Below are 110,944 nucleotides of genomic sequence, written 5' to 3'. Positions count from 1 at the left end.
ACGGGGCGCTGGGCGGGTCGTCCGACGCGGAAGGTGCACTCCGCGTGCTGTCCCTGCACCCGCTGCTCAACCCGGCCGCCTACGTCGACGCGTCGTTGTCGGACGTCCTGGCCGTGCGGCCGTCAGCGGCACACGACGACGGCGCGTGGATCACGCTCTGCGGACCCTCGTCGGTGGCTCCGCTGCAGGCGGCCGTCCGGGCCGTCGACCCCCACCTCGACGTGGAGGTGTCCGGGTCCGACGCGTCCTGGGCGGCGTCCGTCGTACGACGCGAGGAGGCGGCCCCGGTGGCCGACGAGGTCGCGATGACCCGGATCAGCACCGGGGCGAGCTTCCGGTTCGAGCCGAGGCGGGCGCTGCCGATCACGCCGGTGTGAGCCCGGCGGGGCCGGCCGTCGCGCCGGGCGGCAGCCCTCTCGTACACCGACATGCGAATGTCGCCGCGGGGGCGGGTGTGGTTCCCGGGGCCCCGGGCGCGACATTTGCATGCTGCTGTACGACGGGCCGGGATGGGTGACCCGGAAGCCGGCACACCGTCGAGCTGCCTCTCGTAGAAGGACATGCGAATGTCGCTGCCGGGGCGGATGTGGTTCCCAGGGGCCACTGGCGCGACATTCGCATGCTGCTGTGCGAGCGGCGGGCCGAGCCCGGTGACTGCCGAGCCCGGCGGCTGTTGCGGCCGGGCCACTGGCGTTCCGTCTGGCCTCGTAGAAGGACATGCGAATGTCGCTGCCGGGGCGGATGTGGTTCCCAGGGGCCACCGGCGCGACATTCGCATGTTCCCGTGCAAGTCGCTGGGCCGGCGACCCGGGGGCGCCGGGCCCGGGCCTCAGCGCCCGGCCTCACCCGGCGACCTCAGCCCGACCGCGACCACTGCGGCGACGACCACCAGGACCACCGCGGCGTACGCGGTCGCGGTGGCGAAGCCGTGCACCGTTGCCTGGAGGCCATTGCCCGCGTAGCTCCGCGTCGCGCCGATCGCGATGGTGTTGAGGACCGCCGTGCCGACGCTGGCGCCGATCTGCATCGCGGTGTTCGCGGTCGCCGCGGCGATGCCGGCCGATCGCGGGTCGATGCCGCTGGTCGCGACGCCGATCGACGGGGTGAAGACGAAGCCCACGCCGGCGCCCACGAGCACCATCGCCGGCAGGATCAGCGTCGTGTAGCCGCTTCCCGGCTCGAGCCTGGTGAGCATCGCGAGCCCGACCGCGGCGACCAGCAGACCCGGAGTGACCAGCGTGCGCGCCGGGGTCCCGGCCATCAGCCGGCTGGCGACACCCGAGCTGACGATCACGGTGACGTTGAGCGGCAGGAACGCGACCCCGGTGTGCAGCGGGCTGTACCCGAGCACCACCTGGAAGTGATAGGTGAGCATCAGGAACATCCCGAACGTGCCGATCACCGACGCCGCGGTCGCGAGGTACGCCGAGCCGCGACCGCGGTCCGCGAGGATCATCAGCGGGAGCAACGGGTGCTCGATGCGGGCCTGCCGGGCGGCGAACGCCGCGACGAGCGCGAGCCCGACCACGCCGGGCACGAGCACGCGCGCCGAGTCCCAGCCGTGGGAGGCGGCCTCGCTGCACCCGAGCACGATCGCCGCCAGGCCGCCGGTCGCGAGGACCCCGGACAGCACGTCGGTCGGCGTCGGGTGGCCGTCGCCGCGCGGCAGCACCCGGCTTCCTACGATCAGCGCGATCGCCGCGATCACCACGTTGACGTCGAGGCACCAGCGCCAGCCGGCGTACTCGGTCAGCGCACCGCCGAGGAGCAGGCCGGTCACCGCGCCGCTGCTGGCGATCGCACCGAAGATCCCGAACGCCTTGCCGCGCTCCTTCGGATCGGTGAACGTCACCGCGATCAGTGACAGGGCAGCTGGTGCCATCAGCGCAGCACAGGCGCCCTGGAGCGCACGACCCGCGACCAGGATCGGGAGATCGGTCGCCGCACCAGCGAGCGCCGAGCTCAGCGCGAACCCGGTCAGGCCGATCATCATCGCGCGGCGGCGGCCGATCCGGTCGCTGACCCGGCCCCCGAGCAGCAGCAGGCCCGCGAAGGACAGCGTGTAGGCGGTGATCACCCAGGCGCGCTCGGCGTCGCCGAAGCCGAGCGCGGCCTGGGCCGTCGGCAGCGCCACGTTCACGATGGTCGCGTCGAGGGCGACCATCAGCTGCGCGACGGCGATCACCCCCAGCGCGACCCACTTGTTCGGCGCGGCCGTCGACGCCGCGGTGCTGGTGCTCGTGTCGGTCATGGCACTGCTCCCGGAGTTCAAGCGGAGGTATTTCCTCCGCTTCGATCACGCTCGCACGGCTGCGCCGGACTGTCAAGAGAAATGGAGGATATTCCTCCGATTGGGTAGGCTGTCGTCATGACGATGCGGGCCGACGCCAGGCGCAACCTCGAGCAGCTCCTCGACGCCGCCCGTGAGCTCATCGTCGAGCGGGGCCCCCAAGTGCCGCTCGAGGACGTCGCCCGGCGGGCCGGGGTCGGCATCGCGACCCTCTACCGTCGCTTCCCCGACCGCGAGTCGCTGCTCCGCGCCGTCGTGCTCGACGCACTGCGACGCACCCGGGACGCGGCCGTGGAGGCGAGCGCTGGTGGCGACGCCTTCGAGGCGCTGGCGACGTACCTGCGGCGGGCCCTCGAGCTGCGGGTGTCTGCGGTGATCCCGCAGGTCCTCGACCTGCTCGACCCCGACGACACCGAGCTCGCCGAGGCGCGCGACGCGTCTGCCGAAGCAGTGTCGGCGCTGGTCGACGCAGCCCACGAGAGCGGCGACCTGCCTGCCGACATCACCTTCCTCGACATCGGCATGATGCTGGTCAGGATCGCGCGGCCGCTGCCCGGCCCGATGGCACCCGAGCTCAAGGACGAGCTGGCCCGCCGCCACCTGGAGCTGTTCGTCCGCGGGCTGGGAGCGCGTGACGGCGTCCTGCCCGGTCCCACCCTCGACCGCAAGGATCTCGCCTGACCCGGCGCATCTCGGGGGAACGCGCAACAGCCCGGACCTGACGGTCCGGGCTGTGCATGGTGTGGCGACCCCGACGGGACTCGAACCCGCGGCCTCCGCCGTGACAGGGCGGCGCGCTAACCAACTGCGCTACGGGGCCTCGTGCGACTTTCGGCTGCTGAACCAGAAGCCACGGAATGCTAACGCATCAGTGGCCTCCATCCGAAATCGCACCCCCAACGGGATTCGAACCCGTGCTACCGCCGTGAAAGGGCGACGTCCTAGGCCACTAGACGATGGGGGCCCGCCGAGACCGGAGTCCCGGCACGACCGCTCCAGCATAGGGGTGGCGCGTGAGCTCTGCGCGCGTGAGGGTGGGTTTCGACGGGCTCGACCACCGTCGTGCCTACGCTGACCGGGTGCAGCTCTCCGAGGCCGAGTTCGACGAGCTGGTCGCCGACGCGCTCGACCGGATCCCGGCACCGCTGACCGCGCTGATGGACAACGTCGTCGTGCTCGTCGAGGAGGAGTCGCCGCCCGACGAGCCCGGACTCCTCGGCCTGTACGTCGGGACGCCGCTCACCGACCGCGACAGCGGCTACACCTTCCGCCCGCCCGACCAGATCTTCGTCTACCGCGGGCCGCTGCTGCGCATGTGCGTCGACGCCGACGAGCTCGCCGAGGAGATCGAGGTGACGGTGGTCCACGAGATCGCCCACCACTTCGGCATCGACGACGAGCAGCTGCACGCCTGGGGCTGGGGCTGAGCGATCCCGCTCAGCCGAGCTGGTAGCCCACCCACGCGGTCAGGAGGCAGCCGGCCACCGTGCCGGTCGCGTAGAGCAGGCCCGGCCAGCCGCCGCGGTTGACCGCCTGAACCGTGACCGCCGAGTACGTCGTGAAGGCGCCGCAGAAGCCGGTGCCGACCAGCAGCAGCGGGCGCCCGTCGACGCCGTGCCCCACCAGCCAGCCGAGCAGGGCGGACCCGAGCAGGTTCACCACGAGCGTGCCCCAGTGGACGGTGTGCCCGCCGCGCGCACGGTCCAGGTGGTGACCGGCCAGCAGCCGCAGCGGCGCACCCACTGCCGCGCCGAGCGCGACCAGGAGGCCGCTCACTCGTCGGCCTCGTCGAGCTCGAGCAGCGCGCGGTCGTCCGGCGTCGTCCAGCGATCGACCAGCCACACCGCGGCCAGGGCGGCGACCAGCGTGCCGCCGGCGTACAGCAGCGCCGTGTCCGTGTGGTGCCGCTCGAGGAGCACGACGGTCTGCTCGCTGGCCGCCGACATCGTCGTGAAGCCCCCGAGGACGCCGGTGCCGAGGAACACCGCCAGCCACGGGGTGCGCCGGACGAGCGCGATCGCCGGCAGGGCAGCGAGCAGCGCGCTGCCGGTCACGTTGATCCAGAACACCGTGGTCGGGAACCCCGCGCCGACGGGGAACTGCTCGCCGAGCGCCCACCGCGCGAGCGCACCGACGAGCCCTCCCGCGGACGCAGCGAGCAGCGCCACGCGCAGGGCCGGTGCGGTCACGAGACCTCGCGTCGCCGCGGCAGGACCAGGCGGAGCGGACCGTCCCACCGGATCGGCTCCTCGCCGTCGGCCTGGCGACGGAACTCGCCGAAGTACCACTTCTCCATGTCGATGACGTAGTCGGGCGGCCGCACCGAGAGCAGCACCTGGCCGCTGAGCTGGTCGTAGACCTCGACGAGGAGCCGAGAGAGCCGCGCCATCGTCTCGGGCGCGGTCGGCGGTGCCACGTAGGTCAGGTCGACCGACGGCGTGCCGTCGGCGATGGCCTTCTCGAGCGCCTCGAGCCCGGAGACCTGCCGGCGCTCGTACTCGACCTGCAGATAGGCCTCGGAGAAGTCGACTGCCAGCGGGTAGCGCTCGCCGTCGGTGATCGCCAGCAGCCGCAGCTCCCGCCCGAGCTCGTTGAAGTGCCGGCGCAGGTGGGCGAAGAGGTCGACGGGCATCCCCAGGAGCTGGATGCGCACGAACGTCGAGGGATCCGCGGGCACGACCGGCAGGTCGGCGAGGGCGGCGTCCATCGTGAACACCTCGCCCTCCGTGGGCGACTCCCGTACGCCGTCGCTCGGCTCGAACCACACGACCTTGCCCAGGCCGTTGGGGCTGATGTCGGCACCCCAGCGCACCGAGTAGCTGGCCACCAGGTCCAGGCCGCGCCCCACCGTCGCCCAGGAGCGGTCGTCCTCGACGTCGATCAGGAGCTCGCTGTGCCGGCGCTGCGGAGGCACCAGCGACTGGTCGGTGACCTCGATCCGCGGATGCTCCGGCGTGCCGCGGACGGTGACGGTCATCGGCGGCTCCGCGTGCAGGATCGCGTTGGTGACCAGCTCGGAGACGGCCAGCCGCGCACTGTCGGCGAGCTCGCTGTGGCCGATCTCCCGGAGCACGCCGGAGACCCAGTCGCGTGCGAGCCGCACGGACGGGGGACTCGCTGGCAGGGCCAGCGTTCTCTTGTTCCAGGGCACTAGGGCGAACTCCTGGGTCCAACGCGAATGACGAGACGGTCGCCGAGCCCGCCCCTCCGCGTCAGATCAAACCACAACAGAGCCTCCGGGCCACGGATGCTGTGACCGATCAGACGCCTGCGCGGTTGTGGCCCTTGGTCCCGAACCCGGACAATGGAGGCATGCCGACCCCCCACGGAACACCTCGCCATCGCGTCGTGGTCATCGGGTCGGGCTTCGGCGGGCTCTTCGGCACGAAGGCGCTGCGCCGGTCCGACGTGGACGTGACCATGGTCGCGAAGACCACCCACCACCTGTTCCAGCCGCTGCTCTACCAGGTGGCGACCGGCATCCTCTCCGAGGGCGAGATCGCACCGCCCACGCGCGAGGTGCTGGCCAAGCAGAAGAACGCCACGGTGCTGCTCGGCAACGTCACCGACGTCGACCTCGCGGGCCGGACGGTGACCTCGGAGGTGCTCGGGCGCAAGCGGGTGACGGCCTACGACTCGCTGATCGTCGCCGCCGGTGCCGGTCAGTCCTACTTCGGCAACGACCAGTTCGCGCGGTTCGCGCCGGGCATGAAGAGTGTCGACGACGCGCTCGAGCTGCGCGGCCGCATCTTCGGCGCGTTCGAGCTCGCCGAGCTGTACGCCTCCGAGGGTCGTCCGGTCGACCACCTGCTCACGTTCGTGGTGGTCGGTGCGGGGCCGACCGGTGTCGAGATGGCCGGCCAGATCGCCGAGCTGGCGCACCGCACCCTCCACCGCGACTTCCGCTCGATCAACACCCACAAGGCGCGGGTGATCCTGCTCGACGCTGCGTCGCAGGTGCTGCCGCCGTTCGGCGCGAAGCTGGGTGCCTGGACCAAGAAGCGGCTCGAGTCCCTCGGCGTCGAGGTGCAGCTCGGCGCGATGGTCGTCGCGGTCGACGAGCGCGGCCTCGAGGTCCAGGACCGCGACGGCACCCGCCGTCGCATCAACGCGGTGACCAAGGTGTGGGCCGCCGGCGTACAGGCGAGCCCGCTGGGGCGCACGCTCGCCGAGCAGACCGGTGCCGCCCTCGACCGGGCCGGCCGGATCTCGGTCAACCCCGACCTCACGCTGCCGGGCCACCCCGAGGTGTTCGTCGTCGGCGACATGGCCTCACTCGACCACCTGCCGGGCGTCGCGCAGGTCGCGATCCAGGGTGCCCGGTACGCCGCCCGGCAGATCGACCGGCGGCTCAAGGGCAAGGCGCCGCAAGCGCCGTTCAAGTACTTCGACAAGGGCAGCATGGCCACCATCTCGCGCTTCAGCGCGGTCGCGACGGTCGGCAAGCTGCGGCTCTCGGGCTTCATCGCCTGGCTGATGTGGCTCGCCGTGCACCTCTTCTACCTCACCGGCTTCAAGAACCAGATCACCGCAGTGCTGCACTGGACGGTGACGTTCATCGGCAACGACCGGTCGGAGCGTACGGCGACCGAGCAGCAGATCTTCGCCCGTCAGGCCCTCGAGCGCCTCGACCACGGCGCCAGCGCCCTGGTCAGTGCTCCCTCGCATGCGCCGACCCGCGAGGAGCTGGAGGCCCAGGCGCTCGAGGAGGCACGGCTGACCGACTCGGGTGCGCGCGGCCGGGCCGAGGTGTCCTAGGAGTCGTAGGACTCGCCTCCCTGCGCACCTCACCAGGTCTCGACACGCTCGGTCCCGGCTTCGCAGGCTCAGCCGGACTCGCTGCTCCTTGCGTCGAGCCCAGTCGAGGCGACCACCGTTGTGAAAGGCCGCTGACGCGTCCTCTCACTCGAACTGCGGGGGTGTCGCTCCGCGCTCGGCGAGCTGCTCGCGTGCCCACCGCGGCAGGATGAAGATGCCCTCCGCGGTGACCGTGACGGTCCCGTCGGCACGGCGCAGCTCGCCCTTCACGATCGTCTTGATGCCCTCGCGGCGGTCGACCCACGCCGCCGCCGAGCACGGGCCCAGCGGCGTGTTGAGCGCGTAGCGGAGGGTGAGGGTGCCGGTCATGCCGGGCGTGCCACCCGCGGCGGCGGCCTCTCCGAAGACCTGGTCGAGCACGAGCGCCACGACGCCGCCGTGCACCTGCCCGGGAGGCCCCTCGTGCAGCGCGTTGAGCTCGAACTCAGCGCTGGCGCGCTGGTTGACCTTGTCCTGCACCACCGTGAGCGGCACGGCGTTGGGGTTGCGCAGGCCGACGACCGCGTTGCCGTAGCCGCGGATCCGCCCGCCCTTGGTGAAGGAGACGCCGAAGTTGTCGGCGATCATGCTCTTCTCGAGGGTCGCGGTCAGGTCCTCGACCTGCCGGCGGACCTCGTCGACGGTCGCGTGGTCGACCGTGGTGCGCAGGGTGGCCTCGTTCAGGCGGCGTACGGCCTGGGCCAGTCCGCCGAACACCTCGACCTCGGCGTCGACCTGCTCGTCGGTGAGGTCGAGGACTTCGTAGTCGAAGGGTGCGGCCATCCGCCAAGAATAGAACCAATTTCAGTACGGCGGTATGTGGCCTGCCTCTCTCCTCAGCCCGCCTCCATGCCGATCTCGGGGTCGGCGGGCACCGCGAAGGTGTGCGCGCCCCGGCCGGCCTTGGCCGCGAGGTAGCGCGCGTTGGCCGGGTTCAGGTGCACGCCGGTCGGGACCCGGGCGGCCACGGTGATCCCCAGCCGGCCCAGCTGCGCCGCCTTGTCCGGGTTGTTGCTCAGCAGCGCGAGCCGCTCGACCCCGAGCGCGTGCAGCATCTGCGCAGCGGGGGCGTAGTCCCGCTCGTCGGCCGCGAACCCCAGGGCGAGATTCGCCTCGTAGGTGTCCATCCCTCCGTCCTGCAGCCCGTAGGCGTCGATCTTGGCGTACAGCCCGATGCCACGGCCCTCCTGGCGGAGGTAGAGCAGGAAGCCACCCGTCGCGGCGATCGCGGCGACTGCCTCCGCGAGCTGGGGCCCGCAGTCGCACCGCTCGCTGCCCAGCACGTCCCCGGTCAGGCACTCGCTGTGCAGCCGGACCAGCGGCGGCCGGTCCGGCTGCTCGCGGGTGACCGGGGCCGCATGGGTGCCCAGGCCGAGGGCGAGATGCTCCCGGCCATCGACGAGCCCGTCGAAGGTGAAGACGCGTGCCGTCGTCGCCACACCGTCGCCCAGCCGCATGGGCACGGTGACCTGGTTGCGGATGGTGGCGACCGGCAGCTCAGACATCGGCGTCTCCCCACGGCTCGTCCTCGAACGACCCGGAGGCGGCGAAGCGGTCGGAGGCGGCGTAGCGGAGCAGCACCACGTCGTCGAGGACACGCGTGCCGGCGAGCTTCGCGCGGCGACCGGCGTTCCAGGGATAGGACCCGTCCTCGACGAGCCGGGGCGCCGCCGAGTCACCGACGAAGAACGGCGCCACGGCGAGCTGCAGCTCGTCGGCCAGGCCTGCGGCGAGCAGCTGGCTGAGCACCGTCGCACCGCCCTCCACCAGCAGCCGGCGCACGCCGCGGGCGTGCAGGTCCGAGAGGACGTCGGCGAGGCAGATCCGCTGGTCGCACTCGACGACCGTCGCGACGCCGCCGAGCGTCTCCCGCGCCTCCTCGGCCGTCTCCTGGGCGCAGTAGACGAGCTTGTCGACGTCACCGGTGGTGAAGAAGTCCGCGCCGGGGTCGAGCTTCGCGAGCGCGGTGACGGTGACCTTGAGCGGGGTCGGCGTCCGGCCCTGCGCCACCCGCCGTGCGATCCGCGCCGGATCGCGGACCATCAGTCGCGGGTTGTCGGAACGGATTGTCCCGGCCCCGACGAGGATCGCGTCGGCCCCTGCACGGACGTCGTCGACGCGGTCGAGGTCGGCCCGGCCCGAGAGGATCAGGCGCCTGGGCGACGTGTCGTCGAGGTAGCCGTCGAGCGACATGCAGCAGCTCAGCAGGGTGTACGGCCTAGACACGGGCAGCCTCCTCGTGTGCGCGCGCCGGGGCAGGGTCGACGGGGGCGGACGAGCGGCGCCCCGCCAGGAGCACGACGGCACCGGGGAGGGTGGCGACCAGTGCCATCACGCCGTACACGACCGCAGTGGTGACGCCGGCCGCCGCACCGAGCCCGGCAGCTGCGAAGGCCCACGCGGCGACTCCCTCGCGCGGGCCCCACCCGGCCACGTTCGCCGGCACTGCTGCGGCGAGCAGCACGACCGCGGCAAGCGGGAGCAGCCGGTACGCCGGGACGCCGACCCCAGCGACGTGGGCGGCGACGACGAACACCAGCAGGTGGCCGGCGACGGCACCGGCAGACGCGACCGCCACGCCGCCCCGGACGCGGGCGGTCGCGAGCACGGCGCGCAGGTCGTCGCCGACGGTCCCGAGCATGCGTCCGACGAGACCCGGGGGCGCAGGGGCTGCGGACGCGAGGCCGGTCAGGAGCAGGGCGACCGCGAGCACCGCGAGGGCGACGAGGCCGACGGCCTGCAGCGGCGAGGGCAGCACGAGCAGGATCGCGACGGTGACCGCCACCTGGACCGCCTGCCCGAGGGTGCGTTCCCAGACCACCGACCGCACGCCGCGCCCGAGGGCGCCGGTGTCGCGACCGTGGGCGACGGCGCGGTCGACGTCACCCAGGACCCCGCCGGGCAAGGTCGCGTTGAGGAACTGCGCGCGGTAGACGGCGCGGACCGCCGCTGCCAGCGTCAGCCGGACGCCCAGCGCGGACGCCACCAGCTGCCAGCGCCACGCGGAGCAGAGGGTCGTGGCCGCGGTCACCGCCGTGGCCAGGAGCAGCGCCCATGGGCTGGTCAGCCGGAGGCCGTCGACGAACGGACCGGCGCCGATCCGCACGACGAGCACCCCGAGCACGATCGCCCCGGCGCCCAGTCGCACCCACGCCCACCCGTTGCGCTGGTCGATGACTGGCTCCGATCGGTTGTTCCTGTCAGGTCCTACGGTCGAGCTGCGGGTTCGGTTCAGGCCGAGGACAGCGCTCCGCCGATCCGGGCCGCGGTGTCGCGCCAGGTCGGGAGCGTCCGCCGGCGCTCCTGGGCGGCTGCTCGCAGACGCTCGCGCAGCCCGGGGTCGTCGAGCCAGGTGTGCAGCGCGCCGCAGAGAGCGGTGGTGTCACCCGGCGGGACCAGCACACCGGGGAGGGTCCCGTCCGCGGTGCTCCCCAGTGCCTCGGCGATGCCGCCGGTGCGCATCGCGACCACGGGCAGGCCGCGGGCAAGGGCCTCGGTGACCACCATGCCGTAGGTCTCCGCGCGGGAGGCGAGCACCAGCACGTCCGCGCTCCCGTACGCCGCCTCGAGCCCCGCTCGGTCCAGGGCGCCGGCCAGAACGAGCCGGTCGGCGATCCCGGCTTCGGCGGCCCCCGCCGTGACGCCGGCCGCGAACACAGGGTCCGGCTCGACGGAGCCGACACAGGTGCACCGCCAGCCGGGCAGGTCGAGCGACGCCAGCGCCTCGACCAGCTGGTCCTGTCCCTTGACCGGCGTCACGGCGCCGACGCAGAGCAGCGCGCCACCTCCGCGTGTGCCGGGAGCGAGCGGGCCGAGGTCCGTGCCCGGGACCGCCACGTGCACCGTGTCGGACGCGAGACCGTACTCGGACAGCAACCAGGAGCGCGTCCAGGTGCTGGTGGTCAGCACCGCGACCCGGCGCAGCATCGCCGCCTCCGGCGCTCGCTGCCCCGGCGAGAGGACGCCCAGCGGTAGGTGGACCAGGACGGCGACCTGCACGCTGTCGGCGTACCGGGTGACGAGCTCGGGGACCGCGGAGGCGACCAGTCCGTCGATCAGCACGCAGCCGTTGGGCGGCGCCTCGTCGAGCACCTTCACCAGCCCGGTGACGTCGGCCGGCTCCGGGGCAGGCCAGGCCCCGGCCACGGGACGCATCCGGACCGACCAGCCGAGCCCCTCGAGCTCGGCGCACACCCGCCGGTCGTAGATGTTGCCGCCACTCGGTCGCGCCGGGTCGTCGATCGAGTCCGGCACCACGAAGCGGAGGGCCCGGCTCATGGCGCGTCGCCCCTCACACGTCGCGCTCGTAGCTCGCCCACGCAACGTGGGACTCGTGCAGGGTCACCTTGACTCCCGCCAGGTCGCGCGCCGCCGCGCCGAGCGCGCCCGAGGCGATCCGCTCCGCCAGCCGGTCGGCGATCAGCCGGGCGACCTGCTCGGTCGTGGAGTTCTGCCCGGCGAAGGCCGGCTCCTCGTCGAGGTTGCGGTAGTTGAGGTCGGCCAGCACATGGTGCAGCTCGGCGGTCGCGCGGCCGATGTCGACCACGATCCCGTCGGCGTCGAGCTCGGCGCCCGAGAAGGTGGCGTCCACGACGAAGGTCGCACCGTGCAGCCGCTGGGCCGGTCCGAACACGTCGCCCCGGAAGCTGTGCGCGATCATCACGTGGTCGCGGACGGTGACGCTGTACATCGGCGCTCGCTCTCGTCGGTGGAGGTGGGTCAGGGCGCGGGATAGCTCACGCCGTGGCACAGCGCGTCGAGTCTCCCGGACGCCAGGTCGGCCATCACCTGGGGGAGCTCCTCCAGCTTGGACGACCCGGTGAGCAGAGCGTCGAACGCCGGGTCGCGGAGCAGGTCGAGGGCGAGCGCGAGCCGCTCGGCCGGCGTACGACGGGTCCTGCGCGCGGCGGCCACGGTGCCGACCTGGCTGGAGCGCAGGCCGAGCCGATCGGTGTGGAAGCGGCCACCGAGGGAGAGCTGCACCTCGGTGTCGCCGTACCAGCTGAGGTCGATCACGGTCCCGTCGGGGACCAGGAGGTCCAGCGACCGTTGCAGGCCCGCCGACGTGGCGCTCGTGTGCACGACCAGGTCTCGGCCCTCGGCAGCGTCGGCGGGCAGCGCGAAGCCCACCCCGAGCGCGTCGGCCGTCGCCCTGCGTGCGGGGTTGGTGTCGACCAGGTCGACGTCGACGCCGGGCATCCGGGCGAGCAGGCGGGCGACGCAGCAGCCGACCGTGCCGGCTCCCACCACGCTGACCCGGTCGCCCACCAGCGGGGCCGCGTCCCAGAGCGCGTTCACTGCCGTCTCGACGGTGCCGGCCAGCACCGCGCGCTCCGCCGGCACGTCGTCGGGGACGACGGTGACCGCGTCGGCCGGCACGACGTACGCCGTCTGGTGCGGGTGGAGCGCGAAGACCGTCCGGCCGACCAGGTCGGCCGGGCCCTGCTCGACGATGCCGACGTTGAGGTAGCCGTACTTCACCGGGCCGGGGAAGTCGCCGGCCTGGAAGGGGGCTCGCATCGAGGCCCGCAGGGCCTCCGGCACGCCGCCCCGGAACACCAGCGTCTCGGTGCCGCGGCTGACCCCCGATCGCAGGGTCCGCACCAGCACCTCGTCAGGTCCCGGGTCGGGCACGACCTCGTTGCGGATCTCGCCGATCCCGGGCTCGCGCACCCAGAACGCAGCCGCCTCGACCGCCATCGCCGCCCCTCGTCCGTCCTGAACCGATACCCGGGCTCCCGCGTAGGAACCGGTAACCCTGGCTACGGAGGCGCGGTGCATCAGGTTCAAGCGGGACCCCTGCGGGGATTCACGCGTGTCGTGATGCGACCTGCGCGAGGTCCGGCCAACCGGGTGACCCTCGCCCGCTCGGTGCTCGTCGGGGTCGTGGCCGTCCTCGCGCTCGCCGGCGACTTCGCCGCCCGGGTGCCGATCCTCGTCGCCGTCGCCTCCGTCGCACTTCTCCTCGACGGGGTCGACGGGTGGGTGGCGCGGCGTACGGGCACCGCGTCGGCCTTCGGCGCGCGGTTCGACCTCGAGGTCGACGCGTTCCTGATCCTCGTCCTCAGCCTGTACGTCGCGCCCGCGACCGGTTGGTGGGTGCTGCTGATCGGCCTGGCGCGCTATGCCTTCGTCGCCGCGGGCCGGGCGCTGCCGTGGCTCCGGGGGACGGCGCCACCGCGACCGTGGTGCAAGGTCGTCGCGGTCGTGCAGGGCGTGGTGCTGACCGTCGCCGCAGCCGGCCTGGTCCCGGCCGGCTGGATGCGCCTGGCGCTCGCGGTGGCGCTGGTCCTGCTCGCGGAGTCCTTCGGCCGCGAGTCCTGGGAGCTCTGGAAGCTGCAGGGCGGCGACGCGTCGAGCGCGATCCGCGGTGTCCGGTCCACCGCTGCGACGGTGCTCGCCCTGGTCGTCGTCTGGTTCGTCCTCGTGCTGCCCGAGAAGGTCACCCACCTCACCTCGGGGGCGTTCGTCCGGGTCCCGGTCGAGGGGCTGGTGCTGGTCGCGCTCGCCCTGGTGCTGGGCCGTCGGGCAGCCCGTGCGGTGACGGTCGCGTTCGGGCTGCTGCTCGGCCTGGTGCTCGTCCTCAAGGTGCTCGACCTCGGCTTCTCCAGCGTCCTGGACCGCACCTTCGACCCGCTGAACGACTCCTACTACCTCGGGCCGGCGGTCGGCGTGCTCGCCGACTCGATCGGCCGGCCCGCCGCGCTCGCGGTGGCAGCCGGGACCGGCCTGCTCGTGATCGGCGTGGTCGCGGGGGTCTGCCTGGCGGTCGTCCGGCTCGCCCACGCCGCTCGCCGGCACGAGGCCGTCTCCAGGCGTGCCGTCGTGGCGCTCGCCGTCGCCTGGGGCCTCGCCGCGGCCACCGGCCTCCAGGTCGCCTCGGGACCCGTCGCGTCCGCGGGCGCTGCCGACCTCGCGTTCGGCCAGGTCCACCAGCTGCGCGCCGACTTCGCCGACCGCAAGGTGTTCGACAAGGAGATCGCGACCGACGGCTTCGCCATCCGTCTCGCGGCGACGCCGCCCGACCAACGGCTGGCCGGCCTGCGTGGCAAGGACGTGCTCGTGGTCTTCGTCGAGAGCTTCGGGCGAAGTGCGGTCGAGGGCTCGTCGTACTCACCGGGCGTCGACGCGGTGCTCGACGACGGCACCCGACGGCTGAAGGCCGCGGGGTACTCGACGCGCAGCGCGTTCCTCACCTCGCCGACGTTCGGTGCGGGCAGCTGGCTGGCGCACTCCAGCCTGCAGTCGGGCCTCTGGGTCGACAGCCAGCAGCGCTACAACCAGCTGATCACCGACAAGCGGCTGACCCTGACGCGCGCGTTCGGCGACGCGGGGTGGCGCACCGTCTTCAACGACCCGGCGATCACCCACGACTGGACCGACGGTGAGCGCTTCTACGGCTTCGACAAGTCCTACGACTCGCGCAACGTCGGCTACCGCGGCCCCCAGTTCGGCTACGCGCCGATCCCCGACCAGTACTCGCTCGACGCCCTGACACGCTACGAGCTCACCGCCGACCCGGCCCGTCCGCGGGTCATGGGGGAGATCGACCTGGTGTCCAGCCACCACCCCTGGACCCCGCTGCCGCACCTGGTCGACTGGGACGCGCTCGGCGACGGCTCGGTCTTCGACGGGATGCCGGCGCAGGGCGAGTCCGAGGCCACCGTCTATCGCGACCCGGCCAAGGTCCGTGCGCTCTACGGCCAGTCGATCCAGTACACGATGGGGGCGCTCGTCTCGTGGCTGGAGCGCCGTCCCGATCCGAACCTCGTGCTGGTCGTGCTCGGCGACCACGAGCCGCACCACTACGTGTCGGGACGGACGCCCGGACACGACGTGCCGGTGGTGGTGATCGCCAGCGACCCGTCGGTCACGGACCGGGTCGCCGGGTGGGGCTGGCAGGACGGGCTGCACCCGGCGTCGGACGCCCCGGTGTGGCGGATGGACTCGTTCCGCGACCGGTTCCTGGGCGCCTTCGCGCAGTGAGCGTCAGCCGGTACGGCGTACGCACACCACCACGCCGGACGGGTCCGGCTGCCGGACCTCGCTGAGCTCCAGCCCCTCGGCGACCGCGGTCCGCAGCTGCACGACCTGGTCGAGCGTCCCGAGCTGCAGCAGCATCGTGCCGTCCTGCGCGAGGTGGCGGCCGGCGATCTCGAGGCTCCTGCGGGCGTACGCGAGACCGTCCGGGCCGCCGTCGATGGCGGTCAGCGGGTCGTCGGGATAGCGGCCGGTCGACCGGGTCGGCACCCACGGCGGGTCGGCGATCACCACCGCGAAGCGTTCGTCAGGGGCGAGCGCAGCGTCGAGCGGAGCGTTGCGGACCTCCACCCGGTCGGTGATCCCGGCGGCGACGGCGTTGAGGCGCGTGTAGTCGCAGGCGACCGGGTCGATGTCGACCGCGACGAGTCTGCGGTCGCTGCCGAGCGCCGCGAGCAGGCCGATGTGGCCGGCGCCGCAGAAGAGCTCGAGCACGGGCCCGGCAGGCGCCTCGCGGAGCACCTCGGCAGCCCAGGCGGCGTGCGCCGCGGTCCACGGGCGCGGACACAGCACCCGGTCGTCGTAGGCGATGTCGAGGGCACCGATGCGGGCGATCCGGCGGACCGCGGCGTCGCTCGCGGGCTGGGTCGCGGGCTGCGTCGCTGTCTGGGCCGCTGTCTGGGCCGCTGTCTGGGCCGCGGTCGAGGTCATGGCCGCTGGTACCCGCTTCACCTGCCCGGCACACGCCGCCGGGCATGGCCGCACGTGGGCCGGGTAAGGGACCGGGACCGACCACAGGAGGTCTCGTGAAGGACGGAACCGCCGTCGTGCGCCGTCTGATCCACGCCGAGCCGGCGAAGGTGTGGTCGGTGCTGTCCGACGGCTGGCTCTACCCGTCGTGGGTCGTGGGAGCCTCCCGGATGCGCGAGGTCGAGGAGTCCTGGCCCGCGCCGGGCAGCAAGCTGCACCACTCCGTCGGCCTCTGGCCGCTGCTCCTCGACGACCGCACGGAGGTCGTCGGCTGCGAGCCCCAGCACCGCCTCCGGCTCAAGGCGCACGGCTGGCCCGCCGGCGCCGCCGAGGTCGACATCGAGCTGACCCCCGCCGGCGAGGGCACGGAGGTCACCATCCGTGAGGACGCCGTGTCCGGACCGGCCCGGCTCATCCCGCCACCGGTCCGCCAGCTCGGCGTGATCCCGCGCAACAAGGAGGCGCTGCGCCGGCTCTCGTTCCTCGCCGAGCGCCGCGCCGACTGACGACGGAGTCGAGCTCCGCTAGTCGCGCAGCAGCCGGCCCCACGCGGTGCGCAGCAGCGCCCGGCGAACGCCGGCCCACGGCCGCTCCGTCGCCATCGCAGCCCGGGCCGCGTTCCAGCCGCAGGCTCCGTGGACGCCGCCACCGGGATGCGCGGACGCCCCGGCGAGGTAGAGCCCGGGCACCGGCGTCTCGGGGCGGCCGAGCCCGGGGATCGGCCGGAAGACCAGCTCCTGGTGGACCGCGGAGGTGCCCGCGTTGATCGCTCCGCCGACGAGGTTCGAGTCGGCGGACGCGAGGTCGGCGGGGCTCTGCACCGAGCGGGCGAGGACCGTCGCGGAGAACCCCGGCGCCACCCGCTCGATCGCGGCGGTCATCCGGTCGACGTGCTGCTCGAGCGCGGGCGTCGTCGTCGACCGTCCCGGCGGGCACGTGGCTGTAGGCCCAGGCCGACTCGGTGCCTGCCGGCGAGCGGGTCGGGTCGGCGGTGGTCATCTGGCCGAAGAGCAGGAACGGCCTCTCGGGCCTCCTGCCGACGCTCAGGTCCGCGGCGAAGTCGACGAACCCGTCGACGTCGACACCCAGGTGCACCGTACCGGCGCCGTGCGCCTCCGCCGCGCGCCACGGCACCGGCTCGCGCAGCGCCCAGTTGAGCTTCACGGTCGCGTGGTCCCACTGGAACCGGCCCACGTCGCGGCGTACCCGGGGCGGCAGCCGGTCGAACCCGACCAGGTCCCGGTAGAGCGTGGGGGCGTCCACGTCGGCGAGGACCGCACGCCGCGCTTCCAGCCGGGTCCCGTCGCGCAGGCGTACGCCGACCGCCCGACCGCCCGCGATCTCGATGTGCTCGACGCGCTGTCCGGTGCGGATGACCGCGCCAGCGGCGCGGGCCCTGCTCGCGAGCGCCTCGGCGAAGCGCTGCGCGCCGCCCTCCGGCACGGGGTAGCCGACGTCCTGGCCGAGCATCGTGAGCAGCCAGCCGAAGATGCCGCTACCGGCAGCGTCGGGTGGCACGTCGGCGTGCATCGCGTTGCCGGTCAGCAGGAGGGCAGCACCGTCGCCGCCGAAGTCCTCCTGGCCGAGCCGGCGCACGGGCAGCACGGCCAGCCGGGCGAGGTCCATCGTGCCTGCGGCCTTCAGGGCGCGAGCGATCCGCATCCCGGACCGCACCGGCGGGAACGGCGTGAAGAGGGCGTCGAGCAGGGGATCGCGCACCCGCTTCCACTGCGCGAACATCCGCAGCCACGCGTCGCCGTCGCCGTGGTGGAACCCGTCGACGCTCGCCGCCGTGACCTCCGGGTCACGCGACAGGACCGCTGCCCGCCCGTCGTCGAGGACGTGGCTGAGGACAGCGGGAGAGTGTCGCCAGGTCAGGCCGTGAGGGCCGAGGTCGAGGTCGCCGATCACCGGTGAGGCGGCGGCCAGAGGGTAGAACGCGCTGAACAGGTCGTTGCAGAAGCCCGGCGCGGTGATCTCGGCGCTGCGCACCGCGCCGCCGACCTCGGGGTTCGCCTCGACGAGGATGACGTCCCAGCCGGCGTCCGCCAGCGCGTTGGCCGCGACCAGGCCGTTCGGCCCGCCGCCGATCACGACGGCGTCGGCGACGACGGTCACGTGAGCTCCGACGGCGGTGGCGCGGCGGCGGTCACCACCTTGTGGGTGCCGTCGCACCAGGGCGCCCGTTGCGAGCGGCCGCACAGGCAGACCGCCACCACGGGTCGCGTGGTCCTGTGGGCTCGTCCCTGCTCGTCGAGGACCTCGTCGGCGCCGCGGACCAGGGCGGGACCTCCGGGACACACCTCCACCTGGCACCCGGAGCTCGTGCGGGCCGCGCTCATCGGGAGGACCTCATGCGACTTCATGGTAGGCGTCGGGCAGCAGCGCCGAGGCGCCCGTCTCCCAGGCGTCGAGCATCAGCAGTCCCGAGCGAGCCTCGAGCTGGAGACACGCCGCGGTGCCGACGAGCACGTCACGGTGCAGGTCGGGCTCCTGGTCGACCAGCCGCTGGCAGATGCTGCGAACGGCGAGCTGCTCGTGGACGGCGTCGGCCTCGACGTGCTCGTCGAAGTAGCCGGTGACCCGGTCGTCGAATCCGAGCCGCGCCGCTCCGCCGGAGTACCGCTTGCAGGGCAACGAGCTGGTCGACTCGAAGGCGGCGAGGTGGCCCATGAGCGCACCGCGCAACCGGCGGTGCAGGGCGAACAGCGACATCACGTTGTTCACCGCCAGGGTCGCCGCGGGGACGACGTCGACGTAGGCGCCGTACGCCGGGTCGAGATCGGCCCCCTCGAGCGCCCGGGCGAACAGCGTGCTGTGCAGCCGATCCGGCCGGCCGCCGCCGAACTCGTCGTACTGGAGCTCGGCGAGCGCGACCTTCGGCGCGCCGTCGAGGCGCGGGATCGCGAAGGCGTGGGGGTCGGACTCCTTCAGGTGGTAGACGCTGCGATGGACCAGGAACTCGCGGTACTGCTCCTCGGTCGCGTGCCGCTGGAGGTACTGCGCGAGACCCGGCCCGTCGTCGGCGGCGATGAGGGCCGCGACCGCGTCGGCGGTCCGCGCGGGCTCACCGATCACCTCGTCGACCGCGGCGGCGGTCAGCTCCCGCACCGCTCGTTCGAACGCTGACTCGATGCCGGCACGGGTGGTGATGAGGGCCGGCGACCACTCGCGGTCGGTCTCGACGTCCTCGAAGCCGCGGTAGCTCAGCTCGTAGAGCGCCCAGAGTGCGATCTGCACGTCGTCGTCGGCGAGCACGTCCGCGGAGGTCGCGTCGAACGGGGTCGGTGTCGGTTCGTCCGCGACCATCTGGGCGAACACGTGCTCGCTGAGCGGTCCGCGTGGTCGGGGGAGGCGCATGCCTCGCAGTTACCCGTGCGTCAAAGGCGTCATGCGTGGCTGGTGGTGCGGTGCGTGCGCCTCCGGGCCACCAGGTACGCCGGCTCACGGAGTCGTTCCACCCAGCCGTAGCTGCCCAGCCCGGGCACGACGTTGACCAGCCGGTCGAAGGAGAGCCGCCTGTCGTCGCCGAGGGGCTCGCCGAGCTCCAGGGTGCCGAAGGAGACCCACGGACCGACCGGCCCGGCCCAGCGCAGGTCGAAGGAGGGTGTCGACCCCGGCACGGCGGCGAGCAGCAGCGGTCCGCGCGGCGAGCGGTAGGGGAGCAGCGACGTGAGGGGGCGGCCGCTGGTCCGCCACGTCGGGGTGAGGAGGTAGCGCGTCAGGCGCCCGAGCCCCGTGCTGGCCAGCAGCACGTCGGCGGGGCGGTCGCCGGTCTGGACGCGGATCGCCAGGCCCTGGACGTCCGGCAGCGGACCGGGCAGGCCGACGCCGCGCGACAGCCGCGCGAGGGCGTCGTCGCGGCCGGGCTCGTCGAGCCAGGGCACACCGGTCAGCGCGCCGCCGCCAATCCGGGTCAGTGTGGCGCGCCGCACTTGCCCGTCGGGGTGCAGCGGCTTCGTCCGGTCGCGCGCTGCCCCGAGCGCGACCGCACCGGACGACAGCAACCCCCCTGCGGTGCGAGCCAGGACGTCGATCGGTGACTCCATCGCCGCCCGATACCCAGCGGCCCCGTGGGCAATCGGCCCCCAAGGACGTGGTGACGGGCGCTACGTCGTAAGGGCGCGTCAATCCGTGGTGATGGGGAACAGGACGGAGGACCGCAAGGGCAGGAGGAGCACGTGGAGAGTCGTGTCGTCGTCGTGACCGGGGCGAGTGCCGGGGTGGGCCGCGCGACCGCAGTCGAGCTGGGTCGTCGTGGCGACAAGGTGGCGCTGCTCGCCCGCGGCCTCAAGGGACTCGAGGCGGCTGCGCGCGACGTGGAGCAGGCCGGCGGCACCGCCCTGCCGATCGTGACCGACGTGGCCGACTACGACCAGGTCGAGGCCGCGGCGGCCCGCGTCGAGCATGGAGCTCGGGCCGATCGACGTGTGGGTCAACAACGCGTTCTCCGCGGTGTTCGCGCCGTTCACGAAGATCTCGATGGACGAGTTCCGCCGTACCACCGAGGTGACCTATCTCGGCTACGTCCACGGCACCAAGGCTGCGCTCGACCGGATGGTCCCGCGTGACCGCGGCACGCTCGTGCACATCGGCTCGGCGCTGTCGTACCGCGGGATCCCGTTGCAGAGCGCCTACTGCGGCGCGAAGCATGCCATCCAGGGCTTCCACGAGTCTCTGCGGTGCGAGCTGTTGCACGACGGCAGCAACATCCACACCACGATGGTGCAGCTGCCGGCGGTGAACACTCCTCAGTTCGACTGGGTGCTCAACAAGCTGCCCGAGCACCCGCAGCCCGTGCCGCCGATCTTCCAGCCCGAGGTGATCGCTCGCCAGGTCGTCTACGCCGCGGACCACCCGGAGCGCCGCGAGTACGTCGTCGGCGGCAGCGCGGTTGCCACGATCTTCGGCAACCGGGTGGCATCCGGCGTTCTCGACCGCTATCTCGCGTTCACCGGCTACGACTCGCAGCAGACCGGCGAGCCGGTCCACCCGGGGCGTCCCGCGAACCTCTGGGAGCCCGCCGACGGCGAGGACGGCCACGACTTCGGTGCCCACGGGTCCTTCGACGGCTCGGCCTCGGGCTTCTCGGCCCAGAGCTGGCTGACCAGCAAGGGAGTGAGCCCGGCACTGGTGAACCTCGGTGCCGCGGTCCTCGCGGGCACGAAGATGGTGGCGTCAGACCCGAAGGCGTTCCTGGCGGCGCTCCGCATGCGTCCGTCGTGACGGCGGGGCACACTGCACGGATGATCAGCAGCGAGTGGTGGCGCTCCGCCGTCGTCTACCAGGTCTACCCGCGCAGCTTCGCCGACTCCGACGGTGACGGCATCGGCGACCTCGTCGGCATCCGCGAGCGCCTCGACCATCTCGAGCGGCTCGGCGTCGACGTCGTGTGGCTCTCGCCGGTGTACCGCTCTCCGATGGACGACAACGGCTACGACATCAGCGACTACGAGGACATCGATCCCGTCTTCGGCACCCTCGACGACCTGGACGCGCTCCTCGAGGACATCCACCGCCGGGGCATGAAGCTGGTGATGGACCTGGTCGTCAACCACACCTCCGACGAGCATCCCTGGTTCGCCGAGTCGCGCTCCTCGAAGGACAGCCCGAAGCGCGACTGGTACTGGTGGCGACCGGCGCGGGAGGGCGGCGTACCGGGTGAGCCCGGCGCCGAGCCGAACAACTGGGGCTCGTTCTTCTCCGGGCCGGCCTGGGAGTACGACGAGGCGACCGGCGAGTACTACCTGCACCTGTTCTCCCGAAAGCAGCCGGACCTGAACTGGGAGAACCCCGAGGTCCGCCAGGCTGTGTACGCGATGATGCGGCGCTGGCTCGACCGCGGCGTCGACGGCTTCCGGATGGACGTCATCAACATGATCTCCAAGGACCCGGCGCTACCCGACGGCCCAGTGCGGCCGGGAGAGCAGTTCGGCGAGCTGGGGAGGTCGGTGCTCGACGGCCCGCGCATCCACGAGTTTCTCGCCGAGATGCATCGCGAGGTCTTCGACCCCGTCGACCGCGACCTCCTGATCGTCGGCGAGACTCCGGGAGTCACCGTCGAGGAGGCTCGTCGCTACACCGACCCGGCACGCCGCGAGGTCGACATGGTCTTCCAGTTCGAGCACGTTCAGGTTGACCGCGGCACCTCGAAGTGGGACGTGCTGCCCTTCGACATGCGCGTGCTCCGGCGCGTGCTCGACCGCTGGCAGGAGGGCCTCGCCGAGGTCGGGTGGAACAGCCTCTACTGGGACAACCACGACCAGCCGCGGGTGGTCTCGCGGTTCGGCGACGACGGCGAGTGCCGCGTCGAGTCGGCCAAGCTGCTCGCGACGGTCCTGCACCTCCAGCGCGGCACGCCCTACCTCTACCAGGGCGACGAGCTCGGCATGGCCAACTACCCCTTCACCTCGATCGAGCAGTTCGAGGACATCGAGTCGGTCAACTACTTCCACGAGGCGGTCGCTCGCGGCGAGGACCCCGAAGACGTGCTCGCGTCACTGCGTGCGATGAGCCGGGACAACAGCCGGACGCCGATGCAGTGGGACGACTCGCCGCACGCCGGCTTCACCACCGGGACGCCGGGCCGGCCGGTCAACCCCGACTACCTGCAGGTCAACGCCGCTCAGCAGGTGGGCAACCCGGGGTCGGTCTTCGAGCACCACCGTCGCCTGATCGCCCTGCGCCACGAGGACCGGCTCGTCGCCGACGGCGACTTCCAGCTGCTGCTGCCCGACCACGACCGAATGTTCGCGTTCACGCGCGGCCTCGAGGGTGCGGAGCTCGTCGTCGTCGCGAACTTCTCCGGCGGCGAGACCGACCTCCCCGGTGTCCTGGTCGATCGGTGCGCGGACGGGACCCTGGTGATCGGTGACCGCACCGAGCCCACGATGCTGCCGTGGGAGTCGCGGGTCTACCGGCGCAGCCTCGACACGGTGGTGGCGCTTCCCACCGGTGGTCGCGCTGCCCTCCGTGGTTGAGCCTGTCGAAACCCCTCAGGTCGCCGAGCGAGGTGCGGGCCAGGCGACGGTGCTCAGCAGCGCGAGCGCGGGTTGGCGGCTGTCGAGCCGACTGTGCTGGACGACGACCGGCACGTCGCTGGTGAGCACGGAGGCGTAGTCGGTGTCGCGCGGCACCGGCTCGGGGTCGCTGAGGTCGTTGAATCGCTGGTGGACGGTACGCCGCGCCGGCACCGTGAACCGGTAGGGCCCGGCCGGCTCGCGATCGGCGAAGAACAGCATGATCTCGACGTGCGCGTCCTGGTCGGCGACGTTCAGGACGCACGCGGTCTCGTGGCTCTCAAGGGCGCGGCCCTCGCCGGTGCTGCGACCGGGGACGTGGCCCTCGGGGATGACCCAGGTGGTCGTGCCGAGCGGTTCCATCACTCTCCTTCGGGGTCGAGGACGTCGCTGAAGGGCTCGTCGCGGCGGCGCAGCCAGCGGAAGCCGTGGCCGGCGAGCACGAACTTGACCGGGTCGTCGTCGGGCGGTGGGTACTCCTGGTCGGCGAGGACGTCCGCGAGTTCGGACAGCGGGGTGCCGCTGAGCTCGCAGGTCACCTCCTCCTCGCCGAGGTTCACCGCGGTCACCAGGTGGCGGCCCTCGCTCTCGTGGCACAGGCACAGCACGCTGGGCGCGCCGGTCTCGAGCACCGTGCAATTCTCGGCGCCGATCTCCTCCGCACCCAAGCGCGACCGGGTGAGGTTGGCCACCAGCGCGAGGAGGCTGTCACGGTGCTGGCTCTGGGCCGCGACGTTGACGCGTTCGTAGCCGAACCTGCCCCAGCTGATCACGGAGGTGGGGAGCTGGTCCGGTTCGGCCAGCGAGAACCCGCCGTTGCGGGCGTCGGTCCATTGCATCGCCGTACGCACCGCCTTGCGCTCCGGGCGCGAGAGGTCCTCGCCCATGCCGATCTCGTCGCCGTAGAGCAGGACCGGCGCCCCGGGCAGGCTCATCAGGAGCGCGTGCGCCATCGCGATCCGGCGGGTGTCCCCGCCGAGCATCGGCGCGAGCCGGCGGCGGATGCCGCGGTCGTAGGCGCGCATGTCGTCGGACGGGGCGAAGGCCTCCAGCACCTCGTTGCGCTCGTCGCTGCTGAGCTGCTCGAGGTCGAGCTCGTCGTGGTTGCGCAGGAAGGTGGCGTACTGGCTGTGGGAGTGCGGTTGCGGGCGGCGTGCGAGTGCGCGGGCGAGCGGCTCGGCCTTCGACCGCGCCAGCGACAGGAAGGTGTTGTTGTTGAGCCAGAAGTCGATGATCATCGACAGCCGGTCGTTGCGGCCGACGTACTCGACGTACTCCTCCGGCGGCACGTCCACCTCTCCGAGCAGCACGCCTTCCGGCTGGTGCAGGGCGGTGAACTCGCGCATCTCGGTGAGCAGCCAGTAGCCGTCGTGCCGGGGATCCGCGGCACGCGCGCGCTCGACCATGTAGGGCACCGCGTCGATCCGGAAGCCGGAGACGCCCAGGCGCAGCCAGAAGCCCATGATCCGGCGGACCTCCTCGCGCACGCGGGGGTTGCCGAGCTCGAGGTCGGGCTCGAAGTCGTAGAAGACGTGCCGGTAGAACTTCTGGGCCTCCTCGTCCCAGGTCCAGACGCCGTCCTCGACCGTGGGGAACGCCGGGGCCACGTCGGTCTCGACAGGCTCGTCGGACCAGACGTAGTAGTCCCGGTACGGCGACTTCGGGTCGCTGCGTGCCTCCTGGAACCAGCGGTGCTGGATCGAGGTGTGCTGGGGGACCAGGTCGATGATCACCCGCAGCCCGAGCGACTCCGCCTTGTCGAGCAGGAACGCGAAGTCCGCGAGGTCGCCGAACCGCGGCTCGACGGCCAGGTGGTCGGTCACGTCGTACCCGCCGTCGTCGTAGGGCGACTGGTAGAACGGGAGCAGCCAGATGCAGTTCGCGCCGAGTCCGCGGATGTGCTCGAGCCGTTCGGTGACACCGTGCAGGTCACCCCAGCCGTCGCCGTTGGAGTCCAGGAAGAACGCGACGTCGACCTGGTAGATCACCGCGTTGCGGTACCACAGCGGCTGCACGGTCAGCCGCGGCTCTTCCGGGTCTCGCGGTCGTTGGCCCGCTGGATCGCCTCGACCAGCTCGCCCTTGTCCATCCTCGAGCGGCCGTGGACGTCGAGGCGGCGGGCGATGTCCCTCAGGTGCTTCTTCGAGGCGTTCGCGTCGACACCCTCGGCGGTCCTGCCGCGACCGCGGCGCGCAGCGGACCCGGACCTGGCGGCCTGCCGGTCTGACGGACCCGACTCCTCCTTCGGCTCCCAGTGGTCGCCGACCTTCTCGAACTCGTGCTTGAGCGCGCTGAAGGCGGTGCGGTGGGCGCGCTCACCCTCGCCGTACTGCTCGACCGCGGCGTCGTGGGCCTTGCCCCACGTGCGCTGCGCCTTGCTGGGGGAGCGCTCGAGGGTCGAGGGCATCTCCTTCTTGGCAGGCATCGAGGATCACCTCCCCGCCGGCTGACCGGCAGATCGCGTCTGTGGACCGGCTCGTACCCCGCGCGGTCGTGCGCCATGAGCCACCGCCGTGCCGTGATCGGTGGGCCCCCCGGGGATCGAACCCGGAACCCGCGGATTAAAAGTCCGCTGCTCTGCCAGTTGAGCTAGAGGCCCGTCGTACCGGCGGCAGCCTAGCCAAGCCGAGCTGCTACTCGTCGCCCTCGGTCTCGTGGCCGAGCGCCTGGTAGTGCTCGACCAGCTCCACGAACTGGGGGCCGTCGACGTTGCGCGCCGAGATCGTGGCCGGCTTGGCGTTCGGGGCGCGGACGATCGCCTTCCAGGCGCGCGAGGTGGGCCGGCCGCGGAAGGTGATCTCCGTCTCCGGGTCCCGGAGGTCCCAGCTGACACCTCGGGTGCCGCGCGAGATCTCCAGCACGCCGTCGCTGACCGACACGATCGGCGGCGACCAGTTGAGCAGGGCCCACCACGACATCATCGCGAGCAGCGTGAGCCCGGCCGCGCCGAGGATCGCCTGGCCGCTGCCCTCCGACACCGCCCAGAGGATGCCGAGGACGGCGCCCACCGAGAAGATCGTGAACAGCGTGCCGAAGACGTAGCCCATGACGTTGCCCGGCCGGAACTCGACGAAGCGCGGGACCGGCTCGGAGGACTTCGCCCGGCTCGAGGTGCTCGCGCGGCGCGCACTCGGCAGGCTCGCACGCGCCGCAGGGGCGGGTACGTCGGCACGCGCGGCCGCAGGCCTGGACTCCGGTGACAGCACGGGGGAGGTCATGTCGGCGTCCGGCGCGGAAGACGCGGCGGCGGCCCGCGGGGCCTGGGGTGCGGCGGCGCGTCGGGCGCGTTCCTGGGCCTCGCGCTCCCACTGCTCCTGCTCGCGCGCGAGGCGCTCCTTCTCCGCCCGCTGCGCCGCGATCCGCTCCTGCTGCTCGCGCATGGCGGCCTGGCGGCGCTGCTCGCGCTCCTCGGCCTCCAGACGCTCCTGCTCGGCCTTCTCCTCGGCGAGGCGCTCCTGCTCGAGCCGCGCGGCCTCGCGGCGGGCCTCGAGCGCAGCCAGGCGCTCGGCCTCGGCCCGCTCGCGCTCGAGCCGCTCCTGTGCGGCCCGCTCCGCCTCGAGCGCGGCGACCCGCTCGGCCGCCTCGCGCTCGGCGGCTGCACGCTCGGCGGCCACCCGCTCGGCCTCGGCCAGCTCTGCGGCGACGCGCTCGGCCTCCGCACGCTCCGCGGCGAGCCGCTCCTGCTCGCGACGTACCCGCTCGACCTCGGCCTGCTCGGCAGCCAGGCGCTCGGCCTCCTCGCGCTCGCGCGCGATCCGGAGCCGCTCGGCCTCCTCGGCTGCGAGACGCTCGCGCTCGACGCGCACGGCCTCTGCCCGCTGGGCGGCGGCCTGCTCCTCGGCGATCCGCGCCGCCTCGGCACGCTCCGCCTCCAGTCGTTCCTGCTCGGCCTTCTCCGCGGCGAGGCGGCGCTCCTCGTTGCGCAGGACCTCGAGCCGCTGCAGCTCGGCGAGCTCGGCGGCAGCCCGGATCGCCTCGATGCGCTCGCGCTCCGCTCGTTCGGCGACCAGGCGCTCTGCCTCCAGGCGGAGCCGCTCGAGCCGCTCGTCCTCCGCGTGCTGGGCGGCGGCACGGTCGGCCTCGATCCTGGCGGCCTCGCGTTCCTCGTCCGCGAGCCTCTTCTTCTCGGCCTCGATCGCGGCCATCCGCAGGCCTTCGAGCCGTTCGTCCTCGGCGCGCTGGGCGGCCGCGCGCTCGGCCTCGACCCTGGCCGCCTCGGTCTGCTCGGCGGTGAGGCGCTCCTCCTCGGCGGCCAGGGCCGCGAGGCGCAGGGCCTCGAGGCGGACGTCCTCCTCGTGCTGTGCCGCGGCCCGCTCGCGCTCGATGCGCTCGGCCTCCGACCGCTCCCGGTCCAGGCGATCCTGCTCGGCGGCGATCCCGGCGAGGCGCACGGCCTCGAGGCGCTCGGCCTCGGCCTGCTGTGCCGCCGCCTGCTCGCTCGCGATCCGTTGGGCCTCGCCGGCCTCGGCCGCGAGACGTGCCTGTTCTGCGGCCTCCGCGGCGCGGCGTACCCGCTCGAGCTCCGCGGCCTCGCGGCGAGCCCGCTCGAGGGCCTCCGCCCGCAGCCGCTCGGCCTCTGCCCGGGCAGCGAGGAGGCGCTCCTCCTCGGCCCTCAGCTCGGCGAGCCGGGCCTCCTCACGCCGGCGGGCCTCCTCGCGCACGGCTTCGAGGCGCAGCCGCTCCGCCTCCTCGGCGGCCAGCCGGTCGAGCTCGGCCTGCTCCGCCGCCTGACGCGCGACCTCGGCTGCCTCGGCTTCGCGCCGAGCTCGCTCGGCCTCCTCGGCAGCGAGGCGCTCGCGCCGTGCCCGCTCGAGCGCAACCAGGCGCTCACGCTCGGCCTCGTCCGCCGCGGCGCGCTCCGCGGCAATCCGCTCGGCTTCCCGGCGCTCGGCCTCGAGCCGTGCAGCCTCCTCGGCGGCGAGGCGCTCGCGTTCGGCTTCTTCGGCGGCGAGGCGCTGGCGTTCGGCTTCTTCGGCGGCGAGGCGCTGGCGTTCGGCTTCTTCGGCGGCGAGGCGCTGGCGTTCGGCTTCTTCGGCGGCGAGGCGCTGGCGTTCGGCTTCTTCGGCGGCGAGGCGTTCGCGTTCGGCTTCTTCGGCGGCGAGGCGTTCGCGTTCGGCTTCTTCGGCGGCGAGGCGCTGGCGTTCGGCTTCTTCGGCGGCGAGGCGCTGGCGTTCGGCCTCTTCGGCCGCCGCACGCTCGGCGGCGATCCGGATGGCCTCCTGGCGCTCGGCCTCGAGGCGTGCGGCCTCTTCGGCGGCGAGGCGCTGGCGCTCTTCCTCCTCGGCTGCGAGGCGGTGGCGCTCGGCCTCCTCGGCCGCCGCACGTTCGGCGGCGACCCGGATGGCCTCCTGGCGCTCTGCTTCCAGGCGCTCGGCTTCTTCGGCGGCGAGCCGGTCGCGTTCGGCTTCTTCGGCGGCGAGCCGGTCGCGTTCGGCTTCTTCGGCGGCGAGGCGCTCGCGCTCGGTCTCTTCGGCGGCGAGGCGTTCGCGCTCGGCTTCTTCGGCGGCGAGCCGGTCGCGTTCGGCTTCCTCGGCGGCGAGGCGCTCGCGCTCGGCCTCTTCGGCGGCGAGGCGCTCGCGCTCGGCACCGGCTCGCGCGTCCTCCGCGCGCTGGGCAGCCAGTCGAGCACGCTCGGCCATCTCGGCGTCGTCCCGCTCCTGGTCGAGACGGCGTCGTTCTGTGCTCTCCGCGTCGAGGCGGTCCTGCTCCGGATCGGCTTCGGCGCCGAGCGCCGAGCTGAGGAACTCCGCAGGCGGGGCGCCGCCGTCCACCTCCCGATCCCAGCGTTCGTCGACGACGTGCTCGACCGGCGCGGCATGCCCCAGCGACGGGTCATCGGTGTCGTCGACCGGGACGTCGAGATAGCTGCCCAGGAACTCCTTCGGGTCCTCGACGGCCGGCTGCTCCGACGTACGCCGCCGGCGACCTGCCCGCCGACGCCTCTTCGACGGTGACGCCTCGGCCTCGGCGTCCTCGACCGGGGTCTCCTCGGCGGCGGGTTCCTCGACCACGGGTTCCTCGACCACGGACTCCTCGACGGGGGTCTCCTCGACGGGGGTCTCCTCGGGCGGTGCCGGCCGGAGGTCGGCGTAGTCCTCGGCCCAGGTGGTCACCCGCGGGCCCACCTCGACGGGCTCGGCGTCCGGTCCCGGTTGCGCGGCGGCGGACGCCTCGAGTGACTGCGTGTCTGCCGCCTCGTCCGCACCGGGCTCACCGCGTTCGCGCCGGGCGCGCCGGGCGAACAGTCGGCGGCGCGGCGGGAGGTCGTCCTCCCCAGCCGCCGCGAGCGCCTCGTCCTCGTCGATGGCCAGGCTGAGCAGCGCGAGGGGGTCGGCCGTCGGCTCCTCTGCGTCCGCCGCCGTCAGTGGGTGGGCCGCCGACTCCTCGTCGAGGTCCTCCAGGCCCTCCGACGCGATCCGGAGCGGATCGATCAGGCCGGTCTCCGGCGCAGCGCTCTCGGAGGTCTCGGTGGCCTCGTCAGGGATGGGGTCGCTCGCGCGGCGTCCACGTGCCACGACCCACCCCTTCCTGCTTCATTCGGTGCCCGAGGAACGGCGTACATCTGCACTCGAACCCTCGCATGCCCTGCCTTCAGGTTGCCGGGGTTCGGAACGAATTGTCGCACTCCGTCCCCGTAACCAACCCCAACGACACAGTCCGCGAATCGGCACGGGCCGGTGATCGGGAGGCGCCGGCTCGTGACAACGGCGTCTGAGTTGGTAGTGTCATTCCTGCAGATGCGAGTTCCAGCAGTACCTACGCTTGTTGGAGTTTGTGATCCAACGGCGTTTCTTCTCTTTGTGAGGCGGGACGACGTATCACTGCATCTGTGGAAGAGGCAACCGAGGTGGTCGTCTCTCGCCCCAATAAGGAGAATTACCAGCATGGCTCAGGGCACCGTTAAGTGGTTCAACGCCGAGAAGGGCTTCGGCTTCATCGCACAGGAGGACGGCGGCGACGACGTCTTCGTTCACTACTCGGCCATCCAGTCGCAGGGTTACAAGTCGCTCGACGAGAACCAGAAGGTCGAGTTCGACGTCACGCAGGGCCCCAAGGGCCCGCAGGCGGAGAACGTTCGCGCCATCTGATCGAGTTAGACCAGTCAAGGGGCTTCGACCAAACGGTCGGAGCCCCTTGTGCTTTGGGTGTAGGAAGTTTCCAGCACGCTTGCCAGGGGGACACTGGTGGCACTGAGGATCGCCGGGGGAAGAGACAAGGAAGGCCCGTCGTGTCCACTGACCCGTTCGACGTCGAGCTCGAGGACCCCGAGCTCCTCGACGAGGTCGGCCTGACCGCCAGCCTGATGGTGGCCGCGAACCAGTGCGAGGGTCGGCTCCCGCAGGACGAGATCGACCGGCTCCTCGGCCTCGGCTGACGCCGTACGACCTCACGTCCGGGCGCCGCGACGATGGATGCCGCTACGCTCGACCCGGCTCCTGCACTGCGAAGGGGTCCGGCCTGTGGCCGCGCTCGACGTACCGCCTAGCATGTGTGCCGTTCTGATCCTGCTCTCCTGGAGTTCACCGTGGCGTTGAGGTTCAAGCCGGTCGACACTGCCTTCTACACGCTCCTGACCTCGTCTGCGGCGCAGCTCGTGGACGGGGCGGCGCTGCTCGCGGAGATGCTCGGTGAGGGCAACGACCGCCAGGGCATCGCCACCCGGATGCGCGAGGCCGAGCACAAGGCGGACGAGACGACCCACGAGATCGTCCGGCGGGTCAACAGCACCTTCGTCACGCCGTTCGACCGCGAGGACATCTACGCGCTGGCCTCCGGCCTCGACGACGTCATGGACTTCATGGAGGAGGCGGTCGACCTCACCCTGCTCTACGAGGTGCAGAGCCTGCCGGCCGAGTGCGCCGAGCAGGTCGAGGTGCTCCAGCGGTGCGCCGAGCTCACCGCCGAGTCGATGCCCAAGCTGCAGGCGATGAAGGACCTCGAGGAGTACTGGATCGAGATCAACCGGCTGGAGAACGCCGGCGACAAGAGCTACCGCAGGATCCTGGCCAAGCTGTTCAGCGGTTCGTACGAGGCCCTCGAGGTGCTCAAGCTCAAGGACATCGTCGACTCCCTCGAGCACGCGATCGACGCGTTCGAGCGCGTGGCCAACATCGTCGAGCAGATCCACGTCAAGGAGTCCTGACCGGTGGATCTCGCCATCGTCGTGACGGTGGTGGTCGTTGCTCTCGCGTTCGACTACACCAACGGGTTCCACGACGCTGCCAACGCCATCGCCACGTCGGTCTCGACCCGGGCACTCACGCCGCGGCTCGCGCTGACCCTGGCCGCGGTCATGAACTTCGTGGGGGCGCTGCTCGGCCAGGAGGTCGCGCACACGGTCAGCGACACGATCGCCGTGCCGAGGGGCAACCACGGCCTGATCATCGTGCTCGCTGCGTTGCTCGGGGCGATCACGTGGAACCTGATCACCTGGTACTTCGGGCTGCCCTCGTCGTCCTCGCACGCCCTGATCGGGGGCCTCGGCGGCGCCGCGATCGCCGCCGGCGCGACCGTGCACTGGAAGACGATCCTGGACAAGGTCGTGATCCCGATGGTGATCTCGCCGGTCGTGGGGTTCATCGCGGCATTCCTGGTGATGCTGCTGATCATGTGGGTGTTCCGGCGGCGCAACCCGCACAAGGTGCAGCGCGGCTTCCGGCTGCTCCAGACCGTCTCGGCCGCGGCCCTGGCACTGGGCCACGGGCTGCAGGACGCCCAGAAGACGATGGGCGTGATCCTGCTGGCCGTGATCGCCGCCGGCTACTACCCGGCGGACCAGCAGAACCTGCCGCTGTGGATCGTGATCTCCGCGGCGTCGGCGATCTCCCTGGGCACGTACTCCGGCGGCTGGCGGATCATGCGCACCCTCGGCCGGAAGATCATCGCGCTCGACCCCCCGCGCGGCTTCTCGGCCGAGTCGGTCGGTGCGGCCGTGCTCTACACGACCGCCTTCGTCTACCACGCACCGATCTCGACGACCCACACCATCACCTCGGCGATCATGGGCGCCGGCGCCACCCGGCGTGTCTCGGCCGTGCGCTGGGGCGTCGCCCGCAGCATCGTGACGGCCTGGGTGCTCACCTTCCCGGCAGCCGGAGCCGTCGCGGCGTCCGTGTACTTCGTGCTGAAGGTCGTCTTCCGGCTCCCCTGACCCGGTTGATGGCGGGGGTCCCCGCGGGGTCCCCGCTGGGCTGGGGCGTGGTCGCGCCGCCGGACATGCGAATGTCGCTGAGGGGTCAGCTGGTCAGCACGCAGGCCCCACCCGCGACATCTGCATGTCGGCGTACGGGGCCACCACTCGGCTGCTGGCCGCCCGTCGCCTCCGGCGGTGGAATGGTCGGCCCTCGCTCACGGGCATGCAATTGTGACGCGAGGGGTCGGGAGCGGACCCAGAGGCAACTCCTGCGACATTCGCATGCGCCTGTGCGAGCGCGCGTTGCACGAACCCCTGTGGATTGCCCGCACGCACCCGTGCCGAGCACCGTCACCCTGAGGCATGGACCTCGTCGGGCACGTCACCGTGCTCGGTGGCGCGTGCTCGCGGTCGGTCATCGTCGAGCGCTGTGGTCGGGCGGTGGTCGACAGGGCGCTGCGGGACGGCGTACTGGTGCGGGTCGCGCGTGGCCGGTACGCACTCCCGTCCGCGAGTGCGGCCGTGAGGGCGGCTGCGGCGGTGGGCGGGATCCTGTCGATGCGCAGCGCGGCCCAGCATCACGGGTGGGGCCAGAAACGGGTGCCTGACCGACCCGATGTGACGTTCCCGCGGACGCACCACCTGCGTCCGACCGCCCGACTGCTCGTCGTTCCGCACTGGTCGGACGTCGCACCCGAGGACATCGTCGATGGTGTGACCGGCGTTCGCCGGACTCTGGTCGACTGCATGCGGATGCTGCCGCTCGAGGAGGCGCTGCCGATCGTCGAGAGTGCCCTGCGAGCCGGCGACGTCACGCTCGCCGAGCTGCGGCGGATCGCTCCCGCGATGCGTGGGCGCGGCCGGGCCCGGGCCATGGCGATCGCATCAATGGCCAGCAAGAAGCCGGCGAACCCCTACGAATCCACGTTGCGAGCCATTGCCGCGACCGTGCCCGGCCTGAACGTGGAGCCGCAGCGGCCGATCCGACTGTCGGCGAGCCTGGTCCTGCACCCCGACCTGGCCGACGTCGACCTAGGGATCGTGATCGAGGCGGAGAGCTTCGCCTGGCACGGGGAGACCGCTGCGCTCACCCGGGACTGCGCCCGCTACAACGCGTTCACCCTGGCCGGGTGGCTGGTGGTGCGGTTCAGCTGGTACCAGGTGATGTTCGAGCCGGCGTACGTCGTGTCGGTGCTGGAGACTGCCGTCAACCTCGTACGCCGACATGCGAATGTCGCGCGCGGGTCGCCTGGGCGTGCCGCATGACGCACCTGCGACATTCGCATGTCCGGCTGCGCACCGGCTGCGCACCGGCTGCGCACCGGCTGCGCACCGGCTGCGCACCGCCCACACCGGCGCCGCACCCGCAAGCCACTGCAACCCCGGCGACTGCCGCACGCCACCGGCGCCCCCCGGGGCGACTCAGCCGAAGCGGCCGGAGATGTAGGCCTCGGTGGCCTCCTCGTCCGGGACGCTGAAGATCTTCTTGGTCGGGTTGAACTCGATGAGCCGGCCCGGCTTGCCCGCACCGGCGAGGTTGAAGAAGCCGGTGTCCTCGGAGACCCGGGCGGCCTGCTGCATGTTGTGGGTGACGATCACGATCGTGTACTCGGCCTTGAGCTCGTGGATCAGGTCCTCGATCGCCGAGGTGGAGATCGGGTCCAGGGCCGAGCACGGCTCGTCCATCAGCAGCACCTGCGGCTCGACGGCGATCGCGCGGGCGATGCACAGCCGCTGCTGCTGCCCACCCGAGAGCCCCATGCCGGGCTTGCGCAGGCGGTCCTTGACCTCGTTCCACAGGTTCGCGCCCTGCAGGGCGCGCTCCACGACGCCGTCGGCGTCCGACTTCGACAGCTTCTTGTTGTTCAGCCGCAGGCCCGCGAGGACGTTCTCGTAGATGCTCATGGTGGGGAACGGGTTGGGACGCTGGAAGACCATGCCGACCATCCGGCGCACCTCCACCGGGTCGATCGTCGGCTCGTAGAGGGACTGGCCGTCGATCATCACCTTGCCCTCGACACGGGCTCCGGGGATCACCTCGTGCATCCGGTTCAGCGTCCGCAGGAAGGTCGACTTGCCGCAGCCCGAGGGACCGATCAGCGCGGTCACCGACCGTGCGGGAATGGTCATCGAGACACCCTCCACGGCGAGGAAGTCGCCGTAGTAGATGCTCAGGTCGGAGATGTCGATGCTCTTGGCCATGGTCTTTCCTCTCAACGCCCGGTCTTGGGGGCGAAGAACTTGCCGGCGATGCGCGCAACGAGGTTGAGCGCCAACACGATGACGATCAGGATCAGGGCGGCTCCCCAGGCCATGCTCTTCAGGATCTCGGGGTCGCTGCCCGGCTGGGTGTAGCTGGAGTAGATGAACACCGGCAGGCTGGCCATCTGGCCGCCGAACAGGTTGAAGTTCACCGAGTCGGTGCTGCCGCAGATGATCAGCAGCGGGGCGGTCTCGCCGATCACCCGGGCGATCGCGAGAGTCACGCCGGTGATGATGCCTCCCGCAGCCGTCGGAAGGACCACCTTCGTGATGGTGCGCCACTTCGGCACGCCGAGCGCGTACGACGCCTCGCGGAGGTCCGCGGGCACGAGCTTGAGCATCTCCTCGGCCGACCGGACGACGATCGGGATCATCAGCAGCGACAGGGCGACGCCGCCACCGAGCCCCATCTGTGTCCCGGGCCCGAAGAGCAGCGAGAACAGCGCGTAGGCGAACAGGCCGGCCACGATCGAGGGGATGCCGGTCATCACGTCGACGAGGAAGCGGATCCAGCGCGCGAGCTGCGACCGGTCGCCGTACTCGACGAGGTAGATCGCGCTGAGCAGGCCGATCGGCACGGAGATGACCGTCGCCGCGAGCGTGATCAGCAGGGTGCCGACGATCGCGTGGTAGATGCCGCCGGGCTCACCGATCACGTTGCGCATCGACCAGGTCAGGAACTTGCTGTTGATCGCCGGCGACCCCTCGCTCACGACCTTCCACAGCAGGGACACCAGCGGGATCAGTGCGATCAGGAGCGCCACCCACACCAGCGACGTCATCAGCCGGTCGGTTGCAGCCCGCGCGTTCTCGACCGCTCGGGACCACACCGTCAGGCCGACGAGGTGGAGCACGATCGCGAGCGCGACGATGCCGGCCAGGTTCCAACCCAGGGTCAGGCCGACGAGGCCGGCCGCGGCGCCGGCGATGCCCGCGGCGATCAGCGGCGCGTAGCTGGGCAGCCGCGGGTGGCGCAGCGGGACATGGGTGTGCTCCTGCGGGGGAGCGGCGAGGTCGGTCATCGTGCCCTCCCCGGCTCGCCGCGCTCGATGATCGCGCGGGCGGCGAAGTTGACGGCGAACGTGATCACGAACAGCACCAGGCCGGACGCGATCAGGGCGTTGCGCTGCAGGCCGGTCGCGTCGGAGAAGGTGAGCGCGACGTTCGCGGCGATCGTCGAGGGGTTCGTGCTCGAGATCAGGTCCCAGGTGACCACGCCGCTGGCGGAGAGCACCATGGCGACGGCCATTGTCTCGCCGAGCGCGCGGCCGAGTCCGAGCATGGCCGCGGAGACGATGCCCGAGCGTGCGTAGGGGAGTACGGCGAGCCGGATCATCTCCCAGCGGGTCGCACCGAGCGCGAGCGCGGCCTCCTGGTTGAGCCGCGGCGTCTGCACGAAGATCTCCCGGGAGATCGCCGTGATGATCGGCAGGATCATGATCGCCAGCACCACCGAGGCGGTGAGGATCGTGCGGCCGGTGGTCGAGGCCGGGCCGTCGAAGAACGGGATGAAGCCCAGGTGGTCGGCGAGCCACTGGTAGACCGGGACCAGTCGCGGGCCCAGGAAGCCGATGCCCCACAGCCCGTACACGACGGAGGGGACGGCCGCGAGCAGGTCGACGAGGTAGCCGATCGCGACGGCCAGGGTCCTCGGAGCGTAGTGGGAGACCGACAGCGCCACGCCGAGGGCGAGCGGCACCGCGATCGCCAGCGCGATGATCGCGGCGACCAGGGTGCCGAAGACGAGCGGCGCCACGTAGGTGAAGAAGTTCGAGTGGCCCTTGAGGTCCTCGGCGTGCGCACCCAGGGCGGGCAGCCCCTGGGCGGTGAGGAAGATCGCCACGCCGGCCAGCGCGACGAGGATCATCACGCCGGCGGCTCGAGTGGTGTTGGCGAAGACCAGATCGCCCAAGCGGCGCTTGGGCGATCCGGTCTCCGTCGTCGTGGTCGTCACGGGAGTGGTTGGCTCTCGTGGCTCACTTGGCCGAGATCGTGTTGATGATCTCCTCGGCCTTCGACTGCAGGGTGGCGGGCAGCGGAGCGGAGCCGGCGTTGTCGGCCGCCTCCTTCTGGCCGTCGGTGCTGACGACGTACTTCAGGAACGCCTTGACCAGGTCGGCCTTGTCGCCGGAGTAGGTCGGGCACGCGATGAGGTACGACGTGAGCATCAGCGGGTAGGCGCCGGCCTCGGTCGTGGTCCGGTCGACCTTGACGGCCAGGTCGCCCTCGGTGCGGGTGTCGTCCAGGGGCGAGACCTCGAGCGCCTTGGCGGCGCCCTCGGCCGAGGGAGCGACGAACGCGTCGCCCACCTTGATCGACGCGACGCTCAGGTCACCGACCTGGCTCTCGTCGGCGTAGCCGATGCTGCCGGCCCCGGCCTTGATCGCGGCAATCATGCCGGAGGTCTGGTTGGCGGCTTCCCCGGACTTGATCGGCCACACCTTGTCGGCGGGGTACGTCCAGGCGCCCTCGCCGGCCTTGGAGAGGTAGTCGGTGAAGTTCTTGGTGGTGCCGGACTCGTCCGACCGGTGCACCGGGGAGATCTTGGTGTCCGGCAGCTTGGCGTCGGGGTTGTCGGCCTTGATCGCCGGGTCGTCCCACTTGCTGATCTTGCCGTCAAAGATGTCGCTGACGGTCTTCGCGGACAGGTTCAGCTTGTCGACCCCGTCGACGTTGAAGGCCACCGCGATCGGGCTCACGTAGTCGGGGACCTCGAGGGCGTTCACGCCGCCGCAACGCTGCTTGGCGGCGTCGACCTCGCCCGCGGCCGGGTCGAGGGCGGCGTCGGAGCCGGCGAAGTCGATCGCACCGGCGTTGAACTGGGTGACGCCGGCGCCCGAGCCGGACGGGTCGTAGTTCACGGTGACCTTCGAGTTGTCGGTCTGGAAGCCGGCGCGCCAGGCCTTCATCGCGGAATCCTGTGCGCTCGAGCCGGCACCCTTCAGCGTGCCGCTCAGCGAGCTGCTCGAGGTGCTGTTGCCCTCGTTGCCGGCGCCACACGCGGACAGCGCAAGGCCGAGGGTGAGGGCGGCGACGCCAGGGGCGGCGATGCGGCGAAGGACGGTGCGGTTCACTTCGATCTCCTGTTGTCTTCAACGACTGGACATCGCCGAAGGTAGGAATCCGAGATGACACGCCCCCGGTCGCAACGTGAACGGAAGGTGAACGCCAGCCGCCATCTTGGCCGCGGAGGTGCTCAGCCGGCGAGGTGGCGCTCCACCGCGACGACGCGGCCCTTGCGGTGGTGGCAGACGACCATCTCGCCAGGCGCCAGCGGCTCCTCGGCGACGCCGAGCGCGGCCAGGATGTCGGGCAGCACTGGCCGGTGGCTGCACAGCACGGCGCTCTCCTTCTGGGCGAGCAGCATGGCGACGGTCTCGGTGACGGACTCAGGGGTGGCGTCCGCCTCGTCGACTCCGGGGGCCGGCTCGATCTCCAGGACGTGGTCCTCGGCGTACGCCGCGACGGTCTCGACGCAGCGCCTGCTCGGCGAGCTGAGCACCCGGGTGACGCCGTACGCCGACAGCATCGGCACCAGGCAGTCCGCCTGGGCGAGACCCTCGGGAGTCAGCGGACGCCGCTCGTCCGGGCCGTCCCAGGTCGACCGCTTCTGGGCTCGCGCGTGGCGCAGCACGATCAGCGCCGAGGTGCGCTTCGGGTGCCGCTCGACGAGGTCGAGCAGCGCGGCGTCGTCGGCATAGGTCAGCATCCGGCGGGCCTTGTCGAAGCCCATCCAGGCGACCTGGTCGATCTCGGAGTTCGCGGCGTACGCCGAGACGTCGGGGTCACCCATCACCCAGCCGGTCCAGTAGTGCACCTGCTTCGTGCGGCCACCCGAGACCCGGTAGGCCTGCACGGGCAGCGGCCGGCCGAGACGGATCTCGACCCCGCTCTCCTCGACCACCTCGCGGACGGCGGTCGCCGTGACGTGCTCGCCCGGATCCTGCTTGCCCTTGGGCCAGGCCCAGTCGTCGTACTTCGGGCGGTGCACCAGCAGCACCTCACCGCCGTTCGCCCGGCGCAGCACCAGCGCACCTGCAGCGACCACGTCGGGCACCGGAACGGCGCCCGGAGCGCCGAGGTCGGTCGAAGCCATGCGACTAGTCTTCCCGGCAGTCGAGCAATTGGGGAAGCCGCATTGAGCACTCGTCGCCGCGTGGTCGTGTTCACCACCGTGGTCGTCCTCGTGCTGGTCGCCGTCGTGGCGGGCCGCAAGGTGTGGCACGACGCGCACCGCAGCCGGCTCAGCGAGGCGCTCGAGGCCGTGCCCAAGGGCACCCTGCGGCTCGCATTCACGGACTGGGGCGCGGTGCGCAAGGAGCTCGGCGTGCCCGACCAGGCCGCTCCGAGCGCGGGGACCATCGACAAGCTCACCAACAATGCCTACGACAGCGACCTCTCGGCCGCGTCCAGCATCGACGAGTCGACGACCGCGCTGCAGGAGCACTTCGGGTTCTCGCCGGCGACCGTCGACTGGGAGGCGTACGCACAGTCGCGGGCGGGCGCCACGATGGTCGTGCGCGTGCCCGACGGCTTCGACCTCGACAAGGTCACCGGTGACCTCGAGGACCTCGGGTTCACCAAGCCGGCGTCGGCCACCGGGGTCTGGAAGGGTGGTGTCGACCTGGTCGCGTCGATCGACCCGTCGATCACCCCCGAGCTCCAGTACGTCGCCGTGCTGGCCGACCGCCACCTGGTCGTGACCAGCGACACCGAGGACTACGCGAAGCAGGCGGCCGCCGCTGCCGACGGTCGCGCCGACTCGCTCGCCGACGTGGGCTCCACCCGCGACCTCGTCGGCAAGCTCGCCGAACCCGCGGCCGCCATGCTCTGGACCCGCGACTTCGCCTGCGAGGACCTCGCGATGTCCCAGGCCGACGAGGACGGCCAGGCCCAGGCGGAGACGCTGGTCACGAAGGCGGGCGGCGTGCACCCGCTGTCGGGACTGGTGATGGCTATGGCACCGGACCGGACCCTCACCGTCGGTGAGCTCTTCGAGAGCTCCGGGCAGGCCAGGGACGACCTGAGGCCCCGGGCGCGGCTCGCGGTCGGCGAGGCGCCGGGCCGGGGCGGCAGCTTCAGCGACGACCTCGAGCTGATCTCGTCGCGCACCGACGGGTCCGCCGTACTGCTCCGGCTGCGCCCGAAGGAGAAGTCGGGCTTCGTGCTGTCCGCGCTGGACAACGGGCCGGTGCTCTTCGCGACCTGCTGAGCCGTCCGCCGGTGTGCCGGACCGGGCCACCGGAGCCGCTGAGGTGGTGTACCTTGCGACGATTCCCCCTGACGACGGAAGCATGAGGAATGGCCGACGAGACCTCCAGCAGCCACGAACCGGCCGCGCACTACAACCGGGTACACGACGCGTGGCGCCTGATCATGGGCGAGGAGTTCCACTACGGGTACTTCTCGACTCCGCAGACGCCGCTCGACGTGGCGACCGGTGCGCTCACCGGTCAGATGCTCGACCGGGCGCGTATCGCCCCCGGCGACCGGGTGCTCGACGTCGGGTGCGGCACGGGTCGCCAGGCGTGCGATCTCGCGGACAAGCACGGCGCGGACGTCCTGGGCATCACGACCAGTGACAGCGGTGTGGACGCCGCCCGCGCCCTGGCCGCGGAGCGCGGTCTGTCGGGCGCTCGGTTCGAGAACAGGGACGGCACCGACAACGGGCTGCCCGCCGCATCGTTCGACGTCACGTGGGTTCTCGAGTCGTCCCACTTGATGCGCGACCGCGCGGCCCTGCTCGCCGAGTGCGCGCGCGTGCTGGCCCCCGGCGGGCGCATCGTGCTGTGCGACATCATCCGGCGTCGCGAGATCCCGTTCCTCGAGGTGAGGGATCGCCGTGAGCAGTTCGCGACGCTGCGCGCAGCCTTCGGCGATGCCCACATGCATCCGCTGGACTCCTACACGTCCACGCTGGAGCAGCTCGGCCTGACCGTGACCGACAGCACCGACATCACGACGGAGACGCTGCCGACGTTCGCGGCGTGGCGCGCGAATGCCGAGCGACACGAGCCGACGTTGCTCGATCTCATCGGGTCCGAGGCCGTCGACGACTTCGTCCGGTCGACGCACATTCTTGAGGCCTTCTGGCACGACGACACCCTGGGTTACGGAATACTTGCCGCAGCCAAGCCAGCCTGACCCGGTCCGCGTGGGCCGTGATCATCGAGAGGAACCACCGTGGAGACGGACCTCAGCACCGTTCAGGGCGTCATCGAGACGTTTCTCGTCCGCGCGAACAAGAGCCTGGACGGTCTCACCGGCAGCACCACGCTCTGGGGTGACGGCCTGATGCTCGACTCCCTCGAGGCTGCAGAGCTCTCCGCGACGCTCGAGGACACCTTCGGGACCGATCCCTTCTCCTCGGCCGAGGAGATGCCCCAGACCGTGGGCGACATCCTCGCGTTCTACGAGGTCTCCTCGAGCGCATGATCCTGCTGCTCGAACGAGCCGCTGCGGATGCGCCCGACCACCCCGCCGTGGTCACCGGCACTGCCACCACCACGTACGCCGACCTCCTCACGGGTGCACGGCGGGTGGCGGCCGGACTGGTCGCGCGCGACCTGGGCCGGTTCGCGATCGTCGAGTCCGATGCCGCCCTCATCCTCCAGCTTCTCGCGGGAGCCGCGCTCGTCGCGAGCGAGCCGTGCCAGTACCAGGCGGACATCGCGCCGGCGGAGCTCGCCGACCAGGCGGGAGCGCTGAAGCACGACGTCGTGGTGAGCAGGCGCACCGACCTGGCCGGCCCGTTCGTCGTCCTCCATCCCGACGAGCTCGCCGCAGCGGAGGCCGATGACCGTCCGGCGCCGGACGGTGCGCAGCCGCTGCTGATCCGCACGACCGGCACGACCGGCGTACCCAAGGCAGCGCGGCACGACTGGACGATCCTGGCGCGGACGGTCGAGAAGGTGCAGCCCCGCCCGGAGCAGCGCTGGCTGCTGGCCTACGGCCCGCACCAGTTCGCCGGCCTGCAGGTCCTCCAGCACGTGCTCGCGAGCCGGGCCACGCTGGTGGCGCCGTTCCCTCGCCAGCCGCGCGACGGCCTGGACGCACTGCTGACGGCGGGCGTGACCTGCCTCAGCGCCACCCCGACGTACTGGCGCTTCCTGCTCGCCGAGGCGCGCGCCCGGCAGGTCGCGCTCCCGGATCTGGAGCAGATCACCCTGGGCGGTGAGGCGAGTCCTCCTGACCTCCTCGAGGAGCTGCGCACGACGTTCCCGGGCGCGCGGATCTCCCAGGTCTACGCGTCGACGGAGTTCGGCTCCGTGGCGTCGGTCCGCGACGGGTTGCCGGGCCTCGACGCCCGCTCGCTGTTCGGCGAGGCGAACCCCTCGGCGCACCTGCGGGTCCACGACGGCGAGCTGTGGGTCCGGGGGAGCGCCGGGATGCTCAGCTATGCCGACGCACCCGGGGACGGCGCGGCTCCGGACGCGGACACCGAGTGGCGCCGCACCGGCGACCTCGTCGAGGTGGTCGGCGACCGGGTGCTCTTCCGCGGCCGGACGACCGAGGTCATCAACGTCGGCGGGGTGAAGGTGCACCCGCTGCCGGTCGAGGAGCGGATCACTGCCCTGGGCACGGTCGCCGCCGCTCGCGTGTTCGGACGTGCGAACCGGCTCACCGGCGCCATCGTCGCGGCCGAGGTGGTGCCCGTCGGCAGCCCCGACGATGCCGACCTCGACGGACTGCGCGAGCAGATCCGCGAAGCCGTCGCCGACCTTCCGCGGGCCTGGCAGCCGCGCAGCGTCGCGTTCGTCGACTCGATCCAGACCCGGGGGGACAAGACCGTGAGAAGGATGGAAGAAGCGTGACCTCAACTCCAGAACCCACTGCCGTGCCCAGGGTCGTCGTCGTCACCGGCGGCAGCCGCGGCCTCGGGGCCGGCATCGTCCAGGGCCATCTCGACGCGGGCGACCGAGTGGCCACCTGCGCGCGCTCCCGGACCGACGAGGTCGACCGGTGGGAGAAGGAGTACCCCGACCGGTTCCTGTTCGGGAAGGTCGACCTGAGCAACCGCGACCAGACCACGGCATTCGTCAACGCGGTGGTCGAGCGCTGGGAGACCATCGAGGTCCTCGTGAACAACGCGGGCGTCGCGCGCGACGGGATCCTGGCGATGGCAGACGACGACGACATCGACATCGTCGTCGACCTGAACCTCAAGGGCACCCTGCACATCACCAAGCTGGTGACGCGCCGGATGCTGGCCCGCAGGCGCGGCCACGTCGTGAACATCTCCTCGATCGTGGGGCTGTCCGGCTACCGCGGGCTGGGGGTGTACAGCGCCACGAAGGCCGCGCTCGACGGCCTCACCCGGGCCCTGGCCCGCGAGCTCGGATCCCGCGGGATCGTGGTGAACTCCATCGCGCCGGGCTACCTGCGCACCGAGATGTCCCACGGCCTCGACGACGCCCAGCTCGACCAGATCGTGCGGCGTACGCCGGCAGGTCGGCTCGGTGAGCCCGCGGACATCGCCCGGATCGTGCTCTTCCTGACCGACCCGGCCAACGACTACATCACCGGCCAGGTGATCGTCGCCGACGGTGGCCTGACCGCCTGACCTGCGCCGCGGGTGCTACTTCGCCCGCCGGCGGCTGTGCTGGGCGATCAGGGTCTCCTGAAGGTCGACCATCGGCTCGTCGTCGGGCGAGGTGTTGCGCGTCCAGGTGCCGTCGGCCTCCAGCTCCCACGCCGAGGTGTGCGCGTCGAACGCGAGGTCGAGCAGAGCCGTGACCTGTTCGATGCCGCCCTGGTCGGGCAGCCGCACCAGCACCTCGACGCGGCGGTCGAGGTTGCGGTGCATCATGTCGGCGGACCCCATGTAGACCCGCGGGTCGCCGCCGTTGCCGAACCAGTAGATCCGGCTGTGCTCGAGGAACCGGCCGAGGATCGAGCGGACCCGGATGTTCTCCGAGAGGCCCGGGACGCCCGGCCGCACCGCGCAGATCGCCCGGATCAGCAGGTCGACCTCCACGCCGGCCTGCGACGCGTGGTACAGCTCGTCGACGACGGCCTCGTCGACGATGGAGTTCGCCTTGATCCGGATCCGGCCCTGGCGGCCCGCACGCTGGTGGGCGACCTCTGCCCGGATGTGCTCGATCAGGCCGCTGCGGGCCGAGTCGGGCGCGACCATCAGCTCGTCGTACGACGCGTTGCGCGAGAAGCCCGACAGGTTGTTGAAGAGGTGCGCGACGTCCTCGCCGATCGCCTCGTTGGTGGTGAGCAGGCCGAGGTCCTCGTAGAGGCGGGCCGTCTTCGGGTTGTAGTTGCCGGTGCCGATGTGGGTGTAGCGACGGATGCCGTCCGGCTCGTCGCGCACCACCATCGCCAGCTTGCAGTGCGTCTTCAGCCCGACCAGCCCGTAGACCACGTGGCAGCCCGCCTGCTCGAGCTTGCGGGCCCAGCGGATGTTGGCCTCCTCGTCGAACCGCGCCTTGATCTCGACGATCACCAGCACCTGCTTGCCGGCCTCTGCGGCGTCGACCAGGGCGTCAATGATCGGTGAGTCGCCCGACGTGCGGTAGAGCGTCTGCTTGATCGCCAGCACGTGCGGGTCGGCGGCGGCCTGCTCGAGGAACCGCTGCACCGAGGTGCTGAACGAGTCGTACGGATGGTGCAGGAGCACGTCGGACCGCCCGACCGTTTTGAAGACGTCGACCGGCGAGGCCGACTCGACGGGGGCGAGCAGCGGATGCGTCGCGGCGAGGAACGGGCGGTACTTCAGGTCCGGCCGGTCGAGGTCGGCGATGTCGTGCAGTCCGCGCAGGTCGAGCGGGCCGGGCAGCCGGAAGACCTCGGCGTCGCTGATGCCGAGCTCGGAGACCAGCAGGTCGAGGACCTCCTCGTCGATCGACTCCTCGACCTCGAGCCGCACCGGCGGTCCGAAGCGCCGGCGCAGCAGCTCCTTCTCGAGGGCCTTGAGCAGGTTCTCCGCGTCGTCCTCCTCGACCTCGAGGTCCTCGTTGCGGGTGACCCGGAACGTGTGCACCTTCACCACTTCCATGCCCGGGAACAGCCGCTTGAGGTGCTCGCCGATCACGTCCTCGAGCGGTACGAAGCGCTGGTTGCCGAGCGGCACGAACCGGCTGAAGATCGGCGGTACCTTCACCCGCGCGAAGTGCTCCTTGCCGGTCTTCGGGTTGCGCACCAGCACGGCGAGGTTGAGCGAGAGCCCGGAGATGTAGGGGAACGGGTGGGCCGGGTCGACCGCCAGCGGAGTCAGCACCGGGAAGACGCGTTCCTTGAACACCTTCTTGGCGATGCGCTGCTCGTCCTTGTCCAGGGACTCCCAGCGGACGATCTCGATGCTCTCGTCGCAGAGCGCCGGGATGACCCCGTCGCGAAACACCCGTGCGTGCCGGGTCGAGAGGTCCGCGGTCTTCTCGAGGATCTGCTGGAGCACCTCGCGCGGCATCAGCCCGGACGCTGCCTTCACGGCGACACCGGCGGCGATGCGGCGCTTCAGGCCGGCCACGCGCACCATGAAGAACTCGTCGAGGTTGCTTGCGAAGATGGCGAGGAACCGGACTCGTTCCAGCAGGGGCAGGCTCTCGTCCTCGGCCAGCTCCAGCACCCGCTGGTTCAGGCGCAGCCAGGAGAGCTCACGGTCCAGGAAGCGGTCGGCAAAGGTCAGGTCGAGGTCGTCGGCCTCGGGGACGTACGGCGGGTCCACGTCGAACGCGTCGGCGACGACGCGGAGGCTGGAGTCGAGGGGACCTTCCTCGGCGCTGGCGCCCACCGTCGAGGGGAACGACTCGATGCTCATGTGAGCAGTCTGACAGCACAACTTGAACGGGAGGTGACGTACGTTCAGGGCCATGGTCTCCCTCCCCCTGGCCGTCGAGGGCGCGGTCCTGCGCGCAGCCATGGCCCTGCCTGAGCCGGTCCAGCGGGCACTCCTGCGCAAGCCGGTCGTCATCGACGGGCAGCGGCTGGCGACGGAGACGCAGCTCCTCCTCGCGCTCCAGCGGCTGGCCGGCGAGCCGGGGCTGGCCGTGCGCCCGCTGGCGGAGTCGCGGGCAGCGGTCCGCAGGCAGTCGGCAGCGGCGGGTGGGCGCCAGCCGATCGGCGCGCTCCGCGACCTCGTCGTCGACGGTGCCGACGGGCCGCTGGCAGCCCGGCTCTACATCCCGTCCTCACGGCTCGGGCCCGACCCGGCGCCGACTCTGATGTTCATCCACGGCGGCGGGATGGCCACCGGCGACCTCGACAGCCACGACCCCGCCTGCCGCCACCTGGCCGAGCACTCTGGTGTGCAGGTGCTCTCGATCGACTACCGGCTGGCGCCGGAGCACCCGTTCCCCGCGGCGGTGGACGACTGCTTCTCGGCGTACCAGTGGCTGGTGAAGAACGCAGCCGCGGTGGATGCCGACCCCGAGCGGCTCGCGGTGGGGGGCGACTCCGCGGGTGGCTACCTCTCCGCGACGACCGCGATCCTGGCCGCCGAGGCCGGCCTGCCCCTGGCCTTCCAGCTGCTCGTCTACCCGGCCACCGACTTCGTGAACGTGTCGCGCAGCTACCGGCTCTTCGGCGGCGGCGGGTTCTACCTCGGTTCCGAAGGGATGGGACGCTGCAGCGACTGGTACTTCCCCGACCCCGCCGGACGGCATCACCCGCTCGGCTCCGTGCTGCTCCGCGACGAGCTTCCGCACGACCTCGCGCCCGCCCACGTCGTCACCGCCGGCTTCGACCCGCTGCGCGACGAGGGCGAGGCGTACGCCGACCTGCTGGCCGCGCACGGCGTCGCGGTGACCCGGAAGCGCTACCCCTCGATGATCCACGGCTTCTTCAACATCGTCGGCGTCGGTCGGGAGACCCGGGCGCTCGATGGCGAGATCGCGCAGCGGCTCGCCGAGGCGTTGCGCTAGCAGACGTCCCCCGGGCTCCACAACCGGGAGTCCGGCTCCGGTCCGCCGCCGTTCGGGCGATGACGAAGGCGACATTCGCGCTGAATCGCACGAGCTGCGGCAATTACGGTGTTCCACAGTTCCGGGACTGCTACGTTCACCGCCGCTTCCATTCTCGAGTGATTCCAAGGGGGATCCATGAAGTCTGTCTTCACCAGGTCGGCCGTCGGCCGCCGCGCCGCCGCGGGCACCGTGCTCACGCTGGCCGCCGCCACGCTGAGCCTCGGCGTCGCCGGTTCGGCCAGTGCCATCTCGACGATCGACCTGCAGGGCACCGTCACCGGCGTGGGCGGCACTCCGCTCGAAGGCATCCACGTGGAGGTGTACGACGCTGCGACGGGCGACTCGGTGGAAACGGTGCACAGCGATGCGCTCGGACACTACGAGTTCGACGACCTGGTTGCCGGTCAGTACAAGGTGTGGGTGGAGGACCACAACACCTTCGACTACGCCGACACGACCTACTACCTGGACCGCTGGTACGGCGGCACCCGGTCGATCGGGACCGCGACGCCGGTGACCGTCGTCGCGGACAGTGACGGCACCCTCAACCTCCCGCTGACGCAGGCGGGGATCGTCACCGGCACTCTCTCGGCGCCCGACGGCCACGAGTTCACCGACGGCTGGGACCTCGATGTCTTCACCTCCGACCTGAGGGTCGCGAACTACACGGTGGCGACGAGCGGGATCAACTTCAAGGTCGCGACCGACCCGGGCTCCGTGCGGATCGGAGGCGACGGCTGGGACAGCAACGTCACCGGTCCGGACACCTACTACCTCGAGACCTGGTGGAGCGGAGCGGACACCCCCGCCGCCGCGACGCCGATCACGGTTGCCTCGGGCCAGACGGTTTCCGGCATCAACCTCCGCCCGACCAACGTCCTGACCGCACGACAGGCTCCGCAGATCTCCGGGGTCGCGGCAGTCGGCCGCGTGCTGACCGCCAAGCCCGGGACATGGGCTCGAAACGCCGGCACCGAGTTCAGCTACACCTGGAAGCGCGGGACCACGGTCGTCGGCACGGGCGCGACGTACACGCCGACGGTGGCCGACTTCGGCTCCCGCCTGGTCGTGGACGTCCGCGCGGTCAACACCGACACCGACTTCAACGGGCCCGCAGTGCAGAACGCCGGCGAGGCGGTCTCGCTGCAGACCGACGTCGTCCGCTACCCGGCCGACGCCAAGGGCACGGCGAAGGCATTCGCCGGTCACAAGGTGCGGTTCGGGGTGAAGATCGTCTCGGCCAAGCAGTCGCCCGTGAAGGGCAAGGTCGTCGTGATGCGCGGCACCAAGGTCGTCCACAAGGCGGTCAAGCTCGTCAAGGGCAAGGCCGTGATCCTCGTGAACGGGCAGCCGAAGGGCAAGCAGGTCTACACGGTGCTCTACAAGGGCAACAGCCTGCTCGCGAAGGCGACGAAGACCTTCACGGTCCGCGTCCGCTGAGCAAGGACCACATGGCGAACGGCCCCGGGGCTCATCCCGGGGCCGTTTCGCGTCCCGGCTCGCCTCACTAGCAGACCTCGTCGGCACTCGACAACCGGGAGTTCGGCTCGAACGCGACGCTGTTCGGTGGATGACGAAGAGGACATTCGCGGTGAATCGCCTGACCTCGGCCATTTACGGTGCTCGCGAGTTCCGGCACTGCTACGTTCACCGCCGCTCCCATTCTCGAGTGATTCCAAGGGGGATCAATGAAGTCTGTCTCCACCAGGTCGACCGCCGGCCGACGTGCGGCCGCCGGCACCGTGCTGGCGCTCACTGCCGCGACGCTCGGCCTCGGCCTCGCGGGCCCGGCCAGTGCTGCCAACACGATCGAGCTGCAGGGCACGGTCACCGATGCGGCCGGCGCACCGCTGGGCAACGCATTGGTCAGCGTCTTCAACGCCACCACCGGCGACCCGATCGACGACATCGTGACCAGCCCGGACGGCACGTACTCGTTCGCCGCCTTGCCCGCCGGCCCCGTGAAGGTCGAGTTCGAGGCCGAGGACCCCGGGTCCTTCCCGGTGACGCTCAACTCGCCGTTGCCGCACGAGGTCCGCTGGTCCGGCGGGTCCCGCTGGTTCAAGGGAGCCGCCGTCGTCAACGTGACGGTCGATCCGGCGGCGCCCGCGACGGCGAACGCGAAGCTGCCGCTGACCGCCTCCGTCTCGGGCAACATCCGGGTCGGGGCCGACGCGCACGTCCCCACTGGTGGCGGTGGCACCTTCGGAGTGTTCCCGGTCGACAACGACGGTGATCTCTTCAGCGCCCTGTTCACGGGCGAGGGCGAGTTCACGGATGCGGCAACCGGCAACTACCGGATCGTCCTCGATCCGACCGGCCCGGTTCGCCTCTACGCACTCGGCCAGGACGCGGACGTGTCGTACCTGTCCCAGTACTGGGTGGATGCCGACACCTATGCCGAGGCGACCCCGGTCTCCCTGGCCGCGGGAGTCAACGTCACCGGCGTCAACTTCCGGCTCACCGACGCGCTGCGCGCCCGGCAGGCGCCTTCGATCGGCGGCTACCCGACGGTCGGGGTCCCGCTCTCGGCGAACCCGGGTCGCTGGACACGCAATGTCGGCACCGAGTTCTCGTACTCCTGGCTCCGGGACGGCGCCCAGGTGGGCACCGGCGCGACGTACACGCCGACGGCCGCTGACCTCGGGAAGCGGCTGACCCTGGTCGTCACGGCGGCCGGCGGTGACGGCTTCGGTGAGTACACCGGTCAGTCCACGACCGTGACCTCCGATGTCGTGAAGTACGGCGCCACCGAGAAGGTGAAAGCCAGGGCTCACGCCGGCCGCAAGGTGGCGCTCGGCATCAAGCTCGTCTCGGCCAAGCAGTCGCCGGTGAAGGGCAAGGTCGTCGTCATGCGCGGCACCAAGGTCGTGCACAAGGCGGTCAAGCTGGTCAAGGGCAAGGCCATCGTCGTGCTGAAGAACCAGCCGAAGGGTCGTCAGACCTACACGGTGCACTACAAGGGCAACAGCACGCTGGCTCAGGTCGACAAGACCTTCACCGTGCGTGTGCACAAGTGAGCTAGCACCACACGCGAACGGCCCCGGGGTGCTCCCCGGGGCCGTTTCGCTACGTGGTCAGCGCGTCGCGCCGCGGTATTGCACCTCGGTGCGCACCGTCGTGAAACCTTGCCGCTCGTACACGGCGATCGCCGGGTCGTTGTCGCCGTCGACGTAGAGGATCACCTCGTCGACCCCCTGCGTGGCCAGGTGTCGAAGCCCGACGTTGGTGAGCAGGGTGCCCAGGCCCCGCCCGGCGGCCTTCGGGTTGGCGGCGACGACGTACACCTCGCCGTACGGCGGGTCCTCGTCGCGGTGCACCTTCGTCCAGTGGAAGCCGAGCACGGGCACTTCGGGGTCGTCGTCCTCGGGGACCGCCAGGAAGAGGCCTGCCGGGTCGAACCAGGCCTCGGACACCCGCTCCCGGAAGTCCTCGTGCGTCATGTGGCCCTGCTCGGGGTGATGCGCGAACGCCGCCGCGTTGACCGCGAGCAGCGCGTCCTCGTCCTCGGGCAGGAACGTGCGGATGCGCACGCCCGGCGGCACGGTCGCGTCGGCGACCGGCAGCGAGGTCGGCCGGCTCATGATCCGCAGCTCTCGCTCCTTGGGGATCCCGAAGCGCGCCGCGATGCGGGCCGCTCCCGGGTGGTCTGCGTGGGACCACGCCTCCACCCGGTCGGTGGCGGCGAGGGCCGCCTCGGCCAGTGCGGTGCCGATGCCGTGACCGCGCGAATCGGGGTGCACCGCGAGGTCGAGGAGCTGCCCGTGCAGCAGTGCGAAGCCACCCTCGCCGAGCCACAGCGAGGCGTCGCGCAGGCCGCGGTACTTCAACTGCAGGCAGGCCTGCTCGTTGAGCGTGATGACGCCGTCGGCCGCGTCGCAGGCCTCGGCGATCCGCCTGACCTCGGCGGCCGGACCGCCGCCGTCGTCCGTGCCGAACTCGTCGACGCCGATCTGCCTGATGCCGGGGGACACTTGTCCGGTCACTGTGCGGGCACGTCCTCGTGGTCGCGTTGGGAGTCCTTCGGAGGCAGCACGAAGCGGTAGCCGACGTTGCGCACCGTGCCGATCAGGGACTCGTTCTCCGGGCCGAGCTTCGCGCGGAGGCGGCGTACGTGCACGTCGACGGTGCGCGTGCCGCCGAAGTAGTCGTAGCCCCAGACCTCCTGGAGCAGCTGCTCGCGCGTGAAGACCCGGCCGGGGTGCTGGACGAGGTACTTGAGCAGCTCGAACTCCTTGAAGGTGAGGTCGAGCGTCCGCTTGCCGAGTCGCGCGGTGTACGTCGCCTCGTCGACCACGACCTCACCGCTGCGGATGATGTGCGCCTCGGGGTCGTCACGATCCTGGGCGTCGCGACGCCCGAGCGCGATCCTCAGGCGCGCGTCGATCTCGGCAGGTCCGGCGTCGTCGAGGATGACGTCGTCGATCCCCCAGTCGGCGGCGACGACGGCGAGGCCGCCCTCGGTCACGATCAGCAGCACCGGCTGCACCGATCCGGTCGTGCGGATCAGCCGGCACAGGTCACGGGCGTGCGCGAGCTCGCGACGCCCGTCGATCAGCACCACGTCAGAGGCAGGTGCCTCCAGCAGCGCGCTTCCCTCCGCCGGGAGGATCTTCACCTGGTGGGGGAGGAGCGCGAGCCCGGGCAGCACGTCGGCCGAGGGCTGAGTCGTGCTCGTCAACAGGAGCAGTGTGCTCACGGCCCCCCTCGCTTCGCATCGGGCAGCCACGAGCACTCGAGGCTGTGCTGAACTTTGAGCTCGCTTCGCTCGCTCAAGGGTGGGCACCTCCTCCGGGGCCGACTGCGATGAGGCAGGATATCGGAGATGGGCGCGCTCACACGCCAGGCCGACTCACCAGCCGGACAGGTCCGGCTGCGGTACTGGGCCGCAGCCCGCGCGGCAGCCGGTGTCACCGAGGACGTCGTCGAGCTCTCGGAGCCGTGCACCTTGGCAGAACTGAAGTCCCGGGCGCTGGACCTGCACGCCTCGTCCGCACAGTTCGGCGCGGTGCTCGCGACGTGCTCCGTGCTCCTGGGCGATCGTCCCGTGAACACCGGCGATCCCGCGACGGTGATGGTCGCGCCGGGCGACACCGTGGAGTTCCTGCCGCCGTTCGCCGGCGGCTGACTGCGACCGGGCCACGCGACCGGGTTGCTAGCCGACTCCGGCGTCCGCGGTCCGCGACGGGCCCGCGACCAGGGACCGGCGGATCGTCGCCGCGGTGCCCTGCCACGTCATCCGGTCGGTGAACCGGCGCGCGGCATCGAGGTGGTCGGTGTCCAGCACCGTCGCCTGCGCGATCGCCTCGGCCAGCGCCTCCGGCGCCACGGATCGGGTCGTCACCGCGTGGCCACCGGTGACCTCGGCAAGGGCTAGGTCGGCCGACACCACGACCGGGATGCCCATCCGCATCGCCTCGACCGCAGGCAGCCCGAACCCCTCGAAGTCCGAGGGGTACACCACGAGCCGCGCGCCGGCGAAGCACTCCCGGAACCGGTCGTCGTCGAGCCACGGCATCAGCTCCACGCGATCGCTCACGCCGAGCGCAGCGACCCGCTCGGTCGCCGCCGCGCGGTCGCGCTCGCCCATGCCGACGAGCCGGAGCGACCACTCGCTGCCGACCAGCTGGTGGCGGCACGCATGGGCCCACGCCTCCACGACGGCGCCGGCGTTCTTGTTGGCGAAGTGCCCGAAGGCCAGCGCGTACGGCGGGCCGGTGGGCTCCACCGGCGGCCAGCCGTCCACGTGGTCGGCGCCGAGCACGGCGGCGACGCCGTGCCGGGCAAGGCGCGGGTGACGTCGACGGAGGTCGTCGAGCGTGCGCTCGCTGATCGTGCAGATCGCGTCGGCCGTCCTCAGGCTCCAGCCCCACGAGACCCGCCGGGCGATCCGCCGGGACAGCGGGAACTGCTGTGGCCGCACCTCGTGCCTGAGGTCGTAGAGGATCACCGCGCGTGGGGCCGCGGTCCCGGCCAGGCTGCTCGCCGGCACCCCGACGAGCACGGCGTCCGCGTGAAGTCGTGCGGCGGCCCGGCGTACCCCCACCGAGCGCAGCCACAGGCCGCCGAGCGGTCCGCGCGGACGGGCGAGCCGGACCGTGCGGACGCCCTCGGGCAGGGCGAACGCCGGTCCGTCCGGACCGCTGAGGACGGTGATGGTGTCGTCGCCGGCGGCGGAGACCCAGCCGCGGAGCACGTTCTCCACCACGATGCCGGAGCTCCCGGTGTCGACCGCGACGGCATCGACGACCAGGTGCATGAGCTGTCCTCCGGGTACACATGACGATCGGCGCGGATGTGAGACCTTATCCGGTCACGAGCGCCCGTTGCCGATACTCTGACCGCGTGAGCACGTGCCCCATCGTCGACGGCGTCGACGCCCATGACGCCGCGTCGAGGTCTCTCACGGCCTGCTCGCCGACGGTGACATCGGGCCGACGAGCCGGCTGCTGAGCGCGTGGAGGCCACCGAACGCCGGGTCCTGACCGCGGCACTGGTCCTGGTCGCCCTGCTCCTGACGGCGGTCGCCACCAGCGGACCCGTCGGAGCCGTCGCTGCATGTCTCGTGGCAGTCCTGATCGTCGCGCTCGCAGCCCTGGGCAGGGAGCGGGTCGCGATCGTCGCCCTCGCGGCCTGTTTCGCGACCGCGCCGATGTACCGGGGCCTCGGGGGCATCGCGAACGTCGCCACCCCGACCGACCTGCTGATGTTGCTCGCCATGTTCCTGCTCATCCCCGAGGTGATCAGCCGGCAGGCCCGCCTGCCCGGCGTCTACGTGGCGTCCCTCGCTGTCCTCGCCGGCATCGGCCTGATCGCCTCGGCGACGAATCCGTCGGCGGTGGGCAGCGTGGTCTTCCTGGCGCAGTGGCTGCTGTGCCTGGGCCTGCTGCCGGCGGTCCTGGTGATGTGGCAACCGAGCGGTCGTGTCGTGGACGGCTTGCTCGCGTCCTACCTGGCCGGCCAGATGGTCAGCCTGCTGTTCGCGTTCGCCCGCGGTGCTGCCATCAACGGCCGTTACCAGGGCCTCAGCCACCACCCCAACGACTTCGGGCTCGCCGGTGCCACCTGCATCGCGATCATCGTCTTCCTGATTCCCAGGCACACGTCCGCCGGTGCCCGCGTGATCCTCGCCGGGCTCGCGTTCGCGAGCCTGGTCTCGCTGATCATCAGCGGCAGCCGAGGCGCCACGGTCGCGACGGCTGCGGTCGTCGTGCTGATCCCGCTGGTCGAGCGATCGAGCGTCTGGACCTTCCTCGGTGTGGCCGGGGGAGCCCTCGGCCTGGCGATGCTCCCCTACCTGCTCGAGATCGGTGGCCAGGGCGGCTCGCTGGCGCGTCTCGCCGGCGATCCGACGGCCGCCGTCTCCGACTCGGTACGCGAGACCGCGCTCGTCGAAGGCTGGCATCGCTTCCTGGGCTCGCCGTTCATCGGCACCGGCCTGGACATCGTCGTCGGGACGTACCACAACATGTTCCTGACGGTCGCCGCGGCGGTCGGTGTGTTCGGGCTCGCCGCGTTCCTCGTCGCCTGCTACGTCCTGATCCGTCCACTGATCTCGACCCATCCGCTCCGCCGACTCTCCTACCTGCCGCTGGTCTTCCTGGTTGCCGGCATCACCTTCCCCGGCCTGCTCGACCGCACGATCGTGGTGCCAATGGCTCTCGCGATCCTGGCGGCCGTGGAGCTGACCGCTCCTGCGGCCGAGCCGCCGACCCAGATCCCCGACCGGAGGCCCGTCGCCGTCCCCGAGCGCCGTCCGTGGAGCGTGCGATGACGTCGGTCGTCCTGATCGGCTTCAACCGGCCCGAGCACACCCGGCGCACGCTCGACGCGATCCGGGCGGTCGCGCCCGAGCGCATCTTCCTCGTCGCCGACGGCCCGAGGGAGGGTCGGGCCGACGACGCCGTCCTGTGCGCCGAGGTCCGCGCGGCGATGGACTCGGTCGACTGGCCGTGCCGCGTTGATCGGCGGTACAGCGACGTCAACCTCGGCTGCGAGGGCAACGTCGAGACCGGCCTGGACTGGGTGTTCGGTCAGGTGGAGGACGCGATCGTCCTGGAGGACGACTGCGTCGCAGACCCCTCGTTCTTCGCGTACGCCGCCGACCTGCTCGACCGCTACCGCGACGACGCTCGCGTCTGGCAGGTCGCAGGCAACTCGCACGGCGTCCCGCCACAGCGCTTCGGCGACGACAGCTACCGGTTCGCGGCGTGGGCGAGCGTGTGGGGCTGGGCGACGTGGGCGGACCGGTGGCAGCGGCACCGGGCGGTGTTCCCCCGGGACCACCGGGGCAGTGACGGCCTCGCGCCGGTGCGCACCGAGCCGGCGAGGCCCAGTCCTGAGCTGCTGGTCACGCGTGCCGGCCGCGCACACTTCGCCGAGGCAGCGACCTCCGACGACGTCGTCCGGCACGGCTGGGACAAGCAGTGGTGGCTGACCATGCTCACCGAAGGAGCGCTGGCGGCGACGCCGGCGGTGAACATGGTCCAGAACGTCGGCTTCGGTGCCGGCGCAACCCATGGCGTCTACGAGCGGGACACCGATCCTGCGCGACCGATGCCGCTGCCCCTGCGTCATCCGGAGGTCGCGCTGGACGTCGAGGTCGAGCGCGAGCTCGAGCTGCTGATCAGCCGGATCGGCGGCCGGACCGTCGACCGCGTCCGACGCGTGGTCACCAACCCGCACCTGCGCCGGGTCGCGCGTGCGATCCTGCACAGCGAGACGAGTGCCCGGGCAACCCGCCTTGCCTCCCGCGTGACCGACCGACGAGGAGCCGCCCGTGGCGACTGACGTGCCAGTTGTCCTGATCGCGTTCAATCGACCGCGCGTCACGGAGCGCGTGATCGACGCGTTCCGCCGCGTGCAGCCGTCGCGGATCTTCGTCATCGCCGACGGTCCGCGGCCGGGCAGCTCCGACGACGCCGAGCGCTGCACCGCCGTACGCGAGCTGATCGAGACCATCGACTGGGACTGCAAGGTCGAGAAGCGGTACGCCGAGTCCAACATCGGCCTGGAGGCGAACGTCGAGCTCGGCCTCGACTGGGTCTTCACGCAGGTCGACCGGGCGATCGTGTTCGAGGACGACTGCATCCCGGACCCTTCGTTCTTCCGCTACTGCGAGGAGCTGCTCGACCGCTACGAGGAGGACCAGCGCGTCTGGCTCCTGGCCGGCGACAAGAAGCTGGTGCCGTTCGAGGCGTTCAAGGGGCAGAGCTACGCGTTCAGCAGCTGGGCGAGCGTCTGGGGCTGGGCGACGTGGGCCGATCGCTGGGAACGGCATCGTGCGCTGTTCCCCCGCGACCACGCGGGCGCAACCGAACGGGTCGACCAGCGACCGCGCACCGCCGATGCCGTCCGCACGGTGCCGGCACCGCCGGCCGAGGGATCGCTGGTGACCGACGCCGGGCGTCGGCACTTCCTCAACGTCTCCTTGACCACCGACGGTGACGAGTACGGCTGGGACCACCACTTCTGGGTCACGATCATGTCGCAGGCCGGATTGTGTGCGACCCCGTCGCTGTACATGATCGAGAACGACGGCTTCGGGCCCGACGCGACCCACACGCGCGCCAACCGCCAGCCACGGCCGGCGCAGCAGATGGCGTTCCCGCTGGTCCACCCGCCTGCGGTCGCGCTCGACCGCGAGGTCGAGATGGAGCTCGAGCTCGTCCTGCTGCGCATCGACGGCAAGATGTCCCGGCTGGCCAAGCAGATCGTGCGGCCCCTGTGGCTGCGCAAGGTCGTGCGCCGGATCATCACGCAGCGGGTCGTCTGGCGGTTCGTCCGCAAGCTCGTCGCCCGCTGAGAGCGGCGCGGTCGCGTCAGCCGCGCAGCTTCTGTCGTGCCTGCAGAACGGCGTTGCGCGCCGTGCGCGCCTTGCGGTTCAGCGAGGAGGACAGCAGCAGCCGCGTCCGCGGGCTCACGCTGTTGCGGTGGAAGAGGTGCCAGTTGCGGCCGTTGGTGGTCAGCCGGTAGCCCAGGGCGTCGCCGACGTGCCGCAGCGACTCCTCGGTGTGCAGCGTGATGTGCTGACCGACGTCGGGCATGTAGTACCACCAGTCCGCCACCCGCGGCGCTGGGTCGGGCACCAGCTCGGTCGTGAAGAGCAGCAGGTCGCTGCGCTTGGCGATCCCCGCCAGCTCCTCCCTCGGGCTCGCGAGGTGCTCCATCACCTCGAAGGCCGTCACCAGGTCGACCCTGCCCTCTCCGTCGTCGCGGAAGTCGCGCGCGAAGACGGGCTGGGCGTACGCGTCGTGGTGCCAGTAGTCGTGTCCCTTGTCGCGCATGACCTGGGTGAGCACGCCGTACCCGCCTGCCCAGTCCAGGAAGCGGCCGCCGGTCAGGCCTTCGAAGCGGATGACCGCCGAGGCGATCGCGCTGTAGCGGCGTGCCCGTCGCAGCAGGCCGACGTCGGCGTCGTGGATCGGGCTCGCGTAGGCCTCCTCCAGCCACGGGGTGTCCCGGGCGGCGACGAGCCCGCACTGCCGGCAACGGTGGTAGGTGGCATCGTGGTGCGCGAGCACGACGGCTGTGTCGAAGAGCTCCATCGACCCGTCGCAGGCGGGGCAGAGGGCCCGGGAGTCACTCACTGGAGACCGCCCGCGATCGGCCGCTCGAGCACGCGGACCACCTGCGCCGGACTGCCCGAGACCACGGCGAGGTCGGGCACGTCCTTGGTGACGACGGAGTTGGCTCCGACCACCGCGCCGTCGCCGACGTGGCAGTCCTGCAGGACCATCGCGTGCGCTCCCAGGAACACGTCGTCCCCGATGTAGGTCGGCCGGCTCGGATCGAGCGGATCGGTGAGCCGCATCGCTCCGACCTGGGTGCCGGTGTTCACCCGCAGGTTGCGGCCCGCGCGGACGTCTGCGCCGATGGTGACGCCGGTGCCGTGGGCCAGCACGAAGCCCGGACCGATCTGCGCCTTGGGGTGGATGTCGGCCCCTGCCCACACGATCGCCATCGACTTCAGCAGGTACGCCAACGGCCACAGCGGCGTGCCGCGGAGCGATGACCCGATCCGGAACATCACCAGGGCGTGCACCTGCGGGGCGATCGAGGACCGGGCGAGCAGGTAGACCCAGAACCTCAGGCCCGTGCGGCGACCGCCGTCGACGCTGGCCCTCAGGTCCTCGGCCAGGATCTTCAGCATCAGTCGGTGCCTTCCGTCGTGTGGGGGGCGGTGCGACAAGGCGTCGTCATCACGACCTCTTCCGCGCGCGTACGTCGAGCACGATGCGCGGCGCCAGCGGGCCCCGGACGGCGAGGTCCATCGCCTTGGCAGCCGGTGGGAGAGCCCACTGCGGCGTGCGCAATGATGCGAGGTAAGCCTCCGACGACAGGGAGTACCGCGCCTGCGGCTGCACCTGTACGTCGACGAACCCATGGCGCTCGAGCAGGGCAGTGACGCTGCGGCGGGTGTGCAGGATCCGGTGGTGGATCGCGAGCCGCCGGTCCGAGAGCCGGCTCCACCTTCCGCCGGTGACCGACTTCGCCCCGATCAACACCCTGTCGGCGAGGGTGCGGTGCGGCGTCTGGAGGAACAGCACGCCGCCGGGCTTCAGCAGCGACGCCACGTCGCCGACCATCGCATCGCCGTGGTCGGTGTGGGCGAGGACGCACCACATGGTCACCGCGTCGACCTCTCTCGTGCCGGTCAGCGTGCTCAGGTCCCCGAGGTCGAGGTCGACCGCGTAGCGACGCTTGGCGGTGAGGATCGCGCCCTCGAGGATGTCGTTGCCCCCGACCTCGAAGCCGAACTCGTCACGGGCGAGGGCGAGGAACTCGCCGTCGCCGGCCCCGACGTCGTAGAGTCGCGGGCGCTCAACACCCTGCAGCTCTGAGCCGAGCCACTCCAGCTGCCGCTTCCACTCGTGGGTCCCGACCGTCTCGCGCTTGTTGTCCACCCAGGTGTCCACATAGTTCTCCGGGACCTCGTCGACGCTGAGCGTCGCCGGGAGGCGCGGCGCGTCGGCCAGCCAGCAGGCCCCGCACGACCGGCACCGGGCGACGATCTGGAACTGCGTGTGCGACTTCGGACCCACGGTCGTGTGCGTCGACTCGCAGGCGGGACAGCGGACGGATCCCGCCTGCTGACGTGGCTGTGTGCGCGGGGACATGGCCACGGATGCTACCCGCCGCGGGCCGGTCGCATGGCCAGTACGATTCGGCTGGTCCGAGGACGTGGTGCCTCGTCCTCGATCGGCCCTCAGCCGCAGCGAAGGAGTGGGTGTGCGAGCAGAACTGCGCGGCCGGCTGCGACAGCTGCGCGATCGCTGGGTCGACCAGACCCTCGTCCGCGTCGAGCGCGCACGCGCCGACCTGGCAGGCGGGACGGGCGACGTCCTGGTCCTGGGGGAGAGCTCCTGCCTTGCGTGGGCCCACGAGGACACCGACCGCAGGCTGGTCCCCGAGCTGATCGGCGAGGCGACCGGTGCCCGTGTCGTCACCGTCGCAGGTGCCGGCTACGACGCGCGGATGTTCGGCGAGGTCCTCCGGGTGCTCGGCCTGCTCCAGGAGCGCCCCCGGGCGCTCGTGCTCGCGATCAACGTCCGGACGAACACCGCTGTCCACGTGACTCGGCACCCACTTCACGGGCATGCCCGCTCCCGGGAGGCTCTGGCCCGGCTGTCCCCGCCGATCGGCCGGATCCGAGCCGTGGCCCGCGGAGGCGGGCCGCGGCACGGCGAGATCCGGGCCTTCCGCGAGCTCCCGGTCGAGACGCGCTGGGGCGGTGCGGCCACCATCGACGGCTATCTGTCACGACTGGAGGGATACGGGCCGCCTCCGTGGCCCGTCGAGATCGAGCGGCTGCGCTTCGACTACTTTCACGGCGAGGTGGTCGGTGAGGACAACGGCGGGCTCGCGGCGCTGGGCGCGCTCGGTCGGCGACTCACCGAGTACGGCGTACCTGCCGTCGCGTACTGGGCGCAGCCGCCGGTGCAGCGCGGGGAGGAGCTCTTCCCCGGTGAGTTCGCCGCCCACGTGCAGACCAACCTCGCGCGGGTCGAGACAGCTCTGCTCGGCGACTCGGTCGGCCCCGACGCGTTCCTCAAGCCCGTCCTCGAGGAGCCGGACTTCCAGGACCACAGGAACGGCACGGAGCACTACTCGTTCACCGGTCGCGCGAAGGTGGCGGACGACGTCGCGAAGGCGCTCGCACGGCTCGGTCTCTGACCGGCGCTGTTGCTAGGATCCGCCGGTGCGTGACTTGCTGACCACCCTGGCGTTCCTGCTGCCGTTCAGGCGCCTGAAGATCAAGCTGCTCAACCTGGTGGGCCACGACATCCACCCGTCGGCGAACGTCGGGATCTGCCTGGTTCGCCACGTGAACCGCTTCGAGCTGGCCGAGAACGCGACGATCGGCAACTTCAACATCCTCGGCAACCTCGATCTGGTCAGGCTCGGACCAGACGCGATGATCGCGTACTTCAACCTGATCATGTGCGGAGTGACGCTGGCACCGGGGGGGGAGGCGCCCGAGCACTACCGGCGCCTGACCATGGGTGCGGGCTCGCGGATCATCAGCTTCCACATGCTCGACTGCAGCGGCGGGCTCCTGATCGCGGAGGACTGCTGGATCACGGGAGTGCGGACCACGGTGCTCTCGCACGCGTTCGATCCGCACGAGGGCGGCGTCATCGTCGAGCCGGTGGAGCTCAAGAAGGGCGCCGTCATCGCGACCAAGTGCACGCTCCTCGCCGGCGTGGTGGTCGGTGAGGGCGCGCTGCTGGCCGCCGGTTCGACGGCCTGGACCAGGCAGGAGCTCGTCGGCGGCAACCTGTACGGCGGCGTACCGGCGCGCCGGCTGGCGCCGATCGCGCTCACGATCTCGGAGTGAGCCGGGCTTCCTCGATCCGCGCCTCGAGGAGTCGACCCGCTGATAGGGTCCTGGCCGAGCTCTGAGACGGAGAGGCCGCTCGCATGACGCACGCTGGTGGGCACCTGCTCGACCGGTTGACGACGCGGGCGAGTCGCCGGTGACCGAGTCGTCGCCGGACGCCGCGGTCGCCACCCCCGCCGCGCCGCGCGGCACCACGGGCGGTCGCGCGACCCTGGTGACGATCGACCAGGCGATCTCGAGCATCACGAACCTGCTGGCCGTGCTCTGGGTCGCGCACGCGGGCACGGCCGTGGAGTTCGGCACGTTCAGCCTGATCCTGCTGGTGTACACCGTCGTCGCCGGCCTGACCCAGGCAGTGATCAGCATGTCGGTCGTCGTCCAGCCCGACGACGCCGACCACCGGCCCCGGGAGGTGATCGGGAGCGCCGTGGCCCTCGGCGTGCCATTCGGCCTGCTGTGCCTGGTCATCGGCTGCCTGCAGACTCTCGCAGGCTGGACGATCGGTCCCTCGTTGGTGGCGCTCGGACTGGCGCTGCCCGCCCTCGTGGTCCACGACGTAGGCCGGGCGATCGCGATCGCCCGGAGCGCGCCGATCGGCGCAGTGCTCCTCGACGCGACCTGGCTGGTGGCGGTGGTGGCGAGCTTCGCCCTGGTCGAGGTCTTCGACGTCGCCGACCTCTTCTGGCTGACGCTCGCCTGGGCCGGCAGCGGTGCGCTGGCATCGTTGTGGGTGTTCGCCCAGCACGGGATTCTCCGCCCGCACGAGATCTCGCTCGCCTGGCTGCGCAGGCGGTGGGACCAGTCGTGGCGACTGCTGGTCGGCAACATCACCGCCTCGGGCAGCGCGCTGCTCGGGGCCTCCCTGATGACGTTCGTGAGCAGTCCTGTCTCGGTCGCCGCCGTCAGGGCCTCCATCCTCCTCGGCCGGCCGGCGTCCGCCGTGCAGCTCGCCGTCGAGGCATCGACGGCCGCGGACATCTCCCGGGAGAAGCCGGACAACCGCGGGCTGATGCGCCACCAGCGGCGCACCATGCTCATCTCCACCGTGGTGGCGCTGCTCAACGTCGGCGTGCTCGTCGTGCTTCCCGACCCCGTCGGCAAGGCCGTGCTCGGCAACATGTGGCCGGTGATCGACCCGCTCATCCTGCCGATCTCGCTGTGGCTGCTGGTCTCTGCCGCCCAGAGCGGCGTCCCGCCGGCGCTGATCGGCCGGCACCAGTTCCACCTCGCCATGGTCGTGCAGGTCGTGACCGGCCTGCTCAACGTCGTGGCTCTCGTGGGAGGGGCAGCTCTCGGTGGGACCGAGGGTGCGGTGTGGGGTCTGGTGCTCGGCCAGGTCGGGATGACGATCGGCTGGTGTTGTGCCCTGGTCTGGCACCTGCGACGCAGCTCAGACCGCTAGCATCCGGGGGTGAATTCCGTTCGACACCTCGCGGCAATGACGAAGGTGCGCGTGAGCTGGTTCGTGCGCGACCGCTTCCCGCGCCGTCCCGTGGTCCGGGAGGTGCAGGGCGTCACGATGGTGCTCCCGTGGTCGCACCGCCTGCCGGACTACGCGGGGCCGGGCTCGCCGTACGGGCAGAACCTGGTCGAGCTGGCGCGGTTGCTCGCCGAGGCCGCGCCTCCGCTGACGGTGCTCGACGTGGGCGCGAACGTCGGCGACTCGGCGCTCCAGATCCTCAACGCGGCCGACGGCCGCGTGCTCTGCATCGAGGCGGACCGGTTCTACCTCGACTTCCTGCACCGCAACGTCGATGCCGACGAGCGGATCGTCGTCGTGGAGTCGCTGCTCACGGTCGACGAGGCGGTTGCCGCCCAGACCGCCGTGCGAACGGGCGGCACCACGCGCTTCGTCAAGGGCGGCGAGTTCGACGCGATGCCGTCGGTCAGCCCCGCGGAGCTCCGCGACCGGCACGGCGACTTCAAGGACCTGCGGCTGGTGAAGTCCGACACGGACGGCTACGACGTCGCCCTCGTGCCGGCGATCGCGGAGGCCTGGTCCGAGGCGCGACCGGTGCTGTTCTTCGAGTACGACCCGTACCTCACCCGCATCGCCGGCTACGACCCCTCCGCGGTGTGGCCCCGCCTCGAGGCGCTCGGCTACCGCGATGCCGCGGTGTGGGACCACGCCGGGAGCGTGGTCGGCCGGATGCGCGTCGCCGACATGGCCGATCGCGCCCGGATCCTCGACGACTTCCCTGCCCGGCGACCGGGACGGCGGGTGTACTGGGACGTGGCTCTCGTGCACCAGGAGGATGCTGCCGGGCTGGACGTGCTCGACCGTCTCGTGCCCCGACAGGACTGAGGTCCTGTGCGCGCAGGTGTCGTCTTCGTGCTCTACAACCCCACCGAGGAGTTCCTGGAGAACCTCGCCACGGCGCGCGCGCAGAGCGACCGCCTCGTGGCGGTCGACAACACCCCCGAGCCGAGCACGCGGCTGCACGAGAGGCTCCGCGACGACGGCGTCCGGGTGATCGCCAACCGCAACACCGCAGGGCTGGCAGGGGCGTTCAACAGGGGCGCCGAGGCGCTGTTCGACGACGGCGCCGATGCCGTGGTCCTGCTCGACCAGGACTCGAAGATCGACGACGGGTTCCTCGGCGCGATGATCGGCGTCTGCGAGCAGGTGCCCGACGACGCGTTCATCCTGGGCCCGAAGATCCACGAGACGACCATGGACGTGACCATGACCGTGCCGGCTCCCGACGACGGCCCCGAGCGGGACATCTCCGGGGAGACCACCGGCCTGTTCGAGGCTCGGATGGTCATCTCGTCGGGATCGGTGATCACCGCTCCGGCGTGGCACCGGCTCGGTCCGTTCCGCGAGGACTACTTCATCGAGTTCCTCGACGCGGAGTACTGCCTGCGTGCGCGGCAGCGCGGTGTGCCGGTGTACGTGACAGCGGCGGCGACGCTTCGGCAGACGTGGGCCAACACGCGGCGCCACGGAGCCGTCCACACGAGCCATGCGGATGCATCGCGACGCTATTACATGGTGCGCAACGCGATGGACGCCAGCCGTCGGTACGACGTGCCGCGACGCCGTGTCCTCCAGCTGGCTGCCCGTGAGGCGGTCGCGGTCATCGCTCTCGAGCGGGACAAGCTGCTCAAGCTCGCCGCGATCGTGGCCGGCGTGGCCGATGGTGCGCGGGGCCGGCTCGGCGAGCTCGCCGAGCGCCGGCCCCGGCTGAAGCGCTCGCTCGACCGGCGGGCATGAGCCGCGTCCTGGACGGCGACGGCGCCGGGAGCGGCCGTCGGAGTCCTGCCTCCGGGCGTCGTCGGATCCCCTAGGATCACTCCTCGTGACCGAAGGTACGAGCCGATGACGGAGCCGGGCGCGACGACCTTCGCTCGCCTGCTACGAGCCCACATCGACCGAGGCGTGATCCGTGTCGACGACTCGGTGCTGGTGCAGTTCGCCGGCACCTTCGACGAGATGGTCTGCAAGGAGGTCGGGCTCACCAACGTCAGCTTCGTGAACATCGCACCGGACAGCCCGAGCAGCGAGATCGGCGGCGCTGCCTTCGACGCGCACGAGATGCCGCAGGCGTCGGGGTCGTACGACCACGTGATGGGTCACTCCGGCCTGCACCACTGCTCGCGGCCGCACGAGGCGCTGCACGAGATGTACCGGATCGCGCGCAAGACGGTGCTGTTCGTCGAGAACCAGGACTCCGCGTTCATGCGCGCGGCCGGCAAGGTCGGCGTGGTCGGCTGGTACGAGCTGGCGGCCGTGATCGCGGACGGCTACGACACCGGAGGCGTCGACGGGACCGGCGTCCCGAACTTCGTCTACCGGTGGACCCGGCGCGAGCTGAGCAAGGCGGTGGCGGCCTTCGACCCGGCGTACGACGTACCCGTGGAGTTCCACACGGAGTGGAACCTCGGCACCGGACGGGTGGCGTCGGCCGTGCTGCAGCGCAAGCTGCGCCTGAGCGACGAGTCCGCCACCCGGGTCTTCACCCAGGGACAGCGGGTGCTCAACAAGGTCGCCTCACGGCAGGGCAACATCTTCGCCGCCACGATCCGCAAGGACCTGGCGACGCTCCATCCGTGGATGGACGGTCCCGAGAGGATGCGACCGCAGCAGTAGCGGTCAGGCGGTCTTGCGGCGGAACAGGTAGAACTGGTCGTGGAGGTTGATCAGCGGCCGGAGCTCCTCGGAGTCGTGGATGGGGCGGCTGTCGACCAGCTCGTAGCCCCGGTCCAGGACGTCCTGCCGGAACGGCTTCATGCTGCCGTCGAGCTCGGTGCTCCGCAGCTCGTCGGGGGTGTTCGGCACGATCAGCAGCCACGGGATGTCCCGCTCGGCGATCCGGTCGAGCCACCACCGGATCGCGTCGAGCGAGCACTCGGAGAAGCTGTGGATGTTGACCGCGACGTCGTAGGAGTCGCCGAGCTTCTGGTGCTCGTCGAGGCGCACGACCCGCACCGAGTCGGGAAGCTGGCGGAACCTCGTGTAGTAGCCGCACAGGAAGGTCGAGGTCGCCACGCCGTCGATGCAGTCGTAGGCCGCGAGGTTGGGCAGCGCGGTCGACATGCGGTGTGCGAGTCGCCCGTAGCCGGCCCCGATGTCGAGCACCTTGAGGTTCTCGATGCCCGCCAGCCCCATCTGGTCGTCGAGGTAGTTGATCTCGTTGATGCTGTCCAGGAGGTCGCGGCTGACGGACGGGCGGTCGCCGAACTCGAAGGTCCAGGCGCCGAACAGGCCGTCCTCGTCGAGCTTGTCGAACAGCCCGAGGTCGTCTCGCGACTCGACGTCGAGCAGCGCGAGGTACATCCGGATCCGGGCCGCCTGGCCGAGCTGGCGGAACTGCCAGACATAGGCGTTGTCGCCCCGGAACCACGCCATCGACAGGTTCTTCTTCAGGAAGCCTGCCTGCCACTGGGTGTGCGCGGCGGCGGGAATGCCCAGGGCGTCGTACGCCGCCTCGAGCTCGGCGATCTCGGGGTTGTCGGCACTCAGGTACGCCTCGGCGCCCTCCGGGAGCGCCACCGCGTCGTTGTGCGTGAGCGAGACGTAGCGACGGGTCTCCTCGTCGACGCGGGTGATCATGATGCCGGCCCGCGCGGCGCTCACTCGGGCCCTTCGTACCAGCCAGTGACGGACGAGCTGAGGGTTCGCGCGCTTCGCTCTGGCGATCAGGGTCTTGGTGTTCATGGCCGTCACGAGTGGAGACTGTAGCGCCTGGAAGCGGTGCGCGCGCACGACTCCGGTCTGATGAAATGACCCTGCCGCGACCCACGCACACCCCGAGGACGTAGATGACGCTTCCACCCGCACTCCGCCGCTGGTGGCCCCAGTTCAAGCGCGCGCACCGGTTCCTGACGCTCCTGGCCGGGACCCTGTTCCGGGCGCTCTCGCCGGTCCTCGGTGCGCGCGGCGTCGCGCGCCGGGCAACCGGTCGCTCGGTCGACACCGCGGCACAGGAGCCGGGTGCGGTGACGTTGCACACCGGGGCTCCCGAGGTGACGGTCGTCCGCAGGCCGACGCAGGGACAGCCGGCCGGGCACCGGGTCTTCGAGGAGGAGCGCGCGGCCGCGGTGCCGGCGACGTTCACCCTCGAGGTGGCCGGTGGCCGGCTCGTGGGTGAGTTCGGCGCCACGGTGACCCCCGGAGGCGTGCTGGACCACGAGACGAGCACGTACTTCGGCGTCGTGGACTGGCGCGAGCACCCCTTGTACCTGCGACCGACGCTCGGCGGGATCGAGCACGTGCCCGGTTCGGTCCTCAGCCTGACCGCGCGCGGGACCGCGGCGAACTACTACCACTTCCTCTACGACGCGATCGCGCGCTACGGCGTCTTCGAGGAGTCGATGCCGGGGGAGCGGGTCGATGCGGTCGTCGTACCGCACCGGACGCGCTACCAGCGCGAGCTCCTCGACCTCGCCGGCATCCCGGGCGACTACATCGAGCCGCGGCAGGGACGCACCGTCTCCGCCGACCGCCTGCTCGTCCCGAGCAACCCGAACTGGGCGCTCCAGGCGCCGCCGGCGATGGTGGCCTGGCTGCGCGACCGGCTCCCCGCCAAGGAGCCCCCGGACAGGCCGCAGCGGCTCTTCCTCACGCGCGGCCGGGTGCCGCAGACCCGCCGGTACGTCGAGGAGGAGGAGCTGCTCCCCGAGCTCGAGCGACGCGGCTTCGTGCGGCTGGACCCCGGGACGCTCACGGTGCAGCAGCAGATCGACACGTTCCATGCCGCAGAGGTGATCGTGGCACCCCACGGCGCCGGGCTGACGAACGTGACGTTCAGCCAGCCATCGGTGAAGGTGCTGGAGATGTTCCCGTCGACCTACGTGCACCGCGGCCTCTGGGCGATCTGCCAGGCGCTCGGCGCGGACTACCGCTACCTCGTCGCCGAGACGCCGACGGACCCGCACCCCTCGAACGCCGGCATCGCCGACGACGTCTCCATCCCGGTCCCCCGGGTGCTGGCTGCCGTCGACGCGTTGATCGGCTAGCTGTGTCAGCGCTCCCTCAGGGCCTTCTGGACGGCTGAGGCCGCGACCCTCTGCTCCTGGGCGTACGGGTGCCAGACGGCGGCAGCGCCGTGCGACGCCGTCAAGCCGGCGACCCACGGGTCCTTGCTGCAGATGTCGTGGCCACGGGTCACGGCGTAGACGTCGACGTAGATCGCTCCTGCGCTGGTCGCCGCCTTCGACAGCGCGTCGTTGAGCCCGAGGTTGAGCCGGTGGAGGAAGGGCAGGTCGCCCTCGGCGACCGGGAAGTCGGAGCAGGCGCGGTGCTCCGGCACGATCGCCGGGTAGCCGACGACCACGATCATCGCGTTCGGCGCGCGGTCCTGGATCGACCGGATCACCGCCGTGTCCCGGCTCTCGATCTGCTGGAGCTTCGAGGCGAGGTCGTCGCCCGGCGCGGCGGCCCGGTCGGCGTCGTCACACGGGCTGCCGTCGGGATCCTTGGTCGCCAGCGCGAGACAGGTGCTCGACAGGAGGTTGTAGAGGGCGAAGTTGTTGCCGCCGATCCCGACCGTCACGAGGTCGGTGCGCGTGTCGACTGCGTCCAGCTGCGGGGCCAGCGTCTTCCCGAGGAGATCGAGCTGCCGCCCGCCGATCGAGTCGGTGCTGGCGCCGCTGCAGCTGACGTCGTCGAGGTCGAGCCCGATGGCCTGCGCCACGAGGTGCGGGTAGTTGTTCTGCGACCGGAAGCAGCCGTCGTCGCCGTCGGCGGGGCCGATCCCCGGCGCCGCGGTGTAGGAGTCGCCGAGGGCGACGTAGTGGTCACCGGCGCCGAGCACGTAGCGCTTGCCATCGGTCGACGCGCCGCACCCGGCAAGGACCGCAGCCATCACGACCGCGAGCAGGGCGGCTCCGCGGCGTCGTTCCACGCGGGGATCCTATGCAGGCGCGCCAATCGTCGCGCGTCGTCAGGCGACGGTCTCGCGACAGGCGGCGACCATCGTCCGCACCTCGTCGCGCAGCGTGACCTCGGGGGTCCACCCGAGATCGCGGGCCGCCCGGCCGGCGTCGCCGCGAACGCCGCCGAAGTCCGCCGGGCGCTCACCGGGCGCGCGCCGGACGTCCGCGTCGACACCTGCGGCCTCGAGCGCCCAGCGGGTGACCTCGCCGAGCTCGTGCAGCTCTCCGGTCGCGATCACGTAGTCGTCGGCACGTGCGTCGGCGGCCAGGACGAACGCGCGGACGAAGTCGCGTGCCGCTCCCCAGTCGCGCCTGATCGTCGGGTCACGCAGCTCAACGTGGGTACGCCGCCCGAGTGCCACCTCGACGGCCTGGCGACAGATGGTGGGGATGACGAAGCCGTCCCCGTGCCGCGGCCCGGTGTGGCCGAAGAGCACCAGGTTCGTCGCGAGGACGCCCTGGTCCCGTGCCGAGCCGACCGCGCGATGGGCCGCGGCCTTCGACTCGGCGTACGGGCTCCGCGGGTCGAGAGGGGTGTCCTCGTCGGCGACTCCCGTCGCCACAGGGCCGAAGATCTCCGCGCTGGACGCCTGCACGAACCGCAGGCCCGGCGCTCCTGCGACCACCTCGAGCATCCGCACGACCGAACGATGGTTGACCTCGTCGGTGCGGTCCGGGTCCGACCAGCTGGCGCCCACCGAGCTCAGCGCGGCCAGGTTGTGCACGACTTCGGCCGAGTGCTCGGCGACGAGGCGTGCGAAGCCATCGGTGTCGGCCACGTCGAGCGGCTCGACGACGGAGCCGTGCGGTGGGCGCGCGCTCTCGGGCCGGACGCAGGCGACGACCCGCTCGCCCGAGCGAACCAGCAGGTCGACGAGGAGCGAGCCGTCCTGCCCTCCGGCGCCGAGGACCAGGTGCGTGCGAGGGGTCACTCGGCGATCAGCCGCCGCATCTGCTCGAGGTCGGCGTCGACCATGATCTGGGCGAGCCGGCCAGCCGTCGTCTCGGCAGTCCAGCCGAGCACGTCGCGGGCCTTCGTCGCGTCGCCGATCAGTGCGTCCACCTCGGTGGGCCGCTCGTACTGCTTGTCGTAGATGACGTGGTCCTCCCAGTTCAGGCCCACGTGGCTGAAGGCGGCGTCGCAGAACTCGCGCACCGTCGTGCCCACGCCGGTGGCCAGCACGTAGTCCTGCGGCTCGTCGTGCTGGAGCATCCGCCACATGCCCTCGACGTACTCCGGCGCGTAGCCCCAGTCGCGGATCGCCTCGAGGTTCCCCAGGTGCAGCTGGTCGGCGACGCCGAGCTTGATCGCGGCGACGCCGAGGGTGATCTTGCGCGTCACGAAGCTCTCGCCGCGGCGCGGGGACTCGTGGTTGAAGAGGATGCCGGACACCGCGAAGAGGTCGTACGCCTCGCGATAGTTCACCGTCACCCAGTGCGAGTACAGCTTGGCCGCGCCGTACGGCGACCGGGGGTAGAAGCTGGTGTTCTCGTCCTGCGGAGGCGGCGTACCGCCGAACATCTCCGAGGTGGACGCCTGGTAGAACCGGCAGTCGATGCCCGCCGCGCGGATCGCCTCGAGCAGGCGCAAGGTGCCCACCGCGTCGGTGGAGGCGGTGTATTCCGGCATCTCGAAGGAGACCTTCACGTGGCTCTGCGCACCCAGGTTGTAGACCTCCTGGGGGGCGATCTCGTGGATGAGGTTCACCAGGCTGACGCCGTCGGTGAGGTCGCCGTAGTGCAGCGTGAGGTTGCTGTCCCGGTGCAGGTGGTCGATCCGCCCGCGGTTGAGGGTCGAGGCCCGGCGCACCAGGCCGTGCACCTCGTAGCCCTTGCCCAGCAGGAGCTCTGCGAGGTAGGAGCCGTCCTGCCCGGTGATGCCGGTGATGAAAGCGCGCTTCATGAGTGCGGAGCCTAGGGCACGGTCCGGGCGACCGCAGGATTCCCGGTTCCCGCGACGGCCCCTCGGTCCGCCCCGTAACGTGACTCCTGCGCACGCGGATCGTTTTCCTGCGCGAGGCGGGAGTGAATCTGACCCGCGACTCACCATTCTCTTCGCACGGAAGGGCTCGGACTTGAGCAACGTGGACGTACTGGTCGCCGGCGGTGGCGGCTTCATCGGGGGACACCTGGTCGGCAACCTGCTCGCGCAGGGCCTCTCGGTGCGCTCGGTGGACGTCAAGCCGACCACGGAGTGGTACCAGGTGCACGAGGACGCCGAGAACGCCCAGGCCGACCTCTCGCTCCTCGACAACGCCCTCGAGCACACCGAGGGCGCTCGCGAGGTCTACATGCTCGCCGCGGACATGGGCGGCATGGGGTTCATCGAGAACAACAAGGCGTTGTGCATGCTGACGGTGCTGACCAGCACCCACATGCTCCAGGCCGCGCAGAAGGCGGGCGTCGAGCGCTACTTCTACTCCTCGTCGGCGTGCGTGTACGCCGCGGACAAGCAGACCGACACGAACATCACCGCGCTCACCGAGGCAGACGCGTACCCCGCCATGCCGGAGGACGGCTACGGCTGGGAGAAGCTCTTCACCGAGCGGATGTGCCGGCACTTCCTGGAGGACTTCGGCCTGACCACCCGGGTGGCGCGGTACCACAACGTCTACGGCCCCAACGGCACCTGGACCGGCGGCCGCGAGAAGGCGCCCGCGGCCGTTTGCCGCAAGATCGCGACGGCCGTGCTCACCGGCAAGCACGAGATCGACATCTGGGGCGACGGCGAGCAGACCCGCAGCTTCATGTACATCGACGACTGCGTGCACGGCTCCCAGATGATCCTCAAGGGCGACAGCCCCGAGCCGGTCAACCTCGGCAGCGACGAGCTGGTCAGCATCAACCAGCTGTACTCGATCGTCGAGGAGATCGCGGGCATCAAGTGCACGCGCAACTACCAGCTCGACGCGCCGCAGGGAGTGCGCGGGCGCAACTCCGACAACACCCAGATCCTCCAGACCTACGGGTGGGCGCCGTCCACTCCACTGGCCGACGGGATGGCGAAGACCTACGCCTGGGTGTACGACGAGGTCAAGCGCTCGCTCGGCTGACCCGCCGTCCGTCCCAGACCCCGACGCCGACATGCGCATCCTCCTGCACGACTACAGCGGCCACCCGTTCCAGGTGGAGCTCAGCCGCGAGCTGTCCCGGCGCGGGCACGCAGTGACGCACTCCTACTGCGACGCCTACACCTCGGGCAAGGGCCACCTGAGCGCCGAGCCCGGTGAGACGATCGCGTTCGATCCGATCGGGGTCGGTGTGGTGATCGCGAAGATGAGCTTCGGCAAGCGCCTGCTCCAGGAGCTCCGGTTCGGCGTCGAGCTGGTCCGCCAGGTCCGGCGTACCCGACCGGACGTCGTGATGGCCTCCAACGTGCCGATCCCGACCCTGGTGATCCTCGCCGCCGTGCTGCGGCTGCGCGGCATCCCGTGGGTGCTCTGGCACCAGGACGTGCAGGCGGTGGCGATCCGCTCGTTCGCCGGCACCAAGCTCTCCCGGTCGTTCGCCGTGGTCGCCGCGCTGATCGGCGCCGGGGAGAAGTGGTGCGCCCGGCGGGCGGCCGCCGTCGTGGTCATCGCCGACTCGTTCGTCGACGTGCACCGCCGGTGGGGGACCGTGGACAAGACCACCGTCATCCCGAACTGGGCGCCACTGGACGAGATCCGGCCGGTCACCCGATCCAACGACTGGTCCCACGAGCACGGCCTCGAACAGGTGAGGACTCTGCTCTACTCCGGGACGCTGGGGCTCAAGCACAACCCGGCGCTGCTCGTCAGGCTCGCGCGCGCGGTGATCGACGCCGGGCAGCCGGTGCAGCTGGTCGTGGTCAACCAGGGCCCGGCCGAGCAGGTTCTCCGCGACGAGGCCGAGCGGTTGGAGGTGCCGCTCCTGCTCCTGCCCTTCCAGCCCTACGAGCGGCTCTCGGACGTGCTCGGGTCCGGCGACGTGCTGGTGGTGCTCCTCGAGCAGGACGCCGGCGCCTTCTCGGTGCCGTCGAAGACACTGTCCTACCTGTGCGCCGGGCGGCCCATCCTGGGCCTGATGCCCGCAGAGAACCTTGCCGCCACGCTCGTCGCGAAGGTGGACGGCTGCGTGCTGGCGCCGAACGAGCGATCGCTGCCGGCGGCCGCGCGCTGGGTCGGCGAGGTGCTTGCCGACGACCAGCGCGCCCTGGCGTTGGGCAAGGCCGGCCGCGCCCTCGCGAAGGAGGAGTTCGCCCTGGCGGGGTGCGCCGACTCGTTCGAGGCCATCCTCGGCGAGAGCGCAGCGGCCCACCGCACCACCCGTCTCGAATGACGGACCTGCATCTCAACATTCGGGATTCGCGTTTCCCACCCCGAAGCGGCGGCCCCTACGCTCTTCCCATGAGCTCGACCTGGCTGACCAAGCGCCGTGCAGTGGACCACTGCCGCATGCGCTCGTCGCTGTGTCGAATGTCCTGACCGGACGCTGACGAGGCCACGTCGTGGCCGTCCCGTCCGTCTCCGCGGCGAAGTGCTGCCCAGCCTCCGTCATGCCCTTCTCCAACCTCAGGACACTCATGAGCACCTCTCCCATCGATGCGCGAGGACCGCAGTTCAACGCGACGCTGACCAGTGGCGTCCTCGTACTCGCCCTGCTGACCTCGCGGACCCCCTTCGGCACTGTCTTCCTCGGCCTGCAGGGGGCGCTGTTCCTCGTCGCCGTGGTCGCAGGCGTGCAGCGCACGCCGGCAGCCTGGCTCTTCCGCCGGATCGTCCGCCCGCGCCTGGGGCCGCCGACACGATGGGAGGATCCGAGGCCGCCGAGGTTCGCCCAGGGGATCGGGCTGGCATTCGTCATCGCCGGCCTGGCGGGCTTCCTGCTCGGACCCACGTGGCTCGGGTACGCCGCGACCGGGCTCGCGCTGGTCGCCGCGGTCCTGAACGCAACCGTCCAGGTCTGCCTCGGGTGCCGGGTCTACGGCATCTGTCACCTGCCCCAGAACACCTATCCCTTGCACGAGAGCCCCACCACACAGAGCACCAACACCGAGACGAAGGAAGTAGCCGCATGAGCCGCGAAGCATCACTGGTCAGCGCCGACTGGGTCGAGCAGCACCTCGACGACCCGAAGGTCGTCCTGATCGAGGTGGACGAGGACACCACCGCCTACGACAAGGGCCACATCCGTGGGGCGATCAAGCTCGACTGGACCACCGACCTGCAGGACCAGGTCCGCCGCGACTTCGTCAACAAGGAGCAGTTCGAGGCGCTCCTGTCCGACCGCGGGGTCGGCAACGACCACACGGTCGTGCTGTACGGCGGCAACAACAACTGGTTCGCGGCGTACGCGTACTGGTACTTCAAGCTCTACGGGCACCAGGACGTCAAGCTGCTCGACGGTGGCCGCAAGAAGTGGGAGCTGGACAGCCGCGAGCTGACCGATGACGCACCCAACCGCGAGAAGACCAGCTACACCGCGCAGGACCAGGACCTCTCGATCCGCGCGTTCCGTGACGAGGTCGTCGCGGCGATCGGCGCGCAGAACCTGGTCGACGTGCGGAGCCCCGACGAGTACGCCGGCCGGCTGCTCGCACCGGCCCACCTTCCCCAGGAGCAGGCGCAGCGAGCCGGGCACATCCCGACCGCGGCCAACGTGCCCTGGAGCAAGGCTGCCAACGACGACGGCACCTTCCGCTCCGACGAGGAGCTCAAGGAGATCTACACCGAGGCCGGTGTCGACTGGAGCAAGGACACGATCGCCTACTGCCGGATCGGCGAGCGCTCCAGCCACACGTGGTTCGTGCTCAAGGAGCTCCTCGGCGAGGAGAACGTCAAGAACTACGACGGCTCCTGGACCGAGTACGGCTCGCTCGTGGGCGTCCCGGTCGCACTCGGCGACGAGGCAGGCGAAGCCTGATGTGCGGAGCGACCAAGGGCGGGCTCTCGCTGGACGGCGTCGACGTCGCCAAAGAGGCCATCATCCAGGGCCAGGTGCTCAGGGGCGGCGAGCCGGTCGGCAACGCCTACGTGCGCCTGCTCGACCGCACCGGTGAGTTCACCGCGGAGGTCCCGACCTCCGCGAGCGGGCACTTCCGGTTCTTCGCCGGACCGGGTGAGTGGACGCTGCGCACGCTGGCGCCGAAGGCCGACCCGGTCGACAGCTCGGTGACGGCCGCCACCGGCGTCGTCGCCGAGGTCTCCGTGAGCCTCTGAACGACGCTGCGGACCGCGCCCTCGCCCTCGCACCGTGACGGTGTGAGGGCGAGGTCGTCCCGGCGGCTGGTTGGGTAGGCTCAGCCGCGTCATGCCGGGCCCCGAGATCCCTGACGCTCCTCCGCCGGAAGTGCCCGAGGAGTTCGCGGACGCGTACCGCGAGGCCTACCGGCGCGCCCTCGAGACGGGCCCTGACTCCGACCAGACCGTGCTCACCGCACTTCCCGAGGTGCCCCCTCAAGAGGTCGTCCGGGTCGGGACCCACCGGTCGCAGGAGCATGCTCGGCCGGAGCCTGCCGCTGACTGGCGTTCGTCACGCTGGTTCCTCCCCGTCGTGATCGGCGCCGCCGGCCTCGCGCTCGTGCTCGCGGCGTACGCCGTCGGGACGGCCCTCGGTGGCGCCGACGACCAGAAGGCGAAGGATCGGCCGAGCGCCGTGGGCACCACGAAGGCACCCACGTCGAACCCCGCGCACCCGAAGGCCTCCGAAGCCGCCCCGTCCCTCGCCCCGGGTGGCTGGGACGGTCCGGTGACGCCCGTGTCCGTCGACGCGATCTCCGCCGACTGCACCGAGCCTCCGGGGAGTGACTCCTCGGGTCACAAGGTCACCTACGTGCCCGCGAACGCGATCGACGCGAAGGCCGACACGGCGTGGCGCTGCGCGGGCGCGGCCGTCGGCGAGAAGCTCACCCTCAGACTCGGCAGCGCCGTGGACGTGGCCGAGGTGGGCCTGGTGCCCGGCTACGCGAAGACCGATCCGGCCAGCGGCGTCGACCGGTACGCCGAGAACAACCGGATCACCCGGGTCCGCTGGACCCTCGCCGACGGGGTGAGCGTGGTCCAGCGCCTCGATCCGGACGCGTCCTCGCGGGCGCTCCAGGCGATCAGGGTGCCACGCACGGGCACCGACACCCTGGTCCTGGAGATCCTCGCGGTGAAGAAGGGGCCGAGGAACACGACCGCGATCAGCCAGATCGAGGTCGCTGCAGCCAGGTGACCCGCTGCCGGGTCGGCGTCGGGCGGCTCAGGCGGTCTTGATGCGCTTGGCGGCCTTGGGTGCCTCCGGCTCGTAGCCGTAGCCGTAGCCGTACCCGTAGCCGTAGGTGCCCTTCCCGCGGCGCGGGGTCATGTTGACCGCGACACCGAAGAGGTTCGCGTCCACCTGGGCCAGGCGCTGCCGGGCCTGCTGGAGCTGGTCCTTGGTCGTCTTGCCGTGCCGGACGACCAGGATCGCGCCGTCGACGTCGCGCGCCATGATGGCGGCGTCCGACACGGGCAGCAGCGGGGGCGCGTCGATGATCACCATGTCGAACATCTGGTTCAGCCGGTCGAAGAGCGCCTGCGCGGCGTGCGACTGGAGCACCTCGGTGGGGTTCGGGGGGATCGGGCCGCTCGCCAGCAGGTAGATGCCGCTGGCCGCGTGCTTCTGGATGCTGTCCTGCAGCTCGCTCCGGCCGACCAGCACGGTGGTCAGGCCCACCGAGCGCTCGAGCCCCAGCACGCTGGCGACCTTCGGGCGCCGGAGGTCACCGTCGACCAGCAGCACCCGCTGGCCCGTCTGGGCGAGCGCGATCGCCAGGTTGGTCGCGGTGGACGTCTTGCCCTCGCCGGGCACGGCGCTGGTGATCACCAGCGACTTCGGGCGGGTGTCCAGGTTGAGGAACTGCAGGTTGGTCCGCAGGAGGCGGAACGCCTCGACCCGGGGCGCGTGGCTACCGGCCTCGGTGAGCAGCGGATGCTTGGGCACGTCGTTGTCGTAGGCGATGCTCGCCAGCACAGGCGAGTCGATCGTGTCCTCGATGGACTTGGCCGACGAGACCGTGTTGTCCAGCATGTCGCGCACCACCGCGGTGCCGTAGCCGATCAGCAGCCCGATCAGGCCACCGACCACCAGGTTGAGCGCCGGTCGTGGGCTCACCTGGCCTGCGTTGTAGGACGCCGGATCGACCACGGATGCCTTGATCGGCGGGGTCTTCCCCGGCGGGGTCTCCAGGTCGGTGAGGTAGTCGGTGAGCTCCTCCGACTCCGCCTTCGCGATCTGCTGGGCGACGGTCGGATCCGGATCGGTGGCGACCAGCACGATGATGACGGTGTTGGTCGCGACCGTGGCGGTGATCTTGCCCGCGAGCTGCGGGGGCGTCAGGTTGAGGTTCAACCGCGAGATCACTCGCTGCATGAGCTCGCGGCTGGTCGCGAGCTCGGAGTAGGACTGCACTCGCTGGGTCGCGTACGCGCTGGCCTGGAACGCCTCGATGCTGCTGCCACTGGTGTCGGTGGAGATGAAGATCCGCGCCGTCGACTGGTACTGCGGCGTCATCGAGTAGGTCAGTGCGCCTGCTGCGGCCAGGCTCAGCAGGAAGAAGACGACGATGGTCAGCCAACGGCGCTGCGCGATACGCAGCAGTTCCTTGAAATCCACGCTGAACTTTCTGGCTCGTTGCTGGGTCCACCCGACCACCGGAGTCTAGACGGAACGGCGACGCATCCTTGTCGAGTTCCGAACGTGGCGACCAGTTGAACGATCGGATGTCCGAAAAGTGACGTGCATCCCGTCCGTGCACGCCGGCCTCAGCCGGCCGAGTCCAGCACGACCGTGACCGGTCCGTCGTTGACGAGCTCGACGCTCATCTGCGCGCCGAACACGCCGCGCTCGACGTGGGTCCCGAGCCGCTCGAGCTCGGCGCAGAGGGCGTCGTACAGCGGCTCCGCGACCGGGCCGGGCGCTGCCGCGGCCCAGGTCGGCCGACGGCCCTTGCGCGCGTCGCCGTACAGCGTGAACTGGCTGACCACGAGCGCCGCCGCCCCCAGCTCTCCCAAGGACCTCTCCTCACGCATGATCCGCAGGTCCTGGATCTTCCGGGCGAGCCAGGCGACCTCGGTGGGCCCGTCGTCGTGGGTTACGCCGACCAGGACCACCAGACCGGGCTGGTCGAGCCGGCCGACCACCTGCCCGTCGACGGACACCGTCGCCCGTGACACCCGCTGCAGGACGGCACGCATCCCGTGAGGATAGGGGCCGCCGTCCGTGGTTGGCTGTGCGACATGGGAGACCTGTTGATCACGGTGGCGCCCACGGGAGCGGAGACCACCAAGACGGACTGCCCGCAGCTGCCGACGACGCTGACCGAGCTCGTCGAGACCGCGCAGCGCTGCGAGGCCGCCGGCGCGGGGATGATCCACGTCCACATCCGCGATGGTGAGCACCGCCCGACGCTCGACCTCGCACGACTGACCGACACGGTCGCCGCGCTGCGGGAGTCGACGGGCCTGGTGGTGCAGCTATCGACCGGAGGCTCCGTGCACGACCCGCTGGACACCCGCCTGCGGGTGCTCGACGCGGCGCCGGACTCGTGCAGCCTCACCATGGGCACCACGAACTTCGGCGACGACGTGTTCCTCAACCCGTGGCCGTTCGTCTGCGACCTCTACCAGCTCAGCCAGGAGCGCCACGTGGTGCCCGAGTTCGAGCTCTTCGACCTCGGCCACGTCGCTGCGCTGCATCGGCTGCTGGGCAGCTTCGGGCTTCCGTACGGCGGCAAGGTGCACGTCGACCTCGTGATGGGTGTGCCCGGCGGCATGCCCGGGACTGCGGACGCCCTCGTCGCCGCGGTGGCCGCGCTCCCGGCCGGGACGACCAGCTGGTCGGCGACCGGCATCGGGCGCAGCACGCTCGCGGTGGCGCTGGCATCCCTCAGCAAGGGCGGCCACCTGCGGGTCGGCATGGAGGACGTGCTCACCCTTGCCCGGGGCGTGCCGGTCGAGCACAACGACCAGCTCGTCGCGCGCGCCGCCGAGCTCGGCCGGCTGGCCCAGCGCACGCCGATGTCGGGCGCCGAGGCGCGAGAGCTCCTCGGTCTCGCCCCGGCATCCGGTTCCGGTGGTTGAGACCGCCGAAAGCACCTACTCTCCAAGCGTGGACGACCCGCAGCGCAAGCCGGGTGACCGCGACCGCAGCGCTCTGGTCGCACGGATCAGGCGCGCCGCGGACCAGGGAAGGATCGCCACCGCAGACCGCGACATCCGGCTCTCGAACGTCGCCTCGGCCCAGAGCATGGCCGAGCTCGACCTGATCGCGCGCGACCTCGACCAGCTCGAGGCCGCACCCGCACCCGTCGTGGCCGGTCCGCCCGCCGGCGGCACGACGCCGACCGCACCCGCGGCTCCGGCGTCCTGGGCTGGCGCGGACCCGGAGGCGGTGGCCGACAAGGTCACCGACCAGGCGAAGACCTTCGCGAAGGGCACCTTGCGCTCGGTCGGCGTGATCGTCGTCCTCGTGGTGGTCGGGCTCGGTCTCGGCGCGTCGGCGCTCCTGGGCGCGCGAGGGTCCGACGCCCCGCCGACCCGTGAGCTGTTCACCCCCGAGCCGATCCCCACCGACGGCGTCACCGACGAGCCGGTCGGCGGCCCCACGGCGACGCCGGGCGGCACCGGCTCGGCGTACGCCCTCACCGCCGTGGGCATCGGGTGGTTCCTCGACGAGTACCGAACCCGGCAGTCGACGACGAAGGTGGTCGACCTCACGCTGTACGACGACTACGTGGTCGTGCAAGTGCCGCAGCCCGGCACGAACCGGCACGCCGGGATGCTCTACCGACCCGCCGGCGGCTGGACCGACTTCGGCGGCATCTCGGCGAACTTCCCCGGATCGAGGCCCGTCGACCTCGACCAGCTCGACGTGCCCGCGCTCGTTCACAACATCGCCCGCGCCCGCAGGACCCTCGGCGTCGAGAGCGTCTCGCAGACCTACGTGGTCATCGACTACCGGCCGCAGTTCGACCCCGCGCCGAACGTCGACATCCACGTCGCCAACGCGTTCGGCGAGTCCGGCTACCTCGCGACCACGCTCGACGGCTCGCTGGAGCGCGCGTTCCCGTACGAGCCCTAGGGCGTGGCTCAGTAGACGAGCGCCTGGACGCCTTCGGCGAGCACATCCTCCGCGAAGGTGGCGGCGCCCGCCACCTGCGCCCGCTCGACCAGGTCGGCCTCGGTGATCCCGCGCCGCGCGGCGCACTGGGAGCACACCACGAGCCGACCCTGCTCGAGGACGAGGTCGCGCGACTCGGCGAGCGACCCGGCGAGCTCGAGGTGGAACTCCTCGGCGCGGCCGGGCACGCCGAACCAGGCGGCCTCGCCGGTCAGCCACAGGGTGACCTGCGCGCCGGACGCGAGCGCCGCGGCCGCGACGGTGAAGGCCTGGTTGCAGCGCTCGGGCTCGTCTGCTCCGGCCGTGCACTTGATCACCAGGCTGCGCATACCCAGACCCTATGCTGACCGCGTGGAGGCGTTCTTCGTGGTGGTGACGGCGTGCGCGCTGCTCGCCGTCGCGGTGTGGGCGCTCGTCGCGATGCGCCACCTCCTCACCTTCACCCATCCTGATGCGAAGCAGCCCGATTCCGCCCAGCGCCGACCCGGAGACGACTGACGTGCCGTTCGAGATCCCGCCGAACATCCACCCCAACTGCGCCCGGCTGGCGTGGCTGATCGGCACCTGGGCAGGCAACGGGCACGGCGAGTACCCCACCATCGAGGACTTCCAGTTCGGCCAGGAGCTGCTCTTCCAGCAGGACGGCCGGCCGTTCATCCACTTCATGAGCCGTTCGTGGATCGTCGACGACCAGGGCAACCACGTGCGCGAGGCAGCGCAGGAGACCGGGTTCATCCGGCCCCAGGAGGACGGGACCCTGGAGGTCGTGGCGGCCCACAACACCGGCTTCGTCGAGATCTGGCACGGTGAGGTGCACCCGGAGCAGCCGCGCTTCGAGATCACCACCGACACCGTCGCGCGCACCGCCACCGCCAAGGAGTACGCAGGCGGCAAGCGGCTGTACGGCTACGTCAACGGCGATCTCCTGTACGCCTTCGACATGGCCGCGATGGGCCAGCCCCTGCAGCCGCACACCCACGCCCAGCTGAAACGGCAGTGAGCCGGTGAACGACTGGCAGGCGCGCCTGCGCGACAGCGGCCACCGGCTCACCCCGCAACGCGAGCTGGTGCTCGCCGCGGTCCAGGCCCTCGGGCACGCGACACCCGACGAGGTCTACGGCGAGGTCCGCCGGCACTCGTCGGCGATCAACCTGTCCACCGTGTACCGCACCCTCGAGCTGCTCGACGAGCTCGGCCTGATCCACCACGCCCACCTGAGCGACCGGGCCCCGACGTACCACTCGACAGCCGGCCACGAGCACTCCCACCTGGTCTGTCGCGGCTGCCGCAAGGTGATCAGCGTCGAGCGCAGCGACATGGAGGCCGCGCTCGGGCCGCTCGCCGCGCGCCACGGGTTCGCCCCCGACTACGGCCACCTGACCGTCTTCGGCACGTGCGAGGACTGCGCCGCCACCCAGCCCTGACTTCCGGCTCCCAATCGGGACAGTCCGGGCACAGGGGTATCTGCGGGTGCCACCGCCACCTCGGTGGGGGTGACACACATCCGCAGGCAGACGCTCGGGAGCGGCCTGCTCGACTCGGAGGTCCCGCATGTCCCAGCCACGCCCGTTCCACCTGCGTCCGTCCCATCCACGCACGTCCCGACCCGGCAAGGCCCTGACCCGTTCGCGCCACCGGCGCGGGACCGGCCTGGTGGCCTGCGTCGCGCTGGCCACCTTCGGACTGGTCGCCGCTCCGTCGGCCGCCTTCGCCGACTCGGGTGCCATCGGCACGTCGCTCACCGGCAGCGGCAACATCGGCTCCCAGACCTACGCGTTCAGCAGCGGTGCTCTGAGCGGCTCCGCCACCTTCTCGGCCGACGGCGCCTGGAACCAGGCCGCCGTGGTCGGAGTCGACTGGGACCCCGACAAGGTCCGACAGGGTCGCAACCTCGACCCGACCGTCCACTACACGCACCCGCTGGGCGGCACGCTGAGCATCAAGTACTCCGTGAACGGCCACCTCGACCTGGACACTCCGCTCGGGTCGGTCGGCCTGGGGCTCGGTGAGTCGATCACCGCCAGTGGTCCCTGCACGCTGCTGACCAGCGGTGCGGCGTACAGCTGCCACCTGGAGAGCGCCAAGGTCGGGATCTTCGACCCCTCCGACTTCGGCTACGGCCTCCCGTACCTGGACATGACGATGATCGCCGACGTGACTGTCACGCCGGACGCGCTGCACACGCTGCGCACCGCGAAGACGCCGAGCCAGGTGCTCGGGACCAGCAACCTCGCTCTGGGCGAGGACGCGCAGGTCGACCCGCTGCTGGTCGGCTGCAAGATCCCCGACGGAGACGCGCTGAGCTACCAGCTCGGTGGGTTCTCCTCCACGCCCGGCCTGCACGTGGAGAGCAAGGTCGGCATCCAGGCCGGCTGGATCGTGCCGGTCGCGCCACCGTTCCCGGGCTACCGCGCCGAGCTGTTCTCCGACACCGTGACGGTGGCGACCAGCAACGCGTCGATGGACCTGACCGGTGCCGGAGGATCGGTGGAGATGGGCGCCATCAAGGCGAACAACATCGCGCCGACGCTCGGCGCGGTCTCGGCACCCGACGGGGTCGAGGGCACCCCGATCCAGTTCGCGACCAGCGCGACCGGACCGTGCGCGGCGGGGGCGACGTACGCCTGGGACTTCGGTGACGGCAGCGGCCCCGGCCACACCGCGACGCCGAAGCACACGTACGCCGACAACGGCGACTACACCGGACAGGTCGTCGTCACCGACGCGACCGGGCTCACCGACACCAGGGACTTCACCGTCCACGTCTCCAACGTGGCGCCGAACGTCACGGTGCTTCCCGCGTCGCCGGTCTCCGTGGCCTGGGGCAAGCCGCTCACGCTCAAGGCGCAGGCGGTCGACCCCGGCTCGGCGGACCAGTCGACGCTGACCTACGACTGGGTGTTCGGCGACGGTGACTCGATCGACGACGGCGGCCCGGCGGAGACGCACTCCTGGGCCACGGTCGGCGACCGCAGCCCGACGGTGAACGTCTGCGACAAGGACGGCTCCTGCACCCTGAGGACCTTCACCGTGCACGTCCGGTCGCACGCCACGACGCTGGCCTACACAGGTCCGCAGGCGGCCGACTTCAGCAGCACCAGCACGCTGACGGCGTCGCTCCAGGACGAGTTCGGCGCGCCGATCAACAACGCGCCGGTCGTGTTCAGCGTCGACAGCACCGTGGTCGGCACGGCGATGACCAACGCGAGTGGACATGCCACGCTCGACCACGTCGTCACCGAGCTGGCCGCCAACCACACCGTGTCGGCGGCGTACGCCGGTTCGACGCTGTTCGACTCCGGGACGACCGGCTCGCTGCCGTTCGTGGTCTCGCCGATGGCGAGCTCGATCAGCTACACCGGCGGCCTCAAGGGTGCCCCGAACAAGGCGACCGCGGTCTCGGCCAAGGTGGTCGACGCACTGGGTCGTCCGCTCGGTGGCTACGTCGTCACCTTCGTCATCGGCAGCCAGTCGGTGACCGCGACCACCAACAGCAGCGGTGTCGCGGCGTCGCAGATCGTGCTCACCCAGAAGCCGGGCTTCTACCCGCTGACGGCCTCGTGGGCCGGTGACTCCGGGAAGTACCTGGCCGCGTCGACCTCGGCGCAGTTCAGCCTCAACAAGAAGTAGTCGACGCACCAGCCGGGCCGGCGGTCGCCAGACCGCCGGCCCGGCTGCGCTTCGGGCACGCGGGCGTCGCCGGCGAGCGTCAGGCGCGCGCCGAGACCGCCCGGAGCTCCGCCTCGCGGTCGTCGCGCCGTCCACGCCACTGCGCGATCGGTCGCTCGATCAGCCACCAGCTCAGGGCGGCGGCGGCCAGGGTCGCGACCAGCGAGATCACCGGAGCCGTCGTGTGGTTGTGGTCGGTCCCCGCCCAGAGGGCGATCGGCAGGTTCCAGAGGTACGCGGCGTACGAGACGGTGCCCAGCCACAGCACCGGCGCCAGCGACTGCGAGGGAATCGTCCGCCACTCCCGGGCCCCGAAGATCAGCAGCACGCTCAGGACGGCGACGAGCGGGCCTCCGAGGTAGTAGCTGATCGGCCAGTTGTCCGGCAGGGGGAGCACCGAGAGGCCGAGGATCGCCGCGAACGCCGTGCCGAGGACCACCCGGCCGGCGTGGGTGCTCACCGACGGCAGCCGGCGCGCTATCCGCGCCTGGTTGAGCTGGGCTGACGCGCCGATCACCAGCGCGATCGCCCAGGAGGTCGGAAGCGGGTAGATCAGGCCCGGAGCGCGAGCAGCGCCGAGCGTGACGAAGACGCCGAGCATGATCACCACCGCCGTGCCGGCAACCAGCCACCGCAGGATCCTCAGGCGCACTCCGATCGACAGCACCAGCGGCCAGGCCAGGTAGAACTGCTCCTCCGTCGCCAGGGTCCACAGGTGCGTGATGCTGAAGAAGCCGGTGTCGACCAGGTTGGCGACGTAGAAGACCGCGACGACGAGTCCCGCCACCAGCGTGCCCCGCTCGTCGCGCGGGTTGATCGTCAGGGTCACCAGTGCCAGCACCGCCAGCATCGCGTAGAGCGCCGGCAGCAGTCGCAGGGCACGGTTGCGGTAGAACCGGCCGTAGCGGATCTTGCCGCCGCGCTCGAGGTCGCCCATCAGGATCGAGGTGATCAGGTAGCCGCTGAGCGTGAAGAAGATCAGCACACCGACGATGCCGGCGCTGCCGAAGACGTCGGTCCACGCGTGGTGCAGCATCACCAGTCCGATCGCGAGCCCGCGCAGCACGTCGAGCCCCTCGATCCGTCTCGGTTCCCGGTGCTTGGGGGACTGCACGGTCACAGGCGTTCTCCGATGGGTGCGTGAGGGTTCAGTCCGGCAGGGGAGGGAGGCGATGCGGGTCGATCCGTCGGATGATCGACCCCGGACACGATAGACGTGATGGATCTGGCACGTACGCATGATCGGCGAACTCCTTCGGCGGGTCACCCGGACGCGCAGGCGCCCGCTCTGCCGTCCCGCCCGGGCGGCGCAGGAATGCCGCCACCGGGCACACTGTTGGAGTGGACATGACCAGCCCCAGCCCGCTCCTGGCCCTCCCTGGTGCCGTGGCGGGCGCCGGCACCGACGCACCCGTCGCGGCGCACTACGGCTCGTTCAACCGCGAGCAGCGGGCGCTCGAGTCCGGCGACGGCTTCGTGGACCTGTCCCACCGGGGCGTCGTACGGGTCAGCGGGCCCGACCGGCTGACCTGGCTGCACTCGCTCACGACCCAGCACCTGACCGAGCTCGAGCCGGGTCGTCCGACCGTCGCGCTGGTGCTCTCGCCGCAGGGCCACGTCGAGCACGCGCTCTACGCCGTCGACGACGGTGAGGCTTTCACCGCGCACGTCGAGCCCGGCGCGGCGCCGGCCCTCGTCGAGTGGCTGGACCGGATGCGCTTCCTCATGCAGGTCGAGGTCGCCGACGTGACCGCGGAGCTGGCGGTCGCGTGGCGCCCGGCTCCGGCCGGCGGCGACGGCGCGGGCGCCGGTCGCTATGACCTGGTCCCGCGCGACCGGCTCGAGGCGTACGCCGAGGCCGCGGGACCGGCAGCCGGACTGTGGGCCTTCGAGGCGCTCCGGATCGCCCGCGGCGAGCCACGCTTCGGCGTCGACACCGACGAGCGGACGATCCCCAACGAGGTCGGCTGGGTGTCGGTCGACGACGCGCCGTGGGCCGCTGTCCACCTGGACAAGGGCTGCTACCGGGGTCAGGAGACTGTCGCACGCGTGCACACACTGGGTCGGCCGCCGCGTCGCCTCACCCTGCTGCACCTGGACGGCACCGCCAACCGGCTGCCCGAGCCCGGCACACCACTGCGGCACGACGGCCGCGACGTCGGCTTCGTCGGCTCGTCGGCCCGCCACCACGAGCTCGGTCCGATCGCGCTCGGGCTGGTCAAGCGCGCCGTACCCGTCGACGCGGTCCTCGACGCCGACGGTCTGCCCGCCGCGCAGGAGGTCGTGGTCGACCCCGAGGTCGGGCTGCACGCGCGGCCGCGGCTCGGGTGAGGCACGGTCAGACCACGGCGGGGAGCCGCCGATCGCCGCGAGGCTCTCGATAGTCTGAGCGGATGCACCGGCTCCGCAACGGCGTCCAGAACTACGACTGGGGATCCGCCGACGCGATCCCGCGGTTCCTCGGCGACAAGGCCACGGAGCGACCCGTGGCGGAGGTCTGGATCGGCACCCATCCGCTCAAGCCGTCGACGGCGATCGCCGGCGACGGTAAGGAGCAGCCGCTGTCGGACGTCGCCGGTGACCTGCCGTTCATGGTGAAGCTGCTGGCTGCGGACCGGCCGCTCTCGCTGCAGGTGCACCCGTCCCGGTCTCTCGCCGAGATCGGCTACGCGCGCGAGGACGAGGAGGGCGTCCCGGTCGACGCCCAGGAGCGCGTCTACAAGGACCGCAACCACAAGCCGGAGATGGTCTACGCGCTGAGCACCTTCGACAGCCTGATCGGCTTCCGTCCGACCGCCGAGATCCTGCGGGTGCTCGGACCGATCGACACACCGCTCGCCCGGCGGCTGGCCGACGACCTGCGCGCCGACCCGGGCTTCGCCGGCATCGTGCGGCGGATCGAGTGGCTGCTGAGCACGCCCGTCGACGCCGGGGAGGTGCACCAGGTCGTCGGTGCGTGCCGTGCGCTGGCGACCCTCGGCATGGACATCAAGCGCGCCTACCGCACGGTGGTCGAGATCGCCGACCACCATCCCGACGACGTCGGCGTGGTGATCTCCCTGATGCTCAACCGGATGACCCTGCAGCCCGGCGAGGCGGCGTACCTCGAGACCGGGGTGATGCATGCGCACCTCAGCGGGCTCTGCCTCGAGGTGATGGCCACCTCCGACAACGTGCTGCGCGCCGGCCTGACCAGCAAGCACGTCGACCCCAAGGGCCTGGTCGCCTGCCTCGACACCGGCATGGCGCGGGTCGCCCGGGTCACCCCGGACTTCGTCGACTTCGACACCGAGGTGTTCTCCCCGGCCGACGTGGAGTTCGCGCTCGCCGTCACCCAGATCTCGCACGCCGCTCCCGACGGTGTGGAGCTGGTCGGCACCGACCACAGCGTGCTGATCTGCACCGGCGGCGAGCTCGTCGTGCGCACGTCCGCCGGCGAGAAGCTCAGCCTCAACCGGGGCGAGTCGCTCTACCTCGGCCCCGACGACCACCACGCCGTGGTCCAGGGACTCGGCGAGGTGGCCCAGGCCTACGTCCCGCAGTCCCGGGCGATCCACTCGCGTCTCGTCGACGTCCTCTGACCGCGCGACGACCCGCGTCGCGGGCCGTCAGGCGAGCGTGGCGGCGTCGATGACGAAGCGGTAGCGCACATCCGAGGCCAGGACGCGCTCGTAGGCCTCGTTGACCTGGTCGGCGGAGATGATCTCGACGTCGGAGCCGATGCCGTGCTCGGCGCAGAAGTCGAGCATCTCCTGGGTCTGCGCGATGCCGCCGATCATCGAGCCGGCCATCGAACGGCGCCCGCCGATCAGGGACATCACGTGCACCGCGAGCGGCTGCGGCGGTGCACCGACGTTGACCAGGGTGCCGTTCACCGCAAGCAGGCCCAGGTAGGCGTTGACGTCGATGCCGGCGCTCACGGTGTTGAGGATCAGGTCGAAGCGGCCGGCGAGCTGCTCGAAGGTGCCCGGGTCGGAGGTCGCGTGGTAGTGGTCCGCTCCGAGCCGGAGGCCGTCCTCCTGCTTCTTCAGCGACTGCGACAGCACGGTGACCTCGGCGCCGAGGGCGTGGGCGATCTTGACGCCCATGTGCCCGAGGCCACCCAGGCCGACGACGGCGACCTTCTTGCCCGGACCGGCGTTCCAGTGGCGCAGCGGCGAGTAGGTGGTGATGCCGGCGCACAGCAGCGGAGCGGCCGCGGCCGGGTCGAGGCCGTCGGGCACGGAGAGCACGAAGGCCGCGTCGACGACGACGTGCGTGGAGTAGCCGCCCTGGGTGGTGGTGCCGTCACGGTCCGTGCCGGCGTACGTGCCGACCATGCCGTTGAGGCAGTACTGCTCGTCGCCGTTGCGGCAGTTCACGCACTCACCGCAGGAGTTGACCATGCAGCCCACGCCGACCCGGTCGCCGACCTGGTGGCGGGTCACCTCGGCACCCACCTCGGCGACGATGCCGACGATCTCGTGGCCCGGTACGACGGGGAACGGCTGCGGCCCCCAGTCGCCACGCACGGTGTGGATGTCGGAGTGGCAGATGCCGGCGTACTCGATCTCGATCAGGACGTCGCGGGGCCCGACCTCGCGGCGCTCGATGGTGGTGGCAGCCAGCGGTTCGCCGGCAGCAGGGGCGGCGCAGGCGTTCACGCGCATGTGGGTGGTTCTCCTTCGTCTCTGGACGTGGTCGTTGCTTGGGTTCAGGTCGCCGGCGGTGCGGCGTACTGGTCGTCGGTGACCGGCTCGAGCCAGTGCACGACGTCGTGGTGGTCGTCGCCCTCGTTGATCGCGAGGTGGACCATGAGCCGGTCCGGTGCCGCGCCGTGCCAGTGCTCCTCGTCGGCCTCGAACAGAACCCGGTCGCCGGGGCGGATCACCTCGACGGGTCCGCCACGGCGCTGGCAGAGCCCGACGCCCTCGGTGACGAACACCGTCTGGCCCAGCGGGTGCCGGTGCCAGTGGGTGCGGGCTCCGGGCATGAAGTGCACCAGGTTGGCCGTCACTCGCGACGGCGCGGGCGCGGCCGCCACGGCGTCGATGTACACGTCGCCGGTGAACCAGTCCGCCGGACCCTTGACGGTCGCGGCGGAGCTTCGGGTGATCTGCATGGTTCTCCTTTCGGGCGCACGGCGGCCGCGGACCCGGTCCGCAGCGCGGCGCTGTCGTCACTGCTTCGGATTGCGCTTCAGGGCGTCCGCCAGCGCGCGTGCCTCCTCGGAGATCGCGTCGGCGCGGGTGGTGTCTCCGGTCTCGACCGCACGCCAGTAGGCGATCTTGACCCGGACGTAGCGCTGGCGCAGCGCGACCAGCTCGGCCTCGACGGCCAGCCGGCGCTCCTGCGCGGCGAGCAGCTCGATCTGCTCCGCCGCCGCCTCGGGGCCGCGGCCACCGTTGGCGACGTACTGGCGCATGTCGCTGACCGACATGCCCGTGGCCGCCAGGCAGGCGACCCACATGAGCTGGTCGAGGTCGTCCTCGCCGTAGACGCGATGCCTGCTGCTCGAGCCGCGGCTGACCGGAGGGATCACTCCGATGGACTCGTAGTAGCGCAGGGTGCTCGCCGGCAGCCCCGTGAGGGCGGCCGCCTCCTTGATCGTGTAGCTGCGCCGGGTCGCTGCTGTCGTCACCCCTACGACGGTAGGAACTTCAAGTACTTGAAGTCAAAAGCCACCCGCGCCGGGCTCGCCCGACGCCGGCATGACCCTCTCGACCGCGGGTATTGGCCAGCTCCACGGAAGGAGAACCCATGGAGATCGGCTACTTCCTGTCCACGGAGGAGTACGGGCCGGAGGCCCTGCTCGAGCAGGCTCGCGCGGCCGAGGCGGCCGGCTTCGAGAGCCTGTGGATCAGTGACCACTTCCACCCGTGGAACGACGAACAGGGCAACAGTCCCTTCGTGTGGACGATGATCGGGGCGATCAGCCAGGTCTGCTCGCTGCCGGTGACCACGGCGGTGACCTGCCCGACGGTCCGGATCCATCCGGCGATCATCGCCCAGGCCGCCGCGACGTGTGGCCAGCTGACGGGAGGCCGGTTCGTGCTCGGGGTGGGCTCCGGCGAGGCGCTCAACGAGCACATCCTCGGGGATCCCTGGCCGACCGCGGACCGGCGCCTCGAGATGCTCGAGGAAGCGGTCGAGCTGATCCGCCTGCTCTGGTCGGGGGAGGTCGTCACGTGGGAGGGCAAGTACTACGAGGTCGACCATGCCCGCATCTACAACCTCCCCGAGGAGCCGCCCGAGATCTACGTGTCGGGGTTCGGCCCGAAGGCGATCGAGCTCGCGGCGCGCATCGGCGACGGCTACCTCAACACCGCACCCGACGCGGAGCAGGTGCGCCAGTTCAAGAGCGCATCGGGCGGCAAGCCGGCCCATGCGGGCGCGAAGGTGGCGTTCGCGCCCACGGCGGAGGAAGGCTGGGAGCACGCCCACCGGCTCTGGCCGAACGCCGGGCTCCCCGGCGAGATGGCCCAGGTCCTGCCGACGCCCGAGCACTTCGAGCAGGCGAGCTCGCTGGTGACGATGGAGTCGACGAAGAGCTCGGTGGTCGCGGGCAACGATCCCGATGCGCACCTCGAGCAGATCGAGACCTACCGCAAGGCGGGGTACGACGCCGTCCACGTGGCCAACATGGGGCCGCACCACCGAGCGATGATCGAGTTCTACGGCGAGCGGGTCCTGCCCTCCCTGCGTTAGCTTCCACTCGCACCTCACTGACCACACCGGCACCGCTGGCGCACATTGCGGTCCATGTCACAAGGACCGCCGCGAATCGGCGGCCGCCATGCGGGCACGGGGACGGCATGAGCAACGACAGAGCAGCAGAGGCCCGTGAAGGATTCTTCGACCGCGTTGCCGGCAAGGCGAAGGAGGTCGCCGGCGCCGTGAGCGGCAAGGACGACCTGGTGGAGGAGGGACGGCTCCAGCAGGCGGAGGCAGACAGGCGGAAGGACGCGTTGACCGGCCAAGCGGTCGCCGACGCGAAGCGTGACCAGGCCACCCAGGAGCTGCGCGAGAGCAGCAGTGAAGCGGCCGAGCAGACCCGTGCTGCCCACGCCGAGGCCGCCCGCGCCGAGTCCGGGATCGAGCAGCAGCGCGAGCGTGAGCACGTGACGGCCGAGCGTGACGCCGCTCGCCAGGAGGCCGTCGGTCGCGAGGCTGCGGACGAGCAGGCCGACCACGTCGCGGCTTCCCGGGTGAGGGAAGCCGAGGCACTCGTTGCCGACGCGGACCGGACCGAGACCACCGCGGTCGCCGAGAGCAGCAACCTGCAGACCGAGGCCGCCGTGGACGACCAGGAGGCCGCGCAGCTGCGCGCGCAGACCGAGAAGTGAGGACCACCATGATCAGCACCGTCATCGCCCTGCCCTACGAGCTGGCGCGCCTTCCGCTCGCCCTCGTCGACGAGAAGCTGTCCGAGAGGCTCTCCGAGACATCGATCCCGCGAGTTGCGCTGGACCGGGCCCTCGGCTCGGCGGACCGGCTGGCCGGCACCGTCCTGGGCAACCCGGAGATCGCCGGGCGCGGCGCTGAGCGGCTCGCGCGTTCCCGCACGCTCGTCACCGCGGCGAAGCTCGAGGGCCGGGCCGCCGGGAAGCGCCAGCAGGCCCGAGAGGTGGTGGAGGCCGGCTTCGAGGAAGCCGCTCGTGAGCGCGACGAGGCGGAGGGTCGCGTGGTCGCCGGGCTCGAGGAGGCCGACTCCGTCGAGGCCCGCGGCAGGCAGCAGGCCAGAGCCGGCGCGCGGAAGACTGCTGCCGGCAAGAAGGCCGCGGCGGACCGGCGGGCGGAGAGCCGCACCCGCACCGTGGAGCAGCGCAAGAAGAATGTCGAGTCGGCAGCCGGAGCACGGAAGAAGGCTGCGCAGCTAAAGGCCGCGAACGAGCTCGACGAGGCCCGCCAGGCAGAGCAGAAGGCGTCCGAGAAGCACGCCGACGCCGAGCGGCTGGGTGACCTCGCAGAGGCCACCAAGGCCCAGCGAACCCAGAATTAGGGCACGTCCGCGCAGCGCCTGCCCTAACCAGTGAGGCGATCTCACCACACGGTGTCGTCGTCGAAGTTCGTGACCCAGAGCGAGCCGAAGGCGACGGCATCGAACCCGCCGTTCGCGGAAGGTGACCCCGGGTAGATCCCGACGGCGCGTTCCGTGCGTGCCCGGAACCGGACGATCCTATCGGTGCTGTGGCCCGTCAGCGGGGTCGCTACACCGAGGCGGCCGGGTGGCCGCCCTCCTTGGGGGCGTAGCCGTATCCGTACCCGTAGCCGTACTTCGCTCCGCGCCTGGTCGGGATCATATTGAAGACGACCCCGAGCGGCGCTGACCCGACGCTCTCCAGACGAGCGACCGCGCTGGCCACTTGGTCCTTCGTCGTCTTCCCGTGCCGGACGACCAGCACGGCGCCGTCGGTCTCCGAGGCGAGCAGCGCACCGTCGGTGACCGGGAGGAGTGGGGGAGAGTCGATCAGGATGACGTCGTAGTCGTGGCGAAGTTTGGCCAGCAGATCGCTCATCGCCTTGGACTGCAGCAACTCCGCTGGGTTGGGTGGGATCGGCCCGGCGGTCATCACTGTCAGCCCGGACGCGGCGTGCTGCTGGAGGACGTCGGCGTAGCCCACGCTGCCCACGAGCACGCTGGTCAGCCCCACATTCTCCTCGAGGCCGAGGAAGTGCGCGACCTGCGGGCGCCGCATGTCGCCGTCGAGGAGCAGCACCCGCTGGCCGGCGCTGGCCAGCGCGATCGCAGCGTTCACCGCGATCGTCGACTTCCCCTCGTTCGGCACCGAACTCGTGACCACGAACGCCTTGCTCGCCTGGTCGACGTCAATGAACGACAGGTTGGTACGCAGGACGCGGTAGGCCTCGGCACGCGGAGCGTGGGGCGACAGCGCGCTGATCAGCGGCTGCTTCTGCACCTCCTGGTCGAAGACCATGCTGCCGAGCACCGGCGTCTCGCCGAGGGCCGGCACGTCCGCGACCCCCTTCACGCTGTTGTCGAGGACCTCGCGCAGGACGGCGAGCCCGAACCCGAGGAGCAGCCCCAGGACGAGCGCGAGCCCGATGTTGCGGACCGGGCGCGGTGACACGGGGCTGTCAGGCAGCCGCGGTGAGTCGACAACGGTCGCCTTGAGCAGCGGCACGTCCTGGCCCGGCGGCGTCTCCAGCTCCGTGACGAACTTCTGCAGCTGCGCCACGACGGCGTCGTTGATCCGCTGAGCCTGGATGGGGCTGGGATCGGTCACGGTGATCTTCAGGACCACCGTGTCCGGTACGACGCTCGCTCTGATCTTGCCGGCCAGCTCCACCGCCGACATGGTCAGGTCGAGGTCGTCGATGACCCGCTGCGAGAGGTCCAGGCCGTTGAGCAGGTCGGCGTACGAGCTGACGCGCTGCTGGGAGAACAGGCCGCCCTGATAGGCGTCGGTGGAGTTGCTCGGTGTCGTGGAGACGAACACCCTGGCCGTCGAGGCATACATCGGCGTGGCCTGGGCCGTCAGCACCGCGGCGACGGCCACGACCGCGAGCACCGCACCGGCGATGAGCAGCCATCGTCGGCGGGCGATGCTGAGGTAGTCACGCAGTTCCACGAGGAGTCCCCTGTCGCGTCGGCCGTGATCCGGGTCGGACCCGGACACGGGGCGACAGCCTAGTTCAGCCAAGGGCGCTGAAGAACCGCGCTGGCTTCGCCGGAGCGGTGACCCTGCCGGTCGCGTGTGTGTAAGGTGCGGGAGGTACGGACACCTGGTCGTGCACCCAAAACAACGGGGAGAAACCTCATGAAGTTGATCTCGGCCGTCATCGCCGCGCTCGCTCTGTCCTTCAGCATGCTGCTCGTACCGACCACGGCCAATGCGACGTCGACCGCCTACCCGGGCTCCGTCACCACCGCCTGTGGCATCTCGGTGCCTGCGCGGTCCCACCACCACCGCATCCGGGTCTCGTTCAGCGTGACGGCCGGCAACGCCGTCCCGACGGGCAACGTGAAGCTGCGCCTGTACAAGAAGCGCGCCGGCGGGTCCTACGTGATCGTCAAGCGCAAGATCGTGCTCTACACCGGCGGTGTGCAGAAGTTCGCCTTCCGCCACCTCGCGAACGGCCGCTACCGCGTGAACGCCCGCTACATGCCGCCCGTCAACTCCGTCTACAAGGGTTGCGTCTCCGCTACCGTGGGCACCCGCCTCCGCGGCTGACCGCAGTCGCGACGCAGTAGCACCCCTAGTGCCACAGCGATACCGCACGCCCCGAGACACCCGCTCAGTCCATTGGGCGCGGTGGCTCGGGGCGATCGGCGCCATCCTCGTCGCGGTCGGCCTCTACGCGGCCTGGTCCGTCCTCGGGGTGCGCTCCGACCTGCAGGCCGCGCGGGTGGAGGCACCAAGGCTCAAGAAGGCACTGCTGGCCGACGACCAGCGCGGCGCCCAGGCGTCGCTGACACGGTTGCAGCACCGGCTGTCGCGAGCCCATGGACGCACCGACGGACCGCTCTGGTCGATCGGCGCAGCCCTGCCGGTCTGGGGTGACGACGTCGACGCCGTGCGCACCGTGGCCGCTGTCGGCGACGACCTTGCCTCAGGCACCTTGGCCGAGCTGGTCGAGGAATCCGACTCCGACGTGCGCGCGAAGCTGATCCCTCGCCAAGGACGGGTCGACCTCGGTGCGATCACAAAGCTGCAGCCGCAGCTGGCCCGTGCCCATCGCAACCTGAACGACGCCGTGGACCGCACCCGTGCCGTCACGTCCTCACACCTGCATGCCTGGGTGCGTGAGGGCGTGCTCAGCCTGGCCGAGCAGATCGAGCAGGCCGACTCCGCGCTCACGGCCGCAGACCGGACGGCCCAGGTGCTCCCCAGCATGCTGGGCGCGGACGGCCCACGGACTTACCTCTTGATGTTCGACAACAACGCCGAGATCCGCGCGACCGGCGGACTGCCGGGGGCGTACGCCGTCCTGCGCGCGGACCGGGGCAAGCTCGCTCTGGTCCAGCAGGGCACCGCCGTCGACGTGGGGCAGTTCGACCAGCCGGTGCTACCTCAGTCGCCGGCCGAGCACGCGCTCTACGACACCCAGCTCGCGGAATTCTTCCAGGACACCAACTTCACCCCTGAGTTCCCACGCACGGCCGCGCTCGTCCGCCAGATGTGGCAGCTCCGGCACGGCCAGCAGCTCGACGGGGTGATCAGCGTCGACGCGGTGACGCTCTCCTACCTCTTGCGCGCGACCGGCCCGGTGCAGGCTCCCGGCGGCGTGACGCTGACCAGCGACAACGCGACCAGCGAGCTCCTCAACCAGGTCTACTTCCGGATCCCGGACAACGAGGGCCAGGACGCGTTCTTCCGCACTGTCGCGAGGGACGTGTTCGACAAGGTCACCGCGGGTGTCGAGTCGCCCGAGACACTGATCGGGGCGCTGGCCCAGGGCGCGAGCGAGGGCCGGATCTACGTGCACTCCTTCGACACCGACGTGCAGGACGTCCTCGCCGGCACCAACGTCGCCGGCGACCTCGAGGCGCACGACCCGCGGGTGCCGCAGCTGGGCATCTACCTCAACGACGCCACCGGCTCGAAGATGTCCTACTACCTGCGCAGCATGCCGCGTGTGGTGTCCGAGAGCTGCGCCGGTGGCCAGCAGCAGTTCGCGGCGTACGTGGACCTGACCTTCACGGCGCACAGCCCGCCGGCCGACCAGCTGCCGGTGTTCATCACGGGCCCGGGCGACTTCGGCACGCCGAAGGGCCAACAGCTCGTGCTGGTGCGCCTCTACGGGCCGAAGGGCGGCGAGCTGAGCAAACTGAGCGTGGCCGGCGAGCCGACCCAGGCCGACGTCGTAGACGATCGTGGCCGGCCGGTCGCCAGCACCGTCGTACTGCTCAGCCGCGGTGACACCGTGCGGGTCAGCTGGCGGATCAGGTCAGCGCAGGGCCAGGACCGTCCGGCCCGGCTCAGCGTGACGCCGGGCATCACCGCCCGCCCGGCGGTCACCCGGGTCGGCGACACCTGCACGAGCAGCGGGTCAGGTCGCTCATGACCCGGACCAACTTGTTCACCGGCGTTCTCCTGGCTTGTTACTGTGCTCGGGTCCGTCCAAGGCGCATCCACTGCGGCGGCAATGTTTCGGGGGAAGTGATCATGTGCTGAGGACGTCGTCGAGGACCGTGGTGCTGGCCGGCCTCGACCTCGGGGCCTGGACGGCGGCCTTCCTGGGCACGGGCTGGCTGCAGGAGTTCGCGGAGGGCGTGCGTCCCTTCCCGCTGGTGAACTCGTTGCTGCTGGGCCTGCTCTGCGGCGCGCTGTTCGTCGTCGTCGGCCTGAGCGTCCACCTGCACCAGGGCCGCGCCGCCGCCGGCAGCTTCGAGGACGTCGTCCTGGTGGGCACCGTGGCGGCCGTTGTCGGCGTGACGGAGCTGGTCGTCAACCTGGCCGCGGGCCAGTTCGTGACGCGCACCGCCCTCGTCCTGTCGCCGGTCGTTGCGCTCACCCTCATGCTGTGGGCTCGGATGGCCTATCGGGTGCTGCGCGACAGGCGACGGACGGGCTTCGAGACGCGGAGCCAGACCCGCGCAGTGATCGTCGGCGCCGGCGACACGGCGCAGCGCCTCGTCCGCTTCCTCCAGGGCGAGGCCGACGCCCCGTGGGTGCCGGTCGCGATGCTCGAGGACGACGGACGCAAGCGTCATCGCCGCTTCCATGGAGTCGCGGTGCACGGGGGCACGCAAGACCTGGCGGCGGTGGCCGAGCGGTTCGAGGCGACGACTGCGATCATTGCGATCTCCTCGGCCGACTCCGACCTCATCCGGGACCTGCACGACCAGGCCCAGCGGGCGGGCCTCGAGCTCAAGGTGGTGCCCACCGCCGCGGACATGCTCACCCCTCACCAGGTGTCGCTGTCCGACGTCCGCGACCTCGAGCTCACCGACCTGCTGGGTCGACACCAGATCGACACGGACATCGAGTCGATCGCCGGCTACCTGACCGGCAAGCGCGTGCTGGTGACGGGAGCCGGTGGCTCAATCGGCTCCGAGCTCTGCCGGCAGATCGCCCGCTTCGGGCCCGCCGAGCTGATCATGCTGGACCGTGACGAGTCCGCGCTCCACGCCGTGCAGCTGTCGATCTACGGCCGCGCCATGCTCGACGGCGACGACGTAGTGCTCGCCGACATCCGCGACTCGCTCTACATCGACACCCTATTCGAGGCCCGCTGTCCGCAGGTCGTCTTCCATGCCGCCGCACTGAAGCACCTGCCGATGCTCGAGCAGTATCCGGGGGAGGCGATCAAGACCAACGTCTGGGGCACGCTGAGCATCCTTGAGGCGGCGAAGGCCCACCACGTCGAGCGCTTCGTGAACATCTCCACCGACAAGGCCGCCAACCCGTGCAGCGTGCTCGGCTACTCGAAGCGGCTGGCCGAGGGTCTCACCGCGGCGATCGCCGAGGAGGCGGAAGGCACCTACCTCTCCGTCCGTTTCGGAAACGTGCTGGGCAGCCGCGGATCCGTTCTCGACGCGTTCACGGCCCAGATCGCCGCCGGCGGGCCGGTGACGGTGACCCACCCCGAGGTCACCCGCTACTTCATGACTGTCCAGGAGGCCGTGCAGCTGATGATCCAGGCAGCCGCGATCGGTCGCGACGGCGAGGCGCTCGTCCTGGACATGGGCGAGCCAGTGTCGATCGACGCGGTGGCGCGCCAGTTGATCGAGCTGTCCGGCAAGCGGGTCGAGATCGTCTACACAGGACTGCGCGAGGGCGAGAAGATGCACGAGGTCCGACTGGGAGAGGGCGAACAGGATCAGCGTCCAGTTCACCCGCGGGTGTCGCATACCCAGGTGCCAGCCTTCGATCCGCTGGAGGCGCGTGAGATGGATCCGTGGGACCACGGTGAATTGGCGGCCAAGTCCCTCAAGGCCTGCGCGACGCAACTCGGGGCGTCCTCGCCGTTGGCCGGCGGTGCCTGACATGAGCCTCTGCCTGACATCCGAGCACTGTCGAGGTCTAGGGGCGATGGAGCCAGAACGCCGGGGTCCGGGTCATCTCGCGCTATAGCGTGGATCCAAGGCCCACCACGATGCTCTTCTTCTCGACCCTGGCTGGTGCGTGCCTCGTCTTGCCGCGCGTGCTCAGCCGAGCTGAGGAGAACTATGCCTGAACAATTGGCGGTCGCCCTGGTGGGAAGCTCGGGCTTCGTAGGTTCGGCCGTGCGAGAGGCGCTCAAGTCCGCCGACGTTGACGTGCGAGAGGTACGTGCGCCCCGATTGACTGTTCGGCCAGGCGGGTTGGCCCAGGTCAATCAAGCCTTGAGTCGACAACCGGCCGTCGTCGAGGACCTCGCTCGGTCCCTTCACGGCGTCGACGTCGTCGTGAATGCGGCCGGGATCTCGGACGCGAGCGCCCATTTCGAGGAGGCGATGTTCGGAGCCAACGCGGTTCTGCCGCGGATGATTCGGGAGGCAGCCGTTGCGGCGGACGTCGACCGGTTCGTGCAGGTTTCTTCATCCGCGGTGCAAGGCCGGCGCCCTCTCCTCGACGAGACCGCTGACGTCCGTCCCTTCAGCCCCTACAGTCGCGCGAAGGCGCTGGGGGAGAAGGTCCTCGAGGGCTGTCCCGAGACAGTTCTGTTTCGCCCGACCTCGGTGCATGGAGCTGGTCGTCATGTCACGCGCACGATCGGTCGTCTCGCCCGTTCCCCGTGGGCTAGCGTGGCTGGTGACGGGTCGGCCGCCACTCCGCAAGTCCTGGTTCAGAACGTGGCGTCGGCCGTGGCCTTCCTCTGCAAGTACGACGGTGCGCTCCCGCAGGTTGTCCTCCAGCCGTCCGAGGGCATGACGACGATGTCCGTGCTCACGATCCTTGGTGGGAAGGTCCCGGCACGGATACCGAGTCCGGTGGCAAGAGCATCATTGGCTCTCGGGCGCGCGGCATCGCTGCCTTCCGCGAGAATGCGAGCCGACGTCCGCCGCCTTGAAATGCTCTGGTTCGGACAAGCACAGGTGTCAGGGTGGTTGCTCGACCAGGGCTGGCGCCCGCCGCTGGGACTGGACGGGTGGCGTGAGCTGGCAACGATCATCAACGGATCCTGACACTACGTTCGTTGGTTGCGCGGCTCGAGGGGTCCGCGCGAACAAGGCAGTGGTGAGTGCTCGTTCTGCGGGGACGGGGTTGCGAAACGGGCGGCATCCCGCGATATTGACACGTGCCACCGCGGGAGACGTTGCGAGAGGAAATCGGACATCAAGCAAGACTTGCTGCGCCACCCGCCGCGGGCGGGAAGGGCCAGTCTTCTCCTCAATCCCCTGCTTCTCTACGCTTCCATCTGCGCGACGATCCTTCTGCTCTACGTGTTCTCGTGGTCCGCCCTCTACGCCCCTCTGGACAGGACGTTGACGGCGTTCTTGGTCGCGAGCATTTCCGTTTCCGCCGGGGCGGGAGCTTTGCTTCAAGGGCGAATCGACACGCTGTGTCCGCCTCGTTCAACGCCCGAGACCGTCGTACGATCCAATTGGGCCGTGACGTGGGCGATCGTGGCGAGCTTCTTGGTGCAGTTCCTCGCAGTGGGCCAGGTACCGTTCGTCGATGTCGTGCTCAGAGGTTCGACATTCGAATACGGCAATTTTCCCCAGCTCCCCGTCGTCGGCGTGCTGCTGACGACGTTCGCGATGTTCTACGCGACGGTCGTGGCCTATCGATTCGCATTGGCCCGCGGCAAGGCGATACGTCTTGCCTTCGCAGCTCAGTTTGTTGCCATAGAGCTGATGTTCCTGCTCCTCCTCAGCCGTGGAGCGATGATCCTGTCGTTCCTCGCAGCGGGAATCATCGTGGGTAGTTGCGTTACGTTTTCACTCCCCCGAATCATCCGGGGAGTTTTCTTAGCAATCTTGGTCGCATACGCATTCGGTGGGGTGGGAAATCTGCGTGAAGGGGACAAGTTCTCTGATAACGAGCATATTGTGCGGCTCGCTCATCTCACCAGCGAGTACCCGGACTGGATGCCGCATCAGTTTGTCTGGACGTACATGTATGCAGTTTCCCCGCTCGGCAATTTGAACTACGCAGTGACATATCAATCGCCGCTCAACGATCTCGGATCGACGGTCGTGAACTTGATTCCAGACTTTGCGACGAAGCGCCTGTTTCCCGATTTCAACCCGCAGACTCCCGACGTGGCCAGCTACTTCAACGTTTCCACGGGTTTCGCTTCAGCCTGGAAATTCAACGGTTTCCTGGGCCTCTGGATCACGTTCTTCGCGCTACTCGCACTCGTGACGGTTGCCGCGATGGCCTCGAAGGGCGACTGGGTCCGCGTTGCGTTGGCCCTCGGCGGCAGCATGGTCGCCTTCATGTTCTTCCACAACACGCTGAGCTACTCCGGAGTGTCGTTCGCGCTGGCCTACCCGGTGCTAGGCACTCTCATGGGGATCCCAGCACTTGGGCGAGGTCGCGTTGTCACCGATACCAACGTCCCTGACACCTCTGCGCTTCACCGACCACCACGGCCACGTCGCGCGCGGCGTCGCGCGAGACAGATCAGGGTGTAGAACCGAACGGCAACCTTGTGACGCAGCCCATTGTCGCTGCGGTACCCGCCGGTCGAGGCCGTGGCGCCATGACGTCTGTACAGCATGAGTGGTTCCCTGACGCGTCCCACATCGAAGAACGCCTCGCCCAAGGTCGCGATCCAGTAGTCGTACTCGCACAAGTGGGAACGCCGTGGAAACGGTAGAGCCGCTGCGAGGACATTGCGATGCATGGCCATCGCAGCGCCGATGTACCGGGTCTTCCAGAGATTGTGAACGAATCCTCCGCGAACGTTGTGCTCACGAAAGTGAGACTCGGCGATCGTGTTGAGTTCGCCATCGACCACGTGCACGTCGTGAACAATCAGATCGTGTCGCTGCAGCGCCTCCAGCGATACAGCTACTTTCCCCGGCAGCCAGACATCATCTTGGTCGGCGATGAATATCACATCACCGGTGGCGGACGCGAGAGCGCGTTCGAAGTTCCTGCTGTATCCCAGCGTGTGTTCGTTCCGTCGAATGGAGACCCTCGGATCCCCCACGCCTTCTAAGATTTCCATCGTCTGATCCGACGAACAATCGTCGACGACGATCACTTCGTCAGAGGGCCCAATTTGGGGAAGAATGGATGCGAGCTGTTCTGCAACGAAATCTGCGCCCTGGAAGGTGGCCATGCAGACCGATATCTTCACCCGACTGGCTCCCAGGCACCCGTTGCGTCGTCCCACCGCTTGGCCAGTCGTGCGGGCACGCCTGCAATCATTGATCCGGCGGGGAAATCTGTGGAGACCACCGCATTGGCGTTCACGATGCAGCCGTCGCCCAGGGTGACCCCTGGCAGGATGCAGACGTTTTCACCTATCCAGACGTTGTCACCGATCGAGACCGGGCGATAGGTGAGCACGCGATCGTGAGGGCTGCTATCGGCTCGCGACTGGTTCGGCCCGCGATACTCACCATGGCTTGTGTCCGAGATGAAGACCTTGGACGCCATCAAGCAGCTGTGGCCGATGTCGACGCGCCTGCCCGCGACGACATGGACGTTGTCGCCCATCCGACAATCTCTGCCGATTGTCAACGTCGTCCCGGTGCTGTCGTCTCCGCCGACATCGAAGCGGCAGGAGTAGCCGGTGGTGAGTCCCGGATGGATCTCGGCGTAACGCAGTCCCCGAAAGTAGACCGGCCGCCGCACCAGTCGTGCGCCGCGGAAACGTAGTTTCGTGAGAACCAGCGCGTAAACGACCTTCGCCTGCTCTCCCAGAGAGTACCTATTCATCGATCGACTCCGGGTCAATGATGGTCGCCACCCAGTGGTCGATTCCCAGTGCCTCATATTTACGCTCCTCGAGCGGTGTCATCGGCGCCTCGAGGAATTCACGGACCGATGCGACGTCCAGATCTGCCGGGTCGATGACAAGGATGCGACTGGGATCGTAGAAGGCATATTCCTCTACCTCCTGGTTGGTGGTGATCAGCTTCTTGCGTGCTCCTAGTGTTTCGATCGTCCGGATGGTCAGGCCTGTCTGCGCCGAATGATTGATGTCGAGCACGGCGCACGACTGGCGCAGTAGCTCCAGGTATGCGCGGGCGTTCATCGGACGAGTCCGAAAATCCCTGAGTCGAGCGCCCTTGAACACAGGCTCGTAGAGGCGGTTGTAGGCAAGTTGCAACGGGTCTAGGTACAGGTACGAGAACACGCGGAGGCCATCAGCCCTGAGCTCGGGAAGCATTCTCTTCATGATTGCGTATCGATTCGCGTGTGCCGTGCAGACGGTGATCAGATCGTACGTGGGGTCCGTGACCGGCTGTTCTGCCAAGGACTTGTAGTCGTGCGAGTAGAACAACGGCAGTAGCTCGAACCGGGGATGCTTCATTGCGTCTCGACGATCGAACGTGTAACGCCGGTCGAAAAGGGGTGCGAAGTCGAGCACGTGAGGGTAGAGCTCGATCGCGTCCCACAGGTACAGAACTGCCTGGGCTTGAGGCTGACGATCCCGCAAGGTCTGCACGAATGCCTCTGTAAGAGCCTTGCCGTTGAGCACGAAGATCAAGTCGTACTGCCGCTGGCCAGTGCGCTTCAGAATCTGATCCAGATGATGTCGCACCACGAGTTGCATTGCCGACGGGCGCACCTTGATGGCGCCCTTGATCACGGACTTGTCACTGGGTCGATCGTCGTAGTGGTCCACGACGTACCCGCGTGCTTCGAAGGCCGCGATGATCTGCCGGAAGTAGCCGAAAAAGGGTGTGCCGATGAAGAGCACCCGACGCCCGGTCATTTCACCCGCGTTCACTGTTGCGTTCTCCGAGGTCGTCTGCCCCCGCGCCCCATGATCCCGTCTCTGAGACCGGCCACGACGGCTGCCAGCTTGTGCACCTTGTCCTTCTCGAAGGCAAGGATCTTCAGTGGTGCCACGACGAGGGACACCACTGTCCGCAGAGCCCATGGAGTGTCAATGAGAGCAATCCGGCTCCGAAGAATGAGGACGAAGTTCCGGTACTTGTAGTACTGACGATCCGCCGCGTGGTGACTCGCGCGGATTGTCAGGGTCCCGAAGTGGTGCTCAGACATCGAGCCGACGGAGTGACGCATTCGCGCCTTGGGCTCCAGGGCGATCGAGTAGCCGGCTCGACGCAGTCGGAGACAGATGTCATGGTCCACATGATCGATGAAGAGCTCTTCGCGATATCCGCCGACGGCCTTGAGAGCCGTTCGGCGTGTGAGGGCGCCGGACGTCATGGCGAGTGGGACTCGGTGCGCGGAGATCTCTGCGATACGACCCTGCAGGACATTTCCGGAGCGGTCATCGAATATGCACGGGGCCACGATGGCTACCGATTCGTCGGCAACTGCCTCCGAGCTGAGCAGCTGATGAACGAAGCCAGGCTCTATGACGCTGTCCTGGTCAAACGTCAACAGCCAGTCGCTCGGGGCTGCGAGTCGCTCCCCTGCGGAAAGGGCCCCTGCAATCCCCGTGTTCTCGCCGAGGAACGCGACCGTTGCTCCCATCTCAGTGCACGCATCCAGATCGGTCAGCCCACTGGATGACCCGTTGTCGACGACCGACACCGGCAATCCGTCGTGGCGAAGCGTCTCGACGAGCGAAGCCAGCTTCGGCCCCGGGTTGAAGCTGACGACAAGTGCGTGGACCTGGCGCGGCGGTTCGCCCGGAGATGACGCTGCAGGGTCGTGCATTTTCAGGCCAGACCTCGTCCGGAGAGCTCGTCCAGTGCATCGTTCCAGACCGACGACTCCGCGCCCTTTTTCCCCCAAGACTTCCGGATGAAGTCGACGATGGCATCGCGACTGGTCCAACGCGGTGCCGGGGCTCTCACCTCTTGCAGACGGGAAACGTCAGCGCAAGCATGCTCGATGTCGCCGGGGCGATGAACCGGAACGTGCTCGATGGTCGTGTCGGTGCGTGGGCTGCCAGCGATCGCGGTGGCCGCGAGTTCGTTGAGAGTCGTGCGCACGCCGGTCCCGGCGTTCAGGATGCGAACTTTACCTGTGTCTGGAGGATGCGTGATGGCCCAGGCCAGAATCCTTGCCAGATCGTCCACATGCATGAAGTCTCGGGTGGCTGTGCCATCCCCGTACACCGAGAGAGGTTTTCCCTCACGTAGCCGAGCCAGGAACGCTGCGAGCACGCCGGTGTAGGGATTGTGAAGCGCCTGCCCTGGGCCGACCACGTTCTGGGGTCGGATCACCGTGGTGGGCACCTGTGCTGCAAGAACGGCAACCTCACGCTCAGCTAGCGACTTGGTCTCTCCATAGAATGACACTGGCCGAAGTTCGTCATTCTCGCTGGATGGCGCTGGATTCGCGGCTCCACAGCAACGGCCGCCAAACCGGGTGCCGTGAGCCTCACACTCGCAGCGTCCTTCGCCGTACACGGCGCGAGAGCTCACCGATACCAACGGCGCGTCCCATTCAGCGGCGAAGCGCGCGGCAACGCTTGTTCCCGAGACATTGACCCGAAAATACCGATCCTTCTCGTACATTGACTGACCAACTCCGGTCTCAGCCGCCAGATGGATGACGAGGTCGCAAGACCCTATCCGCTTCCAGGCTTCCTCATCACACACGTCTGCGACCAGGACGGTTCCTGGGAAGTTGGCACGGCTCGTCTCGGGGTCCAGATGAACCTGCGGAAGCAGGTTGTCGATGGCTACCAGATCATGGTCACTCGCCAGCGCACGGGCGGTGTGGAGTCCAATGAACCCTGCCCCGCCCGTGATCAGGATCTTCATCCCAAGCTCCTCTCAATGCGGTGTCGGAAGGCACCGCGAGTAGCAGTGGCTCGGCTGCTGCAGCGGACCGCTCTTGGCTGGCACAGGGCACTCAGCCCGCCACGATCCGGTTGTTCAGTAACAGTCTGGGAAGGCACACATAGACGTAGCAGATCAGTGCAATCAGACCGAGACGCCATGGCGTCGGCCACGGCACAAAAGAGGAGAGGGAGGTCATGACGGTTGCGCCGGAGACAATCGTGGCGACGACAGGGTGACGGAGGCCGGCGTCGACGAGTCTCTGGTACACATGTTCCTTGTGGGCCGCACGCCATGAACTTCCGCGGCGAACACGCTTGAGCAGCGCCCACGACGTGTCCGCGCAGTAGATCGCCAACAGGGCCAGAGACTCAAGCCAGCCGGCGCCGCTGAGAGCCGCGACGAACACCCCTCCTGCGATGGCAAACCCGATGAAATAGCTGCCCACATCTCCGAGGAAGACGCGGCCCGAAAGGTTCCAAGGCAGGAACCCCCCGGCCGCTCCGGCCAACGCCAGGCCGTAAACGACCAGCCACTCCGGAGCACCTCGACCAGTGAGGATCGCTAGCCACGTACCAGACCAGATGGCAAACAGACCAGATATCCCGTTGATTCCGTCCATGAAGTTGAAGGCGTTGGTGAAGCCGACAAACAGGACGATGCCTGCCGCCATCGTGACGGCTTGCGGGTCGAAGGAGCGGGTGACGATAGCCGCACCGATTGCCGCCACGGTCGCCTGCATCACGAGGCGAAGCCTTGCATCCAGGCCCCGGACGTCGTCACAGAAGCCAACTATGCCCAGGAGGGTCGCGCCACCGAGCAGCACAATTTCGATTTGGCCAATGTTGCGAGACGACAGCAAGACCCCGGCCAGCATCGACAGCCCAACTGCGACTCCGCCCCCACGGGGTGTGACGACCACGTGTGAAGATCGATTGTTGGGCACGTCGACCACACCCATGCGGCGCAGAACCAGGGTGACGGCGGGTACTAGGGCGAAAGACATCGCTACCACGCCAACTATCAACGCCATATGAGTGGGTTCTCCTGCAGCATGGCGGCAGTCACACGCGGCAGCGGTGAGTGCCGAGGGTTGACTGGCACGCCATGTCCTATCGCCGTGCGCGATCCTCGGGGAAGGGGCTGCGGATGGTTCCTGGTCCCGACCCGGCTGACTTGCGGGCAACGATCACGATGTGGGGCCAGGTGAACTCAGCAGCCTCGACCGACCAGCCGACATGCGCGACCATCTCGACGGCGGTGCGGACGTTGTAGACATGATGATGCATGGCTCGCGTCTGCTCGTTGTTCGCCAGCCGTTGGGCCAGCTCGTCCATGGACGAAACCCCTTCGTCGCGGCTGAGGTCGTGACGTTGCAGCACTTCCTCAACGTGGGTCGTGTCGTCCTCGCCACGCCGGGCGTGCTCGTCGCTCGTCATGTGGTCGAGAGTGGTGAGCGGGCGGCGGTGATCGAACGTCGCTCCTCGGTGCGGCAGGACAAGAACTAGGGCGCCGCCTTCAGCGCAGACACGAAGCCACTCATGCAGCGCTCGCAACGGGTTTGCGACATGCTCGATGAGATGCGACGACAGGATCGTGTCGTAGGTCCCAATATCGCCGAGGTCGGTGGCCTCACGCAGCATCTGGACCCCGAGCGGCTTGCCCTCGGGGCTGTAGTCTCCACCGTCCTTGAGGTCAGACTCCCAGAGAGTTGCCGCGGCGTAGTTCACGTTGTCGATAGACGTCGCACGGCCGTAGACGGAGAGCAGGTTGTCGGTCCGGAAAATGACTGACGGGCCTCCCAGCTCGAGGAGCCGGCGGCCCTCAGTGGCCGCCCACACCTGCGCCGCGATGGCCGGACGTCGTCCGGTTGCGGCCCGGTATATCACCGCCAGCCCCCGGGACACTCCCAGGGCCTGCAGTGCCGCGATTGCCTGGCGCCGTTTGGCCATGTGCGACCTCTCTAGATGTCGGGCAGATCACTGCGGGTCCAGTTGAGCACATCGGCCGCAGAACCGGCGAGAGCAACACATCGTCCGCTTCGGCAGAGTGGCCGGAACTGGCAGGTGGTGGCAGATCGAACGAACGGCGGCACGTGTCGTATCGTCGGATCTCACGGCGTCTGGGCAATTCGCCGCTCATCGGATGAGGTGTCAAGAGTGCTGGTCTTGGAGTCGGCCCGGGCTCCTTACGCGGGCTGTATCGCGGCGTCGCGCGACTCATCGACTCAGGCGATCACCCGATGACCGGTGCTCCCGAGGGGCCGTCCCCCGTCATTCCCCGCGAGCGAGGTCGGCTCTTGAGGCAGCTCAAGGGCGGCGGTGAGCTAGCGAACGGAACCTTGTGGACAGGCACGGGAATTGTCGCTTCGACGTTCTCCACGTTTGCCGCCGGCTTGCTCATGGTGGCTGTCACCACGCCTGCCAACTATGCAGACGTGGTCGTTCTGACATTGATCGTGGCGGTGATCGGCAATCTCGTTCGATTCGGCGCTGATCGCATCGTTGTCTCAGAAGTTCGCGCTGCGGCGGGTAAGGGGAGCGACGCGGCATGGTCCAAGGCCGCAGACCTCGTCGCGTTCTCGATCGGCACAGGCCTGATTGGCAGCGTCCTTGTGTGCCTGCCGTTCAGTCGCTCCACGCTCGACTACTCCCTGTCGAGCGGCCTCTCGGGCATTGAGGTCGGGGCGGTGGCGCTTTGGCTGGCGAGTGATGTTGTACGTCTGGTCGTGGCCGAGACGTACCGCGCTGACCTCAAGTTCGGGCCAGCAGCGTTCGCCAGCTATGGGATTCGCGCGCCGCTCTTCCTCCTGCTTCTCGGCGTGGAGGGCATTCTCGGAGGCGGGCTCGACCGCACGACAATTCTCCTCGATGCATCAGGCGCTTCTGCGGTGGTCTGCGTGGTCGCCACGGCCATGCTGCCCAGGAACGTGCGCTGGTGGCGGGCGCATCCCCTCCTCAGCGGACGCACGTTGTGGCGGGGTCACCTCACCATGGTGCTCACCACTTTCGCGGCCACCCTCATCGGTGGCGCTGACGTTTGGATCGTTGGCTCCGTGGCCGACGACGCGACCACGGCGTCCTATGCCCTAGCCGTCACGCTCGTGAGCGGCATCGCCATGCTGGGTGCCGCCATCACCGGCGGCGCATCTCCCTATCTCGCGTCGGCGATTGCGCGCTCAAACTATGAATCCATCCAGTCCCGTCTGATCCGCGCGATCCGGCTTGCTGCCATCCTGGGAGTGCTGGCCTATGTCGGCCTTCTGGCCGTGGTGTCGCCGCTGGCCGTGCAACTGGGTGGGTCTGCCTACGAAGACGTCTCTGTCTTCGTTGCGGTGCTGGGTGCTGGTCAGATAGTCAACCTCCTTGCAGGAATACCCGGTGCAGTACTCGTCGCCGCTCGACGGTACGAAGTACTCATGGCGATCGCTGTGACGGTCGCCGTAGCGGTCGTCGCCATCGAGGTCGTCGCGGGCTTCGTCCTCCACAACGTCGTGCTGATTGCCGTGTCGTCTTCCGCCGCCACAGGCGCATTGCCTCTCGTGGCGTGCGTCGTCGCGTCTCAGGCGGTTCGCGTGCGCACCGACGTGTTTGCTCGGCGATGACCCGGATCCTCAAGGGCGAGGGTCGCATCAACGGGGCGTCCGCTACATCTGGGCTGCTACAGCGGCTGACCGAGATAGGGCTTCGGCCGGCCACGCAGGGCCAACTTGACGGCTGGCGGAATGAGTCGGACGAGGCGATCGCGGGGAGTTGAAGGCAGTGGGTTCTCCAAGATCAGAATCGAGTGTCCCGCGACGTTCTGCACCCCGGCATTCAGTTCGCCGGTGTGGTTACTCGCCCACGCACGCACCGTTTCCAGCATCTGCTCTGCGGCCCCGACGCTCCAGCTTGCGTACAGCTTCTGCTCGCTCACGCAGAACGGAACAAGCCCGTCGTCGACCACCGCAGTCCAGGCCGCTGCAGCGACGCCAGGCGTGTGCAACGCCCTGAAGTCGTCGATGACCATGATCCCGCGGTCGCCAAGCAGGTCTCGCGTGTTTCGCAGGTCGTCGGCCACGACGTCGAAGTGATGGCCACCGTCTATGTGCGCAAACCGAAGACACTTCGCCGCAACGTGCTGGGTGATCGTGTCCGAGAGTCCCTGAACAACGCGTGCCGGCCGGGGTACCCAGGTCCTGTAGTTCTGCTCAAACTGCGCTCGCGCGAGTTCCGGATAGGACAGCGTGTTCTCGATGTCGTTCGCCAGATTGGCACTCGCTTCCTCGAAGACGTCACAAACAACGACCTCCTCGCCGGCGGTGGCACTCAGGCCCAGGAGGATCGTGCTCTTCCCGTACAGTGCGCCGATTTCGAGGAGGTCACCAGTTGTCCGTGTGTCGGTCTGCGCGTTCAGGATCAAGTCGAAGAGCAGGAAGTCGAGGTCCCAGAACGCCCCCTTCACGGTCGACCTCTTTGCCCAGTAGGCACGTGCTCGGGGTGAAGGATTCATCGCCTGCCGCTACCTCTTGATCTGTCGCGCTGGTCCTGGTGATCATAGGCGCCGCACTTGATGCTGCCGCCTCGGAGAATGGCAGTCCCAGGCCCACACCCGATCGGTCGCACCTCGTGGGTGCTCTTGCAAGGGCCTGTGTGCACGATCTGGGCCGACTGGACCGCTGCCAAGACGTGCAGTGAAGATGCGACGTGACATTCTGTCGCCATGCCCGAGACACAATCGCGAGCCGCCGAGCTCTATCTCCAACTGCTCAAGCGAGTCCTTACCGGAGCGGCATTCGAAGACGGCGACCAGGTCCTCGGGGTCAACACTGCCACCCCGACGAACCTGAAGGGCCGCGCCGCCCGCACGGTGACCTCCATACTGGACCGAGGCGGGCTCGAGATAGCCCGCAAGCGACCGTACGACCCCGACCTGCGAGAAGACGGGCGAGACTGGCCCGCGCGGGCCCTGTCTATGATCGGCAACCGCCGCATGGACAACCTTCAGTACTGCGTTGAGAGGGTCCTCCTTGAGGGCATCCCGGGCGACCTCATCGAGACCGGCGTGTGGAGAGGCGGCGCCACGATCTTCATGCGCGCCATCCTGAAGGCTCACGCGATCACCGACCGAACAGTTTGGGTAGCCGACTCATTCGAGGGTCTACCAAGACCGGATCCCCATCGCTATCCCTCGGACGCCGGTGACAGGTTCTTCACCCAGGACGCTCTGAGGGTCGGTGTGGAGCAGGTGCGGGCCAACTTCCGGCGCTACGACCTCCTCGACGACCAGGTGCGGTTTCTCGTCGGATGGTTCGCCGACACGCTGCCCACGGCGCCGATCGAGCAACTGGCCGTGCTGCGTCTCGATGGCGATATGTATTCGTCGACGATCCAGGCGATCGAGGCGTTGTACCCCAGGCTTTCGCCGGGTGGTTACTGCATCGTCGACGACTACGGAGCGGTTGAGGGGTGCAGGCAGGCGATCAGCGACTACCGCGCCGAACACAAGATCACTGATCCCATTGAGCAGATCGACTGGACCGGAGTCTTCTGGCGGAAGAGCTAGTTGATCATCCCGGCGCCGACGGTGACGCCGGTCGCCTCGTCGATCAGGATGAACGACCCGGTGGTGCGGTTCTTGGAGTAGGAGTCGCACAGCAGCGGCACCGTGGTGCGCAGCTGGACGCGGCCGATCTCGTTCAGGCCAAGGCCGCCGGTCGCTGCGGTCTCGGTGTCGCGGTGCAACGTGTTGACGTCGAGGCGGTACTGGATGTCCTTGACCAGGGCCCGGCCCGCGCGGGTGGTGTGCTTGATCGCCAGCTTCTGGCCCTTGCGCAGCGGCTCGTTGGTCATCCAGCACACCATCGCGTCGATGTCCTGGCTCGGGGTCGGCGCGTTCTTGACCCGGGCGATCATGTCGCCGCGCGAGACGTCCACGTCGTCGGCGAGGCGCACCGTGACCGACATCGGCGGGAACGCCTCGTCGATCTCGTTGTCGAAGAGGTCGATGGCGGCGATCGTGCTGGTCATGCCCGAGGGGAGTACGACGACCTCGTCGCCCGGCTTGAGGATCCCGCCCGCCAGCTGCCCGGCGTACCCGCGATAGTCGTGGAAGTCGTCGGACTTGGGCCTGATGACGTACTGCACCGGGAAGCGCGCGTCGACCAGATCGCGGTCGGAGGCCACGTGCACGTGCTCGAGGTGGTGCATGAGGCTCGGGCCCTGGTACCAGGGCATGTTCTCGGACCGGTTGACCACGTTGTCGCCCTGGAGCGCCGAGATCGGGATGACCTCGAGGTCGGGGATGTTCAGCTTGGTCGCGAAGGAGGTGAACTCCTGGTGGATCCGGTCGAAGGTGGCCTGGTCGAAGTCGACGAGGTCCATCTTGTTCACCGCGAGCACCAGGTGCGGGACGCGCAGCAGCGAGAGGATCACCGCGTGCCGGCGGGACTGCTCGGTGAGGCCCTGCCGGGCGTCGACGAGCACCAGGCCCAGGTCGGCGGTCGAGGCGCCGGTGACCATGTTGCGGGTGTACTGCACGTGGCCCGGGGTGTCGGCGATGATGAACTTGCGGTTGGGGGTCGCGAAGTAGCGGTAGGCGACGTCGATGGTGATGCCCTGCTCGCGCTCCGAGCGAAGGCCGTCGGTGAGCAGCGCCAGGTCGGTGTAGTCGTAGCCCTTGGAGACGCTGGTCGCCTCGACCGCCTCGAGCTGGTCGGCGAAGATCGCCTTGGAGTCCAGCAGCAGCCGGCCGATGAGGGTGGACTTGCCGTCGTCGACAGAGCCGGCGGTGGCGAACCGCAGGAGGTCCATGGACCGCCCGACGGTCGTCTCGGTGGTTGAGCTTGTCGAAACCATCAGAAGTAGCCTTCCTTCTTCCGGTCCTCCATGGCTGCCTCGGAGAACCGGTCGTCGCCACGAGTGGCGCCTCGCTCGGTGAGGGTCGCGACGGCGATCTCGTCGATGATCTCGTCGATGGTCGAGGCCGTGCTCTCGACACAGCCGGTCAGCGTCAGGTCGCCGACGGTGCGGAACCGCACGGTGCGCTCCTCGACGGTCTCGCCGGGCCGGCACGGGTTGTGCTCGCTCTCGGAGAGCAGCATCCCGTCGCGCTCGAAGACCTTGCGCTGGTGGGAGAAGTAGATCGACGGGATCTCGATCTGCTCCTGGCCGATGTAGTGCCAGATGTCGAGCTCGGTCCAGTTGCTCAGCGGGAAGATCCGCATGTGCTCGCCGCCGTGGATCCGGCCGTTGTACAGCGACCAGAGCTCGGGGCGCTGCATCTTCGGGTCCCACTGGCCGAACTCGTCGCGGTGGGAGTAGACGCGCTCCTTGGCGCGGGCCTTCTCCTCGTCGCGGCGCCCGCCACCGAAGGCGGCGGTGAAGCCCTCCTCCTCGATGGCGTTGAGCAGCGTGCCGATCTGCAGCCGGTTGCGCGAGGTCTTGCCGTCGTCGACGACGATGCCCTTCGCGATCGCGTCCTCGACACCGGCGACGACGAGGCGTACGCCGAGGCGGCTGACCCAGCTGTCCCGGGTCGCCAGCACCTCGGGGAAGTCGTAGCCGGTGTCGACCTGCAGCACCGGGAACGGGATCTTCGCCGGGTAGAAGGCCTTCTCGGCCAGTCGCAGCATCACGATGGAGTCCTTGCCGCCGGAGAACATCAGCACCGGCTTCTCGAACTCCGCGGCGACCTCGCGGAAGATGTGGATCGACTCCGCCTCCAGCTGGTCGAGCTGGCTCAGCTGGTAGTCGGGATGGGTCTGGGTCATGGGGGCCTCTCGTGACTGCGCCCGGTCTCGGTTACCCGCGCAGGGCAGCGGCCATCGTATCGAGTGCGACGGGCCGCTCTGACATCCTCTCACGAGAACTGAAACACGTTCTAGTTTCGGCCGTGACCCTGCTCACGTGCGGCCTCCTCGACGGCCTCGTCGGTGGCCTGGCCGGTCGGGTCCGGCGCGGTCAGGTCGTCGAGGAAGGCGCCGCCGACGGGCTCGGAGTGCCACGCCTCGATCGTCCAGCCCGCGGTCGGCTCCCCGATCAGCTCGATGCACGCGGTGTTGTGCAGCG

At 70.2% G+C, this 110,944-nt stretch carries 111 protein-coding genes, 3 tRNA genes and 1 pseudogene (2 of these 115 only partly in view); 57 read left to right on the top strand and 58 right to left on the bottom strand.

Annotated features, from left to right (window positions below; all coding sequences use genetic code 11):
- Nucleotides 1-377, top strand: partial view of a hypothetical protein gene (locus ACVW00_RS17745; protein WP_457112218.1) — the final stretch only. Its footprint begins 841 nt before the window's first position; the window shows 377 of its 1,218 coding nt (coding positions 842-1,218); its start codon lies beyond the left edge, outside the window; its stop codon occupies nucleotides 375-377.
- A gap of 452 nt (nucleotides 378-829) precedes the next feature.
- Here ACVW00_RS17745 and ACVW00_RS17740 read toward each other — a convergent pair whose 3' ends face one another.
- Nucleotides 830-2,251: an MFS transporter gene (locus ACVW00_RS17740; RefSeq protein WP_457112217.1), complete on the bottom strand. Its 1,422-nt coding sequence runs from the start codon at nucleotides 2,249-2,251 to the stop codon at nucleotides 830-832.
- Between the two features lie 117 nt (nucleotides 2,252-2,368).
- Here ACVW00_RS17740 and ACVW00_RS17735 point away from each other — a divergent pair, with 117 nt between their 5' ends.
- A complete protein-coding gene (locus ACVW00_RS17735) occupies nucleotides 2,369-2,971 on the top strand; it encodes a TetR/AcrR family transcriptional regulator (protein ID WP_457112216.1) in 603 nt (200 codons plus the stop codon).
- A 62-nt stretch (nucleotides 2,972-3,033) separates the two neighbouring features.
- Here ACVW00_RS17735 and ACVW00_RS17730 read toward each other — a convergent pair.
- Nucleotides 3,034-3,110: transfer RNA gene (locus ACVW00_RS17730), tRNA-Asp, on the bottom strand.
- Between the two features lie 71 nt (nucleotides 3,111-3,181).
- Nucleotides 3,182-3,254: transfer RNA gene (locus ACVW00_RS17725), tRNA-Glu, on the bottom strand.
- Between the two features lie 49 nt (nucleotides 3,255-3,303).
- Here ACVW00_RS17725 and ACVW00_RS17720 point away from each other — a divergent pair.
- Nucleotides 3,304-3,717, top strand: a complete 414-nt coding sequence (locus ACVW00_RS17720) for a metallopeptidase family protein (RefSeq protein WP_457112215.1) — start codon at nucleotides 3,304-3,306, stop codon at nucleotides 3,715-3,717.
- Nucleotides 3,718-3,727: 10 nt separating this feature from the next.
- On the opposite strand, the gene ACVW00_RS17715 is transcribed toward ACVW00_RS17720, so the two are convergent.
- The 3 genes from ACVW00_RS17715 to ACVW00_RS17705 are packed head-to-tail and all read right to left on the bottom strand — an operon-like array spanning nucleotide 3,728 to nucleotide 5,441.
- Nucleotides 3,728-4,066 (bottom strand): fluoride efflux transporter FluC, encoded by a 339-nt coding sequence (locus tag ACVW00_RS17715; RefSeq protein ID WP_457112214.1) that lies wholly within the window; start codon nucleotides 4,064-4,066, stop codon nucleotides 3,728-3,730.
- Nucleotides 4,063-4,479 carry a fluoride efflux transporter FluC gene (locus ACVW00_RS17710; protein ID WP_457112213.1) on the bottom strand — a complete coding sequence of 139 codons (417 nt, stop codon included), beginning with the start codon at nucleotides 4,477-4,479 and terminating at the stop codon, nucleotides 4,063-4,065. The genes ACVW00_RS17715 and ACVW00_RS17710 overlap by 4 nt, the downstream gene beginning before the upstream one ends.
- A complete protein-coding gene (locus ACVW00_RS17705) occupies nucleotides 4,476-5,441 on the bottom strand; it encodes an ATP-binding protein (protein ID WP_457112212.1) in 966 nt (321 codons plus the stop codon). The genes ACVW00_RS17710 and ACVW00_RS17705 overlap by 4 nt, the downstream gene beginning before the upstream one ends.
- Nucleotides 5,442-5,602: 161 nt before the next feature.
- Here ACVW00_RS17705 and ACVW00_RS17700 point away from each other — a divergent pair, with 161 nt between their 5' ends.
- Nucleotides 5,603-7,048 carry an NAD(P)/FAD-dependent oxidoreductase gene (locus ACVW00_RS17700; protein ID WP_457112211.1) on the top strand — a complete coding sequence of 482 codons (1,446 nt, stop codon included), beginning with the start codon at nucleotides 5,603-5,605 and terminating at the stop codon, nucleotides 7,046-7,048.
- A 144-nt stretch (nucleotides 7,049-7,192) separates the two neighbouring features.
- On the opposite strand, the gene ACVW00_RS17695 is transcribed toward ACVW00_RS17700, so the two are convergent.
- From ACVW00_RS17695 to ACVW00_RS17665, 7 genes are all read right to left on the bottom strand, one after another.
- Nucleotides 7,193-7,870: a PaaI family thioesterase gene (locus tag ACVW00_RS17695; protein WP_457112210.1), complete on the bottom strand. Its 678-nt coding sequence runs from the start codon at nucleotides 7,868-7,870 to the stop codon at nucleotides 7,193-7,195.
- Between the two features lie 53 nt (nucleotides 7,871-7,923).
- The gene (locus ACVW00_RS17690; RefSeq protein ID WP_457112209.1) at nucleotides 7,924-8,592 is read right to left on the bottom strand and encodes a GTP cyclohydrolase II; all 669 of its coding nucleotides are present in this window, start codon (nucleotides 8,590-8,592) and stop codon (nucleotides 7,924-7,926) included.
- A complete protein-coding gene (locus ACVW00_RS17685; RefSeq protein WP_457112208.1) occupies nucleotides 8,585-9,313 on the bottom strand; it encodes a RibD family protein in 729 nt (242 codons plus the stop codon). The genes ACVW00_RS17690 and ACVW00_RS17685 overlap by 8 nt, the downstream gene beginning before the upstream one ends.
- A complete protein-coding gene (locus ACVW00_RS17680) occupies nucleotides 9,306-10,235 on the bottom strand; it encodes a lysylphosphatidylglycerol synthase domain-containing protein (RefSeq protein WP_457112207.1) in 930 nt (309 codons plus the stop codon). Before ACVW00_RS17680 ends, ACVW00_RS17685 begins: the two co-directional genes overlap by 8 nt.
- 83 nt (nucleotides 10,236-10,318) lie before the next feature.
- Nucleotides 10,319-11,365, bottom strand: a complete 1,047-nt coding sequence (locus tag ACVW00_RS17675; protein ID WP_457112206.1) for a glycosyltransferase family 4 protein — start codon at nucleotides 11,363-11,365, stop codon at nucleotides 10,319-10,321.
- Between the two features lie 13 nt (nucleotides 11,366-11,378).
- The gene (locus tag ACVW00_RS17670; RefSeq protein ID WP_457112205.1) at nucleotides 11,379-11,777 is read right to left on the bottom strand and encodes a 6-pyruvoyl trahydropterin synthase family protein; all 399 of its coding nucleotides are present in this window, start codon (nucleotides 11,775-11,777) and stop codon (nucleotides 11,379-11,381) included.
- 29 nt (nucleotides 11,778-11,806) lie between these two features.
- On the bottom strand, nucleotides 11,807-12,787 hold the full coding sequence (locus ACVW00_RS17665) for a zinc-dependent alcohol dehydrogenase (protein ID WP_457112204.1): 981 nt from the start codon (nucleotides 12,785-12,787) through the stop codon (nucleotides 11,807-11,809).
- A 153-nt stretch (nucleotides 12,788-12,940) separates the two neighbouring features.
- On the opposite strand from ACVW00_RS17665, the gene ACVW00_RS17660 reads away from it, so the two are divergent.
- Nucleotides 12,941-15,073 (top strand): CDP-alcohol phosphatidyltransferase family protein, encoded by a 2,133-nt coding sequence (locus tag ACVW00_RS17660; RefSeq protein WP_457112203.1) that lies wholly within the window; start codon nucleotides 12,941-12,943, stop codon nucleotides 15,071-15,073.
- Between the two features lie 3 nt (nucleotides 15,074-15,076).
- Here the strand turns inward: ACVW00_RS17660 and ACVW00_RS17655 are convergent, their stop codons facing one another.
- A complete protein-coding gene (locus tag ACVW00_RS17655) occupies nucleotides 15,077-15,778 on the bottom strand; it encodes a methyltransferase (protein ID WP_457112202.1) in 702 nt (233 codons plus the stop codon).
- Between the two features lie 95 nt (nucleotides 15,779-15,873).
- Here ACVW00_RS17655 and ACVW00_RS17650 point away from each other — a divergent pair, with 95 nt between their 5' ends.
- A complete protein-coding gene (locus tag ACVW00_RS17650) occupies nucleotides 15,874-16,323 on the top strand; it encodes an SRPBCC family protein (protein WP_457112201.1) in 450 nt (149 codons plus the stop codon).
- Here the strand turns inward: ACVW00_RS17650 and ACVW00_RS17645 are convergent.
- From ACVW00_RS17645 to ACVW00_RS17630, 4 genes are read right to left on the bottom strand one after another with little or no spacing between them, the layout of a single operon-like run.
- Nucleotides 16,229-17,935: a phytoene desaturase family protein gene (locus ACVW00_RS17645; RefSeq protein WP_457112200.1), complete on the bottom strand. Its 1,707-nt coding sequence runs from the start codon at nucleotides 17,933-17,935 to the stop codon at nucleotides 16,229-16,231. The two genes, ACVW00_RS17650 and ACVW00_RS17645, sit on opposite strands and share 95 nt — an antisense overlap.
- A complete protein-coding gene (locus ACVW00_RS17640; RefSeq protein WP_457112199.1) occupies nucleotides 17,932-18,159 on the bottom strand; it encodes a CDGSH iron-sulfur domain-containing protein in 228 nt (75 codons plus the stop codon). The genes ACVW00_RS17645 and ACVW00_RS17640 overlap by 4 nt, the downstream gene beginning before the upstream one ends.
- A gap of 10 nt (nucleotides 18,160-18,169) precedes the next feature.
- The gene (locus ACVW00_RS17635; RefSeq protein WP_457112198.1) at nucleotides 18,170-19,177 is read right to left on the bottom strand and encodes an iron-containing redox enzyme family protein; all 1,008 of its coding nucleotides are present in this window, start codon (nucleotides 19,175-19,177) and stop codon (nucleotides 18,170-18,172) included.
- A gap of 29 nt (nucleotides 19,178-19,206) precedes the next feature.
- Entirely contained in the window at nucleotides 19,207-19,866 is a 660-nt protein-coding gene (locus ACVW00_RS17630) for a hypothetical protein (RefSeq protein ID WP_457112197.1), read from the bottom strand.
- A 132-nt stretch (nucleotides 19,867-19,998) separates the two neighbouring features.
- On the opposite strand from ACVW00_RS17630, the pseudogene ACVW00_RS17625 reads away from it, so the two are divergent.
- From ACVW00_RS17625 to ACVW00_RS17615, 3 genes and pseudogenes are all read left to right on the top strand, one after another.
- A pseudogene (locus ACVW00_RS17625) lies at nucleotides 19,999-20,163 on the top strand (SDR family NAD(P)-dependent oxidoreductase); the annotation flags it as partial.
- Between the two features lie 61 nt (nucleotides 20,164-20,224).
- Nucleotides 20,225-21,043: an SDR family oxidoreductase gene (locus ACVW00_RS17620; RefSeq protein ID WP_457112196.1), complete on the top strand. Its 819-nt coding sequence runs from the start codon at nucleotides 20,225-20,227 to the stop codon at nucleotides 21,041-21,043.
- Between the two features lie 20 nt (nucleotides 21,044-21,063).
- Nucleotides 21,064-22,797, top strand: a complete 1,734-nt coding sequence (locus ACVW00_RS17615; RefSeq protein ID WP_457112195.1) for a glycoside hydrolase family 13 protein — start codon at nucleotides 21,064-21,066, stop codon at nucleotides 22,795-22,797.
- Between the two features lie 15 nt (nucleotides 22,798-22,812).
- Here ACVW00_RS17615 and ACVW00_RS17610 read toward each other — a convergent pair whose 3' ends face one another.
- The 5 genes from ACVW00_RS17610 to ACVW00_RS17590 all read right to left on the bottom strand — a co-directional run bounded on the left by ACVW00_RS17610 (nucleotide 22,813) and on the right by ACVW00_RS17590 (nucleotide 29,351).
- Nucleotides 22,813-23,199 (bottom strand): sensory rhodopsin transducer, encoded by a 387-nt coding sequence (locus ACVW00_RS17610; protein WP_457112194.1) that lies wholly within the window; start codon nucleotides 23,197-23,199, stop codon nucleotides 22,813-22,815.
- On the bottom strand, nucleotides 23,199-24,851 hold the full coding sequence (locus tag ACVW00_RS17605) for an alpha-amylase family protein (RefSeq protein ID WP_457112193.1): 1,653 nt from the start codon (nucleotides 24,849-24,851) through the stop codon (nucleotides 23,199-23,201). The genes ACVW00_RS17610 and ACVW00_RS17605 overlap by 1 nt, the downstream gene beginning before the upstream one ends.
- Nucleotides 24,852-24,853: 2 nt before the next feature.
- A complete protein-coding gene (locus ACVW00_RS17600) occupies nucleotides 24,854-25,261 on the bottom strand; it encodes a ChaB family protein (protein ID WP_457112192.1) in 408 nt (135 codons plus the stop codon).
- Between the two features lie 101 nt (nucleotides 25,262-25,362).
- Nucleotides 25,363-25,435 (bottom strand) — tRNA-Lys (locus ACVW00_RS17595).
- 34 nt (nucleotides 25,436-25,469) lie between these two features.
- Nucleotides 25,470-29,351, bottom strand: coding sequence for a hypothetical protein (locus ACVW00_RS17590; protein ID WP_457112191.1), 3,882 nt, complete (start codon nucleotides 29,349-29,351; stop codon nucleotides 25,470-25,472).
- A gap of 369 nt (nucleotides 29,352-29,720) precedes the next feature.
- Between ACVW00_RS17590 and cspE the strand changes: the two genes are divergently transcribed.
- The 5 genes from cspE (at nucleotide 29,721) to ACVW00_RS17565 (ending at nucleotide 33,235) form a co-directional block, all read left to right on the top strand.
- Entirely contained in the window at nucleotides 29,721-29,924 is a 204-nt protein-coding gene (gene cspE / locus ACVW00_RS17585) for a transcription antiterminator/RNA stability regulator CspE (RefSeq protein WP_028636594.1), read from the top strand.
- A 140-nt stretch (nucleotides 29,925-30,064) separates the two neighbouring features.
- Nucleotides 30,065-30,211 carry a hypothetical protein gene (locus ACVW00_RS17580; protein ID WP_457112190.1) on the top strand — a complete coding sequence of 49 codons (147 nt, stop codon included), beginning with the start codon at nucleotides 30,065-30,067 and terminating at the stop codon, nucleotides 30,209-30,211.
- A 150-nt stretch (nucleotides 30,212-30,361) separates the two neighbouring features.
- On the top strand, nucleotides 30,362-30,979 hold the full coding sequence (locus ACVW00_RS17575; protein WP_457112189.1) for a DUF47 domain-containing protein: 618 nt from the start codon (nucleotides 30,362-30,364) through the stop codon (nucleotides 30,977-30,979).
- Between the two features lie 3 nt (nucleotides 30,980-30,982).
- Complete coding sequence (locus tag ACVW00_RS17570) at nucleotides 30,983-31,987, top strand: anion permease (protein ID WP_457112188.1); 1,005 nt, start codon at nucleotides 30,983-30,985, stop codon at nucleotides 31,985-31,987.
- A gap of 345 nt (nucleotides 31,988-32,332) precedes the next feature.
- Nucleotides 32,333-33,235, top strand: coding sequence for a hypothetical protein (locus ACVW00_RS17565; protein WP_457112187.1), 903 nt, complete (start codon nucleotides 32,333-32,335; stop codon nucleotides 33,233-33,235).
- A 156-nt stretch (nucleotides 33,236-33,391) separates the two neighbouring features.
- On the opposite strand, the gene pstB is transcribed toward ACVW00_RS17565, so the two are convergent.
- The 5 genes from pstB to ACVW00_RS17540 all read right to left on the bottom strand — a co-directional run bounded on the left by pstB (nucleotide 33,392) and on the right by ACVW00_RS17540 (nucleotide 38,327).
- Nucleotides 33,392-34,171: a phosphate ABC transporter ATP-binding protein PstB gene (gene pstB / locus ACVW00_RS17560; RefSeq protein ID WP_457112186.1), complete on the bottom strand. Its 780-nt coding sequence runs from the start codon at nucleotides 34,169-34,171 to the stop codon at nucleotides 33,392-33,394.
- 11 nt (nucleotides 34,172-34,182) lie between these two features.
- On the bottom strand, nucleotides 34,183-35,253 hold the full coding sequence (gene pstA, locus ACVW00_RS17555) for a phosphate ABC transporter permease PstA (RefSeq protein ID WP_457112185.1): 1,071 nt from the start codon (nucleotides 35,251-35,253) through the stop codon (nucleotides 34,183-34,185).
- Nucleotides 35,250-36,185: a phosphate ABC transporter permease subunit PstC gene (gene pstC, locus ACVW00_RS17550; protein ID WP_457112184.1), complete on the bottom strand. Its 936-nt coding sequence runs from the start codon at nucleotides 36,183-36,185 to the stop codon at nucleotides 35,250-35,252. Before pstC ends, pstA begins: the two co-directional genes overlap by 4 nt.
- Nucleotides 36,186-36,207: 22 nt before the next feature.
- Entirely contained in the window at nucleotides 36,208-37,305 is a 1,098-nt protein-coding gene (gene pstS, locus ACVW00_RS17545) for a phosphate ABC transporter substrate-binding protein PstS (protein WP_457112183.1), read from the bottom strand.
- A 122-nt stretch (nucleotides 37,306-37,427) separates the two neighbouring features.
- Nucleotides 37,428-38,327, bottom strand: a complete 900-nt coding sequence (locus ACVW00_RS17540) for an NUDIX hydrolase (protein WP_457112182.1) — start codon at nucleotides 38,325-38,327, stop codon at nucleotides 37,428-37,430.
- Nucleotides 38,328-38,369: 42 nt separating this feature from the next.
- Between ACVW00_RS17540 and ACVW00_RS17535 the strand changes: the two genes are divergently transcribed.
- The 5 genes from ACVW00_RS17535 to ACVW00_RS17515 all read left to right on the top strand — a co-directional run bounded on the left by ACVW00_RS17535 (nucleotide 38,370) and on the right by ACVW00_RS17515 (nucleotide 42,794).
- Nucleotides 38,370-39,443, top strand: coding sequence for a hypothetical protein (locus ACVW00_RS17535; RefSeq protein ID WP_457112181.1), 1,074 nt, complete (start codon nucleotides 38,370-38,372; stop codon nucleotides 39,441-39,443).
- A gap of 89 nt (nucleotides 39,444-39,532) precedes the next feature.
- Nucleotides 39,533-40,375, top strand: a complete 843-nt coding sequence (locus tag ACVW00_RS17530) for an SAM-dependent methyltransferase (RefSeq protein WP_457112180.1) — start codon at nucleotides 39,533-39,535, stop codon at nucleotides 40,373-40,375.
- 39 nt (nucleotides 40,376-40,414) lie between these two features.
- Complete coding sequence (locus tag ACVW00_RS17525; protein ID WP_457112179.1) at nucleotides 40,415-40,666, top strand: hypothetical protein; 252 nt, start codon at nucleotides 40,415-40,417, stop codon at nucleotides 40,664-40,666.
- A complete protein-coding gene (locus tag ACVW00_RS17520) occupies nucleotides 40,663-42,045 on the top strand; it encodes a class I adenylate-forming enzyme family protein (RefSeq protein ID WP_457112178.1) in 1,383 nt (460 codons plus the stop codon). The genes ACVW00_RS17525 and ACVW00_RS17520 overlap by 4 nt, the downstream gene beginning before the upstream one ends.
- Nucleotides 42,042-42,794 carry an SDR family NAD(P)-dependent oxidoreductase gene (locus ACVW00_RS17515; protein ID WP_457112177.1) on the top strand — a complete coding sequence of 251 codons (753 nt, stop codon included), beginning with the start codon at nucleotides 42,042-42,044 and terminating at the stop codon, nucleotides 42,792-42,794. The genes ACVW00_RS17520 and ACVW00_RS17515 overlap by 4 nt, the downstream gene beginning before the upstream one ends.
- Nucleotides 42,795-42,809: 15 nt before the next feature.
- Here ACVW00_RS17515 and ACVW00_RS17510 read toward each other — a convergent pair whose 3' ends face one another.
- Complete coding sequence (locus ACVW00_RS17510) at nucleotides 42,810-44,999, bottom strand: RNA degradosome polyphosphate kinase (RefSeq protein WP_457112176.1); 2,190 nt, start codon at nucleotides 44,997-44,999, stop codon at nucleotides 42,810-42,812.
- 52 nt (nucleotides 45,000-45,051) lie between these two features.
- Here ACVW00_RS17510 and ACVW00_RS17505 point away from each other — a divergent pair, with 52 nt between their 5' ends.
- The 3 genes from ACVW00_RS17505 (at nucleotide 45,052) to ACVW00_RS17495 (ending at nucleotide 49,163) form a co-directional block, all read left to right on the top strand.
- Nucleotides 45,052-46,101: an alpha/beta hydrolase gene (locus ACVW00_RS17505; RefSeq protein WP_457112175.1), complete on the top strand. Its 1,050-nt coding sequence runs from the start codon at nucleotides 45,052-45,054 to the stop codon at nucleotides 46,099-46,101.
- Between the two features lie 177 nt (nucleotides 46,102-46,278).
- Nucleotides 46,279-47,583, top strand: coding sequence for a carboxypeptidase-like regulatory domain-containing protein (locus ACVW00_RS17500; protein ID WP_457112174.1), 1,305 nt, complete (start codon nucleotides 46,279-46,281; stop codon nucleotides 47,581-47,583).
- Between the two features lie 248 nt (nucleotides 47,584-47,831).
- Nucleotides 47,832-49,163, top strand: coding sequence for a carboxypeptidase-like regulatory domain-containing protein (locus ACVW00_RS17495; RefSeq protein ID WP_457112173.1), 1,332 nt, complete (start codon nucleotides 47,832-47,834; stop codon nucleotides 49,161-49,163).
- A 57-nt stretch (nucleotides 49,164-49,220) separates the two neighbouring features.
- Here the strand turns inward: ACVW00_RS17495 and mshD are convergent, their stop codons facing one another.
- A complete protein-coding gene (gene mshD, locus ACVW00_RS17490; protein ID WP_457112172.1) occupies nucleotides 49,221-50,129 on the bottom strand; it encodes a mycothiol synthase in 909 nt (302 codons plus the stop codon).
- Nucleotides 50,126-50,842, bottom strand: a complete 717-nt coding sequence (locus ACVW00_RS17485) for a winged helix-turn-helix transcriptional regulator (protein WP_457112171.1) — start codon at nucleotides 50,840-50,842, stop codon at nucleotides 50,126-50,128. The genes mshD and ACVW00_RS17485 overlap by 4 nt, the downstream gene beginning before the upstream one ends.
- Before the next feature lie 126 nt (nucleotides 50,843-50,968).
- Here ACVW00_RS17485 and ACVW00_RS17480 point away from each other — a divergent pair, with 126 nt between their 5' ends.
- Nucleotides 50,969-51,271 (top strand): MoaD/ThiS family protein, encoded by a 303-nt coding sequence (locus tag ACVW00_RS17480; RefSeq protein WP_457112170.1) that lies wholly within the window; start codon nucleotides 50,969-50,971, stop codon nucleotides 51,269-51,271.
- Nucleotides 51,272-51,298: 27 nt separating this feature from the next.
- On the opposite strand, the gene ACVW00_RS17475 is transcribed toward ACVW00_RS17480, so the two are convergent.
- A complete protein-coding gene (locus ACVW00_RS17475; RefSeq protein WP_457112169.1) occupies nucleotides 51,299-52,402 on the bottom strand; it encodes a glycosyltransferase family 4 protein in 1,104 nt (367 codons plus the stop codon).
- A 198-nt stretch (nucleotides 52,403-52,600) separates the two neighbouring features.
- Here ACVW00_RS17475 and ACVW00_RS17470 point away from each other — a divergent pair, with 198 nt between their 5' ends.
- From ACVW00_RS17470 to ACVW00_RS17460, 3 genes are read left to right on the top strand one after another with little or no spacing between them, the layout of a single operon-like run.
- A complete protein-coding gene (locus ACVW00_RS17470; protein WP_457112168.1) occupies nucleotides 52,601-53,917 on the top strand; it encodes an O-antigen ligase family protein in 1,317 nt (438 codons plus the stop codon).
- Nucleotides 53,914-54,933, top strand: coding sequence for a hypothetical protein (locus ACVW00_RS17465; RefSeq protein ID WP_457112167.1), 1,020 nt, complete (start codon nucleotides 53,914-53,916; stop codon nucleotides 54,931-54,933). Before ACVW00_RS17470 ends, ACVW00_RS17465 begins: the two co-directional genes overlap by 4 nt.
- Nucleotides 54,923-55,948, top strand: a complete 1,026-nt coding sequence (locus tag ACVW00_RS17460; protein ID WP_457112166.1) for a hypothetical protein — start codon at nucleotides 54,923-54,925, stop codon at nucleotides 55,946-55,948. Before ACVW00_RS17465 ends, ACVW00_RS17460 begins: the two co-directional genes overlap by 11 nt.
- Before the next feature lie 16 nt (nucleotides 55,949-55,964).
- Here ACVW00_RS17460 and ACVW00_RS17455 read toward each other — a convergent pair whose 3' ends face one another.
- The 3 genes from ACVW00_RS17455 to ACVW00_RS17445 are packed head-to-tail and all read right to left on the bottom strand — an operon-like array spanning nucleotide 55,965 to nucleotide 58,262.
- Complete coding sequence (locus ACVW00_RS17455) at nucleotides 55,965-56,732, bottom strand: class I SAM-dependent methyltransferase (RefSeq protein ID WP_457112165.1); 768 nt, start codon at nucleotides 56,730-56,732, stop codon at nucleotides 55,965-55,967.
- A complete protein-coding gene (locus tag ACVW00_RS17450) occupies nucleotides 56,729-57,295 on the bottom strand; it encodes a serine O-acetyltransferase (protein WP_457112164.1) in 567 nt (188 codons plus the stop codon). Before ACVW00_RS17450 ends, ACVW00_RS17455 begins: the two co-directional genes overlap by 4 nt.
- 49 nt (nucleotides 57,296-57,344) lie before the next feature.
- Entirely contained in the window at nucleotides 57,345-58,262 is a 918-nt protein-coding gene (locus ACVW00_RS17445) for a class I SAM-dependent methyltransferase (RefSeq protein WP_457112163.1), read from the bottom strand.
- 112 nt (nucleotides 58,263-58,374) lie between these two features.
- Here ACVW00_RS17445 and ACVW00_RS17440 point away from each other — a divergent pair, with 112 nt between their 5' ends.
- From ACVW00_RS17440 to ACVW00_RS17415, 6 genes are all read left to right on the top strand, one after another.
- Nucleotides 58,375-59,319, top strand: coding sequence for a hypothetical protein (locus ACVW00_RS17440; protein WP_457112162.1), 945 nt, complete (start codon nucleotides 58,375-58,377; stop codon nucleotides 59,317-59,319).
- Between the two features lie 25 nt (nucleotides 59,320-59,344).
- Entirely contained in the window at nucleotides 59,345-59,983 is a 639-nt protein-coding gene (locus ACVW00_RS17435) for an acyltransferase (RefSeq protein ID WP_457112161.1), read from the top strand.
- A 139-nt stretch (nucleotides 59,984-60,122) separates the two neighbouring features.
- The gene (locus ACVW00_RS17430; protein ID WP_457112160.1) at nucleotides 60,123-61,388 is read left to right on the top strand and encodes a hypothetical protein; all 1,266 of its coding nucleotides are present in this window, start codon (nucleotides 60,123-60,125) and stop codon (nucleotides 61,386-61,388) included.
- A gap of 9 nt (nucleotides 61,389-61,397) precedes the next feature.
- On the top strand, nucleotides 61,398-62,291 hold the full coding sequence (locus tag ACVW00_RS17425) for an FkbM family methyltransferase (RefSeq protein ID WP_457112159.1): 894 nt from the start codon (nucleotides 61,398-61,400) through the stop codon (nucleotides 62,289-62,291).
- A 6-nt stretch (nucleotides 62,292-62,297) separates the two neighbouring features.
- The gene (locus ACVW00_RS17420) at nucleotides 62,298-63,203 is read left to right on the top strand and encodes a glycosyltransferase family 2 protein (RefSeq protein ID WP_457112158.1); all 906 of its coding nucleotides are present in this window, start codon (nucleotides 62,298-62,300) and stop codon (nucleotides 63,201-63,203) included.
- 105 nt (nucleotides 63,204-63,308) lie between these two features.
- A complete protein-coding gene (locus ACVW00_RS17415) occupies nucleotides 63,309-64,079 on the top strand; it encodes a class I SAM-dependent methyltransferase (RefSeq protein ID WP_457112157.1) in 771 nt (256 codons plus the stop codon).
- A gap of 3 nt (nucleotides 64,080-64,082) precedes the next feature.
- Here ACVW00_RS17415 and ACVW00_RS17410 read toward each other — a convergent pair whose 3' ends face one another.
- Nucleotides 64,083-65,156 carry a hypothetical protein gene (locus tag ACVW00_RS17410; RefSeq protein WP_457112156.1) on the bottom strand — a complete coding sequence of 358 codons (1,074 nt, stop codon included), beginning with the start codon at nucleotides 65,154-65,156 and terminating at the stop codon, nucleotides 64,083-64,085.
- Between the two features lie 95 nt (nucleotides 65,157-65,251).
- Here ACVW00_RS17410 and ACVW00_RS17405 point away from each other — a divergent pair, with 95 nt between their 5' ends.
- On the top strand, nucleotides 65,252-66,448 hold the full coding sequence (locus tag ACVW00_RS17405; RefSeq protein WP_457112155.1) for a glycosyltransferase family 61 protein: 1,197 nt from the start codon (nucleotides 65,252-65,254) through the stop codon (nucleotides 66,446-66,448).
- A 5-nt stretch (nucleotides 66,449-66,453) separates the two neighbouring features.
- On the opposite strand, the gene ACVW00_RS17400 is transcribed toward ACVW00_RS17405, so the two are convergent.
- From ACVW00_RS17400 to gmd, 3 genes are read right to left on the bottom strand one after another with little or no spacing between them, the layout of a single operon-like run.
- Nucleotides 66,454-67,335, bottom strand: a complete 882-nt coding sequence (locus ACVW00_RS17400; protein ID WP_457112154.1) for an SGNH/GDSL hydrolase family protein — start codon at nucleotides 67,333-67,335, stop codon at nucleotides 66,454-66,456.
- A gap of 39 nt (nucleotides 67,336-67,374) precedes the next feature.
- Complete coding sequence (locus ACVW00_RS17395; protein ID WP_457112153.1) at nucleotides 67,375-68,298, bottom strand: GDP-mannose 4,6-dehydratase; 924 nt, start codon at nucleotides 68,296-68,298, stop codon at nucleotides 67,375-67,377.
- Nucleotides 68,295-69,269: a GDP-mannose 4,6-dehydratase gene (gmd, locus tag ACVW00_RS17390; protein WP_457112152.1), complete on the bottom strand. Its 975-nt coding sequence runs from the start codon at nucleotides 69,267-69,269 to the stop codon at nucleotides 68,295-68,297. The genes ACVW00_RS17395 and gmd overlap by 4 nt, the downstream gene beginning before the upstream one ends.
- A gap of 181 nt (nucleotides 69,270-69,450) precedes the next feature.
- Between gmd and ACVW00_RS17385 the strand changes: the two genes are divergently transcribed.
- The 6 genes from ACVW00_RS17385 (at nucleotide 69,451) to ACVW00_RS17360 (ending at nucleotide 74,542) form a co-directional block, all read left to right on the top strand.
- Complete coding sequence (locus tag ACVW00_RS17385) at nucleotides 69,451-70,419, top strand: NAD-dependent epimerase/dehydratase family protein (protein ID WP_457113134.1); 969 nt, start codon at nucleotides 69,451-69,453, stop codon at nucleotides 70,417-70,419.
- A 31-nt stretch (nucleotides 70,420-70,450) separates the two neighbouring features.
- Nucleotides 70,451-71,665 (top strand): glycosyltransferase family 4 protein, encoded by a 1,215-nt coding sequence (locus tag ACVW00_RS17380; protein ID WP_457112151.1) that lies wholly within the window; start codon nucleotides 70,451-70,453, stop codon nucleotides 71,663-71,665.
- Nucleotides 71,666-71,909: 244 nt separating this feature from the next.
- Entirely contained in the window at nucleotides 71,910-72,404 is a 495-nt protein-coding gene (locus ACVW00_RS17375; protein ID WP_457112150.1) for a DUF4395 domain-containing protein, read from the top strand.
- Nucleotides 72,401-73,249: a sulfurtransferase gene (locus ACVW00_RS17370; RefSeq protein WP_457112149.1), complete on the top strand. Its 849-nt coding sequence runs from the start codon at nucleotides 72,401-72,403 to the stop codon at nucleotides 73,247-73,249. Before ACVW00_RS17375 ends, ACVW00_RS17370 begins: the two co-directional genes overlap by 4 nt.
- Entirely contained in the window at nucleotides 73,249-73,545 is a 297-nt protein-coding gene (locus ACVW00_RS17365; RefSeq protein ID WP_457112148.1) for a DUF1416 domain-containing protein, read from the top strand. The genes ACVW00_RS17370 and ACVW00_RS17365 overlap by 1 nt, the downstream gene beginning before the upstream one ends.
- A 91-nt stretch (nucleotides 73,546-73,636) precedes the next feature.
- Complete coding sequence (locus tag ACVW00_RS17360) at nucleotides 73,637-74,542, top strand: NADase-type glycan-binding domain-containing protein (RefSeq protein ID WP_457112147.1); 906 nt, start codon at nucleotides 73,637-73,639, stop codon at nucleotides 74,540-74,542.
- Between the two features lie 27 nt (nucleotides 74,543-74,569).
- On the opposite strand, the gene ACVW00_RS17355 is transcribed toward ACVW00_RS17360, so the two are convergent.
- Complete coding sequence (locus ACVW00_RS17355) at nucleotides 74,570-75,964, bottom strand: polysaccharide biosynthesis tyrosine autokinase (RefSeq protein ID WP_457112146.1); 1,395 nt, start codon at nucleotides 75,962-75,964, stop codon at nucleotides 74,570-74,572.
- Between the two features lie 149 nt (nucleotides 75,965-76,113).
- Nucleotides 76,114-76,545, bottom strand: coding sequence for a D-aminoacyl-tRNA deacylase (gene dtd / locus ACVW00_RS17350; protein WP_457112145.1), 432 nt, complete (start codon nucleotides 76,543-76,545; stop codon nucleotides 76,114-76,116).
- Between the two features lie 42 nt (nucleotides 76,546-76,587).
- Between dtd and ACVW00_RS17345 the strand changes: the two genes are divergently transcribed.
- Both ACVW00_RS17345 and ACVW00_RS17340 read left to right on the top strand, forming a co-directional pair.
- A complete protein-coding gene (locus tag ACVW00_RS17345) occupies nucleotides 76,588-77,430 on the top strand; it encodes a 3-keto-5-aminohexanoate cleavage protein (protein ID WP_457112144.1) in 843 nt (280 codons plus the stop codon).
- Between the two features lie 28 nt (nucleotides 77,431-77,458).
- A complete protein-coding gene (locus ACVW00_RS17340; protein ID WP_457112143.1) occupies nucleotides 77,459-78,430 on the top strand; it encodes a DUF1707 domain-containing protein in 972 nt (323 codons plus the stop codon).
- Between the two features lie 8 nt (nucleotides 78,431-78,438).
- Here ACVW00_RS17340 and ACVW00_RS17335 read toward each other — a convergent pair whose 3' ends face one another.
- Entirely contained in the window at nucleotides 78,439-78,798 is a 360-nt protein-coding gene (locus ACVW00_RS17335; RefSeq protein WP_457112142.1) for a DsrE family protein, read from the bottom strand.
- A 22-nt stretch (nucleotides 78,799-78,820) separates the two neighbouring features.
- Between ACVW00_RS17335 and ACVW00_RS17330 the strand changes: the two genes are divergently transcribed.
- The 4 genes from ACVW00_RS17330 (at nucleotide 78,821) to ACVW00_RS17315 (ending at nucleotide 82,099) form a co-directional block, all read left to right on the top strand.
- Nucleotides 78,821-78,967 (top strand): hypothetical protein, encoded by a 147-nt coding sequence (locus ACVW00_RS17330; RefSeq protein WP_457112141.1) that lies wholly within the window; start codon nucleotides 78,821-78,823, stop codon nucleotides 78,965-78,967.
- A 1-nt stretch (nucleotide 78,968) separates the two neighbouring features.
- Nucleotides 78,969-79,469, top strand: a complete 501-nt coding sequence (locus tag ACVW00_RS17325) for an FABP family protein (protein ID WP_457112140.1) — start codon at nucleotides 78,969-78,971, stop codon at nucleotides 79,467-79,469.
- Between the two features lie 4 nt (nucleotides 79,470-79,473).
- Nucleotides 79,474-79,893 (top strand): Fur family transcriptional regulator, encoded by a 420-nt coding sequence (locus tag ACVW00_RS17320; protein ID WP_457112139.1) that lies wholly within the window; start codon nucleotides 79,474-79,476, stop codon nucleotides 79,891-79,893.
- A gap of 127 nt (nucleotides 79,894-80,020) precedes the next feature.
- Nucleotides 80,021-82,099 carry a PKD domain-containing protein gene (locus tag ACVW00_RS17315; RefSeq protein WP_457112138.1) on the top strand — a complete coding sequence of 693 codons (2,079 nt, stop codon included), beginning with the start codon at nucleotides 80,021-80,023 and terminating at the stop codon, nucleotides 82,097-82,099.
- A 79-nt stretch (nucleotides 82,100-82,178) separates the two neighbouring features.
- Here the strand turns inward: ACVW00_RS17315 and ACVW00_RS17310 are convergent, their stop codons facing one another.
- Nucleotides 82,179-83,258, bottom strand: a complete 1,080-nt coding sequence (locus tag ACVW00_RS17310; protein ID WP_457112137.1) for an acyltransferase family protein — start codon at nucleotides 83,256-83,258, stop codon at nucleotides 82,179-82,181.
- A 227-nt stretch (nucleotides 83,259-83,485) separates the two neighbouring features.
- On the opposite strand from ACVW00_RS17310, the gene ygfZ reads away from it, so the two are divergent.
- Together ygfZ and manA are read left to right on the top strand one after the other, a co-directional pair.
- Complete coding sequence (gene ygfZ / locus ACVW00_RS17305) at nucleotides 83,486-84,469, top strand: CAF17-like 4Fe-4S cluster assembly/insertion protein YgfZ (protein ID WP_457112136.1); 984 nt, start codon at nucleotides 83,486-83,488, stop codon at nucleotides 84,467-84,469.
- 62 nt (nucleotides 84,470-84,531) lie between these two features.
- On the top strand, nucleotides 84,532-85,719 hold the full coding sequence (manA, locus tag ACVW00_RS17300; protein WP_457112135.1) for a mannose-6-phosphate isomerase, class I: 1,188 nt from the start codon (nucleotides 84,532-84,534) through the stop codon (nucleotides 85,717-85,719).
- 27 nt (nucleotides 85,720-85,746) lie between these two features.
- On the opposite strand, the gene ACVW00_RS17295 is transcribed toward manA, so the two are convergent.
- The 3 genes from ACVW00_RS17295 to ACVW00_RS17285 are packed head-to-tail and all read right to left on the bottom strand — an operon-like array spanning nucleotide 85,747 to nucleotide 87,758.
- Nucleotides 85,747-86,787 (bottom strand): NAD(P)-dependent alcohol dehydrogenase, encoded by a 1,041-nt coding sequence (locus ACVW00_RS17295; RefSeq protein WP_457112134.1) that lies wholly within the window; start codon nucleotides 86,785-86,787, stop codon nucleotides 85,747-85,749.
- Nucleotides 86,788-86,831: 44 nt separating this feature from the next.
- A complete protein-coding gene (locus ACVW00_RS17290) occupies nucleotides 86,832-87,239 on the bottom strand; it encodes a (R)-mandelonitrile lyase (protein ID WP_457112133.1) in 408 nt (135 codons plus the stop codon).
- Nucleotides 87,240-87,296: 57 nt separating this feature from the next.
- Nucleotides 87,297-87,758, bottom strand: a complete 462-nt coding sequence (locus ACVW00_RS17285) for a MerR family transcriptional regulator (protein ID WP_457112132.1) — start codon at nucleotides 87,756-87,758, stop codon at nucleotides 87,297-87,299.
- Between the two features lie 119 nt (nucleotides 87,759-87,877).
- On the opposite strand from ACVW00_RS17285, the gene ACVW00_RS17280 reads away from it, so the two are divergent.
- The 3 genes from ACVW00_RS17280 (at nucleotide 87,878) to ACVW00_RS17270 (ending at nucleotide 90,119) form a co-directional block, all read left to right on the top strand.
- Nucleotides 87,878-88,825 (top strand): TIGR03557 family F420-dependent LLM class oxidoreductase, encoded by a 948-nt coding sequence (locus tag ACVW00_RS17280; RefSeq protein WP_457112131.1) that lies wholly within the window; start codon nucleotides 87,878-87,880, stop codon nucleotides 88,823-88,825.
- 107 nt (nucleotides 88,826-88,932) lie between these two features.
- A complete protein-coding gene (locus tag ACVW00_RS17275; protein WP_457112130.1) occupies nucleotides 88,933-89,463 on the top strand; it encodes a hypothetical protein in 531 nt (176 codons plus the stop codon).
- An 8-nt stretch (nucleotides 89,464-89,471) separates the two neighbouring features.
- A complete protein-coding gene (locus ACVW00_RS17270) occupies nucleotides 89,472-90,119 on the top strand; it encodes a hypothetical protein (RefSeq protein ID WP_457112129.1) in 648 nt (215 codons plus the stop codon).
- A 208-nt stretch (nucleotides 90,120-90,327) separates the two neighbouring features.
- Here ACVW00_RS17270 and ACVW00_RS17265 read toward each other — a convergent pair whose 3' ends face one another.
- The gene (locus tag ACVW00_RS17265) at nucleotides 90,328-91,710 is read right to left on the bottom strand and encodes a polysaccharide biosynthesis tyrosine autokinase (protein WP_457112128.1); all 1,383 of its coding nucleotides are present in this window, start codon (nucleotides 91,708-91,710) and stop codon (nucleotides 90,328-90,330) included.
- 189 nt (nucleotides 91,711-91,899) lie between these two features.
- On the opposite strand from ACVW00_RS17265, the gene ACVW00_RS17260 reads away from it, so the two are divergent.
- The 5 genes from ACVW00_RS17260 to ACVW00_RS17240 all read left to right on the top strand — a co-directional run bounded on the left by ACVW00_RS17260 (nucleotide 91,900) and on the right by ACVW00_RS17240 (nucleotide 98,648).
- Nucleotides 91,900-92,313, top strand: a complete 414-nt coding sequence (locus tag ACVW00_RS17260) for a hypothetical protein (protein WP_457112127.1) — start codon at nucleotides 91,900-91,902, stop codon at nucleotides 92,311-92,313.
- A gap of 28 nt (nucleotides 92,314-92,341) precedes the next feature.
- Nucleotides 92,342-94,147, top strand: coding sequence for a DUF4012 domain-containing protein (locus ACVW00_RS17255; RefSeq protein ID WP_457112126.1), 1,806 nt, complete (start codon nucleotides 92,342-92,344; stop codon nucleotides 94,145-94,147).
- Between the two features lie 103 nt (nucleotides 94,148-94,250).
- The gene (locus tag ACVW00_RS17250; RefSeq protein ID WP_457112125.1) at nucleotides 94,251-96,071 is read left to right on the top strand and encodes a polysaccharide biosynthesis protein; all 1,821 of its coding nucleotides are present in this window, start codon (nucleotides 94,251-94,253) and stop codon (nucleotides 96,069-96,071) included.
- Nucleotides 96,072-96,254: 183 nt separating this feature from the next.
- On the top strand, nucleotides 96,255-97,193 hold the full coding sequence (locus ACVW00_RS17245; RefSeq protein WP_457112124.1) for an NAD-dependent epimerase/dehydratase family protein: 939 nt from the start codon (nucleotides 96,255-96,257) through the stop codon (nucleotides 97,191-97,193).
- A gap of 426 nt (nucleotides 97,194-97,619) precedes the next feature.
- Nucleotides 97,620-98,648: a hypothetical protein gene (locus tag ACVW00_RS17240; RefSeq protein WP_457112123.1), complete on the top strand. Its 1,029-nt coding sequence runs from the start codon at nucleotides 97,620-97,622 to the stop codon at nucleotides 98,646-98,648.
- Here the strand turns inward: ACVW00_RS17240 and ACVW00_RS17235 are convergent.
- The 7 genes from ACVW00_RS17235 to ACVW00_RS17205 all read right to left on the bottom strand — a co-directional run bounded on the left by ACVW00_RS17235 (nucleotide 98,591) and on the right by ACVW00_RS17205 (nucleotide 104,848).
- Nucleotides 98,591-99,301 carry a glycosyltransferase gene (locus tag ACVW00_RS17235; RefSeq protein WP_457112122.1) on the bottom strand — a complete coding sequence of 237 codons (711 nt, stop codon included), beginning with the start codon at nucleotides 99,299-99,301 and terminating at the stop codon, nucleotides 98,591-98,593. The two genes, ACVW00_RS17240 and ACVW00_RS17235, sit on opposite strands and share 58 nt — an antisense overlap.
- Before the next feature lie 14 nt (nucleotides 99,302-99,315).
- Nucleotides 99,316-99,903, bottom strand: a complete 588-nt coding sequence (locus ACVW00_RS17230; protein WP_457112121.1) for a DapH/DapD/GlmU-related protein — start codon at nucleotides 99,901-99,903, stop codon at nucleotides 99,316-99,318.
- Nucleotides 99,896-100,921, bottom strand: coding sequence for a hypothetical protein (locus ACVW00_RS17225; RefSeq protein ID WP_457112120.1), 1,026 nt, complete (start codon nucleotides 100,919-100,921; stop codon nucleotides 99,896-99,898). The genes ACVW00_RS17230 and ACVW00_RS17225 overlap by 8 nt, the downstream gene beginning before the upstream one ends.
- Nucleotides 100,918-101,823 (bottom strand): glycosyltransferase family 2 protein, encoded by a 906-nt coding sequence (locus ACVW00_RS17220; RefSeq protein ID WP_457112119.1) that lies wholly within the window; start codon nucleotides 101,821-101,823, stop codon nucleotides 100,918-100,920. The genes ACVW00_RS17225 and ACVW00_RS17220 overlap by 4 nt, the downstream gene beginning before the upstream one ends.
- Before the next feature lie 2 nt (nucleotides 101,824-101,825).
- Complete coding sequence (locus ACVW00_RS17215) at nucleotides 101,826-102,878, bottom strand: NAD-dependent epimerase/dehydratase family protein (protein WP_457112118.1); 1,053 nt, start codon at nucleotides 102,876-102,878, stop codon at nucleotides 101,826-101,828.
- Nucleotides 102,879-102,969: 91 nt separating this feature from the next.
- A complete protein-coding gene (locus ACVW00_RS17210) occupies nucleotides 102,970-103,902 on the bottom strand; it encodes a hypothetical protein (protein ID WP_457112117.1) in 933 nt (310 codons plus the stop codon).
- 106 nt (nucleotides 103,903-104,008) lie between these two features.
- On the bottom strand, nucleotides 104,009-104,848 hold the full coding sequence (locus ACVW00_RS17205) for a methyltransferase domain-containing protein (protein ID WP_457112116.1): 840 nt from the start codon (nucleotides 104,846-104,848) through the stop codon (nucleotides 104,009-104,011).
- A 347-nt stretch (nucleotides 104,849-105,195) separates the two neighbouring features.
- Here ACVW00_RS17205 and ACVW00_RS17200 point away from each other — a divergent pair, with 347 nt between their 5' ends.
- Nucleotides 105,196-106,500 (top strand): lipopolysaccharide biosynthesis protein, encoded by a 1,305-nt coding sequence (locus ACVW00_RS17200; RefSeq protein ID WP_457112115.1) that lies wholly within the window; start codon nucleotides 105,196-105,198, stop codon nucleotides 106,498-106,500.
- A 56-nt stretch (nucleotides 106,501-106,556) separates the two neighbouring features.
- Here ACVW00_RS17200 and ACVW00_RS17195 read toward each other — a convergent pair whose 3' ends face one another.
- On the bottom strand, nucleotides 106,557-107,339 hold the full coding sequence (locus ACVW00_RS17195; RefSeq protein ID WP_457112114.1) for a class I SAM-dependent methyltransferase: 783 nt from the start codon (nucleotides 107,337-107,339) through the stop codon (nucleotides 106,557-106,559).
- A 258-nt stretch (nucleotides 107,340-107,597) separates the two neighbouring features.
- Here ACVW00_RS17195 and ACVW00_RS17190 point away from each other — a divergent pair, with 258 nt between their 5' ends.
- Nucleotides 107,598-108,440, top strand: a complete 843-nt coding sequence (locus ACVW00_RS17190; protein ID WP_457112113.1) for a TylF/MycF family methyltransferase — start codon at nucleotides 107,598-107,600, stop codon at nucleotides 108,438-108,440.
- Here the strand turns inward: ACVW00_RS17190 and ACVW00_RS17185 are convergent.
- The 3 genes from ACVW00_RS17185 to ACVW00_RS17175 form a co-directional block, all read right to left on the bottom strand.
- The gene (locus ACVW00_RS17185) at nucleotides 108,437-109,732 is read right to left on the bottom strand and encodes a sulfate adenylyltransferase subunit 1 (protein ID WP_457112112.1); all 1,296 of its coding nucleotides are present in this window, start codon (nucleotides 109,730-109,732) and stop codon (nucleotides 108,437-108,439) included. The two genes, ACVW00_RS17190 and ACVW00_RS17185, sit on opposite strands and share 4 nt — an antisense overlap.
- Complete coding sequence (gene cysD / locus ACVW00_RS17180; protein WP_457112111.1) at nucleotides 109,732-110,646, bottom strand: sulfate adenylyltransferase subunit CysD; 915 nt, start codon at nucleotides 110,644-110,646, stop codon at nucleotides 109,732-109,734. Before cysD ends, ACVW00_RS17185 begins: the two co-directional genes overlap by 1 nt.
- 110 nt (nucleotides 110,647-110,756) lie before the next feature.
- Nucleotides 110,757-110,944, bottom strand: the 3' portion of a protein-coding gene (locus ACVW00_RS17175; protein ID WP_457112110.1) for a histidine phosphatase family protein. 529 nt of this gene lie beyond the right edge of the window; the window shows 188 of its 717 coding nt (coding positions 530-717); its start codon lies beyond the right edge, outside the window; its stop codon occupies nucleotides 110,757-110,759.

The organism is Marmoricola sp. URHA0025 HA25 (assembly GCF_054059435.1).
Note: the sequence above shows the minus strand (reverse complement) of the source record. Positions and strands in the feature narration are given on the sequence as shown.

What these genes read in the sequence shown, in the direction of transcription:
- ACVW00_RS17510 (WP_457112176.1), bottom strand. Translation starts at nt 44,999, where the DNA reads ATGAGCATCGAGTCGTTCCCCTCGACGGTGGGCGCCAGCGCCGAGGAA.
- pstB (WP_457112186.1), bottom strand. Translation starts at nt 34,171, where the DNA reads ATGGCCAAGAGCATCGACATCTCCGACCTGAGCATCTACTACGGCGAC.
- ACVW00_RS17655 (WP_457112202.1), bottom strand. Translation starts at nt 15,778, where the DNA reads ATGACCTCGACCGCGGCCCAGACAGCGGCCCAGACAGCGGCCCAGACA.
- ACVW00_RS17365 (WP_457112148.1), top strand. Translation starts at nt 73,249, where the DNA reads ATGTGCGGAGCGACCAAGGGCGGGCTCTCGCTGGACGGCGTCGACGTC.
- ACVW00_RS17280 (WP_457112131.1), top strand. Translation starts at nt 87,878, where the DNA reads ATGGAGATCGGCTACTTCCTGTCCACGGAGGAGTACGGGCCGGAGGCC.
- ACVW00_RS17690 (WP_457112209.1), bottom strand. Translation starts at nt 8,592, where the DNA reads ATGTCTGAGCTGCCGGTCGCCACCATCCGCAACCAGGTCACCGTGCCC.
- ACVW00_RS17190 (WP_457112113.1), top strand. Translation starts at nt 107,598, where the DNA reads ATGCCCGAGACACAATCGCGAGCCGCCGAGCTCTATCTCCAACTGCTC.
- ACVW00_RS17215 (WP_457112118.1), bottom strand. Translation starts at nt 102,878, where the DNA reads ATGAAGATCCTGATCACGGGCGGGGCAGGGTTCATTGGACTCCACACC.
- ACVW00_RS17185 (WP_457112112.1), bottom strand. Translation starts at nt 109,732, where the DNA reads ATGGTTTCGACAAGCTCAACCACCGAGACGACCGTCGGGCGGTCCATG.
- ACVW00_RS17600 (WP_457112192.1), bottom strand. Translation starts at nt 25,261, where the DNA reads ATGCCTGCCAAGAAGGAGATGCCCTCGACCCTCGAGCGCTCCCCCAGC.
- ACVW00_RS17450 (WP_457112164.1), bottom strand. Translation starts at nt 57,295, where the DNA reads ATGCTGAAGATCCTGGCCGAGGACCTGAGGGCCAGCGTCGACGGCGGT.
- ACVW00_RS17700 (WP_457112211.1), top strand. Translation starts at nt 5,603, where the DNA reads ATGCCGACCCCCCACGGAACACCTCGCCATCGCGTCGTGGTCATCGGG.
- ACVW00_RS17465 (WP_457112167.1), top strand. Translation starts at nt 53,914, where the DNA reads ATGACGTCGGTCGTCCTGATCGGCTTCAACCGGCCCGAGCACACCCGG.
- ACVW00_RS17205 (WP_457112116.1), bottom strand. Translation starts at nt 104,848, where the DNA reads ATGGCCAAACGGCGCCAGGCAATCGCGGCACTGCAGGCCCTGGGAGTG.
- ACVW00_RS17640 (WP_457112199.1), bottom strand. Translation starts at nt 18,159, where the DNA reads ATGAGCGCGGCCCGCACGAGCTCCGGGTGCCAGGTGGAGGTGTGTCCC.
- ACVW00_RS17290 (WP_457112133.1), bottom strand. Translation starts at nt 87,239, where the DNA reads ATGCAGATCACCCGAAGCTCCGCCGCGACCGTCAAGGGTCCGGCGGAC.
- ACVW00_RS17210 (WP_457112117.1), bottom strand. Translation starts at nt 103,902, where the DNA reads ATGTCTTTCGCCCTAGTACCCGCCGTCACCCTGGTTCTGCGCCGCATG.
- ACVW00_RS17415 (WP_457112157.1), top strand. Translation starts at nt 63,309, where the DNA reads ATGACGGAGCCGGGCGCGACGACCTTCGCTCGCCTGCTACGAGCCCAC.
- ygfZ (WP_457112136.1), top strand. Translation starts at nt 83,486, where the DNA reads ATGACCAGCCCCAGCCCGCTCCTGGCCCTCCCTGGTGCCGTGGCGGGC.
- ACVW00_RS17670 (WP_457112205.1), bottom strand. Translation starts at nt 11,777, where the DNA reads ATGTACAGCGTCACCGTCCGCGACCACGTGATGATCGCGCACAGCTTC.
- ACVW00_RS17530 (WP_457112180.1), top strand. Translation starts at nt 39,533, where the DNA reads ATGGCCGACGAGACCTCCAGCAGCCACGAACCGGCCGCGCACTACAAC.
- ACVW00_RS17260 (WP_457112127.1), top strand. Translation starts at nt 91,900, where the DNA reads ATGAAGTTGATCTCGGCCGTCATCGCCGCGCTCGCTCTGTCCTTCAGC.
- ACVW00_RS17360 (WP_457112147.1), top strand. Translation starts at nt 73,637, where the DNA reads ATGCCGGGCCCCGAGATCCCTGACGCTCCTCCGCCGGAAGTGCCCGAG.
- ACVW00_RS17245 (WP_457112124.1), top strand. Translation starts at nt 96,255, where the DNA reads ATGCCTGAACAATTGGCGGTCGCCCTGGTGGGAAGCTCGGGCTTCGTA.
- ACVW00_RS17230 (WP_457112121.1), bottom strand. Translation starts at nt 99,903, where the DNA reads ATGAATAGGTACTCTCTGGGAGAGCAGGCGAAGGTCGTTTACGCGCTG.
- ACVW00_RS17665 (WP_457112204.1), bottom strand. Translation starts at nt 12,787, where the DNA reads ATGGCGGTCGAGGCGGCTGCGTTCTGGGTGCGCGAGCCCGGGATCGGC.
- ACVW00_RS17615 (WP_457112195.1), top strand. Translation starts at nt 21,064, where the DNA reads ATGATCAGCAGCGAGTGGTGGCGCTCCGCCGTCGTCTACCAGGTCTAC.
- ACVW00_RS17735 (WP_457112216.1), top strand. Translation starts at nt 2,369, where the DNA reads ATGACGATGCGGGCCGACGCCAGGCGCAACCTCGAGCAGCTCCTCGAC.
- ACVW00_RS17565 (WP_457112187.1), top strand. Translation starts at nt 32,333, where the DNA reads ATGGACCTCGTCGGGCACGTCACCGTGCTCGGTGGCGCGTGCTCGCGG.
- ACVW00_RS17235 (WP_457112122.1), bottom strand. Translation starts at nt 99,301, where the DNA reads ATGGCCACCTTCCAGGGCGCAGATTTCGTTGCAGAACAGCTCGCATCC.
- ACVW00_RS17275 (WP_457112130.1), top strand. Translation starts at nt 88,933, where the DNA reads ATGAGCAACGACAGAGCAGCAGAGGCCCGTGAAGGATTCTTCGACCGC.
- ACVW00_RS17370 (WP_457112149.1), top strand. Translation starts at nt 72,401, where the DNA reads ATGAGCCGCGAAGCATCACTGGTCAGCGCCGACTGGGTCGAGCAGCAC.
- ACVW00_RS17630 (WP_457112197.1), bottom strand. Translation starts at nt 19,866, where the DNA reads ATGGAGTCACCGATCGACGTCCTGGCTCGCACCGCAGGGGGGTTGCTG.
- ACVW00_RS17635 (WP_457112198.1), bottom strand. Translation starts at nt 19,177, where the DNA reads ATGCGCCTCCCCCGACCACGCGGACCGCTCAGCGAGCACGTGTTCGCC.
- ACVW00_RS17445 (WP_457112163.1), bottom strand. Translation starts at nt 58,262, where the DNA reads ATGTCCCCGCGCACACAGCCACGTCAGCAGGCGGGATCCGTCCGCTGT.
- ACVW00_RS17495 (WP_457112173.1), top strand. Translation starts at nt 47,832, where the DNA reads ATGAAGTCTGTCTCCACCAGGTCGACCGCCGGCCGACGTGCGGCCGCC.
- ACVW00_RS17315 (WP_457112138.1), top strand. Translation starts at nt 80,021, where the DNA reads ATGTCCCAGCCACGCCCGTTCCACCTGCGTCCGTCCCATCCACGCACG.
- ACVW00_RS17475 (WP_457112169.1), bottom strand. Translation starts at nt 52,402, where the DNA reads ATGCACCTGGTCGTCGATGCCGTCGCGGTCGACACCGGGAGCTCCGGC.
- ACVW00_RS17540 (WP_457112182.1), bottom strand. Translation starts at nt 38,327, where the DNA reads ATGGCTTCGACCGACCTCGGCGCTCCGGGCGCCGTTCCGGTGCCCGAC.
- ACVW00_RS17520 (WP_457112178.1), top strand. Translation starts at nt 40,663, where the DNA reads ATGATCCTGCTGCTCGAACGAGCCGCTGCGGATGCGCCCGACCACCCC.
- ACVW00_RS17740 (WP_457112217.1), bottom strand. Translation starts at nt 2,251, where the DNA reads ATGACCGACACGAGCACCAGCACCGCGGCGTCGACGGCCGCGCCGAAC.
- ACVW00_RS17675 (WP_457112206.1), bottom strand. Translation starts at nt 11,365, where the DNA reads ATGAGCCGGGCCCTCCGCTTCGTGGTGCCGGACTCGATCGACGACCCG.
- ACVW00_RS17380 (WP_457112151.1), top strand. Translation starts at nt 70,451, where the DNA reads ATGCGCATCCTCCTGCACGACTACAGCGGCCACCCGTTCCAGGTGGAG.
- cysD (WP_457112111.1), bottom strand. Translation starts at nt 110,646, where the DNA reads ATGACCCAGACCCATCCCGACTACCAGCTGAGCCAGCTCGACCAGCTG.
- ACVW00_RS17270 (WP_457112129.1), top strand. Translation starts at nt 89,472, where the DNA reads ATGATCAGCACCGTCATCGCCCTGCCCTACGAGCTGGCGCGCCTTCCG.
- ACVW00_RS17500 (WP_457112174.1), top strand. Translation starts at nt 46,279, where the DNA reads ATGAAGTCTGTCTTCACCAGGTCGGCCGTCGGCCGCCGCGCCGCCGCG.
- ACVW00_RS17335 (WP_457112142.1), bottom strand. Translation starts at nt 78,798, where the DNA reads ATGCGCAGCCTGGTGATCAAGTGCACGGCCGGAGCAGACGAGCCCGAG.
- ACVW00_RS17610 (WP_457112194.1), bottom strand. Translation starts at nt 23,199, where the DNA reads ATGGAACCGCTCGGCACGACCACCTGGGTCATCCCCGAGGGCCACGTC.
- ACVW00_RS17405 (WP_457112155.1), top strand. Translation starts at nt 65,252, where the DNA reads ATGACGCTTCCACCCGCACTCCGCCGCTGGTGGCCCCAGTTCAAGCGC.
- ACVW00_RS17345 (WP_457112144.1), top strand. Translation starts at nt 76,588, where the DNA reads ATGGGAGACCTGTTGATCACGGTGGCGCCCACGGGAGCGGAGACCACC.
- ACVW00_RS17695 (WP_457112210.1), bottom strand. Translation starts at nt 7,870, where the DNA reads ATGGCCGCACCCTTCGACTACGAAGTCCTCGACCTCACCGACGAGCAG.
- gmd (WP_457112152.1), bottom strand. Translation starts at nt 69,269, where the DNA reads ATGAAGCGCGCTTTCATCACCGGCATCACCGGGCAGGACGGCTCCTAC.
- ACVW00_RS17505 (WP_457112175.1), top strand. Translation starts at nt 45,052, where the DNA reads ATGGTCTCCCTCCCCCTGGCCGTCGAGGGCGCGGTCCTGCGCGCAGCC.
- ACVW00_RS17220 (WP_457112119.1), bottom strand. Translation starts at nt 101,823, where the DNA reads ATGCACGACCCTGCAGCGTCATCTCCGGGCGAACCGCCGCGCCAGGTC.
- dtd (WP_457112145.1), bottom strand. Translation starts at nt 76,545, where the DNA reads ATGCGTGCCGTCCTGCAGCGGGTGTCACGGGCGACGGTGTCCGTCGAC.
- ACVW00_RS17295 (WP_457112134.1), bottom strand. Translation starts at nt 86,787, where the DNA reads ATGCGCGTGAACGCCTGCGCCGCCCCTGCTGCCGGCGAACCGCTGGCT.
- pstA (WP_457112185.1), bottom strand. Translation starts at nt 35,253, where the DNA reads ATGACCGACCTCGCCGCTCCCCCGCAGGAGCACACCCATGTCCCGCTG.
- ACVW00_RS17620 (WP_457112196.1), top strand. Translation starts at nt 20,225, where the DNA reads ATGGAGCTCGGGCCGATCGACGTGTGGGTCAACAACGCGTTCTCCGCG.
- cspE (WP_028636594.1), top strand. Translation starts at nt 29,721, where the DNA reads ATGGCTCAGGGCACCGTTAAGTGGTTCAACGCCGAGAAGGGCTTCGGC.
- ACVW00_RS17375 (WP_457112150.1), top strand. Translation starts at nt 71,910, where the DNA reads ATGAGCACCTCTCCCATCGATGCGCGAGGACCGCAGTTCAACGCGACG.
- ACVW00_RS17480 (WP_457112170.1), top strand. Translation starts at nt 50,969, where the DNA reads ATGGGCGCGCTCACACGCCAGGCCGACTCACCAGCCGGACAGGTCCGG.
- manA (WP_457112135.1), top strand. Translation starts at nt 84,532, where the DNA reads ATGCACCGGCTCCGCAACGGCGTCCAGAACTACGACTGGGGATCCGCC.